Genomic DNA, 115343 nt, shown 5'->3' with positions numbered 1-115343 from the left:
AGTTCTCCCTGGTCGCGGCGCGGCGGCCGCGGCTGGAGCGCGCGGCGGCGCGCGGCGGGCGGGCCGCGGGCGCCGCCGTCGCCGGGATCGACGAGCTGTCGCTGACGCTCGCGGGCGCGCAGCTCGGCATCACGATGTGCTCGCTCGGCCTCGGCCTCGTGTCCGAGCCGGTGTTCGCGGGGGCGCTGACCCCGCTGTTCCACTCCGCCGGGCTGCCCGGCGGGGCCGCGCACGCGGTCGCGTTCGTGCTGGCCCTGGCGCTGGTGACGTTCCTGCACATGGTCGTCGGCGAGATGGCGCCGAAGTCGTGGGCGATCGCCGACCCGGAGCGCTCCGCGACCGTGCTGGCGCTGCCGTTCCGCGCGTTCGCGACCGTCTCCCGGCCGGCGCTGGCGGCCCTGAACGGCGCGACGAACCTGCTGCTGCGCGCCGTGGGCGTCCGGCCCGCCGAGTCGCGGGAGGTGGCGCGGACCCCGGAGCAGCTGCGCAGCATCGCGCAGGAGTCGCGGCGGCTCGGGCTGATCGCCGAGAACGAGCTGACGCTGCTCACCACCGCGCTGGACGCGCCGCGCGCGCCGCTGGCGGGCCTCGTCGTCCCGGTCTCCGACATCGTGTCGGTGCCGGCGACGGCGTCCCCGCAGGAGGTCGTCGACACGGCCGCGCGCACCGGCCACACCCGGCTCATGCTGCGCGGCGCGGGCCGTCCGGGCGCGGCCCGCATGGTGCACGTCCGCGACGCCTACCTGGCCCGGGCGCGGGGCAGCGCGCGGCCGGCCGGGGAACTGGCACACCCGGTCCCGGCGATGCCGGTCGGCACCCCGGTCGGCGAGGCCGTCGCGATCCTGAAGTCGCACCACAGCCACCTGGGCCTGGCCATCGCCCCGGACGGCGGCATCGCCGGCCTGGTCAGCCTGGACGACCTGCTCACCACGCTGCTGACCGTCCGCTGAACCCGAAGGGTGTCAACATCGGTTGACATGCCCGCGATGTCAACCTACATTGACGGCATGAGCGATGGAGTACAGCTCGCCCAGGAGGCGAGCAGCCGGGATCCGGCGGTGGGCCTGCGGGCCGTGCGCGCGCTGCGCGAGCTGGCCGAGCGGCTGGAGGCGCTGCAGGTCGCCAGCGCCCGCGACCAGGGCTGGTCCTGGCAGGAGATCGCGGTCTGCCTCGGCGTGAGCCGGCAGGCCGTCCACAAGAAGCACGGCGGCGGGCGCCGCATTCTCAAAAAGGAGCAGTGAGGGATGTTCGAGCGTTTCACCGAGAGCGCGCGGCGGGCGGTCACCGGCGCCCAGGCGGAGGCGCGGGAGCTGGGCGCGCCCTTCATCGGCACCGAGCACCTGCTGCTCGCCCTGCTGGCGGGCGGCGACGCCGCGGCGCGGACCCTCGCCGAGCACGGACTGAAGGCGGCCGACCTGCGCGCCCGCCTGGCCGTCATGGGCCGGACGCCGCTCGACGCCGACGCGCTGAAGAGCATCGGCATCGACCTGGACGCCGTCCGCGAGGCCACGGAGCAGAGCTTCGGCGAAGGCGCTCTGGACTTCCCCGCGTCCAAGCGCGCCGGGACGCGCGGGCACATCCCGTTCACCCCGAGGGCGAAGAAGTCACTGGAGCTCAGCCTGCGGCACGCGATCCGCCTCAAGCAGAAGCACATCGCGAGCGGGCACATCCTGCTCGGCGTGCTGCACGACAAGGAGTTCATGGCCGTACGGCTGGTGACCGCGGCCGGAGTGGACGCCGGCGAGCTGCGCGCCGGCATCGAGCGGCTGCTCACCTCCGAGGCCGCCTGATCAGCGGCCGAACTGGTCGGTGAGGACGGCGACGCAGGCGCGCCGGCGCAGCGGGTCGTGCGGGTAGCGCCGCCGGCACTCCGCGGCGATCCAGGCCGGGGACGCCGGACGCGCGGTGCGCGTCTTGTGCTTCGCGGGCGGGCGGGGGCGCGGCCTGCGCGGGACGGCCGGGCGGGGATGCGCGGGCTTCCGTGCGGAGGGCGGGCGGCGGGGCGTCCGCTGCTCCGAATGCGCGGCGGACGCCACGCCCTTCGGCTCGGGTCGTCCCGTGGACGGCGCGGGCGGCGTGGCGGACGGTGACGGCGTGGCGGCGTCCGGCGTCACGGTCCGGACGGGAGCCGTCCGCGTCGTCCCGTAGCCGATGCCGAGGACCAGACCGGCACTCAGGACGAGGGCGAGCACGGGCACGAGCGGCGACCGGAGCGCACGGCGCCGGGGCGGGCTCGGCTCGGCGCGGGTGAATCCGGCGGGCGGGAGACTTGACGAGAGACGCACACTCCGATCGTCACGCTCAGCACCCACGCGGACACGGAGAATGCCCGACCGTTGCCACCTTGATACACGGGCCGGGCCGGCACGCGGGGGTCTAGTCGGCCTGGGTGACGGTGAAGCGGCGCACGCGAAGCGACGGGTTCTTCTCCCGGACGGCCGCCACCCGCTCGGACGAGACCTCCCCGCACGCGATGCCCGGCCCCTCCCCCAGCCCCGCGATGACGACGCCCATCGGGTCGACGATGACGCTGTTGCCGGCGCCCGTCGGGGCGCACTGGTCGGCCGCGGCCACGTAGATCGTGTTCTCGATCGCGCGGGCCCGGACCAGCGTCCGCCAGTGGTCCTCCTTGAGCGGGCCCGGCACCCACTCGGCGGGCAGCGCCAGGACGTCGGCGCCGGCGTCCACGATCCGCCGCGTCACCTCGGGGAACCGGACGTCGTAGCAGGTCTGCATGCCGAACGTGACGCCGTCGGCGGTGAACGTGCCCGGCGGGCCGATCTCGCCCGCCTGGACGATGTCGGACTCCCGGTACCCGAACGCGTCGTACAGGTGGAGCTTGCGGTACTCGGCGACGATCTCCCCGGCGGGGCTCACGGCGACGAGCGTGTTGGAGATGCGGGACGTCGAGCGGAGCTCGTCCGCTGAATGGCGGTGGGCGGGGGCTGGAGGACGGGACGAGTCGGCCAGGCGCTCGTTCATCCCGGCGACGAGGTGCACGCCGTGCCGCTTCGCCAGGTCGCCGAGGCCGCCCGTGAACGGCCCGTCCAGCGGCTCGGCGGAGTCGACGAACCGGCCGTCCATCCGCGGCGCGGTGAACATGGCGAACTCGGGGAACACCACGACCCGCGCGCCGCGCGCCGCCGCCTCCGCGGCGAGCTCGCCGATCGCCGCGAGGTTCTCGTCCTTGTTGACACCGGGCGCGAACTGCGCCACCGCGACCTGCACCATCTGCGGCCTCCCCTACATCCGGTCGACGCCGGTCACCCGGATCACGGCCTCGCCCTCCTGGTCGGAGCCGGCGAGGTCGACCTCGGCGCTGATGCCCCAGTCGTGATGCCCCTCCGGGTCGTCGAACACCTGCCGGACCCGCCACAGCGCGTCCTCGGGGACCTCCTCGATCTGCAGCAGCTTCGGCCCGCGCGCGTCGGGGCCGGTGAGCAGCTCCTCGTGCTCGGCGAAGTAGCCGTCCATGGCGTCCTCCCAGGCCTCGGCGCCGAAGTCGGGGTCCAGGCCGGCCAGGTCGGCGTACCGCTCCAGCGCGGCCAGCTCCACCCGCCGGAACATCGCGTTGCGGACCAGCACCCGGAACGCGCGCGGGTTCGCGGTGACCCGGGTGACGCGCTCCTCGATCGGCTCGTCCACGTCCTCGTCGGTTGGGTTCGCGAGCTGCTCCCACTCGTCCAGCAGGCTGGAGTCGACCTGCCGGACCAGCTCGCCCAGCCACTCGATCAGGTCGATCAGGTCGTCGGTCTTGATCGACTCCGGGACGGTCTGCTGCAGCGCCTTGTACGCCCCCGACAGGTACCGCAGGACGAGGCCCTCGGTCCGCGCCAGCTCGTAGTACCCGATGTACTCGGTGAACGTCATCGCCCGCTCGTACATGTCGCGCACGATCGACTTGGGGCGCAGCGGATGGTCGCCGACCCACGGGTGCCCGGCCCGGTAGATCTCGTAGGCGGCGTCGAGCTCGTCCTCCAGCGGCTTCGGGTGGTCGACCTCCTGGAGCAGCTCCATCCGCTCCTCGTACTCGATGCCCTCGGCCTTCATCTCCTGGACGGCCTCGCCCCGCGCCTTGTTGACCTGCGCCGCGAGGATCTGCCGCGGGTCCTCCAGCGTCGCCTCGATCACCGACAGGACGTCCAGCGCGTAGGACGGCGACGCCGGGTCGAGCACCTCGAACGCCGCCAGCGCGAACGTCGACAGCGCCTGGTTGAGCGCGAAGTCCTCCTGGAGGTCGACGGTGATCCGCGCGTACCGCCCGAGGTCGTCGGGCTCCGGCAGCACCTCCACGACGCCGCCGGCGAGCAGCGACCGGTAGATGGCGATCGCCCGCGAGATGTGCCGCCGCCGCGCCGCCGGCTCCTCGTGGTTGTCGGTCAGCAGCCGCTTCATCGCCTGGAACGCGTTGCCCGGCCGGGCGATCACCGACAGCAGCATCGCGTGGCTGACCTGGAACCGGGACCGGAGCATCTCCGGCTCGGCCTCCTGCAGCTTCGCGAAGACGTCCTCGTCCCAGCCGACGAACCCCTCGGGCGGCTTCTTGCGCTGCACCTTGCGCCGCTTCTTCGGGTCGTCGCCCGCCTTGGCGAGCGCCTTCTCGTTCTCCACCACGTGCTCGGGCGCCTGCGCGACCACGAACCCGACGGTGTCGAACCCGGCCCGCCCGGCGCGCCCGGCGATCTGGTGGAACTCCCGCGCCCGCAGCCGCCGCACCCGGTGCCCGTCGTACTTGCTCAGCGCGGTGAAGACGACGGTCCGGATCGGGACGTTCACCCCGACGCCCAGGGTGTCGGTCCCGCAGATGACCTTGAGCAGCCCGGCCTGCGCGAGCCGCTCCACGAGCCGCCGGTACTTGGGCAGCATCCCCGCGTGGTGCACGCCGATGCCGTGCCGCACGAACCGGGAGAGGTTGCGGCCGAACTTCGTGGTGAAGCGGAAGTTGCCGATCAGCTCGGCGATCCGCGCCTTCTCCGCCTTCGTGCACACGTTGATGCTCATCAGCGACTGCGCCCGCTCGATCGCCGCCGCCTGCGTGAAGTGCACCAGGTAGATCGGCGCCTTCTGCTCGGCCAGCAGCTCCTCGATCGTCTCGTGCAGCGGCGTCACCCGGTAGTCGTAGATCAGCGGGACGGGCCGCTCCGCCGAGGTGACCAGGGCCGTCGGCCGCCCCGTCCGCCGGGTGAGGTCCTTCTGGAAGAACGCGACGTCCCCCAGGGTGGCCGACATCAGCAGGAACTGCGCCTGCGGCAGCTCCAGCAGCGGGATCTGCCACGCCCACCCCCGCTCGGGCTCGGCGTAGAAGTGGAACTCGTCCATGACCACGACGCCGATGTCGGCGTCGGCGCCGTCGCGCAGCGCGATGTTCGCGAGCACCTCCGCCGTGCAGCAGATGATCGGCGCGTCGGAGTTCACGCTCGCGTCGCCGGTCATCATCCCGACGTTGTCGCGCCCGAACATCTCGCACAGGTCGAAGAACTTCTCCGACACCAGCGCCTTGATCGGCGCCGTGTAGAAGCCGACCTGGTCCTTGCCGAGCGCCGCGAACAGCGCCCCCGCCGCCACCAGGCTCTTGCCCGACCCGGTCGGCGTCGAAAGGATCACATTCGCCCCGGACACGACCTCGATGAGCGCTTCCTCCTGCGCGGGATACAGCGTGATCCCGCGCCCCGACACCCACCGCTCGAACCCTTCGAACAGCGAATCGGCGTCGGCGTCGTTTCCGGAGGGAAGCTCATCGATAAGACTCACTCCTCCATCCTGCCCCTTCTCACGAGCGCCCGTGCCACCGAACCCGCGGCGGGGACGGGGCGCCCGCGGTACGGCGTCAGACCAGGGAGTGGCCGTGCCCGGCCGCGAGCGGCTTGAGGTCCGGCTCGCCGAACACCGCGCGCATGGCCGTGAACGCCGCGGCCTTCTCGTCCCCGAACCGCCGCACATGGACGGCATAGGTCTCCGCGGACACGAACGCGGGCGGATTGGTCTTGCTGTGGAACTTGTCGGCGTACATGACGAGCCGCTCCTCGCCGCTCTCGGCCACATAGTCGCCGGGAGGCACGGGCAGGCCCTGCCGCTCGATGTCGTCCCGTGTCAGCCCCATTCCGGTATGGCAGGAGCAGAAACGGCAGATCTCCTCGGGGAACCCCTCCTCGCGCAGCAACTCGTGCCCGAGCACTCCGTGCCGCACGTACTGCTGGAAATCGATTCTCCCGGTCTCGTCGTACAGCCGGTAGACGCCGATGTCGTGCAGCAGGCACCCGGCCCGCACGAGGTCCCGGTCGACGCCGGGCCCGGTGCGCTCCATGATCTGCTCGGCGATCTCGCACACGATGACGCAGTGCGTCCAGACGAGCTCGAACGCCTCCCGGCCCGGCGCGTGCTCGCGGTGCAGCGCCTGAATCTCCTCGTCCGCCGGAATCCGCATCCCGCGAGTCTATTGACCGCCCCCTGACGCGCGCGTGCCCCCGGAAGCACTCTCCCGGGGGCACGCCCGGCCCCGAGCGGGTACCGGCAGGGTGGTGAGGCTCAGGCGGTCACTTCGGTCCGGTCGGCGCCCCAGAGGGTGTGGAAGGAGCCCTCCCGGTCGACGCGGCGGTAGGTGTGCGCGCCGAAGAAGTCGCGCTGGCCCTGGGTGAGCGCGGCCGGCAGGCGGTCGGCGCGCAGCGAGTCGTAGTAGGCCAGGGCGGTGGAGAAGCCGGGCGCGGGGATGCCGAGGCGGGCGGCGGTCGCGACCACGTCGCGCCAGGCGTCCTGGGCGTCGCCGACGGCCTCGGCGAAGTGGTCGTCGGTCAGCAGGGTGGGCGTGCCCGGGTCGGCCTCGTAGGCGGCGCGGATGCGGTCCAGGAACTGGGCGCGGATGATGCAGCCGCCGCGCCAGATGGTGGCCATCGCGCCGAGGTCGATGTCCCAGCCGTACTCGGCGCTGCCCGCCTGGATCTCGTGGAAGCCCTGCGCGTAGGCGACGATCTTGGACGCGTACAGGGCCTTCTCCACGGCGTCGGCGAAACCGGAGCCGGCGGCGGCGCCGCGGGACGGGCCCGGCAGGTTCCGGGCGGCCTCGCGGAGCGCGGCGTGGCCGGAGACCGAGCGGGCGAAGACCGCCTCGGCGATGCCGCCGACGGGGACGCCCAGGTCGAGGGCGGTCTGCACGGTCCAGCGGCCGGTGCCCTTCTGCTCGGCCTGGTCGAGGATGACGTCCACGAACGGCCTGCCGGTGGACGCGTCGGTGTGCGCGAGGACCTCGGCGGTGATCTCGATGAGGTAGGACTCCAGCCGGCCGGTGTTCCAGGTGCGGAACACCTCGGCGATCTCGGCGGGCGCGAGGCCGGCGGCGTGCCGCAGCAGGTCGTAGGCCTCGGCGATCAGCTGCATGTCGGCGTACTCGATGCCGTTGTGCACCATCTTCACGAAGTGCCCGGCGCCGTCGGGGCCGACGTGGACGCAGCAGGGCGTCCCGTCCACCTTGGCGGAGATGTCCTCCAGGAGCGGGCCGAGCGCCGCGTAGGACTCGGCCGACCCGCCCGGCATGATGCTCGGGCCGTGCAGCGCGCCCTCCTCGCCGCCGGAGATGCCGGTGCCGACGAAGTGCAGGCCGCGCTCGCGGAGCGCGGCCTCCCGGCGCCGGGTGTCGGCGAAGTTGGCGTTGCCGCCGTCCACGATCATGTCGCCGGGCTCCAGCAGCGGGGCGAACTCGTCGATGACCGCGTCGGTCGGGGCGCCCGCCTTCACCATGATCACGAGGCGCCGGGGCCGCTCGAGCGATGCGACGAACTGCTCCGGTGTCTCGGCGGGCAGGAACGTCCCCTCGTCGCCGAACTCCTCCACCAGCGCCTTGGTCCGGCTGGACGTGCGGTTGTGGACGGCGACGGGATGCCCGTGCCGGGCGAGGTTGCGGGCCAGGTTCCGCCCCATCACCGCCAGCCCGGTGACACCGATTCGCGCCTTGTCCATTGGCTCACTCCTCCTCGTGTGCGACCCTGACCAAGGGGTTGTACGCGGGGCATGATCCCTTTGTTCGAGCGCCGGGGCCGGTGTGGCCGTGCTCGGCGCGGGAACGGGTCGCGCGGTAACGATCATCGACAACCTTCACTTCGATGGTGACATTCCAGGGGGTGCGGATGCTGGGACTGCCGGACGAGGCGGCGGCGTGTCTCTTCGATCTCGACGGGGTGCTGACCCGGACGGCGTCCGTCCACGCGGCGGCATGGAAGGAGATGTTCGACGGCTACCTGAGGGAACGTTCCGAGCGGACGGGCGGGACGTTCACCGAGTTCGATCCCGTCGGCGACTACGGCCGCTACGTGGACGGCAAGAAGCGCGAGGACGGGACGCGCTCGTTCCTCCACTCGCGCGGCATCACGCTGCCCGAGGGCGACCCGGACGACCCGCCGGAGGCCGAGACGGTCCGCGGCCTCGGGAACCGGAAGAACGCGCTGGTGCTGAAGCTGATCGAGGAGAAGGGCGTCGAGACGTTCGACGACTCGATCGACTACGTCCGCGCGGCGCGGAAGGCGGGGCTGAAGACGGCGGTGGTGTCGTCGAGCGCCAACACCGTCCAGGTGCTGCGCACGGTCGGCATCACCGACCTGTTCGACGCGCGCGTCGACGGCGTCGTCGCGGCCGACCGGCACCTGCCGGGCAAGCCGGCCCCGGACATGTTCCTCGCGGGCGCGCAGGAGCTGGACGTCCCGCCGGCCAAGGCGGTCGTGTTCGAGGACGCGCTCGCCGGCGTCCAGGCCGGCCGCGCCGGCGGTTTCGCCTACGTGGTGGGCGTGAACCGGGTCGGCGACGCGCACGCGAAGGCGCTCGCCGAGCACGGTGCGGACGTGGTGGTCGACGACCTGTCCGAGCTGCTGGAGGACGCGTGAAGGAGCGGGAGAGCGCCGTCGACCGGCCGGTGTTCCTGGTGGAGCCCTGGTGCGTGCGGGAGCCCGAGCTGCGACTGGACCGGCTGGCGCAGAGCGAGTCGGTGTTCGCGCTGTCCAACGGGCATCTCGGCATGCGCGCCAACCTCGACGAGGGCGAGCCGCACGGCCTGCCGGGCACGTACCTGAACTCGTTCTACGAGCAGCGTCCGCTGCCGCACGCCGAGACGGCCTACGGCTACCCCGAGTCGGGGCAGACGGTCATCAACGTCACCAACGGCAAGGTGATCCGGCTGCTGGTGGACGACGAGCCGCTCGACGTGCGCTACGGCCGCGTCCACCACCACGAGCGGGTGCTGGACATGCGGGCGGGCACGCTGACCCGGCAGGTGGAGTGGACGTCCCCCGCCGACAAGACGATCAAGGTGACGTCGGTGCGGCTGGTGTCGCTGACCCAGCGGGCGATCGCGGCGATCTGCTACGAGGTCGAGCCGGTGGGCAGCGCGGTCCGGGTGGTCGCCCAGTCCGAGCTGGTGGCCAACGAGGCACTGCCCGGCGGCGGCAAGGACCCGCGCGCGTCGGCGATCCTGGACAGCCCCCTCGTCAGCGAGGAGCACTTCGCCAACGGCACGAAGGTGCTGCTGCTGCACCGGACGCGCCGCAGCGGGCTGCGGATGGGCGCCGGCATGTCGCACGACATCGAGGGCCCCGAGTCGATGCGGGTGGAGACCGAGAGCGCCCCGGACGTGGGGCGGCTGACGGTCGCGACCCGGCTGGAGCCGGGGCAGAAGCTCCGGCTCGTCAAGTACATCGCCTACGGGTGGTCGAGCCGGCGGTCCCGGCCCGCGCTGCACGACCAGGTGGTCGGGGCGCTGGCGGGCGCGCGGCAGACCGGCTGGGACGGCCTGCTCGCCGAGCAGCGCGAGTACCTCGACGAGTTCTGGGAGGGCGCGGACGTCGAGGTCGAGGGCGACGCGGAGATCCAGCAGGCCGTCCGGTTCGGGCTGTTCCACATCCTGCAGGCGGGCGCGCGCGCGGAGCGCCGCATGATCCCCGCCAAGGGGCTGACGGGGCCCGGCTACGACGGGCACACGTTCTGGGACACCGAGACGTTCGTCCTGCCCGTGCTGACCTACACCTCCCCCGGCGCGGCCAAGGACGCGCTCGCCTGGCGGCACATGACGCTGCCGCTGGCCTGCGAGCGCGCCCGGCAGCTCGGCCTGCACGGCGCCACGTTCCCGTGGCGGACGATCCGCGGCCAGGAGTGCTCGGGCTACTGGCCCGCCGGGACCGCGGCGTTCCACATCAACGCCGACATCTCCGACGCCATCCTCCGCTACCTCGACGCGACGCAGGACGAGCAGTTCGAGCGGGAGATCGGCCTGGAGATCCTGGTGCAGACGGCGCGGCTGTGGCGGAGCCTCGGCCACCACGACGTCGGCGGCGTGTTCCGCATCGACGGCGTCACCGGCCCGGACGAGTACAGCGCGATCGTCGACAACAACGTCTACACCAACCTGATGGCGCGCCGGAACCTGCAGGAGGCCGCCGAGATGGCGATGCGCCACCCGGACATCGCCGCGCGGCTCGCGGTGAACGCCGAGGAGGCGGCGTCGTGGCGGGACGCGGCGGCGGCGATGCTGATCCCCTACGACGAGCGGCTCGGCGTGCACCCGCAGAGCGAGAGCTTCACCAACCACGCCCGCTGGGACTTCGCCGCGACCAAGCCCGACCACTACCCGCTGCTGCTGAACTTCCCCTACTTCGACCTCTACCGCAAGCAGGTCGTCAAGCAGGCCGACCTCGTCCTCGCCCTGCACCTGTGCGGGGAGGCGTTCACCGACGAGCAGAAGGAGCGCAACTTCGCCTACTACGAGGGGCTGACCGTCCGGGACTCCTCGCTGTCGGCGCAGACGCAGGCGGTCGTCGGCGCCGAGGTCGGCCAGCTCGACCTCGCGCACGACTACCTCGGCGAGACCGCGCTGATGGACCTGCACGACCTGAACCACAACACCCGCGACGGGCTGCACATCGCCTCGATGGCGGGGGCGTGGAGCGGGCTCGTCGCCGGGTTCGGCGGGATGCGGGCCTCCCGGGGCGAGCTGCGGTTCGCGCCGCGGCTGCCCGGCGGGATCAGCCGGCTGGCGTTCCGGATGCGCTACCGGGGCAGCCTGATCAAGGTCGGGGTGTCCGCGGAGGAGGCCCGCTACGAGCTGCTGGACGGCCCGGGCCTCAACCTGTGGCACCACGGCGAGAAGTTCACGCTCGGCGACGACGCGCCGGTGGAGCTGCCGATCGAGCCGATCCAGGCGCGTCCGGCGCCGACCCAGCCGCCGGGGCGCGAGCCGGCGCCGCGCCGCTTCGAGCCGCACATCCGGGGCCCGCTCCGCCGCTAGCGGCGGGTCAGTCCCCCGGGGTGCAGGGCGCCGCGCATTCCGGGGGGACGGCGGCCGCCGCCGTCGGTCCGGCGGTCCCGGCCGGTCCGGCGGGACCGCCGGACCGGCCGGCGAGCAGCCTGCGCGGCCCCGGCCCCTCGTCGCCGAGCCGGTCGTAGGGGTTGGCCAGCGCGCACCTGCTGATCGACAGGCAGCCGCAGCCGATGCAGTCGGTGAGGTCGTCGCGGAGCCTCTCCAGCTGGCGGATCCGGTCGTCGAGCTCGCCGCGCCACGTCTCCGACAGCCGCGCCCAGTCCGCGACCGTGGGGGTGCGCTCCTCGGGCAGGGTGGCGAGCGCGTCGCGGATGGCGCCGAGCGGGATCCCGACGCGCTGCGACACCTTGATGAAGGCGACCCGGCGGAGCGTGTCGCGGGTGAACCGGCGCTGGTTCCCGGCGGTCCGGCGGCTGCTGATCAGGCCCTTGGACTCGTAGAAGTGCAGCGCCGAGACGGCCACGCCGCTCCGCTCGGCGAGCTGCCCGACCGTCAGTTCGTGCACCCGGTGCTCCAGCCGCGTCATGGCCCGCATCCTACGCGACCTCAACCCCGCTTGAGGTCGGCCGCCGCCACGGACATCGCCGCCGGTCAGGGGCGGGCGGTCAGGGGCGGTGGGCGGCGCGCACTCCCTGCGGCCGCTCCACGGTCCGGCCGAGCCGGCGCAGCCGGAACGCGACGCCGAGCATCGCGGCGCCGAACATCAGCGCGAGCAGCCCGATCAGCCAGACCACCGCGATCGCCCCCGAGACCGGCCAGGCGAACAGCAGGATCCCGAAGATCAGCGAGATCGCGCCGGTCAGCACGTAGAGCCACTCGCCGCGCAGCTCGCGGTGCAGCGCGACCGCGACGACGATCTCCAGGAGACCGGTCGCGACCGCCCACGCGGCGATCAGCATCAGCAGGATGAACGCGGTGATGCCCGGCCAGGCCAGCGCGGCGACGCCGAGCGCGATCCCGGCGACCCCGGACAGCGCGAGCAGGCCGCGCGGGCCGCCGGTCGTGCCGCGGACCGCCTGCGTCACCGCGACGATCCCGTCCACGAGCGCGTACGCGCCGAACAGCAGCACCAGCGCGAAGACGGTGATGCCGGGCCACACGAGCGCGACGATGCCGAAGAGGATCGCGAACGCGCCGCGCAGGGCCAGCACCCACCAGTGCCGCGTCATCAGGTCGAGCATGCCGGGCCTCCCGGGTCGGGGACTTCCCCAAGTGATGGCCCGTTTTCCGTCCCGGCAACGCCAAGGCCGGTCGCGGACTCCGCAAAGTCCGCGGCCGGCCCCGCGCTCACGCCGTGCGCCGGTCAGCGCGCCGGGTCAGTGCTCCAGGCGGCGCACCAGGTCGTGGTACTCGTCCCACAGCGCCTTCGGCATGTGGTCGCCGAACTTCTCGAAGAACTCCGGCACGAGTGCGGCCTCCTGCTTCCACACCTCGGTGTCGACCGACAGGAGCGTCTCCAGGTCGGCGTCGTCGATGGTGAGGCCGTCGGTGTCGAGCGCCTCCTTGGTCGGCAGGTGCCCGATCGGGGACTTGGCGGCGTCGGCCTTGCCGTTGAGGCGCTCCACGATCCACTTCAGGACGCGGCTGTTCTCGCCGAAGCCGGGCCAGATGAACGCGCCGTCGGCGTTCTTGCGGAACCAGTTGACGTAGTAGATCCGCGGGAGCTTCTCGGCCTCGGTCGCCTTGCCGATGTCGAGCCAGTGGCCGAAGTAGTCGCCCATGTTGTAGCCGCAGAACGGCAGCATGGCGAACGGGTCGCGGCGCAGCTCGCCGACGGCGCCCTCGGCGGCGGCGGTCTTCTCCGACGCGATGTTCGCGCCGAGGAACACGCCCTGCTGCCAGTCGAAGGACTCGGTGACCAGCGGGACGGCGGAGGCGCGCCGGCCGCCGAACAGGATCGCCGAGATCGGGACGCCCTTCGGGTCCTCCCACTCGTCGGCGATGATCGGGCACTGCCCGGCCGGGGTGGTGAAGCGGGCGTTCGGGTGGGCGGCCGGGGTGTCGGACTCCGGCGTCCAGTCGTTGCCCTTCCAGTCGGTGAGGTGCGCGGGCGGCTCGTCGGTGAGGCCCTCCCACCACACGTCGCCGTCGTCGGTGAGCGCGACGTTGGTGAAGATGCTGTTGCCCCACAGCGTCTTCACGGCGTTGGCGTTGGTGCTCTCGCCGGTGCCGGGGGCGACGCCGAAGAAGCCGGCCTCCGGGTTGATGGCGTAGAGGCGGCCGTCGTCGCCGAACCGCATCCAGGCGATGTCGTCGCCGATCGTCTCGACCTTCCAGCCGGGGATGGTCGGCTCCAGCATCGCGAGGTTGGTCTTGCCGCACGCCGACGGGAACGCGGCGGCGACGTAGCGGGTCTCGCCCTCCGGCGGGGTGAGCTTGAGGACGAGCATGTGCTCGGCCATCCAGCCCTCGTCGCGGGCCATCGTCGAGGCGATCCGCAGCGCGTAGCACTTCTTGCCCAGCAGGGCGTTGCCGCCGTAGCCGGACCCGTACGACCAGATCTCCCGGGTCTCGGGGAAGTGGGTGATGTACTTGGTGGAGTTGCACGGCCACTTGACGTCGGCCTGGCCGGGCTCCAGCGGCGCGCCCACGGAGTGGACGGCCTTGACGAACGAGCCGCGCTCCTCGATGAGCCTCAGCGCGCCCGCGCCCATCCGCGTCATGATCTTCATCGACACCGCGACGTAGGCGGAGTCGGTGATCTCGACGCCGAGCTGGGAGATGGTGCCGCCGAGCGGGCCCATGCAGAACGGCACCACGTACATGGTGCGGCCCTTCATGCAGCCGTCGAAGAGGCCGTCGAGGGTCTCCTTCATCTCGGCGGGGGCGACCCAGTTGTTGGTGGGACCGGCGTCCTCCTCCTTCTCGGAGCAGATGAACGTGCGGTCCTCGACGCGGGCGACGTCGGTGGGGTCGGACGCGGCGTGGAAGCTGTTCGGCCGTTTGGCCGGGTCGAGCCGCGTGAGCGTGCCCTGCTCGACGAGGAGGCCGGTGAGCCGCTCCCACTCCTCGTCCGAGCCGTCGCACCACTCGACGCGGTCCGGCTTGGTCAGCTCGGCGATCCCGCGTACCCACTCAATCAGTTCGGTGTGGCCAGTTGGGGCCTGGTCGAGGCCGGGGACCTGGATGGACACGGGCTACTCCTTCAGCTGTTCGCAGGATGTTTGCATGATGAACAAGACCCGTCGTTTTTGCCATTTGGTCTGGACCAATCCCGTCAGCATTTGAGGCTTCTTGCCCGATTTGTGATTGTTCTCACGCGGTGGCGGACGTGACGCCCGCCACCCCGGCATGGTTCGGTGAGGGCACCCTCAAGCTGGATAAACGTGGGTCTCGGTGGCCTTCACGGCCGCCCAGATCGTGCTGCCCTCCGACAATTGGAGTTCCGCGACGGCGGCCGGAGTCACGTCCGCCACGGCGTCGAAAGGCGGCCCGGACAGCTGCACACGGACGCGGTCGCCCTGCCGTTCCACCGCCGCCACGCGGGCGCGCCACAGGTTGCGCGGGCTGCCGTCGGGACGCGTCCGGTACAGCGCCACCGACGATGGCGCGAAGGCAATGAACACCTCACCCTCGGGTGAGTCCACCGTGTCCAGGGTCCCGGCGCCGCCGCCGATCACCACGGTCCCGCCCTCGGCCCTGCCCCGGTACAGGTTCAGCCCGACGAGCCGCGCCACGTAGCCGGTGCGGGGGCGGCGCGCGACGTCCGCGGGCGCCCCCTCCTGGACGAGCCGCCCGCCCTCGACCACCGCGATGCGGTCGGCCAGCACCATCGCGTCCAGCGGGTCGTGGGTGACGAGCACGGCCGCGCCCGCGAACCCGGCGAGGTGGCGGCGCAGCGCGGCCCGGATCTCCAGCCGCGTGTGGGCGTCGAGGGCGGCGAGCGGCTCGTCCAGCAGGAGCAGGCCCGGATCGACGGCCAGCGCGCGGGCGAGCGCCACGCGCTGCGCCTGCCCGCCCGACAGCGCGCGGGGACGGGCCGACGCGTACGCGCCGAGCCCGACGCGCTCCAGCCACGCGGCGGCGGTGCGGCGGGCGGCGCGGCGCCCGGCGCCCCGGCAGCGCGGCCCGAACGCGACGTTGTCCAGCGCGCTGAGGTGCGGGAACAGCAGGTAGTCCTGGAAGACCATGCCGATGCGGCGGCGGTCGGGCGGCAGCGGGCGCAGGTCCTCGCCGTCCACCCGGACGTGCCCGCCCGCCATCGGGACGAGCCCGGCCAGGGCCCGCAGCGCGGTGCTCTTCCCGGCGCCGTTCGGGCCGAGCAGCGCCACGACCTCGCCCGGCGCGGCGGTCAGCGGCAGGTCGAGGTCGAACCCCGCCCGCCGCACGACGAGGCGGGCGTCCAGCCCGCCGCCCATGTCGCTCATGTGCTGTTCACCCACCGGTCGCGCAGGGCCGCCAGGACGATCACCGAGACGGCGAGCAGGACGAGGCTGAGCACGATCGCGGCCTGCGGGTCGGTCTCCAGCGCCAGGTAGACGGCGAGCGGCATCGTCTGGGTGCGGCCCGGGAAGTTGCCCGCGAAGGTGATCGTCGCGCCGAACTCGCCGAGCGCCCGCGCCCAGCACAGCACGGCGCCGGCCGCCACGCCCGGCGCGACGAGCGGCAGCGTGACCCGGCGGAAGATCGTCCAGCGGCCGGCGCCGAGGGTGGCGGCGGCCTCCTCGTAGCGCAGGTCGGCGGCGCGCAGCGCGCCCTCCACGCTGATCACCAGGAACGGCATCGCCACGAACGTCTCGGCCAGCACGACGCCGGCGGTGGTGAACGGGAGCGTGATCCCGAAGGCGGCGTCCAGCGGGCCGCCGACCAGCCCGCGGCGGCCGAGGACGAGCAGCAGCGCGACGCCGCCCACGACCGGCGGCAGCACCAGCGGCACCGTCACCAGCGCGCGGACCAGCCGGACGCCCGGGAACGGGACGCGCGCCAGCGTCCAGGCCAGCGGGACGCCGAACAGCACGCACAGGCAGGTGGCGAGGGTGGCGCTGAGCAGCGACAGGCGCAGCGCGTCCAGCACCTGCGGCTCGAGCAGCCGGGTGCCGAGCGTCGACCAGGGCGCCCGGACGAGCAGCCCGGCCAGGGGCAGCACGAGGAACCCCAGCCCGATCAGCGCGGGCAGCAGCAGGATCCACGGCGGCCGGCCCGGCACCGCGTCGGATCTCATGGCGCTTCGAAGCCCGCCCCGGTCAGCACCGCCTCGCCCTCCGGGCCGAGCACCAGGTCGATGAAGTCGTCGGCGAGGGCGGCGTTCGGGGCCTTGGCGACCCGGACGATCGGGTAGTCGTTGACGGCCTTCGCCGCCTCGGGGAACTCGATCCCCCGGACCCTCCCGTCCGCCGCCTTGACGTCGGTGCGGTAGACGAGGCCGGCGTCGGCCTCCCCGAGCCCGACCTTGGTCAGGACGGCCTTGACGTCCCTCTCCCGCGACGCGGGCTCGACGCGGACCCCGGCGGCGTCGAGCGCGGTCTTCGCGGCGGACCCGCAGGGCACCTGCACGGCGCACAGGACCACCTTCAGGCCCGGCCGGGACAGGTCCCGAAGTGCGGCCACCTTGCCGGGATCGTCCTTGGGAATGGCGATCACCAGGCGGTTCCTGGTGAACACGCGCGGCTGCCCGGCCGCGTCGCCGGCGTCGGTCACGGTCGTCATCGTGGCCGGGTTCGCGGACGCGAACACGTCCGCCGGGGCGCCCTGCGTGATCTGCTGCGCGAGCGTCGAGCTGCCGCCGAAGTTGAACCGGACCCTCACGCCGGGGTGCGCGCCCTCGAAGGTCTTCCCGAGCGCCGTGAACGCCTCGGTCAGCGACGCCGCCGCGAACACCGTCAGCGTCCCGCCGCCGCCCGTGCCGCCGCCCGCTCCGGGCGAGCCGGACGAGCCGTCCTCGACGTCGCCGCAGCCCGCCGCCACCGCGAGCAGGAGGGCCGCCGCCACCGCGGTGCGCTTGATCATGATGCTCCCGGTTCCGCGACCTCGACCACGACGTTCGTCGACTTCACGACCGCCTCGGCGACCACGCCCACCTGGAGGCCGAGGTCGTCGGCGGCCTCCCGGCTCATCAGCGACACCACCCGGAACGGGCCCGCCTGGATCTCCACCTGCGCCATCACCCCGTCCCGGACCACGTCGGTGACGATGCCCCGCAGCCGGTTGCGCGCCGAGGAGAACCGCTCGGGCTGGTCGGACGGCGCCGCCCCGCGCGCCTGGTCGCGCACGAACGCGGCGAGCTCGGCGCCCGGCACGCGCCGGTGCCCGTGCTCGTCGCGGGACGCCGGGAGCCGCCCGCCGTCCACCCAGCGGCGGACCGTGTCCGCGCTGACCCCGAGCAGCGCCGCCGCCTCACTGATCCGGAAGGTGGTCACGGGCCTCAGCCTAGCCAACCGCAGATGCGAGGGAAAGCCAGCGTCTGACCGCGAACCTGCGAGTGCTGCCCCATGCTCAAGCTTGCAGTTGCGGATCATCGCCCGATCAACGGCACCCGACGTCGGCCGCAATATCCACTTTCCATGGAAATGCTCCCTTTTTGGCCACGTGTGGGTCTTTGAACCGTGTGGATCGCCCGGCTCCGGGTAAACGGTGACTCAAACAGAATTCGGACGCCCGGTCAGGAGGAATGATCATGACTGGGACCATGCGAGCACCCCGTACCCGGGGCGTCCTCAGTGGAGTCCTGCTGATCCTGCTGGGGCTGTGGGGCGGCCTGCTGCCCTTCGCCGGCCCCTACTTCGGCTTCGGCTTCGCACCGGACGACACCTGGGTCTACACCACCGACCGGCTCGAACTGAGCATCGCGCCCGCCGCCGCGGCCGTGCTCGGCGGGCTGATCCTGCTCTTCAGCGCCAACCGCGCCTTCGCGATGTTCGGCGGCTGGCTGGCCGCCCTCGGCGGCGCCTGGTTCGCCGTCGGACCACTCCTCGCCACGCTGTGGGACGTGACCGGCATCGGCGCCCCGCTCGGCACCACCGAGGGCCAGATCCTCGCCGAGCGGCTCTCCGGGTTCACCGGGCTCGGCGTCGTGATCGTGTTCCTCGCCGCGTTCGCGCTCGGCCGCTTCGCCGTCATCGGCGCGCGGGAGCGGGCGCGGGAGCGGCCCCTGCCCGCGGGGGACCCCGCACCGGCCGGCGCCACCCAGCCGATCGTCCACGGACGCTACGCGCGGGAGAACCAGCCGGCGCCGCCGCCGCGACCCGGCGACCAGCACGTCGCGGGCGACACCCGCTACGACCGCTGACGGCCGCCCGGGCCGTCCGCCAGCGTCACTTGCGGTCGCGAGCGCGCATGTTGCGGACGGCCTTGGTGGTCTCGTAGCTGCCGCGCTCGTCGTCCGTCCGGACGTCGTCGCGGTCGGTGAACATGGCCACGAAGGCGATCAGCAGGCCCACACCGCCGATCCACGGCTCCCGCCACGCGAAGCTGAGCGCCACGCATACGGCGGCCACGGAGAGCAGTAGCAAGAGCTTCACGTCGCACCCCTCGACCCGCGCCCTGGTGCCCGGAGGGCAGACCTCCGGACGAAACCGGTGTCCGTCCCGGGATCAGCGAGTAATGGAAGACTTACTCCCGTCCCGTAGAAGGCATCCTGACACGACGCGGCCCGGTTCCGCTACTTCCTGCCCTTGCCGCGCTTCTCGCGGATCTTCATCGCGATGTCGAGCGGGGTGCCCTCGAAGCCGAACTCCTCGCGCAGCCGCCGCTCGATGAACCGCCGGTAGCCCTCCTCCAGGAATCCGGAGGTGAACAGCACGAACCGCGGCGGCCGCACGCCCGCCTGCGTCGCGAACAGGACGCGCGGCTGCTTGCCGCCCCGCACCGGGTGCGGATGGGAGTTCACCAGGTCGGCGAAGAACTGGTTCAGCTTGGACGTCGGGACGCGCGTGCCCCAGCCGTCCAGCGCGGTCTCGATGCCCGGCACCAGCTTCTCCATGTGCCGGCCGGTCTTCGCGGAGATGTTCACCCGGGGCGCCCAGCGGGCGCTGTGCAGCTGCCGGTCGATCTCGCGCTCCAGGTAGTGGCGGCGCTCCTCGTCCAGCAGGTCCCACTTGTTGTAGGCGATCACCAGGGCGCGTCCGGACTCGACCACCATCGAGATGATCCGCAGGTCCTGCTCGGCGAGCGGCTGGTCGGCGTCCACCAGCACCACCGCGACCTCGGCGCGCTCCAGCGCCGACTGGGTGCGCAGCGTCGCGTAGAAGTCGGCGCCCTGGTTCTCGCGGTGCCGCCGCCGGATCCCCGCCGTGTCGATGAACCGCCAGGTCTTGCCGCCGAGCTCGATCAGCTCGTCGACCGGGTCGCGGGTCGTGCCCGCCACCGAGTCGACGACCGCGCGCTGCTCCCCCGCCAGCTTGTTCAGCAGGCTCGACTTGCCGACGTTCGGACGGCCGAGCAGCGCCACCCGGCGCGGCCCGCCCTCCGCGCCGAACGACTCCGCCGGCGGCTCCTCCGGCAGCGCCTCCAGCACCGCGTCGAGCAGGTCGCCGCTGCCGCGCCCGTGCAGCGCGCTGACCGGGTGCGGCTCGCCGATGCCGAGCGACCACAGCAGCGCCGCGTCCGACTCGGCGCCGATGTCGTCGACCTTGTTGGCGACCAGCACCACCGGCTTGCCGGACCGGCGCAGGATCTCCACCACGGCCTCGTCCACGTCGGTGGCGCCCACGGTCGCGTCGACCACGAACATCACCACGTCCGCCAGGTCGACCGCCAGCCGGGCCTGCTCGGCGATCGCCGCGGCCAGGCCGGACGAGTCGGGCAGCCAGCCGCCGGTGTCGACGACGGTGAACCGCCGCCCGCTCCACGTCGCGTCGTAGGCGACCCGGTCGCGGGTCACGCCCGGGACGTCCTCCACGACGGCCTCGCGGCGGCCGAGGATCCGGTTGACGAGGGTGGACTTGCCGACGTTCGGCCGCCCCACCACCGCCACGACCGGCGCCGGGCCCGCCTCGTCGGCGACGTCCTCGACGGCGCCCGCCGTCTCGATCTCGTATTCGCTCACACGCTCACTCATGCTCTTTGGCGAGGCGGACGACCGCCTCGATGACCTCGGCGAGGCTCAGCTCCGTCGAGTCGATCTCGTGCGCGCCGGCCGCCTTCGTCAGCGGCGACGCCTTCCGGGTGGAGTCGAGCCGGTCCCGCCGGGCCTGCTCGGCCCGCGTGACCGTCACCGACGCGCCCGGGTCGGCGGCCAGGTCCTTCGCGCGGCGCGCGGCGCGCGCCTCCTCGCTGGCCGTCAGGTACACCTTCACGGCCGCGTCGGGGGCGACGACCGTGCCGATGTCGCGGCCCTCCACCACGATCCCGCCGGCCCCGATGATCTCCCGCTGCAGCTCGACGAGGCGGGCGCGGACCGCCGGGACGGCGCTGACCGCGCTGACCGCGTTCGTCACCGCGCGGGTGCGGATCGGGCCGGCCACGTCCGTGCCGTCCACCATGATCGCGGGCGCGTCCGGGTCGGTGCCGCAGGCGATCTCCGGGTCGAGCGCGCGGGCCGCGACGGCGGGGCCGTCCTCGACCGGGACGCCGTTCTCCAGCATCCACCACGTCATGGCGCGGTACATCGCACCGGTGTCCAGGTAGCGCAGCCCGAGCGCGCGGGCGACCCCCTTGGACGCGCTGGACTTGCCCGAACCGGAGGGTCCGTCCATGGCGATGACGAGCGACACGATCGCTCCCTCTCTTCTTCGTCGGAACGCCCGGCGGCCGCGGGCTGGCGGGCGGAGCGGGCGGCGCTCGCCGCCGCACGGGCGCGCAGATCCCCCGGACAAGCCCCGGCGACCCAGGCTACCGGTCCCCGGGACTAGCCGGGGACGGACCAGCCGCGGGCGCGCAGCTCCGCCGCCAGCCGCTCGGCGGCCTCCGGGACCACCGACAGCTCCAGCACGCCGAGCGGGCGGCCCGGCGAATGCTCGATCGTCACGTCCTCGATGTTGACCTGCGCGATCCCCGCCGCCTGGAAGATCATCGCCAGCTCGCCCGGACGGTCCGGGATGACCACCTGGACGGTCGCGTAGGCGGGCTGGTCGCCGCCGTGCTTGCCGGGGATGCGGGACCGGCCCGCGTTGCCGCGCAGCAGCAGGTCCGCGACGTGCGCGGCGGCCTCCTCGCTGCCGTCGCGCAGCAGCGACGCGGCCACCGCGAGATCGGTCGCGACCGCCTCCAGCACGTCCGCGACGGGCTGGGAGTTCGCCGACAGGATGCCGATCCACAGCCGCGGGTCGCTCGCCGCGATCCGGGTCACGTCCCGGACGCCCTGCCCGGACAGGCCGAGCGCCACGTCGTCCGCACCGGTCAGCCGGGCCGCGACGGCCGCCGACACCACGTGCGGGCCGTGCGAGACGAGCGCGACCGCCCGGTCGTGCTCGGCGGCGTCCACCTGGACCGGCATCGCCCCGCACGCCTTCGCCAGGCCGGTGACGACCTCGACGGTCTCCGGCGCCGCCTCCGGGGTCGCGCACAGCGCCCACGGGCGGCCGAGGAACAGGTCGGCGCGCGCCGCGCTCGGCCCCGACCGCTCGCTGCCCGCGAGGGGGTGCCCCGCCACGAACGTCGTCAGGTCGCAGCCCAGCTCCGCCGCCTGCGCCAGCGGCAGCGCCTTCACGCTCGCCACATCGGTGTAGGCCGCGGCGAGGCCGCGCTTCTGCGCGTCCAGCAGCGTCACCGCCACCGCGGCCGGCGGCACCGCGAGCACCGCCAGGTCGGCGGGCTCCTCGCGCGCCCCGTCCGGCAGCGCCTCCCCCGCGCCCAGCTCCACCGCCAGCGACAGCGCCGCCGCGTCCCGGTCGGTCAGCAGCACCTCGGCGCCGCGCTCGCGCATCGCCAGCGCGATCGACGTGCCGATCAGGCCCGTCCCGACCACGACGATCCGCCGCGGCGCCCTGTCGTCGTCACTCACGCCAGAAGACCTTACTGTGCAGTGCCATCGCCTCGCTCCGCTTCCCTCCGGTGCTACTGCGCCCTGCCATTGCCTCGCTCCGCTCGGGCGCTATTGCGCGATGTCCAGGCGCAGGGCCGTGGCGCCGCGCAGGTAGACATGCTGGACGGCGGAGCGGGGCCGGGCGGTCTCGATGTGCGCCATCAGCCGGATCACCCGGGGCAGCGCGCCCGGGACGCCGATCTCGGTCGCGCACAGCAGCGGCACCTCGTGGAAGCCGAGCTTGCGGGCGGCGAGCGCCGGGAACTCCGCCGTCAGGTCCGGCGTCACCGTGAAGATGACGCTGATCACGTCGTCGGTGCTCAGCTCGTTGCGGGCCATCACCTCGGAGACGAGCTCCGTCGTCGCCTCCAGGATCTGGTCCCGGTCGTCGGCGTCGATCTGCGTCGCCCCCCGGACCGCGCGTACCGCCACAGTCGTCTCCCCTCCTCGTGCCGGGCCTTCTCGCCCCGGCCGTCCCTACAGGCCGACGGCCTTGTACAGCTCGCCGACCTCGCGCACGGTCAGCGCGCGCATCCCGCCCGGCTTCAGCGACCCCAGCTTGATCGGCCCGAACTCTATGCGGGCGAGCTGCTGGACGGGGAACCCGGTCTCCTTCAGCAGCCGCCGGACGATGTGCTTGCGCCCCTCGTGCAGGGTGATCTCCACGAGGACGCGGCGTCCGACCTGGTCGAAGATACGGAACTTGTCGGCCTTGGCGGGCCCGTCGTCGAGGGTCACCCCGGCCTTCAGCCGCTTGCCGAGGTCGCGCGGGATCGGGCCGTGGATCTCCGCAAGGTAGGTCTTGTAGACCCCGTAGGACGGGTGGGTGAGGCGGTGCGACAGCTCCCCGTCGTTGGTGAGCAGGATCAGTCCCTCGGTGTCGGTGTCGAGCCGCCCGACGTGGAACAGCCGCTCGGGCACCTCCACGTAGTCGGCGAGCGACTTGCGGCCCCGCTCGTCCGACATCGTGGACACGACGCCGCGCGGCTTGTTGATCGCGTAGTAGCGCATCTCGGCGCGGGTCTCGACGCGCTTGCCGTCCACGTGGATGACGGCGGTCCGCGGGTCGACGCGCTCGCCGAACCGGAACACCTTCTTCCCGTCCACCGTGACGCGGCCCTCGCCGATCAGCTCCTCGCAGTGGCGGCGGCTGCCGATCCCGGCCTCGGCCAGCACCTTCTGCAGCCGCACGCCCTCGTTGTCGCTCACGTGTCCTCAGCTATCCACTCTGTCTTCTGGCAGGTCATCGGGGAGGTAGGGGGCGAGCTCGGGCAGCTCGTCGAGGTCGCGGAGGCCGAGGCGCTCCAGGAAGTACCCGGTGGTGCGGTACAGATGCGCCTGCGACTCCGGGTCCTGCCCGGCGTCCTCGATCAAGCCGCGCAGCGTCAGCGTCCGCATGACGCCGTCGCTGTTGACCCCGCGGATCGCCGACACGCGGGCCCGGCTCACCGGCTGCCGGTAGGCGACGACGGCGAGCGTCTCCAGCGCGGCCTGCGTCAGCCGCGCCTGCTGCCCGTCGGTGACGAACCGCTCCACCACCGGGGCGCACACGTCCCGGGTGTAGAACCGCCATCCGCCGGCGACCTCCCTGAGGTCGAACCCGCGGCCCTGCCCGGTGTATTCCGCGGCCAGCTCCCGCAGCGTCTCCTCGATCTCGCCGCGGGGGCGCTCCAGCAGCTGCGCGAGCGTCATCACGGTGACCGGCTCGTCCACGACGAGCAGGATCGCCTCGATCGAGGCGCGCGTCCCCGGGAGTTCCGGCGCGCCCGCGCCGGGTTCCTCAGTCATCGTCCTCCTCGTCCTTGTCCCCCGGCCCGCCCGTGTCGGCGGGGCCCGTGTCGGCGGGGTCGTTGTCGGCGGGGTCCTTCTTGGGGGCGCCCTCGTAGTCGTCGCCGACCTCGACGTCCCCGTCGTCGGTGCCGGTCCAGGTCACGCGCAGCTCGCCGAGGGGCTCGTCCTGCTCGAACGTGACGGCCTGCTCCCGGTACAGCTCCAGCAGCGCCAGGAAGCGCGCGACGACCTCGTAGGTGCCCTCCGCGTCGGCGGCGAGGACGCGGAAGGTCGTCCGGCGCAGCCGGCGGAGCATCGCCACGACGATCGCGGCCTGCTCCTTGACGCTGGCCTTCGGCTGGTACATGTGCTCGACCGACACCGCGGGCGGCGCCTTCGGCGCGAGGGCCTTGGCGGCGAGCCGCGCGAACTCCTCCGGGCCGAGGCCGAGCAGCACCTCCGGCAGCAGGTTCGCGAACTTCGGCTCCATCGGCACCAGCCGGGGGAACCGCCGGCTCGCGTCCGCGATCCGCCCGGCGAGGACCTGCGCGACCTCCTTGTAGGCGCGGTACTGCAGCAGCCGCGCGAACAGCAGGTCGCGGGCCTCCAGCAGCGCCAGGTCCTCCTCGTCGTCGACCTCGCCGGACGGCAGCAGCCGCGCGGCCTTCAGGTCCAGCAGGGTCGCGGCGACCAGCAGGAAGTGGCTGGCCTGGTCGAGGTCCCAGTCCCGGCCGTAGGAGCGGATGTGCGCGATGAAGTCGTCGGTGACCTTGTGCAGCGACACCTCGGTGATGTCGAGCTTGTGCTTGGAGATCAGGCCGAGCAGCAGGTCGAACGGGCCCTCGAAGTTGTCCAGGTGGACGCGGAAGCCCTGCTCCTGCTCGCCCTCCGGACCGCCGTCCCGCTCGGGCCCCGGCTCGGGCTCCGGCGACGTCTCGTCCACGTCGCTCACGGTAGCGGAGTGCTCCTCCCGCGCTGTGCTCACCGGCCCCATCGTCCCACGCCCCGGGCGTGCTTCGCGCCACCGCCGGCCACCAGCGGTGACGGCGCGTCCGGACGGGCGGGCGCTACCGCCCGGTCACCGGGCGCGCGGGAGCGCCGGGCGGCCTCAGTCGGTCTCGGCCCACCGGACGAGGACCTCCCGTGCCAGGCTCCGGTACGCGTTCGCGCCCATCGAGCTCGGGTCGAAGAACGTGATCGGCTCGCCCGCGACCGTCGCGTCCGGGAACCGGACCGTCCGGTTGATGACGGTGTGGAAGACCTTCTCGCCGAACGCCTCGACGATGCGGCCGAGGACCTCGCGGGTGTGCAGCGTCCGCGAGTCGTACATGGTGCCGAGGACGCCGTCGATGACCAGTTCCGGGTTGATCCGGCCCTGGACCTTGTCGATCGTCTCCATCAGCAGCGCGACGCCGCGCATCGCGAAGTACTCGCACTCCAGCGGGATCAGCACGCCCTCGCTGGCGGCCAGCGCGTTGACCGTGAGCAGGCCGAGCGACGGCTGGCAGTCGATGAGGATGTAGTCGTAGTGCGGGACGGCCGACTTCAGCGCGCCCTGCAGGATGTACTCGCGCCCGACCTCGTGAACGAGTTGGACCTCCGCGCCGGACAGGTCGATGTTGCTCGGCAGCAGGTCCATCCCGTCGACGCCGGTCTCGATGACGACGTCCTCCCACTCGGTGTCGTGTTCGAGCAGCAGGTTGTGGATCGTCACGTCGAGCTGGCGCGGGTCGCCCTTGCCGAGCCCGACCGACAGGGCGCCCTGCGGGTCGAAGTCGACGAGCAGCACGCGGCGGCCGTACTCGGCGAGCGCCGCGCCCAGGTTGATCGTCGTCGTGGTCTTGCCGACGCCGCCCTTCTGGTTGCAGACGGCCACGATCCGCGCGGGCCCGTGCTCGGCCAGCGGTTCCGGCTCCGGGAACACCGGAACGGGTCGCTGCGTGGGCCCGAGGGCGCGGCTCGGGTCGGTCTCTATGGTGGCGGAGGAAAGGACTCCCTCCGCACCGTTAGTGCTGGTCACCAGATCCCTCCCCGGCGGCCCGGAAATGCCATCCAGAACGGGGACTCTAGGGCCGTCCACCCCGGGCCACAAGCCGACGCGCGCCGAACGTCGCGATTTGTGCCGCGACCGGTCCGTCCCATTCGTCCCACTGTGCGCCCCTGTCCGGCCGGTCCCGCGCCGGTCAGCTCCGGGCCCGCGGATGCGAGGTCGCGTACACCTCGCGCAGCAGCTGCACGGTCACCAGGGTGTACACCTGCGTCGTCGTCACCGACGCGTGGCCGAGCAGTTCCTGCACGACGCGGACGTCGGCTCCGCCGTCCAGCAGATGGGTGGCGAACGAGTGCCGCAGCGTGTGCGGCGACACCTCCGACAGCCGCGCCCGGTCGGCGGCGGCGCGCAGCACCATCCACGCGCCCTGCCGCGACAGCCGCCCGCCGCGCGCGTTCAGGAACAGCGCCGGGCCGCCGCGGCCCGTCCCGGCCAGCTCGGGCCGGGCCCGCACCAGGTAGGCGTCCACGGCGTCGCGGGCGTAGTCGCCGATGGGCACCACCCGCGCCTTGCCGCCCTTGCCGGCGACGCGGGCGAAACCGTCGCGCAGGTCGAGGTCGTCGACGTCCAGGCCGACCGCCTCGGAGATGCGCGCCCCCGACCCGTAGAGCAGTTCGAGCAGCGCCCGGTCGCGCAGGCCGCGCGCGGTGTCGCCGGACGCGCCCGCCGCGGCGAGGAGCCGCTCCACGTCCTCCAGCGAGATCGCCTTCGGCAGCCGCCGCGGCGGCGTCGGCGGCTTGACGTCATGGGCCGGGTCGCCGGAGGCGAGGCCCTCCCGCAGCGCGAACCGGTGCAGGCCCCGCACGGCGACGAGCGCCCGCGCCGCCGAGCCCGCCGACAGCGGCGGACGGCCCTCGCCGCCCTCCCGCAGGCCCACCAGGAACGCGCGGACGTCGTCCTCGGTGATCTCGCCGATCGCCCCGCGGCCCCGCGCGTCCTGCACCTGCGCGTAGCGGCGCAGGTCGCGGCGGTAGGAGCTGAGCGTGTTGGCGGCCAGGCCCCGCTCGACGGCGAGGTGCCCCAGGTACGCCCGCACGGCGGCGTCGAGCGCGGAACCCGTGCCCGCGTCCTGGGCGGTGCTCCGGGGGGACGGGCTCGGGGACAGTGCGGCACCTCTTCCGGCCGGGGAGTGCGGGGACCCGCCCATCATGCCCCCTCCGGCCGCCGGAGGGGGACCTCATCCGGCTCAGTCCTCGGGCGCGTCGGCGGGCCGCAGCGCCGCGAAGCCGGCGTCGCGGGCCGCCCGCGCCGCGAGCACCCCCATGCACACGATCATGTTGTGCAGCTCGCCCGCCAGCACCTTGCGGACCGCCTCGTCCAGCGGCACCCACACGACCGGCATGTCGGCCTCCTCGTGGACGCGCTCGAAGTCGATCTCGTCGGCGGGCACCTCGGCGAGGTCGCGGGCCAGGAAGATCCGGACGCGCTCGTCGGCCATGCCGGGCGAGGTGAACACGTCGACCAGGGTGTCCCAGCGGCCGGCGCGGTAGCCGGCCTCCTCCAGCAGCTCCCGGGCGGCGAGCTCCCGCAGCGGCTCGCCGTCCACGTCCCGCAGCCCGGCGGGCGCCTCCCACAGCATCCGCGCCACCGCGTGCCGGTACTGGCGCAGCATCAGCACCCGGCCGCGGTCGTCGAGCGCGAGGACGCCGACGGCGCCGATGTGCTCGACCACGTCGCGGCCGACCACCTCGGTGCCGCCGCCCGCCGGCATCTCCACCCGGTCGCGCCGGACGCCGAACACCGGGCCCTTGAAGGCCGGGGACGACTCCACGACGGGCCAGCGCTCCGGCCGGTCGCGGACGTCCCCGACACCGAGGCCGGCGCTCACGCGCCCGCCCCGCGCTGCTCGGCGTAGTCCAGCGCGGCGGCGATGAGGCCGGTGAACAGCGGGTGCGGGCGGGTCGGGCGGGACCGGAACTCCGGGTGCGCCTGGGTGCCGACGAAGAACGGGTGCCGCTCGCGGGGCAGCTCCACGTACTCGACGAGCCGCCCGTCCGGGGACAGGCCGGAGAACCGCAGCCCGGCCTCCTCCAGCCGGTCGCGGTAGGCGTTGTTGACCTCGTAGCGGTGCCGGTGCCGCTCGGACACCTTCGCCTCCCCGTACAGCTCCCGCACGATGGAGCCGTCGGCGAGGTCGGCCGGGTACATGCCGAGCCGCATCGTGCCGCCCATGTCGCGCTCCCCGGCGACGACGTCGAGCTGGTCCGACATCGTCGCGACGACCGGGTGGGCGGTGCTGGCGTCGAACTCGGCGCTGCCCGCGTCGGCGAGCCCGCCGAGCGTCCGCGCCGCCTCGATGACCATGCACTGGAGGCCGAGGCAGATGCCGAGCAGCGGGACCCGGTTCTCCCGGGCGTGCCGGACGGCGCCGAGCTTGCCCTCGATGCCGCGCACCCCGAACCCGCCGGGGATCAGCACGCCGTCGACGCCGTCCAGCTCCCGCTTGGCGCCCTCGGGGGTGTCGCAGTCGTCGCTCTTCACCCAGCGGATGCGCACCTTGGCGTCGTTGCCGAACCCGCCGTGCCGCAGCGCCTCGGTCACCGACAGGTACGCGTCCGGGAGGTCGATGTACTTGCCGACCAGCGCGATCGTGACCTCGCGGGCCGGCTTGTGGACGCGCCGGAGCAGCTCGTCCCAGGCGCCCCAGTCGACGTCGCGGAACGGCAGGTCGAGCCGCCGCACGACGTACGCGTCCAGGCCCTCGGAGTGCAGCACCTTCGGGATGTCGTAGATGGACGCCGCGTCCACGGCCGACACGACGGCCTCCCGGTCCACGTCGCACATCAGGCTGATCTTGTGCTTGAGCCCGTCGGTGATCGGCCGGTCCGACCGGCACACGATCGCGTCGGGCTGGATGCCGATGGAGCGCAGCGCCGCGACCGAGTGCTGCGTCGGCTTGGTCTTCAGCTCCCCGGACGGGCCGATGTAGGGCAGCAGCGACACGTGCAGGAAGAAGCAGTTCTCGCGGCCGATCTCGTGCCGGATCTGCCGGACCGACTCCAGGAACGGCAGCGACTCGATGTCGCCGACCGTGCCGCCGACCTCGGTGATGACGATGTCGACCTCGGTGTCGTCCGCCATCCCGCGGATCCGGTCCTTGATCTCGTTGGTGATGTGCGGGATCACCTGCACGGTGTCGCCGAGGTACTCCCCGCGCCGCTCCTTGGCGATCACGTTCGAGTAGACCTGCCCGGTGGTGACGTTCGCCGACCCGTGCAGCTCGGTGTCCAGGAACCGCTCGTAGTGCCCGATGTCCAGGTCGGTCTCGGCGCCGTCGTCGGTGACGAAGACCTCGCCGTGCTGGAACGGGTTCATCGTGCCGGGGTCGACGTTGAGGTAGGGGTCGAGCTTCTGCATGGTGACCCGGAGGCCGCGCAGCGTCAGAAGCCGCCCCAGGCTGGACGCCGTCAGTCCCTTGCCGAGGCTGGAGGCGACACCGCCGGTGACGAAGAGATGCTTGGTAGGACGTGATCTACCGATGGCTGCCGATGGCAAGAAGGCGCTCCCGTGGTCGAGATGAGGCGGACGAGTCTCATCGTCCACGGGCCACCAGGATAACAACTGAATCGCCCAGGCCGGACGCGCCCCGCGACATCGCCGGCCGCCGCGGCCGCCACCGCCCTAGAGGCGGGGCGTCGCGGCGCTCGGCATGATCGTGCGGAGCTGGCGGGTGAGCTCGTCGATCAGGGAGCGGGCCTGGTCGGCGGCCTGCCGGGCGGCGTCGCGCTCCTGGGACAGCTCGGCGATCTGCGCGCGCTGCTCGGTGACCGCCTGGGCCAGCTGGTCGACCCACTGGTCGCGTTCGGCGAGCTTCTCGGCGACGGCGTCGCGCTCGGCGGCCATCTGCCGCATCCCGGTCACCGCCTTGTCGCGCTCGCGGCCGGCCTGGTCGGCGCGGCCCCGGGCGAGGGTCAGCTCGGACTCGGCGCGGGCCTGCGCCTGCACGGCCGCCTCGCGGGTCCGCTCGGCGGCCTCCCGGGCCTTGGCGCTCGCGTCGCGCTCCCGCTCGGCCTTCTTGGCGGCCTCCAGGGACTGGCTCGCCGTGTCGAGGGCCTGCTGGCGCTCGGCCTCGGCGGCGTCGGCGCGCGCGGCGGCGTCCTGGACGCGGCGCTCGGCGTCCTGCGCCCGGCGCTCGGCCTCCTGGGCGCGGCGCTCGTTCTCCTGGGCGCGGCGCTCGGCGACCTCGGCGCGGCGCCGGGACTCGTCGACCTCCTTGCCGGCGGCGACGACCGCGTGCTGCAGGTTCTGCGCCGTCATCTCGGCGTCGGTGACCTTGGCGCGCATCTGCGCCAGCTCGCCGTGCGCGGTCTCCAGCGCCCGCGACAGCTCCGCGGCCTGCTCGGCGACCCGGTCGCGCTCGGCCTCGGCGGAGCGGCGGGCGCCGGCGGCGTCCTCGACGGCGCGCAGGGCGTCGTCGCGGGCCTCGCTCATGGCGTCGCGCTGCTGGATCGCCTGGCGGACGGTGGCCTCGGCCTCGGCGACGCGGCGCTCGGCCTGCTCGACCTGGGCCTGCACCTGCTCCATCTGCGCGCGGGCCTGGTCGGCCTGGGCGCGGGCCTGGTCGGCCTGCACGCGCCCCTGCTGGGCCTGGTTCCACGCGGCGGCGGCGTCGCGCTGCGCGTTCTCCTTCTCGGTCTGGAGCGCGGCGATCTGCGTGACCGCCTCGTTCTGGACCTCCGCGGCGCGGCGCTCGGCCTCGGCGACCTGCCGCTCGGCCTCGACGGCGCGCCGGTCGGCCTGCTCGGCCTGGCCGCGGGCGCGCTGCACCTCGCCCCAGGCGGCCGCGGCGTCGCGCTGCGCCGACTCCTTCTCCTGCTGCACGGCCGCGATCTGCGCGGCCGTCTCGTTCTGGGCCTCGGTGAGGCGCCGCTCGGCCTCGACGGCGCGCCGGTCGGCCTGCTCGGCCTGGCCGCGGGCGCGCTGCACCTCGCCCCAGGCGGCGGCCGCGTCGCGCTGCGCCGACTCCTTCTCCTGCTGCACGGCGGCGACCTGCGAGGTGATCTCGCTCTGCGCCTCGTTGACCTTGCGCTCGCCGGCGGCGAGCGCGTCGCCGATGAGGTCGGCCATCTGGCGGAGCCGCTCGACGATGTCCCAGGGCTGGGCCTCGGGCTGCTCCTCGGAGGCGAGCACCAGCTCGCCGCCCCCGTGCCTGCCGTGCTGGCCGGGGCGGCCGCCCTGCGCGGGCTGGCCGGGCTGGCCCGGCTGGCCGGGCTTGGCCATCTGGATGGGCTGCTGGGCGGCCGGCAGGGCGGGCGCCTCGGGGGCGCGGCCGGGGTCGCGGCCCATGGCGGGCCAGGGCGCCGCAGCGTCGGGGACGCCGCGGTTGCCGCCCGATCCGTTCAGCTCGCTCACCGTTCTCCTCGCCTCACGGCCGGGAGCCCGGTGACCGGCATGCCGCCGCCCATCCTGCTCGCCGCTTTCCTCGGACGGCTCGTCACTTCGCTCACGTGTCTCCTCGCCCGGCGGCGCACGGCCGCGTTCGCGGGGGTCGTTGTGCACATCTCGTTCGCTCCGCACCCGGCCCTGCGGGCCCTCGCTTCGCTCACTGAAGGCACTCTAGTCCCGACCAGCGGAGCGTTTGCCCAGTTTGGGGTTTACTTTCTCGCCGCTCCTGCGGCGTTCCCGCACGCAGGGCGCCTGATGGCGGCCGCCATGGGCCGCCCGACGGTGCCGCGGGTCACATCCGGCCGGCGGTCGCCGCGGGTGGGACAATCGCGGTCCATGGAGCTTCGCACCCTGTATCCGCCGATCGAGCCGCACGACTCCGGGCTGCTCGACGTCGGCGATGGCAATCAGATCTACTGGGAGGTCTGCGGCAACCCGGCGGGCAAGCCCGCGGTCATGGTGCACGGCGGGCCGGGGGCCGGCTGCAGCCCGGCGCACCGCCGCCAGTTCGACCCCGAGGCGTACCGGATCGTCCTGTTCGACCAGCGCAACTGCGGGCGCAGCCTGCCGCACGCCAAGGACCCGGAGGTGTCGCTGGAGGCGAACACCACCTGGAACCTCGTCGCGGACATGGAGCGGCTGCGCGAGCACCTGGGCATCGAGCGCTGGCTGGTGTTCGGCGGGAGCTGGGGCAGCGCGCTGTCGCTGGCGTACGCGCAGACCCACCCGGAGCGGGTGACCGGGCTGGTGCTGCGCGGCATCTTCACGCTGCGGCCGTTCGAGCTGTACTGGTTCTACCAGGAGGGGGCGTCGCTGCTGTTCCCCGACCTGTGGGAGAAGTACGTCGAGCCGATCCCCGAGGACGAGCGGGAGGACCTCGTCTCCGCGTTCCACGAGCGGCTCAACTCCAAGGACCGGGACGTGCGGGTCGCGGCGGCGAAGGCGTGGGCGACCTGGGAGGGCTCGACGATCACGCTGCGGCCGGACCCCGAGCTGGCCGGGGGGTTCGGCGAGCCGGACTACGCGGTCGCGTTCGCCCGCATCGAGAACCACTACTTCGTCAACGAGGGCTTCTTCGAGGACGAGCAGCTGATCCGGGACGTGGACAAGATCCGCGACATCCCGGCGGTGATCGTGCAGGGCCGCTACGACGTCTGCACCCCGGCGGCGACGGCGTGGGACCTGCACCGCGCGTGGCCGGAGGCCGACTTCCATATCGTGGACGACGCGGGCCACGCGTTCAGCGAGCCGGGGATCCTGCACCACCTGATCGAGGCGACCGACCGCTTCGCCGCCGCGGAACCGGACGCGTCGTAACGCGCTAACCGGCACGGCCGCAACCCGGCTTGAGTTCGGTGCCGGCGGCGGGTCCGCCCGGCCCGCCCCGGACCGAAATTCCCATTTTTCTTACCCTCCGGCAACCGGCGCCTTACCTCGCCGTGAGTGAACCGGCCCCTTGAAGGCAAGCGAGGGCGGGCTCCCAGAACCCGCCTGAACGCCGTGTCCCCCATACGTCCCACGGCGCCCGCGCCCGGACGACCTCGCCCGATGCGACGTGACGCCCGCCGCACCGGCGGAGTTGACACCGAATCCGAGTGACTTACCTCACACAACCGATACACAGAACGCATCGCCAAGCGATGTCAAAACATTAAGGTTGCGTTCAGGAAACGTCCCGGCGCCCTCTCCGGCGCATCCCGCCGTACCTCCTGCGTATCACCGGGAAAGGCGGGAGACCACCCGCACGGGGCCGATTGAAATTGCACCGAATTCGGCAAAGCCCTTAACCCTACCCAGCCCCCCGCGCCGCTAAACATCTCGCAGATAACATCTATATGCGATCACGGGGCGAGATTCGCTAAGTTGCCTGGACATGGCAGCGCAACCCCTGGAATCACCGACCCGACGCCCCGAACCGAACGAGACGAACGCGGAAGTGCTTCTCCAGGAGCCGAGCCTCTCCGATGGCCCAGAGCTGTGGCGGCTCGCCCGGGACTCGAAGGTTCTGGACGTCAACTCGCCGTACAGCTACACGCTTTGGTGCCGCGATTTCGGGGACACTTCCGTAGTCGCGCGTGACGGGGCCGGCGCGTGCGGCTTCATCACCGGCTACGTCCGCCCGGCCCGGCCGGACACCTTCTTCGTCTGGCAGGTCGCCGTCGACCGCGCGCACCGCGGCCAGGGCCTGGCCCGGCGCATGCTCGACCGCCTCGCCGACCGGCTCGCCCCCCGCGGGCACCGGTACATGGAGGCCACGGTGACCCCGGACAACACCGCGTCCACCGCGATGTTCGCCTCGTTCGCCCGGGACCGCGGGTGCGAGCTCGCCCGCAGCCCGCTGTTCGGCGCGGAGCACTTCCCCGAGGGGGGACACGAGCCCGAGGTGCTCTTCAGGATCGGCCCGATCGCCGCCGCGAACTGACCACCGCAGTCCCTCATCCGCTCCCCCACCCCGACCTGCCTGGAGGCAGACATGGACGTTTTCGCCCGCATGGAATCGGAAGTCCGCGGCTACTGCCGAGGGTGGCCCACGGTGTTCACCACCGCGCAGGGCAGCCATATGACCGACGAGCACGGTAAAACGTATCTCGATTTCTTCGCCGGCGCCGGGACGCTCAACTACGGGCACAACAACCCGCAGCTGAAACGCCGGCTCCTGGACTATCTCGCCAGTGACGCGATCGTGCACAGCCTCGACATGTACACCGCCGCGAAACGCGACTTCCTGGAACGATTCAACGAGTACGTGCTGGAGCCGCGCGGCCTGGACTACAAGGTCCAGTTCCCCGGCCCCGCGGGCAACAACTCGGTCGAGGCGGCGCTGAAACTCGCGCGCAAGTACACCGGCCGCGAGACCGTCGTCAGCTTCACCAACGCCTTCCACGGGATGACGCTCGGCGCGCTCGCCGTCACCGGCAACTCGATGAAGCGGACCGGCGCGGGCGTCCCGCTCGGCCACGGCGTCGCGATGCCCTACGACAACTACCTCGACGGGCGCACGCCCGACTTCCTGCTGTTCGACACGATGCTGGACGACAGCGGCAGCGGCCTGGACAAGCCCGCCGCCGTCATCGTGGAGACCGTGCAGGGCGAGGGCGGCATCAACGTCGCCACCGCCGAGTGGCTGCGCGGCCTGCAGGACCTGTGCCGCCGCCACGACATCCTCCTCATCGTCGACGACGTGCAGATGGGCTGCGGCCGCACCGGCCCGTTCTTCAGCTTCGAGGAGGCCGGGATCACCCCGGACATCATCTGCCTGTCCAAGTCCCTCAGCGGCTACGGGCTGCCCTTCGCCGTCACGCTGATGAAGCGCGAGCTGGACGTGTGGGACCCGGGAGAGCACAACGGCACGTTCCGCGGCTTCAACCCCGCGTTCGTCACCGCCGTCGCCGCGCTGGAGGACTACTGGGCCGGCGACGACTTCGAGAAGCAGACGCTCGCCAAGGGCCAGCAGGTCGAGGCCGCGCTGGAGGAGATCGCGCTCGCGCACGCCGGCGCCGTCGACTCCGTCCGCGGCCGCGGCCTCGCCTGGGGCCTGGTGATGAAGGACGCCGAGCTGGCGCCCAAGGTGTGCGGCGAGGCGTTCGCCCGCGGGCTGCTGATGGAGACCTCCGGCCCCGAGGGCGAGGTCGTGAAGCTGCTGCCGCCGCTCACCACGACGGAGGCCGAGCTGAGCCGCGGCCTGGAGATCATCGCGGACTCGGTCGAGGCCGTCCGCGCGAAGGTCACGGTCTGAGCCCGGCCGACCGCACCACGCAGACCGGGCCGACCGCAGCACGGAAAGAGGAGATCAATGATCGTTCGTTCCCTTGACGAGATCGTCGGCACCGAGCGCGACGTCCAGGCGCCCACCTGGTGCAGCCGGCGGTTCGTGCTCGCCAAGGAGGGCGTCGGATTCTCGCTGCACGAGACGATCCTGTACGCGGGGACCGAGACGAAGATGTGGTACGCGAACCACATCGAGGCCGTCTACTGCATCGGCGGCGAGGGCGAGCTCACCAACGACGAGACCGGCGAGAAGCACGAGATCCGCCCCGGCGTGATGTACCTGCTCGACGGCCACGAGCACCACACCCTGCGCGCGCACACCGACGTCAGGACCGTGTGCGTCTTCAACCCCCCCTGCACCGGTCGGGAGGTCCATGACGAAAACGGTGTCTACCCGCTGCTGACTGAGGAGGACGCATGAGCATCATCGAGTCCCATCCGACGATCGACGACGCCTACCCCACCCGGAAGGCCGCCGAGGCGGCGCTGCTGTACCGGCAGGACCCGGTCGTGTACGGCGGGCCGCAGGACGGGCCGATCGACGACGCCACCCTCGACGCGTTCGAGTCCAACGGCTTCCTGACCGTCGACCAGCTGCTCGCGCCGGAGGAGGTCGAGGACTACCGCGCCGAGCTGCGCCGGCTGTCGTCCGACCCGCAGATCCTGGCCGACGAGCGCACGGTCACCGAGCGCGGCTCGGACGAGGTCCGCTCCATCTTCGAGGTCCACAAGATCAGTGAGGTCTTCGCCGCCCTCGTCCGCGACCCCCGCGTGGTCGGCCGGGCGCGGCAGATCCTCGGCTCGGACGTGTACGTGCACCAGAGCCGGGTCAACTACAAGCCGGGGTTCACCGGCAAGGACTTCTACTGGCACTCCGACTTCGAGACCTGGCACGCCGAGGACGGCATGCCGCGGATGCGCGCGGTGAGCATTTCCATAGCGCTCACCGAGAATTTCGTGCACAATGGCGGGCTAATGATTATGCCTGGCTCGCACAAGACCTTCGTGGCGTGCGTGGGTGAGACCCCGGACGACCACTACAAGGAGTCGCTGCGCGGCCAGGAGATCGGCACGCCCGACCCCAACAGCCTCTCGATCCTCGCCGACAAGCACGGGATCGAGCTGTTCACGGGTACCGCGGGCTCCGCGACCATGTTCGACTGCAACTGCATGCACGGCTCGAACGGCAACATCACCCCCTTCCCGCGCTCCAACGTGTTCATCGTGTTCAACAGCGTGGAGAACACGTGCGTCGAGCCGTTCTCGGCGCCCGCGCCCCGCCCCGCGTTCATCGGCGCACGCGATTTCACCGCCGTGGCCGGCTGACCGCGCCACAACAATTCGATAACCCCCCGATCGCTCGCCCCGCGCCCGCGGGGGCCGCGTATGGCCCCCGCGGGCGCGATGGCACACCGACAGGAGTTCGACGATGACTTCTTCGAGACGAGACTTCCTCCGCACCGCCGTGCTGCTGTCCGCCGCGGCACCCCTTGCCGCGGCGGGCTGCTCCACGACGGATCCGGAGACGGAGAAGGCGGGCGGCGGCACGCTGCAGAAGGCCAAGGACGCCGGCTCCATCACTGTGGGCTTCGCGAACGAGGCGCCCTACGGCTACACCGACAAGTCCGGGAAGCTGACCGGCGAGGCGCCGGAGCTCGCCCGCGTCATCTTCAAGAACCTCGGCATCGACGAGATCAAGGGCGTCCAGGTCGACTTCGGCGGCCTGATCGCCGGGCTCAACGCCAAGCGGTTCGACGCGATCGCCGCCGGCATGTTCATCAACCCGGAGCGGTGCGCGTCCGCGGCGTTCGCGAACCCCGAGTACGTCGCCAAGAGCGCCTTCATGGTCAAGGAGGGCAACCCGAAGGGGCTGAAGAACGAGAAGGACCCGGCGGCCAAGGGCGTCAAGGTCGGCGTCCTCACCGGCGCGGTCGAGGCCGGCTACGCCGAGAAGACCGGCGTGAAGAAGGGCGACATCAAGACGTTCGCCGACCAGGCGAGCGCCTACGAGGGCCTCAAGGCCGGCCGCGTCGACTGCATCTGGCTGACCCGCATCTCCCTGGCCGACCTGCTGTCCAAGCACAAGGGCGAGGGCTTCGAGGTGACCGACGCCTTCACCCCCGTCATCGACGGCAAGGAGCAGCTCGGCGCCGGCGCGTTCGCGTTCCGCAAGGCCGACACCGACCTCGTCGACGCCTGGAACGCCGAGCTGGCCAAGCTCAAGCAGCAGAACGGCCTGCTGCCGATCCTGCAGCCCTTCGGGTTCGCCCAGGACGACATGCCGGGCCCGGACGACACCGCCGCCAAGTTCTGCAAGGGCTGATCGCCCGTGTCCGACGTCCTCGACAGCTACCCCCAGTGGCTGGACGGCGCGTGGGTCACGGTCCGGCTCACCCTGCTCGGCGGCGCGCTGGCGCTGGTGCTCGCCCTGCTCTTCGGCATGGCGGGCACCTCGCGCCACGCGTGGGTGCGCGTGCTGAACCGGGTCTACGTGGAGTTCTTCCGCGGCAACGCCACGCTGGTGCTGCTGTTCTGGTTCTTCTACGCGCTCCCGCTGATCGGCCTGCGGTTCACCACGATGTTCGCGGCCGTGCTGGCCCTCGGCCTGAACGTCGGCGCCTACGGCGCGGAGGTGGTGCGGGGCTCGATCAACGCCGTCCCGAAGGCGCAGTACGAGGCGACGATCGCGCTGAACTTCACCCCGTTCCAGCGGATGCGGCGGGTGCTGCTGCCGCAGGCGTTCGCGCTGATGCTGCCGCCGTTCGGCAACCTGCTCATCGAGCTGATGAAGGGGACGGCGATCGTGTCCCTGGTCGGGCTCATCGACCTGACCCGCGTGTCGAAGAACATCCAGGGCAGCACCGGCGAGACCGTCGCGGCGTTCTCGATGGTGCTGGTCCTGTACTTCGTCATCGCGCAGGTGCTGCAGCTGTTCGTCCGCTACGCCGAGCGCCGCGTGGACCGCATGCTCGGCCGCCGGCTGCCCAGTGAGCCGTCCCTCGGGACGGTCGCGGCGGGCGCCCCCGGAGCGGGGGTGGCCGGCTGATGAGCTGGGACTGGCAGTACTCCGGGGACATCCTCCCCGACCTGCTGAGCGGGCTGCGCTACACGGTCACCGCGACGCTGGCCGGCTATGTGATCGCGCTCGTCCTCGGGCTGGTGTGGACGCTGCTCCGCCGCACCCCGAGCCGCGCGTTCAACCAGGCGATCCGGTGGATCACCGAGTTCATCAGGTCCACCCCGCTGATCCCGCAGCTGTACTTCGTCTTCTTCGTCCTGCCCGCCTGGGGCATCACGATCGGGTCGCTGACCGCGGGCATCATCACGCTCGGCGTGCACTACTCGACCTACACCGCCGAGGTGTACCGGGCGGGGATCGCGGACGTGCCGAAGGGGCAGTGGGAGGCGTGCACCGCGCTGAACCTGCCGAAGTCGCGGGTGTGGCTGGACGTGATCCTGCCGCAGGCGATCCGGCGCGTGATCCCGACGCTCGGCAACTACCTGATCGCGATGTTCAAGGACTCGCCGATGCTGCTGGCCATCAACGTCGCGGAACTGCTGTTCTCCGCGTACAAGGTCGGCTCGGAGAGCCTCCAGTTCCTGGAGCCGATCACGCTGGTGGGCCTGCTGTTCGTCGTCGTCAGCGTCATATCCTCGATACTCGTCCGCCGCTTGGAGGGGCGCTATGCCACCACCTGAGACACCGGAAGCCCCCAAGGACGCAGCGGCCGACACCGCGTCCGACGTCGTCCTGGAGAAGGACGCCGCCCCCGAGTCAGCGCCCGAGGGCGGGCCCGAGGGCGGGCACGCCGCGGATCTGCCGCACGGCGCCGCACCCGGGATCCGCTTCGAGAAGGTGGTCAAGCGGTTCGGCTCGAACGTCGTCCTGCGCGAGCTCGACTTCACCGTGGCGCCCGGCGAGCGGGTGACGCTCATCGGGCCGAGCGGGTCGGGCAAGACCACGATCCTGCGGCTGCTGATGACGCTGGAGACGCTGGACGAGGGCGTCATCTGGATCGGCGACGAGACCCTCTGGCACATGGAGCGGGGCGGCCGGCGCGTCCCGGCGAACCAGAAGCACCTGCACGAGATGCGCAAGCAGGTCGGCATGGTGTTCCAGCAGTTCAACCTGTTCCCCAACATGAACGTGCTGCGCAACCTGACCGAGGGGCCGGTGCGCGTGCTGGGGGTGCCGAAGGACGAGGCGGTCGAGCGCGCCCGCGGCCTGCTGGACATGGTCGGGCTCTCCGACAAGGAGAACGCGCATCCGACGCAGCTGTCCGGCGGGCAGCAGCAGCGGGTGGCGATCGCGCGGGCCCTCGCCATGCAGCCGAAGGTGCTGCTGCTGGACGAGGTCACCTCCGCCCTGGACCCCGAACTCGTCGTCGGCGTCCAGGACCTGCTGCGCGACATCGCGCGGCAGAGCGACCTCACCCTGCTGTGCGTCACCCACGAGATGAACTTCGCCAGGGACATCTCGAACCGCGTCCTGATGTTCGACCAGGGCCAGATCGTCGAGGAGGGTCCGCCGGACCGGATCTTCGGCGAGCCGTCCGAGCAGCGCACCCGGGACTTCCTGCAGGCCGTCCTGGCATCCTGAGCCCGGCGCCGTGAGCACGGTCTCGTGAACACGGTCTCGTGAACACGGTCTCGTGAACACGGTCTCGTGAGCACGGTCTCGTGAGCAGGGCGCCGTGAGCAGGGCGCCGTGAGCAGGGCGTCCCGTACCAGGGCCTCCTGGAAACCGCGGGCCATTCCCGCGCGTCGCCCGCGCCCCCGTCGCCCCGGGGGCGCGGGCGACTCACGTCTCACGGGGTGCCGGGCCAGGCGCCGGCGACGAGGGCCGCCCAGTCGGGCGCGGGGCCGCCGGCCCCGTACTGGCGGGCGATCTCGGCCGGGAAGGTGCCCATCGGGGCCTTGGCGGGATCGCGGACGATCTGGTCGACGATGATCTCGGTGAGGCCGCAGCCGGGTTCGAGGCGGGGGAACGCGGCGTGCGCGCGCTCGGCGATACCGCCGGGCAGGTCCGCCGCGCCCCGGCCGATCATGTCGGCGCTGGTCCCGGCGTGGGTGAGGGCGATCTCGGGCCGCATCCGGTCCGCGATGCCGAGGCTGGTGTGCAGGGCGATCGCCTCCCAGACGACGCGGGTCCGCTCGCCGTCCAGTCCGTTCCCGGTGAGGAACGCGGCGGCGCGGTCGGCGCCGTCCACCTCGAAGCGCCGGGGGCCGTGGTCCGCTCCGATGAGCCCTACGTCGTGCAGGACGCTCGCCAGGAACAGGACCTCGTCGTCGTAGTCGGCGCCCGCGCGGACGCCCCGCGCCTCCCCGATGGCGCGGCCGAACAGGTAGGTGCGCGCGGAGTGGTGGGCGAGCGCCGCCGGACCCGTCGAGAACACCAGGTCGTACGCCTTGCGGGTCAGATCGGTGTCGGGCAGCGAGAACTCGGCGAAATGGTCGGACACGGAGGCTCCTCGGAAGTGTCGCTCGGATCGCCACCGATCGTCCGGCACCGCCCGTCCGTCCGGACAGTGGCCGGACTGCCGATGTGCGCTACGTTCTGGCCATGCCTGGAATGTCGGCACACGACACACGGCGGTGAAGGGGGCAGCGGTGGACGGCACGGCGGTGGACGGCACGCTGGGGCGCGGGGCGGGGGTGCATGTGGTGGCGGTGCTCGCGCTGGACGGGGTCGTGCCGTTCGACCTGGCCGTTCCGGGCCAGGTGTTCGGGGTGACGTCCACGCCCGACGGCGTCCCGCTCTACGAGACGCGGGTGTGCACCCCGCCGGGCGGCGCGGAGACGTCCGCGATGCTCGGCCGGATGCGCGTGGACACCCCGTTCGGCCTGGACGCGCTGGCCGCGGCCGGCACGATCGTCGTGCCGGGGCACGAGGACGTCCGGTCCGATCCGCCCGCGGAGGTCCTGGACGCGCTGCGCGAGGCGGCGTCGCGCGGTACCCGGATCGCATCGATCTGCGTCGGGGCGTTCGTCCTCGCCACGGCCGGGCTGCTGGACGGGCGCCGGGCCACGACGCACTGGCGGTACGCGGGCGCGATGGCCCGGCGGTTCCCGGATGTCGAGGTCGATCCGTCCGTGCTCTACGTGGACGGCGGGCAGGTCCTCACCTCGGCGGGCGTGGCGGCCGGGATCGACCTGTGCCTGCACCTCGTCCGGCGCGACCACGGCTCGGCCGCGGCGGCGCGCACCGCCCGCCGGATCGTGATGCCGCCGCAGCGGGACGGCGGCCAGGCGCAGTTCATCCGGCACGAGGACCCGCCGGACGGGGACGCCGCGCTCCAGCCGACGCTGGCCTGGCTGGAGGCCAACCTGCACCGTCCGCTGACGCTGGACGACATCGCCCGGCAGGCGTCGGTGAGCGTCCGGACGCTGACCCGGCGGTTCCGCGAGCAGGCCGGGACGACGCCGCGGCAGTGGCTGGCGCGGGCCCGCGTGCACCGCGCGCAGCAGCTGCTGGAGAGCACGGACCTGCCGGTCGAGCGGGTCGCGGCCGAGGCCGGGTTCGGCTCGCCGGTGACGCTGCGCGCCCATTTCGCCCGCCGCGTCGGCGCGTCCCCGCTGGCGTACCGAAGCGCGTTCCGCGCCCGTCCCTGATCACCCCGCCCGGCCCATGACCGAACGTCGTTCTGTACGGTGGCACTTACGGACGAGGAGAGCGAGGCGATGGGCATTTCGACGGGCACTTCGACGGGCACTTCGATCGTGGGGCTCGGCATGACCGAGCTCGGCAAGGTGTACGGACGGAGCCCGCGGCGGCTCGCCGCGGACGCGGTGCGGCTCGCCGCGCGGGACGCGGGCCTCGCGCTCGCCGACGTGGACGGGCTGCTGGTCAGCCACGGGATGGGCGGCTCCCCCGGCATCGAGCTGGCCGCCGCGCTGGGGATGCGCGACCTGCGGCTGCTGTCCCAGGTCAACTCCTTCGGCGCGACCGCCGGGGCGATGGTGTCCTACGCGGCGATGGCGGTGCTCAGCGGCACCGCGACCACCGTGGCCTGCGTGTTCGCGGACGCGCCGCTCAAGCCGAAGCAGTCGGCGGGCTCGGCCTACAACCGGGACGCCCGCGAATGGTACGGGTTCGGCGGGATGACGGCCGCGCTCGGGCTGCGCAGCGTCAACTCGTTCTACGCGCTCGCCGCCCAGCGGCACATGGCCCGCTACGGGACGACCAGCGAGCAGCTCGGCGCGATCGCCGTGTCGACGCGGGAGTGGGCGTCCCGCAACCCGCTCGCCCAGATGCGCGACCCGATCACCCTGGAGGACCACCAGAACTCCCGCTGGGTGTCCGAGCCGCTGCATCTCCTGGACTGCTGCCTCGTCTCCAACGGCGCCATCGCGGTCATCGTGACCGGCGACGACCGGGCCCGTGACCTGCCCCGTCCGCCCGTCCACCTGTGGGGGTGGGGGCAGGGGCACCCCGGGCACCGCAAGGAGCGCGGCAGCGACTTCGGCCTGACGACCGGCGCCGCCTCCTCGGGCGCGACCGCGATGAAGATGGCGGGGGTCACGCCGTCCGACGTGGACGTGTGCGAGCTGTACGACTGCTACACCTACACGGTCCTGGTGTCGCTGGAGGACTACGGGTTCTGCGCCAAGGGCGAGGGCGGCGCGTTCGCCGCGTCCGGCGCGCTCGGGCCCGGCGGCTCGCTGCCGACCAACACCGGCGGCGGGCAGCTGTCGGCGTACTACATGTGGGGCATGACGCCTCTGTCGGAGGCCGTGATCCAGGCGCGCGGGGACGGCGGGGAGCGGCAGGCGCCGTCCACCGACGTGATCCTCGTCAGCGGGAACGGCGGCATCCTCGACCACCACTCCACGCTGATCGTCAGCCCGCACCGGAAGGGGGCCTAGCCGATGGAGATCGGCGTTCTGCGGCGGGACGGGCGGACCGACCCGTTCTTCGACGGCACCGCGTCCGACCGCCTGGTCGTCCGGCACTGCGCGGCGTGCGGCCTGTGGTTCGCGCCGGACGCGACCGGCTGCCCCGAATGCGGCGAGGAGGACCTCGCCTGGGCGGAGGCGAGCGGCGACGCGACCCTCGTGACCTGGACCGTCCTGCCCAAGGACCCGCCCGCCTACCTGGCGCTGGTCGAACTGGCGGAGGGCCCGTGGCTGCATGCCCGCCTGGACGGGGTGGACCGCGGCGACCTGCGCGAGGGCCTGCCCCTGCGGGTCGCGTTCGAGCATCCGGACGAGGGCGAGTCCTACATCCTGTTCCGACCCTAGACCGAATGATATTCGGTCCGTTAGCGTCGGGGGCATGAACACCGAGGTCTGCAAGCGATTCGGCATCGAGTTCCCGCTCTTCGCCTTCAGCCACTGCCGCGACGTCGTCGCCGCCGTCACCAACGCCGGCGGCTTCGGCGTCCTCGGGGCCGTCGCCTACACCCCCGACCGGCTCGAAGAGGAACTGCGCTGGATCGACGACCACGTGGGCGGCCGCCCCTACGGCGTCGACGTCCTGGTCCCCGGCAAGATCGACAAGTCGGCGGAGAGCGGCGGCGGCCTCGACGCCATGCTCGCCGCGGTCCCGGACGAGCACTGGACGTTCCTCACCGGCCTGTTCGCCAAGTACGACGTCCCGCTGCCCGACTTCGAGAAGGCCAAGCGGTCCAACGCGCGCGGCGGCACGCAGGTCACCGCGAAGGGCGCGACCGAGCTGATCGACGTGTCGCTCGCGCACCCCATCGGCCTCATCGCCAGCGCCCTCGGCACCCCTCCCCCGCTCATGGTGGAGAAGGCCCGCGCGGCCGGCGTCCCCGTCGCCGCGCTGGTCGGGACGTCCGAGCACGCCCGCCGCCAGGTGGCCGCCGGCGCCGACCTGATCATCGCGCAGGGCGGCGAGGCCGGCGGGCACACGGGCGAGATCTCCACGATGGTGCTGGTCCCCGAGGTCGTCGACACGGTCGCGCCGGTGCCCGTGCTGGCGGCGGGCGGGATCGCCACCGGACGGCAGATGGCCGCCGCGCTCGCACTCGGCGCGTCGGGCGTGTGGTGCGGCTCGGTGTGGCTCACCACGGAGGAGGCGGAGACGTCCCCGGCGGTGAAGGAGAAGATGCTCGCCGCCACGTCCCGCGACACGATCCGGTCGCGGTCGCGCACCGGCAAGCCCGCCCGGCAGCTCCGCTCCGCCTGGACCGAGGAGTGGGAGGGCCCCGCGAGCCCCGGCCCGCTCGGCATGCCGCTGCAGATGATCATCGCCGAGGGCGCGATGCGGCAGATCACCAAGGTCGCCGAGTCCGGGAACCCCGGCGCCCGCGCGCTCGCCAACTACTTCGTCGGCCAGTGCGTCGGCCTCATGAACACCGTCAAGCCCGCCCGCCAGGTCGTTTACGACATGGTGGAGGACTTCGCGAACGCCGTGGAGCGCCTCAACACCATCACGAGCGAGGACTGAGGCAGCCGGCGTCCCCCCATCGGTGCGCCGATCGCGGTGCGGAGGTCGGTGCCTCTGACTGTTCGGACGCGTCATCGCTTGAGCCACAGGACGTGGTTGAGGATTGCCGGGGGGCCGGTTCGGCTGGGCGGCGCCCGGTGATCCCATGGCCTCTTTACGGCGCGTCCGGGCCGGTGCCGGCGGTGATGCTCACGGAAGCGCGGCGATGCCCACGGCGGCGCTGGCGGCGGTGATGCGTGCGGAGCAGGCCAGCCGCCAAGCCGTGCTTGTCGTCCTCAGCACCCGGTTTACCTGTCCGGAAAATGAGTTGGGGAGACATCCGTCTCTGGTGATACTGCCTACATGGATCTGACGCAGGCCATCAGCGATTGGCAGAGCCAGGGATTCGCTGTCCTGCCCGGCTATCTTCCCGATGAGGCGCTGGGCCCGGCAGTCGCCGAACTCGAGGTGATGTTCCCTTCGGCCGAAGGATTCCACAGTGGGCGTGACCCGCGCCGGGGACGCTTCGTCGGTGACGAGTTCGCCGGAATCGACTCATTCCCCTTCGCCAGTACCAAGATCAGCCTCCTGGCCGTGCACGATCGCCTCGTCCGCTTGGCCAGGACGTTGCTGCGGAGCGACAATCTGCGCCTCTACACCGCTGAGGCATGGGCGAAGTACACCGGTGCGAACGATTATGACCAAGAACTGCACCGCGATTACCTCAACCACACCCTCGTCGTTCCCACTCACGGGATCGAGCAGCAGCAAGTCGAGATGTTCGTGTACTTGGTCGATGTCCCCGAGGAACTCGGACCGCCTCACTTGGTGCCGACCGGCCAGACCGCGAATCTTCCCGCCAAGCCCAACTGGTATCCGCGCCAGGCCGATGCGTCCGGCTCAAGCGATGCGCCAGAGGGCTTCCTGGCTTCGGCCCGCCCGGAGCTTTACGAGCGGGAGGTATCGGCCGCGGGTCCCGCCGGCACTGTGGTGGCCTTCCAACTCGGCACCTTCCATCGAGGCACCGCCCTGACCCGCTCGGACGGCGCGCGCTACACCATGCACCTCGGCTTCCGGCACGCGGAAGCCGAGTGGAGCGACCGCAAGGGCTGGGCGGACCGCAGCCACGACCCGGCCTGGTACCGCTTCGTCGAACACGCTTCTCCAGCGCAACTCGAACTGTTCGGGTTCCCGCCTCCCGGACACTCCTACTGGACACCCGCCACCCTCGACGGCGCAGCCCTCCGCTATCCGGGCCTCGACCTATCCCCCTGGCGCAGCCGCCTGGACGCAGCCGTCCGCGCCCCGTCTCGCGGAAGCCGGTAGCGGACCGGGGAGCGGAAGCGGGTAGTGGACGGCTGCGTCCAGGTTGGCGGGACAGCATTTCGTCCTTCTCGCCGGCTGAGCCCTCCACTCAACGCTTGTTGAAGTCGATGCCGGACCGAATCGCCGGTTTCTGTCTGACGCACCCCTTTGGGACGTGCACGTGACTGAGGTCCTCTTTTATCGGTTTTAGGGTTGCGCTGTAAGTGAGCGGCTGAGGTGACCTCCCGAAGGTCGGCGCGCCTGTTCCCCACGCTGCCGGTTACTGTCACTTCGGTTGCGGTAGATGGTTGAGGAGTGCTGTTAATCTGCCGGTCCGGCACGTGGTTTCGCCCCTTGCCGCGCTACGCGCGTCATGGCAGGCGAAGGCTGGCAACGAGGGGTGCGCGCGGCGTAGTTGCCGCGCCGACGCTGGACGTATAACCGCCGTGGCCGACGTACTTTATTTATGAGAAAATAAAAGGATGGAGTGATGTTGGATGTCTTGTATGTCCAACGATGGGGATGGTGAAGTGAGATAGAATTGGGGAACGGATTAAGGGCGGAGGTGACTCGGTGTCCGTGGCCGCAGAGAGCGCTGTTCCTCAGCGTGAATGGGAAGACCGGGAGTGGTTTCCTCCAGGTCCGCAACTTGCGGTCTGCCTATCCGGTGGAAAGGAGTACTTGGCGGATCTGACCGATGCCGAGCTCCTCCAGGTCGCAGCGGCCGCACGCCGCCAGACCTCCTGGGCACAGGCCCGGGAGCTGGCCGCCATCGCCGAGCTGACCGAGCGGCGCACCCGGGCCGAAGCCGACGGGAGTCCCGACTACCGGACGCTGCCCGCCCGCGAATCCGTCGCCGACGAACTCGCCGCCGCGCTCACGGTCACGGGCAACACCGCTGCCACGCTGGTCCACCTGGCCGAACGCCTCACCGGTCCGCTCTCCGAGACCGGTGCCGCCCTTGAAAGCGGGCACCTCGACTTCGCCAAGGCCCGCGTCATCAGCGACCTCACCGACCAACTGGCCGAACCGGTCGCCCGCAGGGTCGAGGCGGCGGCGCTGCCCAAGGCGCCCGCCCAGACCACGGGGCAGTTGCGTCGTGCCATCAAGCGGATACTCCAGCGGCTCGCCCCCGAGGCGATCGAGGAACGCAAGCGCGAAGCGATCCAACAGCGCCGACTGGAGATCTGGGACACCCCGTCCGGCACCACCGACCTCGGCCTGTGCGACCTGCCCACCGAGGACGCCCACGCCATCTTCAACAAGATCACCGCAGCAGCGCAGGGCATCAGGCACGAGGGCGATTCACGTCCGCTGAACATGATCCGCGCCGACCTGGCAACCCAGCTCCTGCACGGCCACCCGCTCCCCGCCTCCATCAGCAACCTCCTCACCCCATCGAGCGAAGCCACGCCCCTGACCCCGACACGGGAGCACGAACGGGCGACGGCGTGCCTGCCCCCTGACCCCTCCGGCAACACCCTCCCGGGCCAGGCGGCAGCCCCGCACCCGTCCCTCGGGCTCCCAGGGTTGGCGGACGTGCCGGAAATCCGTGTCGGCGGCCAACTGGCCGGGGCCGGGATCGACGCCGCCGTCCGCGCGGCACCCCCTCCGGGCGGTCACGCCGGCATCCCCGGCTCGAGCCCGGTGGCGTCCCGTCCAAACGGCCAAACCACCCGCGTGCTCTCAGGCCGGGTGAAGGACCGGGTTGCACGCCCACCCAACGAGCAATCGCGAACCAGCGGCTTGGAGCCGGATACCAGTCCGCACCTGCACCCTGGAATCGCCGTGGAAGCACGGCACCCGCGGCTTCTGGTCGCGCCCGAAGTTCAGGTCGCCGGGTACATGGCCGCACCCGGCACCGCCGAGGGCACCGGCAGGACGAGAATCGACGCCGACTGGGCGGCGGATCTGGTTGGACGACGGCTCGCACACCTGAGCGCGCGCACCACCACCCGAGACTTGGTCATCGCCGTGCCGCGCACCGTGCGGCGCATCCACCAGGAACTCTCCGAAGCCCGCGAGACCGCTTGCCGAGGCGGCGACGAAACTCACGGCCGCCCGGGATACCGTCCGCCCGCCGCGCTGCGCCGGGAGATCGAACACCGGCATCCCACCTGCGTGTTCCCGACCTGCAACCAACCCTCGCACCGATGCGACCTCGACCATACGGTGCCCTGGCGGCCGGGCATCACCTGCCGCTGCAACCTCGCCCCGCTCTGCAGACGCCACCACCGGCTCAAACAAAGCCCAGGCTGGACGCTCCACCAGATCTGGCCCGGCCTCCTCATCTGGACCACCCCCTCAGGCGGCTGGTACATGGTCCGCCCAGACCTGGACTAGCAACGCGCGGGCGCTGACGCGGGCGCCGACGACCCACCCCCAAGCCGCACCAGACTCCGGACGTCAGTCACCTGCACACGGGGTCTGCAGAGAATTCCATGCCCATGCTCCGCGCCAAGGCCGGAGTCCCCGCAGCCGACGTCCGCAGCAACATCGGCAGCCACCGGGCCCGGTCCACCATCGCCTCCCGGCTCAACAACGCCCATGAACCGATGCCCCTGTTCGAGTGCAGGCCTGGCTCGGACACCGCGACCTCAACTCCCCTAAGCACTAGGCCACTGTCACCCCGACTTCTCGCGGCCAAGGAGAACCTGCTGCATATGCTCGCTGCGATCCCGCTCAGCAACGACGAACGTGCCGCCGCTCCCGCCCATTGTTCGACCGCCCGACCCGTCTGCTTCGCAGAGGTGGTCAACTACGGGTGACGCGACGATCCGGCGGCCATCCTCCGAGATCGGGGAACTGGCGCAGAAACCTCTCGCACTGAACCGCGAAGTCGTCGCCTGGCTCTCGAAGCCGTGTCTGCTCGATGAATCGCCGGGGGTCGCCAACCGGTGGCTGCAACATCCGGGTCTCGTCGACGAACTCGCCACGCCCCTCAATCGCCGACTCACCATCGTCATGGCGGAAGTCGAACAACATGATCCACGTTCGTTCCTCGAACCCGGCCACATCCAACTCGAAGAAGCGAGCGCCAGCTACCCCATCCGGACTGCGGGGAATGGCCTCACCGACCATCACCGCCGCAAGTTCCGCGGCCGCCATCGGATGACCCGGCGCAACCTCAACCCCGCGCTCATATTCGCGGCTCTCGACGACCACCAGATCAGGTAGCGAATCGGTGGCCAACAGCCCCGCGACGGGGTCACGAATAGTTGCGATGAGATCCACTGACACAAGATCAGCCTAGGTCGCGGCCGTTGCCTGTTTGACAGCTCAGATCAGGGTCCACATGAAGGCCGTCTTTCCGTGTTGCGGGGCGCGGACGGTGGGTGACCTTCGGGAGTAGCGTCTGGGTTGATGTTCTGCGCGGGAGGGAGGCGCCGTGGCCGGGGACGAGGAGGGGTGGGGCGGGGAGTTGTGGGCGGCCGCCGATCTGCTCACGCCGATGGCCATTCGGGTGGCGGCGACGTTGCGGCTGGCCGATCACATCGCGGGCGGCACGCGGACGGGTGAGGCGCTCGCCGCGGCGGTGGGCGCCGAGTCCGATGCGCTGGGACGGCTGCTGGGGCATCTGGTGACCGCCCGTGTGCTGGTCTGCGAGGAAGACGGCGTCTACGGCCTGACGGATTTGGGCGAGCAGCTTCGGGACGATCATCCGGGTGGCTTGCGGGCCTGGCTTGATATCGAAGGGGCCATCGGGCACGCCGATCTGTGCTTTGTCGAACTGCTGCACACCGTTCGCACCGGGGAGCCCGCGTTTCCGCGTCGGTTCGGCCGGACGTTCTGGGACGACCTGTCGGCCGATTCGCGGCGTGCGGCGTCGTTCGACGCGTTGATGGGCGGGCGGCTCGCTGAGGAGATGCCCGCTCTGGTCGCCGCCTACCCCTGGGGTCGCCTGGGTCGCGTGGTCGACGTGGGCGGCGGCGACGGGAGCCTGCTGATCGCCATCCTCCGCGCTCATGAAGAGCTGCGGGGAACGGTGGTCGACCTTGCCGGGCCGGTCGCGCGGGCGAAGGAGGCCATCGCCGGGGCCGGGCTGGGTGGCCGGGCCGATGCCGAGGCGGGCAGCTTCTTCGATCCCCTTCCCGCCGGGGCGGGCGGGTACCTGCTCTCGGGCGTCCTCCACGACTGGGACGACGAGCACGCCGCGCGCATCCTGCAGCGGTGCGCCGAGGCGGCATCGGGGACGGGGAGAGTGCTCGTCGTGGAGAACGTCGCCAATGTCGAGGGCCGCACGCGCGACACCGAAGGCGACCTGCGCATGCTCTGCTACGTCCGCGGCCGGGAGCGCACTCTCGGTGAACTGGCCGAGCTGGCCGCGTCGGCCGGTCTGCGGGTCGGCTCGGTCGGGCCGGGCGGGCTGCACTCGATCATCGAGTTGCGCCCGGCCGGGTAGCGTCACTCTTCGCCTGAGAAGCGCTCCCACGCCGACTGGCGGGTGATTCCGAGCGCCGCGCCTATCCGGGTCCAGGTGACTCCCCGGCGGCGCAGCTCCCGCACCCACGCGCGCAGGTCGGCCTCGACCTGGTCGACGGCGGCGGCGACGCGGGGGATGTGGTCGAGCATCTGGTCGTCGTCCAGCGACTCCCAGGGCGGCAGGCGCAGCTCGGCCGGCTTGTCCTCGTACTCCTGGATGATCGCGTCGGCGAGGGACACGCACTCGTTGCAGATGTTGACCCCCGGGCCGGCGACCATCCGGTCGACCTCGGTGTGCGGCTTGCTGCAGAAGGTGCATCTGACCGTCATGGCGGCTCCTGGGTGTCAGGGTTGCCCTGACACCGTAGGCCGTCAGGGGCACCCTGACAAGCGTCCTGGTGGAGGGGCTGTGGGACGATGGCGACCGTGTCTGCGGTGCCCGAGCCCGTTGCGGCCGATGCGCCGGGAGTGATCTCTCGGCCGCTGCTCACGCAGTGGTGGCTCGACCTGGCGTTCGTCCATTGGGCCGTGGAGCCACGGCGGGTCGCGCCGCTGCTGCCGACGGGCATCGAGCCCGACACGCTGGACGGGGTGACTTATGTCGGTCTCGTCGCGTTCTGGATGGACCGGGTCGGGTGGCTCGGGCTGCCCGGCGTCCCGTACCTGGGGACGTTCCCGGAGACGAACGTGCGGCTGTACTCGGTGGACGCGCAAGGCCGGCGCGGCGTCGTGTTCCGCTCGCTGGACGCCTCCCGGCTGCTGCCCGTGGTGATCGCGCGGGCGGGGTTCAGGATGCCGTACCAGTGGTCGCGCATGTCCATCCGGGCCCGCAAGGACGTCATCACCTACACCAGCTCGCGGCGGTGGCCGGGGCCGCGCGGTGCCCATAGCCGGATCGACGTGCGGATCGGCGAGCGGGTGGAGGAACCGTCGGAGCTGGAGCACTTCCTCACCGCGCGCTGGGGCATGCACAACGAGTTCCTCGGGCGCGTGCGGTTCCTGCCGAACGTCCACCCGCGGTGGCCGCTGCACCGGGCGACGCTGCTGCGCTGCGAGCAGGACCTCGTCGCGGCGGCGGGGCTGCCGGGGCCGCTGGGCGAGCCGGTCAGCGTGCTGTACTCGCCGGGCGTTCCGGTGCGGTTCGGCCTGCCGGGCGGCTGATCACCTGCCGGGGAAGCGCATCACCGGGTTGCTGCGGCCGGCCAGGAGCAGGACGAGCACGATCCCCGCGGCGGCCCAGACCCCGAGCACGGTCAGCGGGCGAGCGAGATCGTTGCCGTCGAAGTAGACGGCGTTCCGGACGGCCTCCGTCCCGGCCCAGTTGGGCAGCCACGGGCCGACGTCCCGCCAGAAGCCCGGCAGCATCTGCACCGGCCACGGTCCCCCGGCGGACGGGTTGCCGAGCACGACGAACACCAGGATCGCCAGCGCCGTCCCGATGATGCCGAGCAGGCTCTCGGCGGCGGCCGTCGCGACCGCGACGGCGAACACGCAGAGGGCGCCCACCCCGGTGAGCAGCCAGGGATGGCCGGGCAGGTAGCCGTAGCCGGTCTCCACGATCAGCGTCCCGGCGGCGCCGATCGCCGCCGAGTAGACCGCGAAGGCCAGCAGGCGGACGACGGCGTTGCGCGGCGTCGTGGCGGCCATCCCCCGGTAGAGGCCGACGATCGCGGCGACCAGGTAGCCGCTGACGATCCACGCGATGACCAGGTAGAACGGGACGAGCCCTTCGGAGTCCCCGGGGTCGGCGGGCACCGCGTCCCGCACGGACAGCGTCTGCCCGCCCGCCGCCGCGACCTGCGCGAACGCGCCGCGGATCAGGCCGCTGGTGGCCGGGCCGAAGGCGGTCGTGACGAGCAGCCGGCCCTGCTGCGGCACGTAGGCGCCGTAGACGTCGCGGTGGCGGATCGCCCGCTGCGCGGCCTCGGCGGTCGGGTACGCGCGCGTGTCGAACCGGTCGCCCTGGCGGTCCAGCAGGGCGCCGACGCGGGCGGCGGTGCCGGGCGGGCCGACCACGGCCACCGGCAGCCGGTGCGGGTGCGGCGCGTGGAGGCCGCCCACGTAGGACGCGATGAACGCCGCGCCGAGCAGGAAGACGGCCACCATGAACAGCGCGGCGACCGGATAGGAGACACCGCGTTCGGGCTGAGGCGAGCCGCTCATTGCACCTGGCTACCCTGTCGTCACGATCCGTAACTGAGCTTGTGCGGGCAAGGCTGGGGATGATTTTATAAATGCACGTTCATTTATTCATGGAGGTGCGATGGCGGGGCGGCCGAGGGGCGTCGGCGACGCGGCGATCCTGCGGGCGGCGGTCGAGGTGATCGGACGGGTCGGCCCGGCCGGGCTCACGCTCGCCGCGGTGGCCCGCGAGGTGGGGCTGGTGCCGGGCACGCTCGTCCAGCGGTTCGGGTCCAAGCGCGGGCTGCTCGTGGCACTGGCCGCGTCCGCCGTCCAGGACGCCGGGGTGCTGCACGAGCGGGCGCGGACGGGCCGCGCGTCGGCGCTGGCGGCGCTCGACGCGTTCGCGGTCGGATCGATGTCCGAGATGTCCACGCCGGAGCGGTTCGCCAACCACCTGGCCTTCCTGTGCGTGGACCTCACCGACCCGGAGCTGCACGAGCACGCCCTGGCCGTCCACCGGACGCAGTGCCGCGTGATCGAGTTGCTGCTCGGCGATGCGGCCGCCGCCGGCGAGCTGCGCGACGGCACCGACACCCGCGCCCTGGCCCGGACGATCCGGTCCGTGGTCACGGGGACCGGCCTGAGCTGGGCCCTCGACCGCGAGGGGACGCTCCCGGACCGGCTCCGGCAGGAGATCGGCGCCGTCCTCGCACCGCACCTCCGCAAGGGCGGGGAGGAACCGTGGGGACACTGACGGGGCGGGTCGCCCTCGTCGCCGGCGGGACGCGCGGCGGCGGGCGCGGCATCGCCGTCCAGCTCGGGGCCGCCGGCGCGACCGTCTACGCGACCGGGCGCAGCAGCGCGGCGGGGCGGTCCGATCTCGACCGGCCGGAGACGATCGAGGAGACCGCCGCGCTGGTGACCGCGGCCGGCGGCACCGGCATCCCGGTGCGCGTCGACCACGGCGAACCGGACGAGGTGCGCGCACTGGCCGACCGCATCGCCGCGGAGCAGGACGGGCGCCTCGACGTGCTCGTCAACTGCGTGTGGGGCGGCGACCCGCTCACCGACTGGGAGCACCCGCTGTGGGAGCAGGACCTCGACACCGGTCTGCGGCTGCTGCGGCAGGCCGTCGAGACGCATGTGATCACCAGCCGTTTCGCGCTGCCGCTGATGGTCGCGCGCGGGCGCGGACTCGTCGTGGAGGTGACCGACGGCAACACCGCCCGGTACCGCGGCTCGTTCTTCTACGACCTGGCGAAGTCGGCGGTGATCCGGCTGGCGTTCGCGCAGGCCGCCGAACTGAGGCCGCACGGGGTCGCGGCCGTCGCCCTCACGCCCGGCTTCCTGCGGTCGGAGGCCGTCCTCGACCACTTCGGCGTCACCGAGGACACCTGGCGGGACGCCGTCGCGCAGGACCCGCACTTCGCGTACTCGGAGTCCCCCGCCTACCTCGGCCGGGCGGTCGCCGCCCTGGCCGCCGACCCGAACATCATGGACAAGTCGGGCCGGGCGCTGGCCACCGCGGGCCTCTACGAGGAGTACGGCTTCACCGACGCCGACGGCACGCAGCCGGACTTCGCCGCCCACTGGGCCGAAGCGCTGGTGGACGAGTACGGACCGCTCGGCGACCCGCTATAGCGCGCCGATGACGAGGCGGCCGTCCCGCTCGGCGACGTCCGTCCCGAAGGCGCGGCAGGCGGCGGTGAACCGCTCGGTGATCCAGGCATGGTCGGCGCCCTGCGCGCACTCCGTTCGGGCGAAACCGAGCCGGAGCGGCACCGCCTCGACGCGGGACGGCCGTCCCCGGTCCACGGTGACCAGGAACAGCAGGCCGAGGTCGTTGCGGAGCAGCGGATCGACGATGTAGTCGTCGATGAAGTCGCCCATGTCGAACATGACCGGCAGGGCCACGCCGTGGAACACGTGCGCCGAGCTGCCCGCGACCAGCGACGCGCCCGCGTCCACGAGGCTCCGGGCCGCCCGGCGGACGTAGGGCAGCGGCTCCGAGGTCATGTTCGGGCCCCAGTGCGGCATGACGATCACGGCGCCGACGGCGTCCCGCAGCTCGCGGATCCGCCGCGCCAGGTCGTCTGGGACGCCCTGCCGCAGGTCGGCGAGGGCGACACCGGGGCGGCCGGGTCCTGCGGCGAAGTCGGCCGGGTGGTCGGTGACGCCCACCACCGCGAGCCGCGTCCCCCGCGCCTCCAGCACGGCGGGCGCCCGTGCCGCCGCGAGATCCTCCCCGGCGCCTACCGTGCGGATTCCCGCCCGTCCGAGGACGCCGACCGTGTCCGCCAGCGCGTCGGTGCCGTAGTCGAGCGCATGGTTGTTGGCGAGCGTCACGCAGTCGACGCCCAGCTCGGCGAGGGCGTCGACCGCGGCCGGCGGCGCCCGGAAATGGAAGGGCTTGCCCGGGGCCTCCCAGGGCCGTCCGCGGTCGGAGACGCAGCACTCCAGGTTCAGCAGCGCCAGGTCCGCCTCCGCGAACGCGTCGCGCACGCCGCCGGAGAACAGGCCGTACGGCCCGGACTCGGCGATCCGCATGCCCACGCCGCGCCCGAGCATGGTGTCCCCGGCGAGCGCCACCGTGATGGCCATCGGGTCCCCCCTCGACGGGACGTCCCCTCCAGCCTACGAAGCGCGCGTGAACCGGCTCACCCGCTAGGACAGCGGGCGGCCCGGGCCCTTCTCGATCTGCTCGATGAACAGCCGCGCGAGGGCGTGCTGGCCGGCGACCGTCGGGTGGTAGCTGCGCGGCTCGGCCTCCAGCGCCGGCAGTTTCACGGCGAGGCCGTTCATGTAGGCGTCGGCGCTGCCCACCTCGTGGCCGGCGAACGCGCTGTAGGCGTCGACGAACTCGACGCTGCCGTGGGCGCGCGTCGCGGCCTTCCGCGCGTCGGCCTCCGCGACGGACTGGCGGATCAGCTGCCCCAGGTCGTAGGCGCGGGCGTTCAGCCAGCGCTGGTCCGACACCGTGATGTTGTCGCCGTCGACGCCGCTGACCTCGGAGAACGCCTTCGGGTAGCCCATCACGATCACCCGCGCGTACGGTGCTCTGGCGGTGATCTCCGCGAGCAGGGCCGGCAGGTCCTGCCGCAGCTCGGACATCTTCCCGGCGATCTCCCGGCCCTGCTCCGTGCAGCCCTTGCCCCACGGCAGCTTGACGACGCACCCCGCGAGGACCTTGGAGAACCCGACGTCGTTGCCGCCGATGCTGATCGTGACCAGGCTCGTGTCGCGGCCGATGCGGCCGATCTGCGGGGGCTCGCCGCCCCGCCCGTCCAGGACGTCGTCGGTCGTGGCGCCGGAGCAGGCCCAGAACGCGGTGCCCTTGGTGAACCGGAAGGCCCGCGCGACCTCGTGGTAGTACGCCTTGGACGTCCGGTGGCAGCGGTCGAGCGGGTTGTGGTCGGCGGGGGTCGCCTCCGCGCCGACGCCCGCCGAGTAGGAGTCGCCCAGCGCGACGTAGGAGCCCCGGGTGGCCGCTTCGAGCGGCGTCGGCGCCCTCGTCGCGGCGACCGGATCGGCGCGCTTCTGCGGGACGGGCGCACGGCATCCGCTGCCGAAGACCTCGCAGCGCGCCGCCGGCAGCGCCACCACCGGGACGACGGCCAGCGCCAGCAGCACCACCAGGAGGACGATCGCGGCCCTCCGCTCGCCGAGGCGGCCCCGCACCCATGCGACCGGGCTGATCATCGTCCTCCTTCGCGTCCATGGGCCAGACGTCCGCGGGCCGTCCCCGGTTCCCGCCTTTACATTGTAGATCACCATTGGGAACGCGCGAGGGAAGCGCCGCGTCCAAGTCATCAACGATAAGTCAGCGGGAGGCACGCATGCTCGCGGCACTGACCGGCCTCGGCCTCTCCGCCGCGGCCGGCCTCAACGCCTACATCCCGATGCTGGTCGTCGGGCTGATCGCCCGGTACGGCGACCTGGTGCGGCTGCCCGCCGAGTTCGGCTGGCTCGCCGACGGGCGCGTGCTGGCCGGGCTGGGCGTCCTGCTCGCGGCGGAGATCGTCCTCGACAAGGTGCCGGTCGTCGACAGCGTCAACGACGCCGTGCAGACGTTCGTCCGCCCGGCCGCCGGAGGCGCCGTGTTCGCGGCCACCGACGCCGCCGGGAGGCTCGACTCGTCCGCCTTCATGCAGGAGCACCCGTGGATCGGCTGGGGCCTCGGCATCGCCGTGGCGCTGATCGTCCACGCGGCGAAGGCGTCGGTGCGCCCGGTCGCGAACGCGGGGACGATGGGCGCCGGGGCGCCCGTGCTCAGCACGGCCGAGGACACCGCCGCGCTGGTGATGAGCGTGCTGGCGATCATCGCGCCGGTCATCGGGCTCATCGTGGTCCTGGCGGTCGGGTACGCGGGCTTCCGCCTGCTGCGGCGCCGTCGGCGGCGCCGCGCCGCTAGGCGGTCGGCGTCCGGGCGATCGGCGCCCACATGACGACGCGCGGCCCGAGGGCGTGCAGCCCGGCCTCGATCTCGGCGGCCCAGGAGGACCGGATGCCCGGCCCCCACCGCTCCTCGGGCAGTTCCGCGAACCCATGGCGGGCGTACCAGGGGCCGTTCCACGGGACGTCCCGGAAGGTGAGGAGGCTGACGCCGGGCGAGCCGGCCGCCGCGGCACGCGCCATGACCTCCGCCAGCAGCCGGGCGCCGATGCCCCGCCCGGTCAGGTCGCCGCGCACCGAGATCTGCTCCAGGTGCGCGGCCTCGTCGACCTCCTCGACCGCCGCGAACCCGACCGGCGGGTCGCCGGCCACCACGATCTCGGCGGGCTTGCCGATCAGCTGCTCGATCACCGTCGGGCCGGGCGGGAACACGATCCCGATCCCGGCGAACATCGGGTCGCCCGAGTTCTCGATGTCGGCCAGCCCCGGCAGGTCCTCGGGCCGCGCCGGCCGAACCTCGTACTCCATCCCGCGATCGTAGGCCGCGCCCCCGCGCGGCGGCCTCCGATTTACCGCCCGGCCGGGCCGGGCAGTTCCGCGGCGTTCCAGAAGTCGGCGTACCGGCCGCCGCGGCGCAGCAGTTCGGCGTGGCCGCCCTCCTCCACGATCCGGCCGCCGTCGAGGAAGGCGATGCGGTCGGCGCGCCGGACGGTCCGCAGCCGGTGCGCCGCCATCACCACCGTCCGGCCCGCCATCAGGCGCTCGATGCCCTCGTGGACGGCCGCCTCGTTCACCGGGTCCAGCGCGGAGGTCACCTCGTCCAGCAGCACGACGGGCGCGTCCTTCAGCAGCGCCCGCGCGATCGACACGCGCTGGCGCTCGCCGCCCGACAGCAGCGCGCCGCCTTCGCCGACGCCGGTCGCCCACCCCTCGGGCAGCCGCTCGACCACCTCGTCCAGCCGCGCCGCGGCCGCCGCCGCCCGCACGTCGGCGCCGCTCGCGCCGGGACGGCCGAGGCGCACGTTCTCCTCGATCGTGCCGTCGAAGAGGTAGACGTCCTGGAAGACCACGGCGATCTGCTCCATCAGCACCCCGGTGCTGATCTCGCGCACGTCCGCGCCGCCCATGCGCACCGCGCCGGCGTCCACGTCGTAGAAGCGCGCGAGGAGCTGGAGCAGCGTGCTCTTGCCCGCGCCGGACGGCCCCACGACGGCGAGCCGCCGCCCCTCCGGCACGGTCAGCGACAGATCGCGGAGCACCGTGCGGCCGCTGTGCCGGAAGGTGACGGCGTCGAACTCCAGGTCATGGCGGACGGGCCGCACCGGATCGCGGGGTTCGGGCAGGGGCTCGGTGCTCAGGATCGCGTCGAGCCGCACCAGCTCGGCCCGCGCGGCGCGCAGCCGCCCGCCGGCCTCCGACAGCGACAGCAGCGGGTCGGCGCAGCGGACGGCGAGCACCAGCAGCGCCAGGACCTCCGCCGCGCCGGCGCGCCCGCCGAGCGCCAGGTAGGCGCCCAGGACCAGCATCCCGGTGAAGACCGCCTGGACGGCGAGGCCGAGGCCCAGCGTTCCGGGCAGCGCCGCCGGCACCGAGCGGCGGGACGCGCGCCGCAGCCCGTCCAGCGAGTCGTCGAGCAGCCGGAAGCGCTCCGCGGTCCGGCCGCCGGCCCGCAGCACCGGCTGGGCCTGGAGGTACTCGATGACGCGCCCGGTCGCCTCGTGGCCGCGGGCGCGGTGCTCCTCGTCGGCGGCGGCCATGGAGCGTCCCGTCCAGACCTGGACCACCGCCACGACGGGCACGGCGGCGAGCGCGGCCAGCCCCATCCGCCAGTCGAACGCGAGCATGACGCCGACGATCGTCAGCGGGGTCGCGCAGGCGGAGACGAACGGGGCCAGCATGTGCGCGATCACGCTCATCGCCTGCAGGACGCCGCGGCCGGCCAGGACCGACACCTCGCCGACGCGGCCGCCGCCGTACCAGCCGAGGGGCAGCCGCGCCAGGTGGTCGCCGAGCCGGTGGTACATGCCGTGCAGCAGCCGCGTCGCCGCCAGGAAACCGGACAGGTCGGCGGCGAAGCGCAGCACCGCGTACGCGGCGACCGCGGCGCCGAAGGCGATCAGCCACGGCCACGCATCGCCCGGTGTGCTGCCGAACAGCTCCCGCAGCACGGGGACGAGCAGCGCGTAGGACAGCCCCTCGGCGACGGCCGTCACCGTCATCAGGGCCACGGTGCGGCGCACGGGCGGCGCGTAGTCGCGTCCGAGGACGCGCAGCAGCATGCGGATCATCTCGGCTCGGCTCCTTGCAGTCCGGCGTCGCGGCCTTCGGTCCCGTCGGCCGCCGCCGATCGGTGGGTGCGCCAGAGCGCGGCGAACCGGCCGTCGCGCGCCAGCAGTTCGGCGGGCGTGCCGCGCTCGGCGATCGAGCCGCCGTCCAGCACGACGACGGTGTCGGCGTCGGCGATCGTCTCCAGTCGGTGGGCGATGACCAGGACCGTCCGGTCGCCCTTCGGCGCCGCCAGGGCCCGGCGCACCGCCCGTTCGGTCTGCGGGTCGGCGAACGCGGTCGCCTCGTCCAGGACCAGGACGGGCGCGTCGGCGAGCAGCGCGCGGGCGAGCGAGATCCGCTGCGCCTCGCCGCCCGACAGCCGGGCCTCGTCGCCGAGCACGGTGTCGTATCCGCGCGGCAGCTCCAGGATGCGGTCGTGGACGTTCGCCGCCCGCGCGGCGCCGACGACGTCGTCCAGGTCGGCGTCCGGCACCGACAGCGCGATGTTCTCGGCGACCGACGCCCGCAGCAGCCGGACGTCCTGGAAGACGAACGAGACCCTGCGGTAGAGCTCCCGGCTCCCGATCTCGCGCAGGTCGACGCCGCCCAGCACGACCCGGCCGCGGGTGGGGTCGAAGAACCGCGGCAGCAACCGGACGAGCGTGGACTTCCCGCTCCCCGACGGCCCGACGACCGCCGTGAACGTCCCCGGTTCGAGGACGAGGTCGATCCCGCGCAGCACCTCGCGGCGGGCGTCGTAGCCGAACCGGACGCCGCGCAGCTCCACCCGGTGCCCGCGCGGCGCGACCGGATGCGCGGGCTCCGGCAGCGGCTCCTCGGCGAGCACGTCCCGGATCCGGCCGACCGCGCGGCGGGCGGCCCGCATGTCGTCGAAGCCGTGCCCGAGGGCCTCCACCGGGGCGGTCAGCCCCAGCCCGAGCAGCAGGAACGGCAGCAGGTCGGCCGCGGGCATGCCGCCGGTGATCAGCACGGTGCCGCCGATCAGCACGGCGAGCAGCACGAACGGCGGCGACAGCACCACCTGCATGCCGGCGGCGACACCCGCGAGGCCGCGCACCATCCGGTAGAAGGAGCCGACGAAGCCGTCCACGGCGGCGGTGAACCGGCGGTGGGCGCGCTCACCGCCGCCGAACGCCTTCACCACCGAGATGCCCTGCACGAACTCGACGACGGAGTTGGAGATCCGCTCCATGTCCGCGTCGAACGCCTTCTGCTCGCGCAGCCGGGCCGGGGTCATCATCAGCGGGACGAGCGCCACCGCCAGCGCCACCGGGACCAGCGTGATCAGCGTCAGCCGCCAGTCGACGGTGACCAGGTAGCCCAGCGACACGAGCGGCACCACGAACGCGGAGACCATCTCGCCCGGCGTGTGGGCGATGAACGGGTGCACGGCGCTCACGTCGTCCCCGACGACCTTGGCGAGTTCGCCCGTCCGGCGCCGGGAGAACCAGCCGATCGGGACGAGCCCCAGGTGCGCGGCCAGGCGGCGGCGCAACGACAGCTGCACCCGGCCGTCGAGCAGGTGCCCGATCCCGGACGACGCGGACGTGCACAGCAGCCGGACGGCCAGGCCGGCCGCGCCGGCGGCCACGGTGAGCCAGACGCGGTCGTGGTCGATCGGGCCGGGCGACAGCAGCGCCCGCCCGAGCTCGACGACGGCGATGAGCGGCGCGAGGCCCGCGACCGCGCCGATCACCTGGAAGACCACGACGGCGGCGAAGCTCCGCGCGAAGGGGCGCAGCAGCCCCGGCACGGTGCCGGTCACCGCCCCGCCGCCCGCTTCTCCAGCCGGCTGCCGCGCGGCAGGGTGACCGCCATGATGGTGCTGGGGACGTCCAGCTCGATGCGGTGCCAGCGCCCGCGCGGGACGACGGCGGCGGTCCCGGCCGTCAGCCTGATCTCCTCCTCCGGCCGTTCCGGCCGCTCCGGGCGGAGGTAGAGGCGGATCTTGCCGATCAGGCAGGACACGACCTCCTCGGCCTCGGGATGGACCTCCCAGTGGTCGGCATGGACGTCCGCGCCCGTCTTGGCATGGAGGGCCGTCAACCGCCAGCCGTCCTCGTCCTGGACTCCCGCTCCGGTGCGGATGGTGCCGCCCTGCCTGAGGTGGAGGGCGGACCCGAAGAGGTCGATCGGGGTGACGGTCATGCCGGACGTCCTTCCTGCGGTGCGGGCGGGGCCGTCCGGGGCAGGACGGTGAGGGCGATGAGGACGGCGGCGGCCAGCAGGACGGCGCCGAGGGCCAGCCCGAGCGCGTACCCGTCGTTGAGGGTCGCGGGCGTGACGGTGGGACCGGTGCGGTCCTGGGCGGCGGTGCCGAGGGCCGCCAGCCCGAGCGACGCGCCGATCTGGCGGGAGCTGTTGAGCAGCCCGGAGGCGACACCGGTCTCGCCGGGCGCGACACCGGCGGTGGCGGCGGCGACGAGCGGCCCGAGGCAGAGCCCGAAGCCGACGCTGCCGACGATCGAGGGCCCGAGGACGTCGGTGGCGTAGGCGCCGTCCGCGCTGATCAGCCCGAACCAGGCGAAACCGGCCCCGGTCAGCGCCGCGCCCAGGGCCAGCAGCGTCCGGGGAGCGAGCCGGTAGCCGAGTCTGACGGCGAGCACGGAGCCGACGATCACCCCGAGGGCGAACGGCAGGAACATGACCCCGGTCAGCGCCGCGCCGTGGCCGAGCACCCGCTGCAGGTAGAGCGAGATGAAGTAGAAGGACGAGGCCAGGGCGGCGCCGACCAGCAGGTTGTAGGCGTTGGCGCCGGCCACCGAGCGGTTGCCGAACAGGCCGAGCCGCACCAGCGGATCACGGGACGTCCCCCGCTCGACGAGGACGAACGCGACCAGCAGCGCCGCGGCGACCGCCAGGACCGTCACGGTGACGGGCGACGTCCACGAGTACCGGTCGGTGCGGACGACCCCGAACACCAGCAGGGTCAGCCCGCCCGTGCCGAGGACGGCGCCGAGCACGTCCGGGCGCCCGCCGGGCGCGGGGGCGGGCGCGGCGGCGACGCCCCGCCAGGCCATGGCCAGCGCGGCGGCGGCCATCGGCACGTTCACGAACATCACCCAGCGCCAGCTCGCGTACTCGGTGAGCACACCGCCGATGAGGACGCCGAGGGCGGCGCCGGCGGCGTTCGTCGCGCTCCAGATCCCGAAGGCCCGGACGCGGGCCCGGCCCCCGGGGAACGCCTCGGTCAGCAGCGCCAGTGCGGCCGGGGCCAGCGCGGCGGCGCCGACGCCCTGCGCGGCGCGGGCGGCGACCAGGTGGCCGGGCTCCTGCGCGAACCCCCCGGCGAGGGACGCGATGCCGAACAGGCCGAGCCCGAGCAGCAGGACGCGCTTGCGCCCGTACCGGTCGGCGGCCTTCCCGCCGAGCAGGAGCAGCCCGCCGAAGGTGAGCGCGTAGGCGTGGATCACCCAGGTCACGCCCACCGCGCCGAAGCCGAGGCCGGCGCCGATCTGCGGGAGCCCGACGTTCACGACCGACAGGTCCAGCGACACCATGAACTGCACGACGGCCACCGCGGCGAGGACGAGCCCCGGCCGGGCGTCCGGCACGGCGGCCGGCGCCCTGCCCGCCGGTTTCCCGCCCGCCGGTTTCCCGCCCGCCGGCTCCCTTTCCCTGACCGTCATCGCGGCCCCCCGAGGGCCGCGTGACGGAATCCGTCGTTGTCTCGGAACGTGTGCATGCCGGACATGGTGGACTTCGCGCCGGTCGCCGGTCGTCCTGCGAGGGAAGACACCTCCGGGCGGCACCGGGGAAGCAGCATCCGCCCGTGTACTTCCCCGGGAGTAGTGGTCATGTGCGACGTTCGGCGGAGGCACCCGGCCCGGAGAACGCCATAATCTACGCAGATGAGCTTCATCGGCAGGTGGCGGCCGCTCGCCCTGGACGCGCTGCGCGCCGTCGTGGTGGCCGTCCTGCCCGCGGTCTTCGTCATCGCCGCTCCGGGCGCGGGCGCCGCGGACGTCGCGCTCGTCCTCACCGGCTGCCTCGCCCTCACCCTCCGGGAGCGGGCGCCGCTGGTGACGCTGCTCGTCAGCACGGCCTGCATGCTCGCGGTGGTGGTGCACGTCCAGCCGGGCCCCTCGGCCGTCTTCCCCGTCCTGGTCGCGGTGTTCCTGGCGGTCCAGGCCGGGCACCGGGCCGCCCCGGCACTGGCGGCCGCCGCCTTCCTCGGCGCCGACCTGGCGGTGAACCTGCCCGGTTCCGGCGGCGCCCTGGAGGACCTGGAGAACACCTCGCTGCTGCTCGGCTGGTTCGTGGCCGCGTTCGGGGCGGCGGCGGTGGCCCGAGCCCGGCAGGCGTACCTGGAGGAGGCCGAGCGGCGCGCCGCCGAGGCCGAGCGCACCCGCGAGGAGGCGGCGCTGCGCCGCGCGGGCGAGGAGCGGCTGCGCATCGCGCGCGAGCTGCACGACTCGCTCACCCACAGCATCTCGATCATCAAGGTGCAGGCCGGGGTGGCCGTCCACGTGGCGCGCCGGCGCGGCGAGGAGGTGCCGCCCGCGCTGCTGGCCGTCCAGGAGGCGAGCGGCGACGCCATGCGCGAGCTGCGCGCCACGCTGGAGGTGCTGCGCGCCCCCGGCGGCGCCGCCGGCGGAGCGGACGGGGCCAGCGGCCTCGACCGCCTCGACGACCTGGTCGAACGGGCCCGCTCGACCGGGCTGCCCGCCACGGTGACGATCTCCGGTGCCCGCCGGGACCTGCCCGCCGAGGTCGACCGGGCCGCGTACCGGATCGTCCAGGAGGCCCTCACCAACGTCTCCCGGCACGCCGGCGGGGCGGCCGCCGAGGTGCGCATCGACTACACCGGCGACGGGCTGGTCGTGCGGGTCGACGACGACGGCAAGGCCGACCCGGACGCGCCGCCCGTCCCCGGCACGGGCCTGCTCGGCATGCGCGAGCGCGTCGCGGCGCTCGGCGGCCGGCTGCGCGCCGAGCCCCGCCCCGGGGGCGGCTTCAGCGTGTGCGCCGAGCTGCCGCTCGGAGGAGCGGCGTGATCCGCGTGCTGCTGGTGGACGACCAGGCGCTCATCCGCGGCGGCTTCCGCGCCCTGCTGGAGATCGAGGACGACTTCGAGGTGGTCGCCGAGGCCGCGGACGGCGAGCAGGGCGTCGCGCTCGCCGTCGAGCACCGGCCCGACGTCGCCCTCATCGACATCCAGATGCCGGTGATGGACGGCATCGAGGCGACCCGGCTGATCGCCGCCGACGAGCGGCTGCGCGGCGTCCACGTCGTGATCCTCACCAACTACGGCCTCGACGAGTACGTCTTCAACGCGCTGCGCGCCGGCGCCTGCGGCTTCATGGTCAAGGACACCGAGCCCGCCGACCTGCTGCAGGGCGTCCGGGTCGCCGCCCGCGGCGACGCCCTGCTGTCCCCCGCGATCACCCGCCGGCTGATCGGCGAGTACGTCGCCCGCCGCCCCGACCCCGCGCCCGGCGCGCTCGACGTCCTGACCAACCGCGAACGCGAGGTCACCGCGCTGGTCGCCCGCGGCCTGTCCAACGACGAGATCGCCGCCCACATGGTGATCAGCCCGACCACCGCCAAGACGCACGTCAGCAGGTCGATGACCAAGCTCGGCGCCAGGGACCGCGCCCAACTCGTCGTCTACGCCTACGAGTCGGGCCTGGTCACCCCCCGCCGCACCTGAACCCACGCCAGGCCCTCAGGCATCCGGTCGCCGGGTCGTATCGGCCATGCCCGCCGCGCTGCCGGCACCGCTCACCCCGTACCGGCGAGAACATCGCGGGCCTTGGCGCGGAACTCCGTGACCCGCGCGTACAGCCGGCGTTCGCGCTCGCGGGCGGCCGCCTCGTCCGCGGTCTTCCGGCCGGTCTCGGCCGCGTGGGCGTCCCGCACCATCCGCCGCATGACCTCGGAGAGGGCTTCGGACGCGTGCTGGACGCGTTCGGCCGCCTCGACCATGGACGGCGGCCCCTCGATGATGACGATCTCCATGGAGCGGTGCACCTCGCGGGCCAGATCGACGAACCGGCGCACCTTCTCGTCCACGCCGGCGAGGTCGGGGGCGTCCGCGCGCAGCGCCTCCAGGACGGCGTCCATGGCGATGTCGCGCTCGTGGAGGGCGCCGAGGTAGGCGGTGTAGGCGTCGCGGCGATGCTGCCGGCGCCACTGCGCGAACTGCGTCCTGGCCTGGGCCCTGCCGTTGACGACGGCCGCGCCGAGCGTGGTGAGGATCCGAGTGCGGCGCCGAGGAGGGCGGCGATTCCTGCGTCCATCGGGACAGTGTGCCTGCGGAAATTGGGATGCGGGCGGGGCGGGGGCGGCGGGATGCTCGGGTATGGGCTGGACGATTACCGATGATCTTGAAGACTTCCTCGCGCGGGCCGGCGGGTTCCTGCGGGAGGACCCCATCGCGAACACCGTGCCGCTGACCTTGGCCGAGTCCATGCGCACCCAGGGATCAGACCTCTACGGGACCGCGCGGTTCGGGTGGTGGACGTCCGGCGGGGACGTCGAGGGCGCGTTCCTGTGGACGGGGACGCACCCGCCGCTGCTGTGCGCGATGCCGGAGCGGGCGGCGGGCGACCTCGCGGACGTGCTGGCCGGACGGGACGCGGTGGTCGCGGCCGTCAACGGGACGCCGGAGACCGCCGGGGCCTTCGCGGAGGCGTGGACGCGCGGCACCGGGGCGCCGAGCCGGGTCCGGCTGCGGCAGCGGCTCCACCGGCTGGCGCGGCTCGAACCGCCCGACCCCGCACCGGACGGCGCCGCGCGCGTCGCCGGGGACGCCGACCTGGACCTCGTCCTGGAATGGTCCGTGCAGTTCCACCGGGACGCGGGCGGGCCCAGCAGACCGAACCCGGCGGTCACCCGCGGCAGGCTCGCGCAGGGCGGCATCACCCTGTGGGAGGCCGACGGGAGGCCGGTGGCGATGGCGGGCCAGACGCAGGCCGTCGCGGGCGTGGCGAGGGTCGCGCCCGTCTACACGCCCGCGGAGCACCGCCGCCGGGGGTACGGCGCCGCCGTCACCGCCGCCGCGACCACGGGGGCCCTCGGCGCGGGCGCCGACGAGGTCGTGCTGTTCACCGACCTCGCCAACCCGACGAGCAACGGCGTCTACCGCCGCATCGGCTACCGCCCCGTCCAGGACCGCGTCATCCTCGCCTTCGGCTGAGCGCTCCCCCGCGTGACGCCGGCGCACCCGCCCGCACGGCGCGGAGGCCGGGGCGGGCGCCCGCCTCCTGCGCGGGGCGGGGTCGGCTACTTGACGCCGGCCTCCTTCATGTCGCGGAGTTCGCGCTTGAGCTCCTTGATCTCGTCGCGGAGGCGGGCGGCGAGCTCGAACTGCAGGTCGGTCGCGGCCTGGTGCATCTGGTCGGTCATCTGCTCGATCAGCGCCTCCAGCTCCTCGCGGGGGCGCTCGCCGACCAGGTCGGCGGCGTGCCGGCCGACCTCCTTCGTGCGGGACGCGAGGCCGGGGACGGGGGCCTTGCCGCGGGACTGCTGGCGGCCGGCGCCGCCGATCAGGGTCTCGGTGTCGGCGTCCTCGCGGGCGAGGGAGTCGAGGATGTCGGCGATGCGCTTGCGGAGCGCCGTCGGCTCGATGCCGTGCTCGGTGTTGTAGGCCTGCTGCTTGGCGCGGCGCCGGTTGGTCTCGTCGATCGCGCGCTCCATCGACGGGGTGACCGTGTCGGCGTACATGTGGACCTGGCCGGACACGTTGCGGGCCGCGCGGCCGATCGTCTGGATGAGGGAGGTCTCCGAGCGCAGGAAGCCCTCCTTGTCGGCGTCCAGGATCGCGACCAGCGACACCTCGGGCAGGTCGAGGCCCTCGCGGAGCAGGTTGATGCCGACCAGGACGTCGAACTCGCCGGCGCGCAGCTCGCGCAGCAGCTCGATGCGGCGCAGCGTGTCGACCTCGCTGTGCAGGTAGCGGACCTGGATGCCGAGTTCGAGGAGGTAGTCGGTGAGGTCCTCGGCCATCTTCTTGGTGAGGGTGGTGACGAGGACGCGCTCGTCCCGCTCGGTGCGCTCGCGGATCTCGTGGATGAGGTCGTCGATCTGGCCCTTGGTGGGCTTCACGACGATCTCGGGGTCGATGAGGCCGGTCGGGCGGATGACCTGCTCGACGACGTCGCCCTTGACCCGGTTCATCTCGTAGCTGCCGGGCGTCGCCGACAGGTAGACGGTCTGGCCGATGCGGTCGAGGAACTCTTCCCACTTCAGCGGCCGGTTGTCCATCGCGGACGGCAGCCGGAACCCGTGCTCGACCAGCATCCGCTTGCGGGACGCGTCGCCCTCGTACATGGCGCCGATCTGCGGGACGGTCTGGTGCGACTCGTCGATGACGAGGAGGAAGTCCTCCGGGAAGTAGTCGAGGAGGGTGTTGGGCGCGGTGCCGGGGCCGCGGCCGTCGATGTGGCGGGAGTAGTTCTCGATGCCGGAGCAGGTGCCGACCTGCCGCATCATCTCGATGTCGTAGGCGGTGCGCATGCGCAGCCGCTGCGCCTCCAGCATCTTGCCCTGCCGCTCCATCACGGCGAGGGTCTCCTCCAGCTCGGCCTCGATGTCGCGGATGGCCCGCTCCATGCGCTCGGGGCCGGCGACGTAGTGCGAGGCGGGGAAGACGTACAGCTCGTCGTCCTCGGTGATCAGCTCGCCGGTGAGCGGGTGCAGGGTGGCGAGCTTCTCGATCTCGTCGCCGAACATCTCGATGCGGACGGCGAGCTCCTCGTACTGCGGGATGATCTCGATGGTGTCGCCGCGGACGCGGAACGTGCCGCGGGTGAACGCGAGGTCGTTGCGGGTGTACTGCATGCCGACGAGCTGGCGGAGCAGGTCGTCGCGCTCGACCTCCTGGCCGACGTGCAGCCGGACCATCCGGTCGACGTACTCCTGCGGGGTGCCGAGGCCGTAGATGCAGGACACCGACGCGACGACGACGGTGTCGCGGCGGGTGAGCAGCGAGTTGGTCGCCGAGTGCCGCAGCCGGTCGACCTCGTCGTTGATCGAGGAGTCCTTCTCGATGTAGGTGTCGGTCTGCGGGATGTACGCCTCGGGCTGGTAGTAGTCGTAGTACGACACGAAGTACTCGACGGCGTTGTGCGGCATCATCTCGCGCAGCTCGTTGGCGAACTGCGCGGCGAGCGTCTTGTTCGGCTGCATGACCAGCACCGGCCGCTGCAGCTTCTCCACCAGCCACGCGATCGTGGCGGTCTTGCCGGTGCCGGTGGCGCCGAGCAGCACCGCGTCCCGGTCGCCGCCCTGGACTCGGGCGGTCAGCTCGGCGATGGCCTGCGGCTGGTCGCCGGACGGCGTCATCTCGGTGACGACCTCGAACGGCGCTACGCGGCGCCGCAGGTCGGTGACTGGGCGCATCGGCTCTCCCCTGCTCCGGCGTACTCCCTGCTTCCCTGCAACTGTATTCAGGGGGTGCGACATTCCACGGCCGCGCCGGTCAGGACGCGGGCAGCGGCAGCCGGGCCCGGACGGCGTAGCCGCCCTCGCAGGGCCCCGCCTCGAAGCTGCCGCCGAGGGCCTGCACGCGCTCGCGCAGCCCCACCAGGCCGTTCCCGCCGCTCGGCAGCCGGTGCTCGGGCCGGGCGGTCGGCGGGTCGTTGACGATCTCCACCTCGATCGCCTCGGGAAGCAGGCCGAGGGCGACGCGGGTGTCGGCGGCCCCCGCGTGCTTGTGGACGTTGGTGAGGGCCTCCTGGACGAGGCGGTAGACCGTCCGGCCCACGGCGTAGGGCATGGGGATCTCCGCGCCGCGCACCGACAGGTCGACGCGGAGGCCGGCGGCGCCGGACTGGCCGACCAGCTCCCGGACGTGGGCGAGCGTCACCGCCTCCTGGGGCAGGGCCTGCTCGCCCTGGCGCAGCACCCCGATGACGTGCCGCAGCTCCTCCAGCGCCTGCCGCCCCATGTCGCCGATCACCGTGGCGGTCTCGGCGGCGCGGACGGGATCGCGGCTGGCGATCGCCTTGAGGGCGCCCGCGTGGACGACCATCACGCTGATCCGGTTGGCGACCACGTCGTGCATCTCCCGCGCGATACGGGTGCGTTCCTCGCCCCGCGCGCGCTCTGCGAGGAGGTGCTGTTCGCGTTCGAGGCGCGCCGCGCGCTCCTGGAGCGATGCGAGGAGCTGCTTGCGCGCCCCCATGTAGAGGCCGAGCAGCACGGGGACGGCGATGAACGCGATGCCGAAGACGGCCTGCGCGGCGAAGTTCTCGGTCGCGGCCGTCGGGGACGGGAACACCAGCCCCGCGATGTAGGTGGTGACGGCGATCGTCAGCACCGTCCGGCGGGACGCGGTGTACGCGGCGAGCGAGTAGAGGATCACGAGCGCGGCGAACACGCCCGCGCCGGTGACCGTCCCGAACACGAGCGAGAACACGGCCAGGCCGACGGGGTGGACGCGCCGCACGACCAGCGTCAGGCCGAGGACGACGCTGCACGCCGACACGACGGACGGCGGCAGCCAGAACCGCTGGTCGGCGAACCACAGGAACACCGAGTCGCCGGCGGCCAGGGACACGGCGAGGAAGACGTCGAGCGCGCGTGAGCGGCGGGTCGGCCATGCCCTCGCCAACGCGCCCGCCCACCGGCCCCGCACGTGCATGCGAAAAGCCTATAGCGGGCGAAGCGGCGCCCGGTCGCGCACGTCCACGAACCCCTTACCTGCGGGACTTTTCCGCAGTCCAGGCCCTGTGGTTACGATGACGGCGCCGACCATGCCGTTCGCGGGACCGCTCCCGTACGTCCCGTGAACGTCTCCGGCACCGCCGAGGACGCCGACCAAGGACGGGGTGCCAGCCGATCATGACCCGCTTCACCAACTGGCTCGGGCAGAACGCCGACGCCGTGATCGCGCTGGTCCTGGCGGTGGTCGTCGCGGTGCTGGGGCTCGGGGTGAACCTGCCGAACGAGAGCGAGATCACCAACAGCGGGATCCTCGCCGTGATCGGCCTGCTGGCGACGGCGGTGCTGCGGGACCGGGGGCGGCGCATCCCGGTCGAGGCGGAGGTCCGCGACACGCTGCGGTCGTCGTCGGGTACGCTCGGCGAGCTGAGCGCCAGGCTGACGCACATCGAGGCGTTCGAGGACGTCCTGTCCGACACCAAGCGGGCGCTGGACGAGACCACGGTCGTCCGCGTGATCAGCGGCGCGCAGGTCGCGCACGTCCTGGAGGAGGCGCGCCGCGACACCGACCGGTGGTTCTTCAAGGGCGGGACGGGCACCTACATCCGCGCGCGGACGCTGCCCGAGTGCGTGGCGGCGGCGCGCAGGGAGCGGCGCACGCTGCTGTTCCGGCTGGAGATCCTCGACCCCACCAACGTGGAGGTGTGCGAGGCGTACGCGCGCCATCGCCGCTCGGTGTCGGACGGCCCGGACGCGACGGGCGAGCCGTGGACGCTGGAGCGCACCCGCAAGGAGGCGTACGCGACGATCCTCGCGGCATGCTGGCACAAGCAGCGGTTCGCGATGCTCGACATCGACATCGGCCTGGCGCGGACCATGACGACGCTCCGCTACGACCTCGCCGCGTCCCGGCTGGTCGTGACGCGCGACGACCCGCGCGGCGAGGCGCTGGTCGTCGACAGCACGAAGTTCTACTACAGCTGGGTGAGCGCGGAGCTGCAGACCAGCCTGGACCAGGCGCGCCGGGTCCCGGTGGAGCAGGCGAGGCTGGCCCCGCTGGACGAGGAGCCGACGGTCGAGGAGGTCCGCAAGCTCTTCGAGGTGATCGGCATCGACCTCGCGTCCGGCTACACCGACCGGGACGTCATCGAGATCATCCGCAAGGCGCTGCGAGCGAAGGACCCCTACGAGTGAGGTACGAGGAGATCCGCGAGGTGATCCGCGCCGGGACGGCGGCGCGGACGCTGCCGGCCTGGGCGGGGCGCGTGCTCGACGAGGTCCTGGAGGGCCTCGCGGACGGCGCGCCGCCCGTCCCGGCGGTGCGCCATCCGCTGGGGTTCCTGTGCCTGCCGGTGGAGCGCAGCGGCGATCTCGGCGTGTGCCTGCACATCTGGACGCCGGAGGTGCGTCCGGCCTCGTCCACCACGTCGCCGGTGCACTGCCACAGCTGGGAGCTGCTGAGCTTCGTCCTGTACGGGACGGTGCGGAACGTCCGGATGGACGTGGAGGAGGCCCGGGGCAGGGCGCCGCAGCAGATCTTCGAGGTCGTCAGCCACGGCGACGTGGACGAGCTCAGGGCGACCGGTCGCGCCGTCCACTGCTCCCCGGGCCGCTCCACCGCGCACCGGACGGGCGAGTCGTACACCCTGCCCGCGGGCGTGTTCCACAGCACCCTCATCGAGGACGGCCAGGACGCGGCCACGGTGGCGCTGGGCCGCCAGACGCCGGGCGGCGGCGACCTGTCCCTCGGCCCCCTCGACACGCCCTCGCACCGCATGCACCGCACTCGTTCCGATCAAGCCGGCACCGAGCGCGCTCTGCGGCGCTCCGCGCGCAAGATCGCCGCCGCCCACTGCTCGGCGCGCCGGTAGGCCGCCGCCGGACCCCGACTGGAGAGGCCCGATGAGACCCACCACCCCGTCAGCGGCCCTTCCGGTCGATCTCTCCGAGGCCCGCGGCGTGGCGGTGGACGCCGCCGAGGCCGCGGGCGCCCTGCTCAGCGCCGGTGCGGCCGGCCCGCTGGACGTCCGGCAGAAGGGCACGGGCGGGGACGTCGTGACGGCGCTGGACACGGCCGCCGAGGAGCTGATCCTCGGGCGGCTGCGGGCCGCGTACCCCGCGCACCGCATCATCGCGGAGGAGTCCGGTGTCCTGGAGGGGGCGCCGGGCGAGGAGATGGTGTGGCTGGTCGACCCGCTCGACGGAACCAACAACGTGGCGATCGGCATGGCGGTGTACGCGGTGGGCCTGGCGCTGTGCGCGGGCGCCGAGCCGGTCCTGGGCGTCGTCCACGACCCGGTGTCCGGGCGGACGTGGTCGGCGATTCGCGGCAAGGGGACGCTGGGGCCGGACGGGGCGCTCGTGACGCTGCCCGAACGCCCGCGGCCCGGGCGGGAGGACAACCCCGTCCTGGCGTGGACGCAGGGCCATCAGGTCGAGTCGGACGATCTGGTGGCGTTCGCCCTGCGCACGGCCTTGGAGAAGCGGTGCGCGCGCATCCTCCAGCTCTGGGCGCCGCTGGTCGCCTGGACGATGCTCGCGCGCGGCGACATCGACGGCATCGTCGGCTACCTGCCCGAGATCGTGGATCTGCCCGCCGGGGCGCTGCTGGCCGCCGAGGCGGGCGCCGAGTTCCGCCGCCTGGACGGCGGCCCGTACGAGCTGGGCATCGACCGCCCGCCGTCCGAGCTGGGCTTCGTGGCCGCGCGCCCCGACCTCCTGGACCGCCTCCTGGAGACCACGACGGCGATCGCCATGCCCGGCGGCGGCTTCCGCGCCGCGTTCTAGCGCGCTCAGCGGGTCAGCAGCAGCGCTCCGACGGAGGCCGCGCAGCCCGCGACGGCCAGGACGGTCCCGGTGAGGACGAACGTGCGCATCGGCACGCGCACGTCCCACCGCCGGCACCACTCGAACCACAGCAGCGTGGCGAGCGACCCCCACGGGGTGATGACGGGGCCCACGTTCGTCCCGATGAGCAGGGAGAGGAGCTGGTCCCTGTTCGACGCCGGCACGGCCGACTCCCCCGCCACGTACGCGGGGAGGTTGTTGAGGACGTTCGACAGCCCGGCGCCGGAGAACGCCGCCCGGAAGGCCCCCGCGGCATCGCCGTCGTGGCCGACGAAGGCCCGCATCGCGTCGTCCAGCCCGAACCGCTCGAGCGTGGGGACGACCAGGAACAGCCCGGTCACGAACACCAGGAGCTGCCACGGGACGAGCCCGGGGCGCAGCGCCGACCGGTCGCGCACGGCGAACGCGGCGACGGCCACGGCGGCGGCGGCGGTCGCGGCGATGCCGAGCTGGATCCCGGTGTGGACCCCGGCGAGGATCGCGCCGATGAACAGCAGGCAGGCGGCCGCGGTGGCGGAGAACAGCACGCGGTCGCGGACGGGCGCGGGGGCGGGCGGGTCGTAGGAGTCCTCGCCGCGCATGCGCCGGCGCCAGTAGAACGCCCACAGCAGCGCCATGGTCACGGCCAGGACGGCCAGTTGCGGCGCCCACATGCGGGCCGCGAACGCGCGGGTCTCCAGGGCCACCCGGTCGGCGGCGAGCAGGTTCGTCAGGTTGGACACCGGCAGCAGCACGCTCGCGGTGTTGGCGAGCCACACCGTCGTCATGGCGAGCGGCAGGGTAGCGATCCGCGCGCGCGCCGCCAGCGCCAGCATGACGGGGGTCAGCAGTACGGCGGTCGTGTCCAGGTTGAGGAAGATCGTGGTGGCCGACGCGAACGCGACGCACAGCAGGAACAGGGCGGCGTAGTTCCCCCGCCCCGCCCGCGCCATCCGCTGCGCGATCGCGTCGAAGACCCCGGCCTCCTTGGTCAGCTCCGCCAGGACGATCACGCTGAACAGGAACAGCAGCAGCGGCGCGATGCGTCCGATACTGGCCCGCGCCGTGCCGGCGGGCAGCAGCCCGGTGGCGACGAACAGGAGCCCCGCGGCGAGGACCCCGATGCGGATCCAGTCCAGAACGCCCAGCGAGCCGGCGGCGCGGCGCAGCGTCTGTATCGGGGGCGGCACGGCCGCCATGATCCCATAACGGGCCCGGACGCCACGATCCGATCACGGCCCGGCACGCTGGATTCCGGGCCGCGCCGCGCGATACTGGCGGCATGACTCCCCCCGGCGGCCACCCACGGCAGGAGCGCCCGACCGACTTCTTCATCAGCTACTCCCCCGCGGACGAGCGGTGGGCGTCCTGGATCGCCTGGCAGCTGGAGGCCGCCGGGCACCGGACGATGATGCAGGCATGGGACTTCGTCCCGGGGACCAACTTCATCGACTTCATGGACCGGGGCCTGTCGGAGGCCAAGGCCGTCGTGGCGGTGCTGTCGCGCAACTACCTGCGCTCCCGGTACGGGCGCCTGGAGTGGATGGCGGCGCTGCGGGCCGACCCCGACGACCCGGCCCGCAAGCTCGTCACGGTCCGCATCGAGGACTGCCCGATCGACGGGCTGCTGTCCACGATCACGTACGTGGACCTCGTCGGCGTCGACGACCCCGACGACGCGCGCGGGCTGCTGATGCGGCGGATCCAGGAGGCCCTCGCCGGGCACGCACGCCCCCCCAACGGCCCCGGTTTCCCCGGCGGCGCGTCCACGCCGCCGAGCGGCGGCGGCGTGCTGCCCGGCCGCCTGGAGGAGCCCGGCGGGCCGCAGGAGCCGGTCGGGGACCGCCCCGCGCGGCGCGCGCCCGTGGCGGCGCCGGCGTTCCCCGCGGCGGGCGCCGGGCCGCAGGCCCGCGAGCGGGTCGGCGTCCTGCACGTCTCGGGGCCCCGGTTCGGCCGGACGCTCGCCGAGCCCGGCGAGCCGACGACGGCGGCCGAGCTGCAGGACCGCATCTGGAGCGATGTCACCCGCCTCGCCGACTCCGGCGTGCCGCGCCCCGACCTGCTCGTCGTCACCGGCAACCTCACCCACTCGGGCAGCCGCCGGGAGTTCGCGGAGGCGCTGTCGTTCCTCACGAGCCTGCGCGCCCTGCTCGGCCTGGAGGCGCAGCGCGTCGTGGTCGTGCCGGGCACCCACGACGTCACCCGCGCCGCCTGCCAGGCCTACTTCTCCAGCTGCGAGGCCGACGACATCGAGCCGCAGCCGCCGTACTGGCCGAAATGGCGGCACTACGCGGGCCTGTTCAAGGAGTTCTACCAGGGCATCGACGCGCTGATCTTCGACAGCGCGCAGCCGTGGACGCTGTTCCCCGTCCCGGACCTGCGGGTCGTGGTCGCCGGCCTCAACTCGACGCTGCCGCAGACCCACCGCGAGGAGGACCGGTACGGGCGGGTCGGCCGGGCGCAGGCCGCCTGGTTCAACGAGCGGCTCCGCCACTTCGAGGACGAGGGCTGGCTCCGGCTGGCCGCCGTGGAGCACACGCCCATCGCCGGCGAGCCGGGCGCCCTGCGCGACCCCGAGACGGTGGAGATGCTGCTCGGCGGCCACGTCAACCTGTTCTTCCAGGGCACCGAGTCGGAGTTCGGCGCCGTCCCGCTGCTCGGCGGCCGCGGCGTCCCGTCCGTCCCCGCCCTCGGCCCCGGCCGCCACCAGACCGTCGTCGTCGACCGCGACGGCCTGGAGCGCTGGATCCCCGAGGACGCCGACCGGCGCGGCCCCGAACGCCTCAACAGGTCCTGGTCGGGCGTCGGCGGAACGTTCCCGCCGCCGCGCGCGCAGACCCCGCCCGCGCCGCCCGCCCCCGAGCTGGGCCCGGCCGCGAACGGCGCCGCCGACCCCCTGCCCGACGCCACCGAGCGGCTGCTGGACCGGCTGACGGAGGCGTGCGAGACGCGGTTCGAGCGGGCGACCATCCGGCGGGTCGTCCCGCCCGCGCGCGAGGAGGGCCGCTCGGACCCGCCGCACCTGCTGCTGACCCACATGGAGGACGGGTTCGTCCGCCAGTACCGCATCGGCGCCCACGTCGGTCCGGTGACGGAGGCGGACGTGGACGCGTTCGTCCGGCACGTGCACGCCGACGGCACCGACCACGGGTCCGAGCTGGTGTACGTGGGGCCGGCGCCCGCCCGGTCGCTGCGCGAGGACGCGCTGCGGCGCGGCATCCGGCTGCGCAGCATCACCGAGTTCCAGGGGCTGCTCGACCTGTCGGAGTACGTGACGGCGCAGACGCGGCGGCTGTCGGGCGACGGGCTGTACCCGCCGTCCCTGTACGTCCCGCAGCGGTTCCGGGAACTGGACCGCCTCCAGACGCCCGACGAGGGGGCGCGCCTGGCCGGCGACGTCCGCGACGACGTCGTCGGCGAGATGCTGCGGCTGCTGTCCGCCGACCACGGGCGGTTCCTGCTGCTGCTCGGCGACTTCGGGCGCGGCAAGACGTTCGCGCTGCGCGAGCTGGCCCGCCGCATCCCCGAGGAGCTGCCGCACGTCGTCCCGATCCTCATCGAGCTGCGGGCGCTCGACAAGGCGCACTCGGTGGACGGCCTGGTCGCCGCGCACCTCGCCAACCACGGCGAGGAGCTGATCGACCTCAAGGCGTTCCACTACATGCTCCGGCAGGGGCGCATCGTGCTGCTGTTCGACGGGTTCGACGAGCTCGTCACCCGGATGACCTACGACCAGGCCGCCGACCACCTCGACACGCTGCTGCAGGCGGCCCGCGACCACGCCAAGATCGTCGTGGCGAGCCGCACGCAGCACTTCAAGTCGCAGGCGCAGGTGCTGACCGCCCTCGGCGAGAAGGTCGGGGTGCTGCCGCACCGGCGCGTCCTCGGCCTGGAGGAGTTCGCGCCGCCGCAGGTCCGCTCCTACCTGGTGAACCGGTACGGGGACGAGGCCGCGGCCGACGCGCGGCTGAGCCTGCTCGCCGGCATCGAGGAGCTCCTCGCCCTGACGCCCAACCCGCGGATGCTGTCGTTCATCGCCGACCTGCCCGAGGAGCGGCTGCGCGCCGTCGCGCAGGCCCGCCGCGCCGTCTCCCCCGCCGACCTGTACCACGAGATCCTGTCGTCGTGGCTGGCCTACGAGGCCGACCGGGTCGGCGGCTCCGGCGGCCCGTCCGGGCTGAAGGCCGAGGACATGTGGCAGGCGGTCGGCACGCTCGCGCTGCGGCTGTGGGAGGGCAACGAGCAGTTCCTCAGCCTCGCCGAGCTGGCCGACGTCGCCGACACCCTCACCGGCCTCGCCGGCGGCCGGATGTCCCCGCACCAGGTGACGCACGCCGTCGGCGCCGGCAGCCTGCTCGTCCGCACCGACGACGGCCTGTTCGGGTTCATCCACACCTCGGTGATGGAGTGGCTCGTCGCGCGGCACATCGCCGACGAGTTCGGCGCGGGCGCGGTCCCCGCCGCGCTCGGCCGCCGCGCGCTGACCCAGCTCGCCGTCGACTTCCTGTGCGACCTCGCCGACACCCGCGCCTGCCAGGACTGGGCGGCCGGCGTCCTCGCCGACCCCGGCGCCGGCGACCTCGCCCGCGCCAACGCGATCCGCATCACGACCCGGCTGCGCACCCCGGCCCGCACCGACCTGCGCGGCGCGCGCCTGCAGGGCGAGGACCTCTCCTACCGCGACCTGCAGGAGGTCGACCTCACCGGCGCCGACCTCACCGACGCGCAGCTCGTCGGCGCGAACCTGTCCCGGGCCGTCCTGCGGGACGCCTCGCTCGCCGGCGCCCGGCTGGACGAGGCGCGCCTCACCGGGGCCGACCTGCGCGGCGCCGACCTGTCCCGGGCCCGCCTCGCCCGCGCCGACCTGCGGGACGCCGCCGTCGCCGGCAGCCGCTGGACGCGCGCGGCCCTCGTCGACGCGACGCTCCCCGAGCGGATCGCCGCCGCGCCCGAGCTCCGCGAGGCCGCGATCGCGCCCGGCCGCCCCATCGACATCCAGATCGCGCCGCCCGCGGTCGGCGTCCCCTACGGGTTCCACTTCGCGACCAGCCGCCTCCCGCAGCCGCTCGCCTACAGCCCCGGCGGGTCCGTGGTCGCCGTGGGCAGCGAGGACGGCGGCGTCCTCGTGTGCGACGCCGTCACGGGCACCCCCCTGCGCACGCTCCAGGGCCACACCGACCGCGCCTACGCGGTCGCGTTCGACGCGGCGGGCGACCTCCTGGCGAGCGGTTCGGCGGACGGCACCGTCCGGATCTGGGACCTCGCCACGGGACGCCCGGCGCACACCCTCACCGTCCACCCCGAGGGCGTGTGGCCGGTCGTCATGGGCGGCCGCGCCGCCTCGGGCGCCGGCCTGCTCGCGGCGGGCGCCGCCGACGGGACGATCCGCGTCTGGGACACCGCCTCCGGCGCCCTCCTGCACGAGCTGTCCGGGCACACCGCGCCCGTCTACACCGCCGTGTTCGACCCCGCCGGCTCCCTCATGGTCACCGGCGACGCGGGCGGCACCCTGCGCGTCTGGGACCTCGCCACGGGCGCCCTCCGGCGCGAGCTGACCGGCCACCGGGGCGCGGTGTACCGGGCCGTGTTCCACCCCGGCGGCTCCCTCCTCGCCGCCGGGGACGAGGCCGGCGTCGTCCGGCTCTGGGACATCCGCACCGGCGAGATCGGCCAGGAGCTCCTCGGCCACACCGGGCGTGTCTACGCCATCGCCTTCCACCCGGACGGGAACCTCCTCGTCACCGGCGACACCGACGGGTCGGTCCGGATCTGGGCGGACGGACGGCAGCGCAGCGTCCTGTCCGGCCACGAGGGCGGCATCTACCAGGCGGCGTTCAGCCCGGACGGCGGCCGCCTCGCCACCGCCGACAGCGCCGGATCCGTCCGGCTGTGGGACCCCGCGACCGGGCGGCAGCGCCTCGAACTCGCCGGGCACCGCGGCGCCGTGTGGCCGTTCGCGTTCCGGCCCGACGGCGCCCAGCTCGCCACCAGCAGCAACGACGGCACCGCCCGGCTGTGGGACGCCGAGACCGGGCGGTGCCGCGCGGTGCTGCGCGGCCACGGCCGCCGCGTCACCGGCGTCGTGTTCAGCCCGGACGGCGGCATGCTCGCCTCCAGCGGCAACGACGGCCTCGTCCGGCTCTGGGACCCGCGCACCGGCCGCCGGATCCGCGAGCTGCACGGCGTCGCCGACAACCTCACCTCCGCCGCGTTCAACACCCGGCACTCCCAGCTCGCGACCGCCACCAACGACGGCGGCGTCCACCTGTGGCAGGCCGGGACGGGCACCTTCGAACGCGAGCTGAACGTCGAGACCGACCACGTGTGGGCGCAGGCGTTCGCGCCCGCCGGCGACGTCCTCGCCACCGCCAACGACGACGACACCGTCCGCCTCTGGTACTGGACGACCGGCCGCGAGACCGCCACCCTCGCCGACCACCGGGGCCGCGTCCGCTCCATCGACTTCCAGCCGGGCGGCGCGCTCCTCGCCACCGGCTGCGACGACGGCGCCGTCCGCCTCTGGAACCCCCGCACCGGCGACCTCGCCGCCGTCCTGGAGGGCCACACGGACCGGGTCTACCAGGTGGTGTTCTCGCCGTCCGGGGAGACCCTCGCCAGCGCGAGCAACGACGGCACCGTCCGCCTGTGGGACCCGTCCACGGGCGAGACGCTCCACACCCTCACCGCGCACACCGGCCGCCTATGGACGACCGCGTTCCACCCGTCCAGGGCGATGCTCGCCAGCGCGGGCGACGACATGGTGGTGCGGCTCTGGAACCCGTCCAACGGGCGGCTCCTGCACACCCTGCCCGGCCACACCCGCCGCATCTGGTCGGCGGCGTTCAGCCCGGACGGCTCGCTGCTCGCCACCGCAGGCGACGACGGCGCGATCATCCTCTGGGACGTCGCCGACCGCGACGCCCCCGCCCGCCGCACCACCCTCCTCGGCCTGGCGGAGGGCTGGGCCGCCCTGGCCCCGGACGGCCGCTACAAGTGGGAGGGCAACGCCACCGCCGAGTTCTGGTACGCGATCGGCATGTGCCGCTTCGAACCCGGCGAACTCGACGCCTACCTCCCGGAGGTCCACCGCCTCCCCCTCGACACCCCGTTCTAGAACGGCGGCTCTAAGACGCGGCGCGCCGGATGAGGGCGTCCCAGAGGGCGTCCACCTGGGCTCTCAGGTCGTCGAGGGTGCCGGAGTTGTCGATGACGCGGGTGGCGACGGCGCGGCGGTCGGCGCGGGACGCCTGGTTGGCCATGCGGGCGCGGGCGTCCTCCTCGGTCATGCCGCGGCGGGACGTCAGGCGGTCGAGCTGGGTCTCCTCGGGGGCGTCCACCACGACGACCTCGTCGTACATGGACGCCAGCCCGTTCTCCGCCAGCAGCGGGACGTCGTAGACGACGACGGCGCCGGCGGGGGCCGCGTCCATCAACTCCTGCATGCGCTCCCCCACCAGCGGGTGGACGATCGCGTTGAGGGCGGCGAGGCGCTCGGGATCGGCGAACACGATCTTGCCGACCTTCTCGCGGTCCAGGGCACCGGACGGCAGCAGGACCTCCTCGCCGAACTCCGCCACGACGGCCGCGAGGCCCGGGGTGCCCGGCTCCACGACCTCCCGGGCGATCTTGTCGGCGTCGATGACCACCGCGCCGCGCTCGTCCAGCCGCGCGGACACCTCGCTCTTGCCCGACCCGATTCCGCCGGTGAGTCCCACTTTCAGCACGGACTCACCCTAATGGCCGGGCCGTTCCGGCGGGGACGGGGCCCAGGCCCGCCGCGAGCGGGTCAGCTCGTCCCGGCGGGCACGAGGGGCTTGCGCATGTGGACGAGCGTGAGGTGCGCGGCGACGCGCTCGCGGTGCGTCTCGGCGTAGCCGAGGCGGCGGTACAGGCGCAGGTTCGCCTCGCTGAGGTGACCGGTGAACAGCACGCACGCGTCGACCCGCCCGGCGACCTCGGCCTCCAGTTCGGCGAGCAGCCGCCGGCCGATGCCGCGTCCCTGCAGGTCGGGGACGACGACGAGCCGCCCCACCAGGCACGTGCGGTCGCTGAACTGGGCGCGGACCGCGCCGACGAGGCGGCCGCCCAGCACCGCCTTCAGCACCACCGCGTCGGTCTCCAGCACCTTGCGGAGCTGCTCGGCCGACTCGACCAGCGGCGGGAGGAACGGGTCGCCGTACAGCTGCGCCTCCGCGACGTAGGCGGCGCGCTGGACGGTCAGCAGCTCCCCGGCGTCCCCGGGGCCCGCCCGCTCGATCACGACCGGCTCGCTCATGGGGTCGACCCTAGCGGGGCGGGCGCGCCGGGTCCGCTCACCGGCCGACCCGGACGGTCACCGCGACCGGATAGTGGTCGGAGGCGCCGGACCTCGGCACCTCGTAGTCGGTGACGAGGACGCCGTCCGACCCGAAGATCCAGTCGTGCGTGGCCCCGTCCGGCCGGGTCGGGTACGGCTCGCCGCCGAGGGCGGCGCTGCGCAGGTCGGTGCCGTCGGTCATCGCGGCCAGCTCCGGGCTGCCCGCGTCGGTCTGGAAGTCGCCGCCGATCAGCGTGCGGGGCGCGCCGCCCCAGGCCCGCAGCAGCGCCGCGATCTCCCGGGCCCGCTCGGCGGCCTGGTCGTCGCCGCCCTCCAGGTGCGTCGACCACACGTCCATCGTCGTCTTCCCGACCGCGAGCCGCGCCCACACGTACCCGCGGATCTGCGACCAGTCGCTGCGCGGCATCCGGCCCGTCCCGGAGCTGCGCACCGGCAGCGACGTCAGGATCGCGTTGCCGAACTGGCCGTCGGCGGCCGGGCCCCAGATCAGCTTCATGCCGAGCCGCCGCGACAGCCACACCCCGACGTCGGTGGTCCCGGACATCAGCGACCCGCGGCCGGCCTCCTGCAGCAGGACGACCTGGGCGCGCTGCCCCTCGATGACGCGGGCGATCCCCTCCGGGTCGAGCCGCCCGGACTGGTTGACGCCGTCGTGGATGTTGTAGCTGAGCACCCGCACCTGGTTCGGCGCGGCGGCGGGCTGCGCCTCGCCGTCCGGCGCCGCGACGGTGAACACCAGCGTCCCGGCGAGCAGCACGAGGGCGGCGGCGCCGGCGGTGAGCGCGCGCAGCGGGGCGCGGGCGGGCAGCGGGCCGCCGCGCGCCGCCGCGAACGCGGCGAGCGCGCCGAGCAGGATCCCGGCGAGGCCGGGCAGCACGTTGTTCGGCACCGGCAGCGGCGACACCGCGCTGACCTGGTACGGGATCAGGATCGCGGCGATCAGCAGGCCGCCGAGCGCGGCGCCGGCGTCGATCCGCCAGACCGGCCCGCCGGTCCCGGCGCGGCGCAGCGGCGCGCGGACCGCCACGGCCAGCAGCCACGCCGCCACGACCTGCCCGACGATCACGATGGGGACGACCTCGATGCCGGAGACCGCGTACGTCCCGGCGACGGCGCCCGCGCCGACCCCGAGGACGGTCCCGCCGAGGACGCACACGCCGCCCGGCACCGCCCGCACGGCGAGGCCGGAGGCGAGGAACGCCAGCGCGAACCCCTGCCCGATGACGATGGTGACGTGCGCGGCGGTGAGCGACTGCCAGCCGGACGACGCCACGAACGCGGGGCTGGCGAGGACGAGGACCTGCAGCGCCAGGAACGGCCCGAGCGCGGCGGCGCCGAGCGCGTCCCGCCACGACACCCCGGGCGGGGCGATGGGCCCGGACGCCAGCTCGCGGTACAGGGCGGCGGCGCCGACGCCGACGAACGCCAGGCACGCCAGCCACGGGCCGATGCCGTCCCGCCAGACGGGGTCCCAGGTGGCGAAGCACATCCGCACGGCGCCGTCGATCGACAGGCCCGCGACCGCGGCGGTCGCGAAGCCGACCCCGGACAGGCCGCGGGCGCCCTCGTACAGCGCCGCGAGCGCGATCATGCCGATCGCGGTGCCGGCGAAGGCCAGCCAGGTGCGCGGGTCGATCGCCTGCGCGAGCAGCCGGACGGCGAACAGCCCGCCGACGCCGGCGAGCAGCAGCCCGCGCGGCCCGGCGGCGCGGCGGATCAGCGGGGCGAGGAACCCGGCGAGGTAGATGGCCGCGACGCCGGCCGCGGCGACCGGCAGGCCGGCCTCGTCGGCGAAGTGGTCGAGCTGCGGCAGCGAGAACCGCAGGGTCTGCGCGAGCACCGCGACCGTGACCGCGATCAGCGCGAGCCGGGCGGGGCCCTGCGGGACGATCGAGGGGCCGGTCGCGGCGGGGCCGCCGGTCCTGGTGCCGACGTCGGTGCCGGCGTCTGTGCTGGCCAATTGAACGAGTGCTCCCGGGGACGAGCGGACCTTCGGGGGTGCGTGCGGCGGCGCGGGACGCCGCCCTCCTCCGCCATGGTGGCGCAACCGAAGCACGGCCGGAGGCCGATCTTGAAGATCGTTCTCCGGCCGTGTTCGTGTTGTTCATCACCACCGGCCGGCCTGGCGGGCCGCCGGAGGAGGGGTGCGGCTACTGGCCGCCGGAGAGCTTCTCCCGCAGCGCGGCGAGCGCCTCGTCGGTGGCGAGGGCGCCACCGCCGGACTCGCTCTCGCCGCCGCCCGAGTAGGAGGTCTCGCCGCCGCCGCCCGCGGGCGTCGTGTCGGCCTCCGCCTCGGCCTTGCGGGCCTCCTCGATCTGCTTGCGGTGGGCGTCGAAGCGGGCGCGGGCCTCGGCGTACTGCCGCTCCCAGGTCTCGCGCTGCTCGTCGAAGCCCTCCAGCCACTCGCCGGTCTCGGCGTCGAAGCCCTCGGGGTACTTGTAGTTGCCCTGCTCGTCGTACTCGGCCGGCATGCCGTACAGGGTCGGGTCGAAGTCCTCTTCGTCGATCCCGGCGGCGCCCTCGTTGGCCTGCTTCAGCGAGAGGCTGATGCGGCGCCGGTCGAGGTCGATGTCGATGATCTTCACGAAGATCTCGTCGCCGACCTGGACGACCTGCTCGGGGATCTCCACGTGGCGCTCGGCCAGCTCGGAGATGTGCACCAGGCCCTCGATGCCCTCCTCGACCCGGACGAACGCGCCGAACGGCACCAGCTTGGTGACGCGGCCCGGCACGACCTGGCCGATCTGGTGGGTGCGGGCGAACTGCTGCCACGGGTCTTCCTGGGTCGCCTTGAGCGACAGGGAGACGCGCTCGCGCTCCATGTCGACGTCCAGGACCTCGACCGTGACCTCCTGGCCGACCTCGACGACCTCGGAGGGGTGGTCGATGTGCTTCCAGGACAGCTCGGAGACGTGCACCAGGCCGTCGACGCCGCCGAGGTCGACGAACGCGCCGAAGTTGACGATCGAGGAGACGACGCCCTTGCGGACCTGGCCCTTCTGCAGGGTGTTGAGGAAGGTCTGGCGGACCTCGCTCTGCGTCTGCTCCAGCCAGGCGCGGCGGGACAGGACCACGTTGTTGCGGTTCTTGTCCAGCTCGATGATCTTGGCCTCGAGCTCGCGGCCGACGTAGGGCTGCAGGTCGCGGACGCGGCGCATCTCGACCAGCGACGCGGGCAGGAAGCCGCGCAGCCCGATGTCGAGGATGAGGCCGCCCTTGACGACCTCGATGACGGTGCCGGTGACGATGCCGTCCTCGTCCTTGATCTTCTCGATCGTGCCCCAGGCGCGCTCGTACTGGGCGCGCTTCTTGGACAGGATCAGGCGGCCTTCCTTGTCCTCCTTCTGGAGGACGAGGGCCTCGACGTGGTCTCCGACGGTGACGACCTCGTTGGGGTCGACGTCGTGCTTGATGGAGAGCTCGCGCGAGGGGATGACGCCCTCGGTCTTGTAGCCGATGTCGAGGAGGACCTCGTCACGATCGACCTTGACGACAGTGCCTTCGACAATGTCGCCGTCGTTGAAGTACTTGATGGTCTCATCGATCGCCGCGAGGAAGGCTTCCTGCGACCCGATGTCGTTGACCGCTACCTGCGGGGTGGTCGAGGTGGCCTCGGTGCTGCTCGTCATGTGTCGGCTGGCTCCGGTACGGACATGGAAGTCGTATGGGTTGTGCGCGGAGGGCCGTTATCCGCCCTGCCGAAGACCGGAATCGGACGCGGGCACCGCGTCAGTGAACCGAACCGTTGTCGCCGACCTGACCGAGCGCGAGCCTGCTCCGTCCGAAGCGCGCGCAGGCCCACAGCGCAGCGATCAGGATATGGGACCAATCTCGCGTGGTCAATCCGCGCGGGGCGGGGATGATCAGTACGTCCGCGCACGGGCCCGGTACTCCTTGGCGATCCGGTCCTCGGCCGCCTTCGGAAACGTCACGGTGTTCGGGTCCCCGTCAGATGTGTACCGCTCATCGGGGTTCTTGTCCAGGTACTCCAGCCACGCCGTCGAGCAGTACTTCTTGCAGTCGTTCTCCTTGATCTTTCCCTCGGAGCGGATCCGGTCGATCTTCCACCGGTCGAAGTCGGCGTCGAACGGCGACATCGCGGGCCGCCAGCCGGCGAGGAACATGCCCTGGAAGGAGTACCTGCCGCCGTCCTTCTCGGCCCACGCCTCCTTCTTCGGGACGGACCCGAACGGGTAGGCGAACGTGGTGGTGTGCGTCCCGGTCAGCTTGACGATCTCGTCCTCCATGCCGCCGATCTCCTTGCGCACCCCCTTCTCGGACAGGCCGGACAAGCTCGGGTGCGTCACCGTGTGGTTGCCGAGCTCGAACCCGTGCTGCTGCAGCCACTTGAGCCCGGCGGCGGCCTGCACCTCGTCCATCCCGAAGAGGTCCTTGTTCAGGTAGAACGTCGCCACCGGGCGGAACCCGGGGTTCTCCCGCGCGACCTGCTCGATGACCGCGACCGCCGTGTCGGGCTTCGGGTTGCCCTGGGCGTCCAGCCCGAAGTGCCCCGGCGTGCTGTCGTCGAAGGTCAGCACGACCGGGTGCCTGCCCGCCGGGACGTTGAACCGCCCGCCGACGAACTCGGCCGCCGTGATCGGGTAGTAGCCGTCCTTCGCGAGCCCGGTCAGCTCGTCGTACAGCTCCTTGGTCGACCGGTCCAGCGACAGCTCCGGCTTCTTCAGGATGCGGTGGTACATCAGCACCGGCACCTGGCCCAGCTCGTTCGCCTTGACCGCCGCGGCCCCGGGCGCCGCCGCCTGGATCGGCGCGGTCGCCGACGCCGACGGCGACCCGGACGGCCCGGCCGTCCCCGACCCCGCCGGGGCGGGCGCCCCGCCCGCCTTCGCGGCCCGCGCCGTGGGCGCCGCGCTCGACGCCGCCCCGGCCTGCTCGGCCGCCTTCCCCTCGTCCCGCGCCCGCCGCTCCGCGGGCAGGACCAGCCCGAGGACAACGGCGCAGACGATCACAACCCCAGCGATCTTGTGAAGGAGAGGCACGATACCCCCGCCGGTAGACCCGAACAGGACCAGGGGGACAGCGTACGACCCCCCGGACATCTAGGACACCTACCGCCTACCCACAAGATCCCCACGCACCACACCCACCCCGCCCCCGAACCGCCAAAATGTGCATTGCCGTTCTTATGACATTCCGCACCCCTCGCCCCGGCCGGCCCTCCGCACGTGCGCACCTGACGCCGGCCGGCCCGATAATGGCGCCGTGAGCAAGGGACGTCTGCGCGTGGTGCTGGCCGAGGACTCCGTCGTTCTCCGCGACGGCATGGTCGAGCTGCTCGGCGCGCGCGAGTGCGAGGTGGTCGCCACCGCCGGGACGGCGCCCGAACTGCTCGCCGCGGTGGCCGGGCACCGGCCGGACGTGGCGGTGGTCGACATCCGGATGCCGCCCACGCGGACGGACGAGGGCATCCGCGCCGCCGTGGAGATCCGCGCGAGGACGCCCGAAGTCGGCATCCTGGTCTTCTCCCAGCACGTCGAGACCACCTGGGCGTCCCGGCTGCTGGCGGACGGCGCGGCGGGCATCGGCTACCTGCTGAAGGAACGCGTCGCCCGCACGTCCGAGTTCGTGGACGCGCTGCACCGGGTCGCCGGCGGGGGCACGGCGCTCGACCCGGAGATCGTCACCCGGCTGATGCGCGGTGGGCGGCGCGGCCGCGTGGACACCCTGACGCCCCGCGAGCGCGAGGTGCTGGAGCTGATGGCCCAGGGGCACTCCAACCGCTCCATCGCCGCGCTGCTGGTGGTGTCGGAGCGGGCGGTGGAGAAGCACGTCGCCGCCGTCTTCACCAAGTTCGGCCTCCAGCCGACGGGCACCGACAACCGCAGGGTCAAGGCCGTCCTCGCCTACCTGGCGGAGAACGGGAGCCGACCGGCCGTCACAGGCGCGCCGGAAGCTCGGCCGTGACGACGGTCGGCCCGCCGGGCGGGCTGTCGATCCGCAGAGCGCCGTCCACCGCCGCCAGCCGTTCGGCGAGGCCCGTCAGCCCGGTTCCGGCGCCGAGCGCCGCTCCGCCGCGGCCGTCGTCGCGCACGGACAGGCGGACTCGGCCGCCGGCCGCGCTCGCCTCGAGTTCGGCCGAGGACGCGCCGCTGTGCTTGGCGACGTTGGTGAGCAGCTCGGCGGCGCAGAAGTAGAGGGCCCGTTCGACCACGTGATCGGGTCGTTCCGGCAGGTCCAGGCGGAGGGCGACCGGCACCGGCGAGGTGGCGGTGAGTCCCGGCAGCGCCTCGCCGAGGCCGCCGTCCAGCGCCACCGGGTGGATGCCGCGGGTGAGCCGCCGCAGCTCGGCGACCGTGTCGTCGGTCTGGCCGCGGGCCCGTTCCACGAGGGTGCGCAGCCGTGCGAGGTCCGGGCCGGCGGCGGGGGCGAGCGCGTCCTCGGCCAGTGAGAGGGTGATGGCCAGGGCGACCAGCCGGGCCTGGGTTCCGTCGTGCAGGTCGCGCTCCAGGCGGCGGAGCTCGTCGTCGTTCTGCGCGAGCAGGGTGGCGCGGGCGGTCTCCAGCTCCCGGACGCGCCGCTGGGCCCGGGCCGGGCCGAGCAGCAGCCGGGCGAGCCGCCGGTTCGCTCCGCTCAGCACCCGGACCGCGCCGGGCACCGCGGACAGGACCACCAGCCCCAGCGGCACGGACGCGGCGTCCAGCCAGGTGGCGGGCCGCGGGCCCGGTTCGAGCAGCCGCCCCCAGAGCGGGAAGCCGATCAGCCAGCCGCAGCCGAGGGGGACCGCCACCGCGGCGGCGAACCCGAGCACGCCGAGCGGCAGCCGCAGCACCAGGTAGAGCAGCGACCGCCAGGCGATCGGGTCGGTCAGCAGGGCACGGCCCTGGGCGACCGCGCCGGCCGGGCGGGGCGACCCGGCCGGCGCCTCGACGTGCTCGCCGAGCAACCGGCCGACCAGCCGCCGGTGCAGGGCGCCGAGACCGCGCGCGCCCAGCAGCCCGGCGGCCGCGAACGGCAGGCCGAACACCGTGAGCGAGAGCAGCGTCCCCGCGTAGAGGACGGCGAGTGCGTAGACCCCGCCGAGCAGGGCGAGCGGCAGCCCGGCGACGGCGAAGGCCCATTCGCCGCCCCGGACCGACAGGTACCGCCGCCGCTCAGCCACGGTCAGTCACGGCCGCCTCCGACCAGCTCGGCCGCCGGCCCGCGCACCGCCCGCAGGCCCGTGCCCAGGATGCCGGGGACGGTCAGCGCCGCCGCGCCCGCGGCGATCCACCAGCCGGCCACCGGGAGGGACGGCATCGGCGACCCGCTCACCGCCGTGCTGAACGCCGCCGACGCGGCGCCCGCGACCGCCGCACCGAGCAGGACGCCCACCGCCGTGGTCAGCGCCGCCTCCGCGGTCAGCATGCGCATGAGCTGCGGCCGGGTCGCGCCCACGAGCCGCAGCAGCGCGAACTCGCGGCGCCGTTCGGCGGTCACGGCGACCAGGGTGTTGACGGTGGAGACGGCGGCGAAGCAGACGAGCAGCGCCAGCTCGGCCTGGCGCAGCCAGACGTCCGTGGCCGAGGTGACACTGGAGGCAGCCGTCCCCGCGGCGTCCTCGGCGGTACTCGTCATGACCAGCATGGTGCCCGACAGGCCCGCGAGCAGCGCGACCGGCACCACGGCGGACGACAGCCGCCGCGCGTACCCGCGCAGGTTGGCGTCGGCGAGCCAGCCCGCTCCGGGTGCCAGCACCCGTACCGGTGCGGCCAGCGCCCCCGCCAGGACGCGCGCGGCGAGCGGCCCCGCCAGGGCGACCGCGACCAGCAGCACCAGCGAGCCGAGCAGCGCCGCCTGTCCCGCCTTGTCCACCTGCTCCGCCGGACGCGTCGCGGCCAGCCGCAGCAGCAGGCCGCCGCCCGCCAGCACGCCGATCGCGGCGAGCAGGCGCGGCGCGCCCGTCCGCCCCTGCTCGGTCGAACTCGCCGTGAGGGCGGCCGCGGGCGGGATCCGGGAGATCCGCCGCGCCGCGACGGTCGAGGCGGCCAGCGCGACGGCCAGTGCGGCGCCCACGGCGACGGCCGACACCACCAGCAGCGGAATCGGCGCCCCCGGCACCCGCACCCCCGGCGCCGCCATCCCGCGCCGCTGCAGCTCGGCGAGCAGTCCCCGAGCCGCCGCGGCGCCGGCGGCCCAGCCCGGCCCGGCCACCAGCAGCGTGGTCATGACGACCTGGACACGGACCAGGCGCCGCGTCTGGCGGGGTGTCGCCGCGATCGTGCGCAGCAGGGCCAGTTCCCGGTGCTGCCGGCGAAGTGTGAACCCCAGCGCGTTGACCACGACGAAGAACGCGACGAGCACGGCGATCTCACCGAAGGCGCCGGCGACCACCATCAGGCCGGGCCCGGCGGCCGCCTCCCGCACCGCCGCCGGAGCAGTGACGTCGGCGGCGAACAGCAGGCCGAACAGGGTCAGGGTGGCGATGGCGAGGAAGAGGGCGACCGCCGGCCCGGCGAAGGCGGCCGGACGGCGGCGCATCTGCCCGAGTGCGAGCAGGATCACCGCCCTGCTCCGCCCAGCCGGCTCAGGCGTTCGCCGACCTGGGCGGCGGTGGGCCGGACGAGCTCGTCCACCACCAGGCCGTCGGCGAGCAGCAGCACCCGGTCCGCGTACCCGGCGGCCACCGGGTCGTGGGTCACCATCACGCAGGTCCCGCCGTCCTCGTCCACGCCGGCGCGCAGCAGGGCGAGGATCTCGTGGCCGGTGGACCGGTCGAGGGCGCCGGTCGGCTCGTCGGCGAACAGCAGCGGAGGACGGGAGACCAGTGCCCGCGCGATCGCCACCCGCTGCTGCTGCCCGCCGGACAGCTGTCCGGGCCGGCGCCGCTCGCGCCCGTTCAGTCCCACCCGGGCGAGCGCGGCGAGCACCCGGCCCCGGTCGGGCCGCTCGCCGGCCAGCCGGCCGGGAAGCTCGACGTTCTGCGCGACCGTCATCGCGGGCATCAGGTTGAACGCCTGGAACACGAACCCGACCCGGCTGCGCCGCAGTACCGCCAGCCGCCGCTCGGGCAGCCGCGACACCTCGGTGCCGCCCCACCAGACGGAGCCCCGAGTGGGCCGGTCCATCCCCGCCAGGCAGTGCAGCAGGGTGGTCTTGCCGGAGCCCGACGGCCCCATCACCGCCGTGAACGTCCCGGGCGCGAAGGTCGCCGACACCCCGCGCAACGCCCGCACGGCGGCCCCGCCGCGTCCGTACTCACGGTGCAGACCGTCCGCCCGCGCGGTCATTCTCGTCCCGATGTCCGCCGTTGTCTCAGCCATGCCCTCATCGTCGGCGGACGGCGCCCGGCGATCGATCGTGCCCGCACCCGAACAGCACGTTCGGAAAACCGAACCCCGGCCACCGGCAGCCGCCCGAGCACCCGCCGGGGGCGCTCACGCAGACGCATCATCGGCACACCACCACGGCGACATCAGCCGCCCGAGCACCACGCGCGGCCTGGGCCCGGAGCAGGGGACCTCAAGGATCGCGGCCAAGGGGCGCGCCGACACCGGCCGCCGCCGCAACCACGCAGCGACCTCAATCGTCGCGATCGCGACCGAAGGCAGGTTCGAGCGAAGCGAGAACCTGATCGCGCAGCGAGCCGCTAGGCGAGTCGGATGCGATGCAGCGATCGCACCGTGTTTTTCGACGATGGAGGGCCGCCAAGGCCCGAAGGAGGAGAAAAATACAATTAATGCGCCGCGTCCTGCCAGGTTCGGCCGGTGCCCATGGAGACGCTCAGGGGGGCGCGGAGTTCGTAGGCGCCGGCCATCTCGGTGCTGACGAGGGTCTTCAGCGTGTCGAGTTCTCCGGGGGCCACTTCGAAGACGAGTTCGTCGTGGACCTGGAGGAGCATCCGGGACGTGAGGCCGGCGGCGCGCAGGGCGCGGTCGACGTTCAGGCTGGCGACCTTGATGATGTCGGCGGCCGAGCCCTGGATGGGGGCGTTGAGGGCCATCCGCTCGGCCATCTCGCGGCGCTGGCGGTTGTCGGAGTTGAGGTCGGGCAGGTAGCGGCGGCGGCCGAGGATGGTCTGGGTGTAGCCGTCCTGGCGGGCCTTGGCGACGATGTCGCGCAGGTAGTCGCGGACGCCGCCGAACTGCTCGAAGTACTCCTCCATGAGGCCGCGCGCCTCGTCCGGGGAGATCCGCAGCTGCTGGGAGAGGCCGTAGGCGGACAGGCCGTAGGCGAGGCCGTAGTTCATGGCCTTGATGCGGGCGCGGAGCTCGGAGTCGATCTGCTCGGGCGGCAGCCCGAAGACGCGGGACGCGGTGATGGTGTGGAAGTCGGCGCCGGAGCCGAACGCCTCCAGGAGCGCCTCGTCCTCGGAGAGGTGCGCCATGATGCGCAGCTCGATCTGCGAGTAGTCGGCGGTGAGCAGGGACTCGTAGGGCTCGCCGACGACGAACGCCTCGCGGATCTGGCGGCCCTCGGCGGTGCGGATCGGGATGTTCTGCAGGTTCGGGTCGGTGGAGGAGAGCCGTCCGGTCGCGGCGATCATCTGGTTGAACGTGGTGTGGATGCGGCCGGCGTCGTCGAGCATCGGGATGAGCGAGTCGACGATGCTCTTGAGCTTGGCGACCTCGCGCCAGCGGAGGATGTGCTCCAGGACGGGGTGGCCGTCCTTCTCCAGGAGGGTCGTGAGGGCCTCGGAGTCGGTGGTGTAGCCGGTCTTGGTGCGCTTGGTCTTGGGCAGGTTCAGCTCGTCGAACAGCACCTGCTGGACCTGCTTGGGCGACCCCAGGTTGAACTCGCGGCCGACGGCGTTGTGGGCCTGCTGCTCCTGCTCCTTGACCTGGCCGCCGAGGGACGCCGACAGGTGCGCCAGGTGGTCGGCGTCGACGGCGATGCCCGCGCGCTCCATCTCGGCCAGGACGCCGACGAGCGGCAGTTCCACTTCGTGCAGCAGGCGGGTGGCGCCGCGCTTCTCGAGGTCCTGGTCGAGGATGTCGGCCAGTTCGGTGACGGCGCGCGCGCGGACGGCGAGGACCTCGGCGGCCTCCTCCTCGCCGGAGCCGTCCAGGGTGAGCTGGCCCGAGTCCTCGGTCTCGCTGCGCAGCTCGCGGTGCAGGTAGCGCAGGACGAGGTCGGCGAGGTCGAACGTCCGCTGCCCGGGGAGCGCGAGGTACGCGGCGAGCGCGGTGTCGCTGGTGACGCCCTCCAGCCGCATGCCGCGCGCGGCGAGCGCCAGCATCGGGCCCTTGGCCTCGTGGATCGCCTTGGGGCGCGCCGGGTCGGCGAAGTAGGCGGCGAGGGCGCGCTCGTCGTCCTCGATCAGCTCGGCCGGGTCGAGGTGGACGGCCGGGCCCTTCTTGGACGCGAGGGCCAGCGCGGTGATCTCGCCGGTGCCGCGCCCCCACGTGCCGGTGACGGCGATGCCGAGCCGGTCGGCGGCGTTGGCCTCCAGCCAGGCGCCGAGCGCGCCGGGCTCCAGGGTGTCGAGGTCGACCTCGAAGCCCTCGTCGGCCTCCGGCTCGGCGGCCGACAGCGACGCGTAGAGCCGTTCGCGCAGGACGCGGAACTGCAGCGAGTCGAACAGGGTGTGGATCTCGTCGCGGTCCCACTGGCCCATCGACAGCTGCGGCGGGGTCAGCTCCAGGCCGACCTCGGTGTCGAGCTTGTTCAGCTGCTGGTTGCGCAGCACTCCGGCGAGGTGCTCGCGCAGGTTGTCGCCGGCCTTGCCCTTGATCTCGTCGACGCGGGCGACGAGGGTGTCGAGGTCGCCGTACTTGGTGAGCCACTTCGCGGCGGTCTTCGGGCCGACGCCGGGCACGCCGGGCAGGTTGTCGCTGCTCTCCCCGACCAGCGCGGCCAGTTCCCGGTAGCGCTCGGGCGGGACGCCGTACTTGGCCTCGACGGCGGCCGGGTCCATCCGGGCGAGCTCGGACACGCCGCGCACCGGGTACAGGACGGTGACGTGCTCGTTGACGAGCTGGAACGCGTCCCGGTCGCCGGTGACGATCAGCGTGTCCAGCCCGGACTCGGCGGCCTGGACCGACAGCGTGGCGATGATGTCGTCGGCCTCGAACCCCGCGACCGACATCCGCGGGATGCGCAGGGCGTCCAGCACCTCGAAGATCAGGCTGACCTGGCTGCGGAACTCGTCGGGGGTCTTCTGCCGCCCCGCCTTGTACTCCACGTACTGCTCGTGCCGGAACGTCGGCTCCGACCGGTCGAACGCCACCGCGATGTGGGACGGCTGCTCGTCGCGCAGCACGTTGATGAGCATCGAGGTGAAGCCGTACACGGCGTTGGTCGGCTGCCCGTCGGTGGTGGAGAAGTTCTCCACGGGCAGCGCGAAGAACGCCCGGTAGGCCAGGGAGTGCCCGTCGAGCAGGAGGAGCCGGTCACGCTTGTCAGGGGTCGCTGGTGTCGTCGCCACACGAGGACTCTAGTCTGCGCGTACGACAGTTGTGTGGAGGCGTAAGTGACTGACACCAGCGGGATGTCCCCGCAGGAAGTGGCCGCGAAGCTGGGCGCGGGCGAGGATTTCGACGGGCAGGGCGACCTGGCCAAGGCCATGGGCGTCGAGTACCTGGAGGTGTCGGCCGAGCGGGTCGTGGGCCGCATGCCGGTGAAGGGCAACACCCAGCCGTACGGGCTCCTGCACGGCGGCGCCTCCTGCGTCCTCGCCGAGACCCTCGGCTCCGCCGGGTCGGCGATGCACGCCGGTCCGGGCCGGATCGCCGTCGGCATCGAGATCAACGCCACCCACCACCGGTCCGCGACCGAGGGGTACGTGACGGGCGTGGCGACGCGCGCGCACGGCGGGCGCACCCTCGCCACCTACGACATCGTCATCACCGACGACCGGGACCGGCGGGTCTGCACCGCCAGGCTCACCTGCATGCTGCGGGACGCCCCCTCCGGAGGCTGACACGAAGGCCGACACGGAGGCCGACACGGCGCCCGCCGTTCCGCGGAACGGTCCCGCGCGATCCGCGCTTTCTTTGCGATGCGCGGCCCGGGGTCTGTAGCGTGGATCGGAACGGCCCGGGATCACCGAGTAGACAACGTACGCGCCCGGGGAAGGTTCGTACGGCCCCAAAGGTGATCCCGGGTCAACGCATGTCCGGGCGCCTCCCCGCTCCAGGGCCGACACCGGTGTAGGTGTGTCACCGGTTGCGGTTGGGTTGCGAAAGGGGATCGCCGGTTCATCCCGTCCCCGATCGGCCGTACGTTCCGGATCATGCGCCACCGTGACACGCGCACCCGTCCGCCCGCCCTCGCCTGCGTTCTCGCCTCCGTCCTCGCCGTGGCCGCGGCCCTGCTGATCGCGGGCTGCTCCGGCTCCGGCTCCGACGCGGCCGCCACCTACAAGATCCCCGCCGAGAAGGCCCGCGACGGCGAGTCCGTCCTGCGGGGCAGGACCGGGCAGAGCGCCGACATGCGCTTCACCGTCCTCGGCCTCAGCGACGCCATGACGGACGTCATGGGCACCCACGCCGCGATGGACGCCAAGGGCGCCTTCACCCGCGTCCGCGTCCTGGCGGTCAACACCGGCCGCGACATCCAGGTCTTCGACACCTGGAAGCAGCGCCTCGTCACCACCGACGGGCGCGCCTACTCCCCCGACGTCAACGCCACCATGATCAAACGGCAGCCGGAGCGGATCTCCGTCGGAGCGTCCATGCGCGTCGAGTTCGACCTGTGGTTCGACATCCCGCGCGGCGCGAAGACGAAGGCGGTCCGGCTCATCGGCTCCCCGCCGGTCGGCTCGGTCAGCGACCCGGCGCCCGCCGAGATCGCGCTCCGCTGACCCCTCGGCCGGCCCCTCGCGTCCGGGCCCGGACACGGAAGCGCCCGCCGGGCCGGACGAACCGGACCCGGCAGGCGCTCCACCGCGAGACGAATGCCGCTACTTGCCTTCCCCCGCGCCGTCCGCCGGCTCGGCGGACTCCGCCGCTTCCGCGGACTCGGCGGACTCGGCCTTCTCGGCGGCGGCCGCCTCGGCCGCGGCCTCGGCCAGCTCGCCGCCCAGGTAGGCCGCGCGGACCTGCGGGTCGTCGAGGAGCTCCGCCGCCGGCGCCGACTTCACGACGCGGCCCGTCTCCAGGACGTACGCGCGGTGCGCGATCTGCAGGGCCTGCTGGGCGTTCTGCTCCACCAGCAGCACCGTCGTGCCGCGCCGGTTGATCTCCTCGATGATCGAGAAGATCTGCTGCACCAGCATCGGCGCGAGCCCCATGGACGGCTCGTCCAGCAGCAGCACCTTCGGCTTGGCCATCAGCGCCCGCCCGATGGCGAGCATCTGCTGCTCGCCGCCGGACATCGTGCCGCCCGCCTGCGACTTGCGCTCGGCGAGCCGCGGGAACAGCTCGTAGGCCTCCGCCAGCTCCTTCGAGACGTCGTCGCTGCGGGAGTAGGCGCCCATGAGGAGGTTGTCCTCGACGGTCATGCCGGGGAAGATGCCGCGCCCCTCGGGCGCCTGCCCGATCCCGGCGGTCACCCGCTTGTGGCCGGGCATCTTGCTGATGTCCGCGCCGTCGAAGCGGATCGCGCCGGACGTCAGGTTCCGCAGGCCCGAGATCGTCTTCAGGGTCGTCGTCTTCCCGGCGCCGTTCGCGCCGATCAGCGTGACGATCTCGCCCTGGTCGACGGACACCGAGATGCCCTTGAGCGCCGCGATCTTTCCGTAGTGGACGTGAATGTCGTCGATCTCAAGAAGCATCGGCCGGAGCCCCCAGATACGCCTCGATCACCCGCGGGTCGTTCTGCACCTCGGCCGGCAGGCCGTCGGCGATCTTCTGCCCGAAGTCGAGCACCGCGACCCGGTCGCTGATCCCCATCACCAGGCTCATGTCGTGCTCGATGAGCAGGACCGTCACCCCGGTGTCGCGGATCCTGCGGATCAGGTCCTGCAGCGCGACCTTCTCCGCCGGGTTCATGCCCGCCGCCGGCTCGTCCAGCAGCAGCAGCTTCGGCTTGGTGGCCAGCGCGCGGGCGATCTCCAGGCGCCGCTGGTCGCCGTACGGCAGGTTCTTCGCGGCCTCCTCGGCCCGGTGCGAGATCCCCACCAGCTCCAGCAGCTCGTGCGCGAGCTCCCGCCCCTGCCGCTCCTCGCGGTGGAACCAGGGCAGCCCCAGCGCGGCGCCGGCCAGGCCCGTCCGGTGGTGCGCGTCCGCGCCCACCAGGACGTTCTCCAGCGCGGTCATGTTGTGGAACAGCCGCACGTTCTGGAACGTCCGGGCGACGCCCAGCTTCGTGACCACGTAGCGCTTCTTGCCGTCGATGCGCTTGCCGTCGAACACGACCGACCCCTCTGACGGCCGGTAGACGCCGGTGGTCACGTTGAACACCGTCGTCTTGCCGGCGCCGTTCGGGCCGATCAGCGCGAAGATCTCACCCTCGCGGATGGTGATCTGCACCTTGTTGAGCGCCACGACGCCGCCGAACCGCATGACGACGTCCCGCAGCTCCAGGACCGGCCTGCGCTCGTCCGTCCCGCTCACTTGCCCACCTCCGCGGCCTCGGACTGTCCCGGCCCGGCGACCTCGGCGCCCATCGCGCCCATGCCGCCGCCGCCCTCCTCCAGCTCGGCCTTGCGCCGCCGCGAGGGCCACAGCCCCTCCGGGCGGAAGATCATCATCAGCACGAGCGCGCCGCCGAAGATCAGCATGCGGTACTCGTCCAGGAAGCGGAACCGCTCGGGCAGCCACGCCACCACGAACGCGCCGAGGATCGCGCCCGGGATGTTGCCCGAGCCGCCCAGCACGACCGCCGCCAGGATCAGCGCCGACACGATGAACTCGAAGTTCGCGGGCAGGATCGACGTCTGCTTCGCGGCGAACACCACGCCGCCGCTGCCGCCGATCGCCGCGCCGATCGCGAACGCCGCCAGCTTGAACTTGAACGTCGGGACGCCCATCAGCTCGGCCGCGTCCTCGTCCTCGCGGATCGACGCCCAGGCCCGGCCGACGCGCGAGGCGTCCAGCCGCCGGACGAAGATGATCGCGACGATGATGAACAGGAGCAGCAGGTAGTAGTACGGCCGCGTGTCCAGCAGCCCGTACTTCAGCGGCTGCACGCCGAAGATCTCGAACTCCGAGAGCGTCGGCGGGTGCGGGATGCCCTGCACGCCGCGCGGGCCGTTGACGAACGAGCTGTTGTTCGCCGTCCGCTTGACGATCTCACCGAAGCCGAGCGTCACGATCGCCAGGTAGTCGCCGCGCAGCCGCAGCGTCGGCGCACCGAGGATCACGCCCGCCAGCGCGGAGAACAGGATCGCGAGGACGAGCGTCTCCCAGAAGCTCCAGTGGTACCGCACCGCGAAGATCGCGATGGTGTAGCCGCCGACCGCGTAGAACGCCACGTAGCCGAGGTCCAGGAGGCCCGCCATGCCGACGACCACGTTGAGGCCGAGGGCCAGCAGCACGTAGATGGCGATCTGGTCGCTGAGCATCGAGGGCCAGCTGGCGCCGCTCGGCGCCATGAAGCTGCCGATCGCCTCGCTCGGCAGGAAGACCGCGCCGATGATGAGCAGGATGTACACGGCCCAGCGCTGCCAGCCGGGGGCGCCCGCCCACCAGTCGCGCAGGGGGTCGAGGGACAGGCCGGAACCGCGCCGGCCCGATGTGCCGTTGGTCTTCTTCGTAAGGTTCATGCGCGCGCCTGCTGGAGGGACTCACCGAGGATGCCGGTGGGACGGAACATCAGGACCAGGATCAGCACGGTGAACGCGACCACGTCCCGCCACTGCGAGCCGAACAGGCTGGAACCGTACATCTCCAGCAGCCCGAGCACGAAGCCGCCGGCCAGGGCGCCGCGGATGTTGCCGATCCCGCCGAGGACCGCCGCCGTGAACGCCTTGATGCCGAGCAGGAAGCCGACGAAGTAGTTCGTCTGCTCGAAGCGCAGGAAGTACAGCGCCGCGGCGACGCCCGCCATGACGCCGCCGACCACGAACGTCACCGACACCACGCGGTCGATGTTCACGCCCATCAGGACGGCCGTCTCCGGGTCCTGCGCGGTCGAGCGGATGCCGCGGCCGAGCTTCGTCCGGTTCACGAACTGGTCGAGCGCGACCATCATCAGCACCGCGCCGACGAAGATGATCAGCTTGTCGTTGCTGATCTGGATCGGCCCGAAGTCCACCACGTTCGTCAGCTGCTTGAAGTGCTCGTCGACCGGGAGCCGGCCGCCCTCCTCGGAGGTCCCGAACACCCGGTGCACGACCACCGTCGCGAACAGCTGCTGGATGAAGATCGATGCCCCGATGGCCGAGATCAGCGCGGCGAGTCTGGACGCCCCCCGTTTGCGGAGCGGCCGGTACGCCGTCACCTCCAGCAGCATGGCGCTGCCGGCGGTGACCGCGCCGGCCACCACCGCGGTGAGCGCCACCACCCCCACCAGGGCGATGCCGCCCACGGTGCCGACGCCCAGCGAACGCACCGTCCACAGGGCCGCGAAGGTACCGACCATGAAGATGTCGGCATGCGCGAAGTTGATCAGCCTCAGCACGCCGTAGACCATCGTGTACCCGAGCGCCAGCAGCGCGTAGATCGCGCCGAGCGCCAGGCCGTCGATGGTCGACGGCCAGAATTGATTGATGAAGTCGTCGAGCACCTTTGGGTCGCCTTAGATCGAAGAAGGAGCGGGAGCGCTGTAGCGCTCCCGCTCCCGCGCCATCAGGGGGTCTCGTCAGGGGCGCTGGTAGCGCCTAGGAGACCTTCGCTTCGCTGGCCTTGCCGAGCAGGGGCAGCTTGTCGCCCTCCACCTCGTAGACGTAGATGTCCAGGGTGGCGAGCTCGCCGTTCTCGGCGAACTTGATCTGCTTGCCGACGCCCGGGACGTCGATGGACTTGAGGTAGTCGTTGATCTCCTCGGGCTTGGTCTTGCCGGCCTTCACGGCGTCCACGAACGCGGTCGCCGCGTCGTAGCCCTCCGTCGAGTAGATCGCGACCTCGGAGCCGAACTTCGCCTTGTAGTCGTCGGCGAACGTCTTGGCCTTCGGGTTGGTCTTACCGGTCGGGTCGATGAGGCAGCCGCAGCTGACCAGCGTGCCCTGGGCGTTCTTCTGGCCGGTGCCCTCGATGAGGCCGGTGGCGAGCGAGCCGTCGCCCGACATCATCTTGCCCTGGTAGCCGCCCTCGCGCAGCTGCTTGAACAGCCGGCCGGCGACCGCGTAGTACCCGCCGAAGTACACGAAGTCCGGCTTGAACTCGTTGATCTTGTTGACGGTCGAGGAGTAGTCGGTGCCCTTGTCGTCGACCGCGTCGCTCTGCGTCTGGGCGCCCTTGGCCTTCACGGCCTTCTCGATGGCGTCCGCGAGGCCCTTGCCGTAGTCCTGGTTGTCGGAGACCAGGAAGACCTTCTTGGCGCCGGAGTTCATCACGAACTCGGCGACGCCGGCGCTCTGCGCCGCGTCGTCGGCCACCACGCGGTGCCAGAACTTCCAGCCCTTCTCGGCCAGCGTGATGTTCGTCGCCGACGGCGAGACGCTCGGGATCTTGGCCTCTTCCAGGATCGGGCCGACGCTCTGCGACTCACCCGAGAAGGCCGGGCCGATCAGGCCGGCGATCTTGTCGTTCTTGACCGCGCCCAGCGCCAGCGAGGTCGCCTGCTCCGGCTTGCCCTGGCTGTCGTAGGTCTTGAAGTTGATCTTGACCTTGGGGTTCGTGGCGTTGTACTGCTCGATCGCCAGCTGCGCGCCCTGCTTGGGCGGGATCACCAGGCCCGAGTTCTCACCGGTCAGGTCGCCCATGAACCCGATCGTGACCGAGTTGCCGTCACTGCCGGACTCGTTATCGTCGCCACCACACGCCACGGCGCTGAGCGCGAGCGCCGCGCTCACCGCCACCGCGCCGGTGATCCTCATCATGTTGCGCCGCAAGGTGCCCAACCTTTCCATCCGGATCCGGGAGGGGATCGGGTACGAGAACATGCCCCGACACCACCCTCGGCGAGGGAAATCGGTCAGTCGGGGACCAGCTATGTCGTACACCGTCGACCCACCCCAGAACAGGACCCCCGGATCGAAGGGTTACTCGTTCGTTACGCCGCTGTATCCATTCGACACCCGCACTTGCCAGGGACGATTACCGTGAGTGACGATCAAGGGGCAGTCCACGGCCCCTGGTTGGACCTTGACAGCGCGCCGCCCGGGCACCCCCGGGGCGTCAGCCCGCGGCGGGCTGGCCGCTCCCGCCGGACGCGCCCGCGACGACCGCCTCGGCGACGGCCCGCATCGTGAGCCGGCGGTCCATCGAGGTCTTCTGGATCCAGCGGAACGCCTCCGGCTCGGACCAGCCGTGCGCCTGCTGGAGCAGCCCCTTCGCGCGGTCGACCACCTTGCGGGTCTCCAGCCGCTCCTGCAGGCCCGCGACCTCCGCCTCCAGCGCCCGCAGCTCGGTGTACCGGCTCACCGCCATCTCGATCGCGGGGGCGAGGTCGGTCTTGGTGAACGGCTTGACGAGGTAGGCCATCGCCCCCGCCTCCGTGGCCCGCTGGACGAGCTCGCGCTGGGAGAACGCGGTGAGGATCACCACCGGCGCGATCCGCTCCGCGGAGATCCGCTCGGCCGCGGAGATCCCGTCCAGCACGGGCATCTTCACGTCCAGGATCACGAGGTCGGGCTTCAGCTCGCCGGCCAGCCGCACGGCGGTCTCCCCGTCCCCGGCCTCCCCGACGACCTCGTAGCCGTCCTCCTGAAGCATCTCCTTCAGGTCCAGCCGGATCAGGGCCTCATCTTCCGCGATCACCACTCGCCGCGTGCTCTCCACGCGCACGAGCCTACCGAAACCCGCTACCCTGGTCCCCACGAGGGCACCCCACCGTCCCCCGGTCTCGCATCACACGCAACAATGTCCAGATTATTCTGACAAATGCCCCGATAGCCCAATAGGCAGAGGCAATGTGCTCAAACCACATCAAGTGTGGGTTCGAATCCCACTCGGGGCACTTCTTCTAAATCCAGCACGCGAGGCCGCGTCGCCGCGCAGGCGGACCCGCCTCGTCCGGCTGGACGGCCGGGCGTCCAGGTCGGCGATGTGTGCCGTCGTACGGGTATTTCGCTTTACGCGATTCGCGATTGAGAACTGACCAGAGGCGCGACCCCCGCGCCAGGCCGTTGATGCCGTGCTCACGCTGCTCAACGCCGTCCACGATGGTCAGCCGGCGGATTCCCACTCCCGCCTCTACGACTCATTCTCAGTGACGGCCGTATCACCCGCGTAGGCGACCGACAAAGGAATAGGCGCCATTCCAAGCGTCCATGCCGGTGCCCGGCCGGTTTCATCGAGCGGTGCGCGGCCGCGATCGGTGCCGTCCGACAGGAGAACGGCGGCCCGGGGCGGGTCGGTGTTCGGAGCGACGTGGAAATGAGATCGGGTGGTGATGCGTGCCCGGTGGGCAAGGTTGCGCGCGGAGCACGGACGCCCGGGTGGGGCCGGGCACCGCGCGGGGTGCGTGTCGCGCGGTGCCCGGCGGGGTGGGTGGTCTCAGTGGTGGACGGCGATCGCGTCGCCGATGCTGTGGACGCGCAGGGCGTTGGTGGAGCCGGGGGTGCCGGGCGGCGAGCCGGCGACGACGACGACCTTGTCGCCCTTCTGGACCCGGCCCAGTTCGAGGAGGGCCTGCTCGACCTGGCCGAACATGGCGTCGGTGTGGTCGACCTGCGGGACGATGAACGTCTCGACGCCCCAGACGTGCGCGAGGCGGCCGCGGACGGCGGGGACGCTGGTGAAGGCCAGCAGCGGGATCGGCGAGCGGTAGCGGGAGAGGCGGCGGGCGGTCTCGCCGGACATCGTGAAGGCGGCGAGGGCCTCGGCGCCGACGATGGCGCCGACCTCGGCGGCGGCGCGGGCGATGGCGCCGCCGACGGTCTCGGGCATGCGCTCCAGCGTGTGGGTGGCGTGCAGGGCGGCCTGCTCGGCGGTCTGCACGATGCGGCTCATCGTGAGCACGGACTCGATCGGGTACTGGCCGACGCTCGTCTCGCCGGAGAGCATCACGGCGTCGGCGCCCTCGAAGACGGCGTTGGCGACGTCGGAGGTCTCGGCGCGGGTGGGGCGAGGCGCGGAGATCATGGACTCGAGCATCTGGGTGGCGACGATGACCGGGCGGGCCTTCTCGCGGCACAGCTCGATGGCGCGCTTCTGGACGATCGGCACCTGCTCCAGCGGGAGCTCGACGCCGAGGTCGCCGCGGGCGACCATGATGCCGTCGAAGGCGGCGACGATCTCGGGCAGGCGCTCGACGGCCTGCGGCTTCTCGATCTTGCCGATGAGGGGGACGCGGACGCCCTCCTCCTCCATGATCTGGTAGCAGATGTCGGCGTCGGCGGGAGTCCGGACGAAGGACAGGGCGACGAGGTCGACGCCGAGGCGCAGGGCCCAGCGCAGGTCGGTCTCGTCCTTCTCGGTGAGGGCGGGGACGCTGACGGGGACGCCCGGCAGGTTCAGGCCCTTGTTGTCGGAGATCATGCCGCCGACGGTGACGGTCGTCCGGACGCGCGTGCCGTCGACGTCGACGACCTTGAGCGCGACGCGGCCGTCGTCGATCAGGACGGTGTCGCCGGGGCTGACGTCGCCCGGCAGGCCCTGGTAGGTGGTGGACACCTCGCGGCGGGTGCCGGGGACGTCGTCGGTGGTGATGGTGAACTCGTCGCCGAGCGTGAGGCGTACGGGCCCGTCGGGGAAGCGCCCGATGCGGATCTTGGGGCCCTGCAGGTCCGCGAGGATGCCGACGCCGCGCCCGGTGGCGTCGGCGGCCGCCCGGATCCGGTGGTAGACCTCCTCGTGGACGGCGTGCTCGCCGTGGCTCATGTTGAGGCGGGCGACGTCGATGCCGGCTTCGACGAGGGCGTTGATCTGCTCGGTGCTGGAGCAGGCGGGACCGATGGTGCTGACAATCTTCGCTCGACGGGTCACGTGCACAACCGTACTTAGTTACTGGTCGGTACGGATATTCGCGCAGGATATGGTCGCCCGCGGTTCACCGATTGGTCTAGGTCAGAGGTCTAGACCACATGTGGCCCCGGTCAGCGCTTGAACGCCTCGACGGCGGCCTGGCAGAACGCCTTGAGGTCGTCCGGCTTGCGGCTGCTGACGAGGACGTTGGGGCCGTCCTCGCAGATCTGGACCTCCTCGTCCACCCACGTGGCGCCCGCGTTGCGCAGGTCGGTCCTGAGGCTGGGCCAGGACGTCATCGTCCGCCCCCGGACGACGTCCGCCTCCACGAGCGTCCACGGGCCGTGGCAGATGACGGCGACGGGCTTGCCCGCGTCGAAGAACGACTTCGCGAACGCGACCGCGGCCGGGTCGGTGCGCAGGAAGTCGGGGTTGGCGACGCCGCCCGGCAGGACGAGCCCGTCGAACTCGGTGTGGTCGGACACGTTCACGGTGGTGTCGATCGGAAACGTGTCGCCCTTGTCCAGGTGGTCGAACGCCTGGAGCCGGCCCGACTGGGTGGAGACGAGCCGCGGGTTCCCGCCGGCCTGCTCGACGGCCGTCCAGGGTTCGGTGAGCTCGACCTGCTCGGTGCCCTCCGGGGCGCACAGGAAGGCGATGCTCGTGCCCTGAAGATCGTTCGACATGGTTTCTCCCGATTTGCTCGCTTTCTCTGGGCCCCTGCCCGGAAGGGCCGGTGGTATGCAGGAGGTATGAGTCACACCGTCCTCCAGCCCCCGCCTACGGCCGACCAGGGGACGAGCCCCGCTCGGCGCCTTTATGGCGAGTACCCGGCGCCGGGGCTGGCGTGCGCGTGGACGGCGGAGCTGCCGCGCGGCGCCGGGCCGTTCGTCCAGCGCGTGGTGCCGGACGCCTGCGTGGACCTGATCTGGTCGGACGCCGGGATCCTCGTGGCGGGGCCGGACACCGGGCCGATCCCCGCGACGATGCGGCCGGGCGAGGCGGTGGTGGCGGTGCGGTTCCGGCCGGGGACGGCGCCGCCGGTGCTGGGCGTCCCGGCGGACGCGGTCCGGGACGGGCGCGTCCCCCTGCGGGACCTGTGGGGCGCGGACGCCGACCGGCTGGCCGAGGCCGTGGCGGGCGCCGCCGACCGGCGCGCGGCGCTGGTCGCGGCGGTGCGGGAGCGGATGGGCCCGCCGGATCCGCTGGTCCCGGCCGTGGTCGCGGGGGTGGCCCGCGGCTCGGTGCGGGACGTGGCGGACGGGCTCGGCATCGGCGAGCGCCAGTTGCGGCGCCGGTCGCTGGCGGCGTTCGGGTACGGGCCGAAGACGCTGCAGCGGGTGCTGCGGTTCCAGCGGGCGCTGCGCCTCGTGCGGGCGGGCGAGACGCGGGCCGCGGCGGCGTACGCGGCGGGCTACGCCGACCAGGCCCATTTCGCGAACGAGGTGCGGGACCTGGCGGGCGAGCCCGTCGGGAACCTGCTGTGAGTCAGGGCTTCAGCCGGCCGTAGGCGCGGAGCGTCAGCAGGCGTTCGACGGTGGTGAAGCCGCGCCATTCGGGCCGGGTGACGGGCGTCCAGCTGGGGAAGCCGATGTCCCAGCCGCCGTCGTCGCCCTGCGCTTCGATGAGGGCGTCGAGTCCCGCCTCGACGGCGTCGCCGGTGAACAGGCGGCGGCCGAATCCGTCCGGGCCGGGCGCGAAGTCGAGGACGTCGTGGTGGTCGCTGTGCGCGGCGGACGCGAGGGCGTCCCGGACGCGGGTGAAGGCGGCCTCGGCCCGGTCGCGGTCGGGGACGTGGTCGAGGAACGTCAGGACGGCGAGGACGTCGTAAGGCCCGGGTTCGGCGCCCGGGTCGTCCAGCCGGCGCCAGCAGAAGTCGGTGGCGGGCCCGAGCCAGGGATGGCGCGACCCGGCCCGGTGCAGCATGCCGGCGAGGGTGGCGGTGGGGTTGATGCTCGCGGGCGGGTCGTCGGGCGTCTGCCACCAGGGGCCGTGCGGGGTGTCGCGGACGCTCGGCAGCACGAACGGCACTCCCCCGCCGTCCCGCGTGATGGACCCCAGGTAGTCGCCGACCCGCCCGACGGCCGGATCGCCGTCCGCCCCGGCCTCGTGCAGGATCTGGAGGGCGTGCTGGGCGGGGACGGGTTGGCTGCCCTCCCCGCGCAGGTCCGGTTCGAGGGCGTGGCCGTAGCCGCCGTCGGGGTTGGCGTAGGCGCTCAGCGCGGCGAGGACGGGCGCGGCGGGGCCGCCGCGGAAGTGCAGCGCGAACCGGTGCCGGTCGATGAGGCGGGCGTTGTGCAGCATGAACTGCTCGGCACGGGCGAGGCCGGTGGCGTTCAGGACGTTCATGGAGTCCACGGTAGGGCGGCCGCTTCCGGCCGGTCTTGCAGGAAACGGACGTCCGGCCGGCGGCGGGACGCGGGGTGGGCCCGGCCACCCCAGCGGTGGGTGGCCGGGCCCCTGATGTCCCGCGTGCGGGGTGTGCGGGAGCGCGCGGCCCACCGCCGCCCTACCGGGACGGTGCCGTCCGGGCGCGGCGCGTGAACCCTGGCGGGACCGTAGCCGACCTGCTCCAAGACCACAAGGGCCCCCGGAGCGGGACCCGTCGCCCCGGTCACGGCCGTTCCCTCCGGCCCCTCGGGTGTGGTCTGCTGTGCGTCATGAGTGATCCGCTTGACGAACGTGACATGGCCGGGGAGCCGCTCGCGGTGGTGGCGCGGGAGGCGGGGCCGTATCTGGAGAGCCTGCGGGACCGGCTCGTCCACGACGGGACGCAGGACGCGCTCCTGGACGAGCTCGACGGCCCGCTGCCCGCCGCGGGGGACGGCGCGGTGGCCGCGGTCGAGCGGCTGGTCCGGATCGGGACGCGGGCGGCGACGCACTCGTCCGGCCCGCGGTTCTTCCACTACGTGGTGGGCGGGTCGACCCCGGCGGCGATGGCGGGCGACTGGACGGCGTCGCTGCTCGACCAGGCGGCCGGGCTGTGGCCGACGTCGCCGTTCGCGGCGCGCGCGGAGACGGCCGTGCTGCGCTGGCTGAAGGAGCTGTTCGGGCTGCCGGCGTCGTTCGGGGGCGTGCTGACCCCGAGCGCGACGCTCGCGCACGTGGCCGGCCTGGCCTGCGCGCGCTACTGGTGGGCGGACAGGCACGGCGTCGACGTGACCTCGCGCGGGCTGGCGGGCCTGCCGGTCATGCCGGTGTTCAGCAGCGGGCTGGTGCACGTCAGCACCCGCAAGGCGCTGCAGATCCTCGGCTGCGGCCGGGACACGCTGCGCACGTTCGCCCGCGACGACGCCGGCCGCGTCGACCTCGGCGCGATGGACGCGGCGCTGGCGCGCACCGGCGGCCGGGCCGTGGTCGTGGCGAACCTCGGCGAGGTCAACACCGGCGACTCCGACCCGGTCGACGACCTCGCCGACCTGGCCGAGCGGCACGGCGCGTGGCTCCACGTGGACGGCGCGTTCGGCATGTTCGCCGCGCTCAGCCCCCGGACCGCGCACCTCGCGCGCGGGGTGGAGCGGGCCGACTCGGTGACGGCGGACGGGCACAAGTGGCTGAACGTCCCGTACGAGAGCGGGTTCTCGTTCGTCCGGGACCGCGACTGGCTGAGCCGCGCGTTCGGTGCGTGGGGCGCCGCGTACCTGCCGGACGCCGACGACGAGCGGATCAACTACAACATGCTGGGCCCGGAGTCGTCCCGGCGGGCGCGGGCGCTGCCGATCTGGGCGACGCTGCGCGCCTACGGCCGCGACGGCTACCGCGAGATGGTGGAGCGCCACCTCGACGTGGCCGCCCACCTGGGGGACCTCGTCGAGGCGGCGCCCGACCTGGAACTGCTCGCCCCCGTCCAGCTGTGCATCGCGTGCTTCCGCTACCGCCCCGAAGGCGTCCCCGAGGACCGCTTGAACGACCTCAACGCGCGCCTGGGCGAGGCGCTCCTCGCGGACGGCCGCGTCTACGCGGGCACGAGCACCTACCGCGGCATGACGGTGTTCCGCCCGGCCCCCCTCAACTGGCGCACGACGAAGGCCGACGTAGAACACCTGGTCGACGTCCTCCGCCAACTCGGCGCCGCTCTGAAGGACTGACCGCGGCGCTCAGGTCGCGCAGTCGTTCCAGGGGGCGGTGTCGTCGAGTTCGTCGAAGGGCTGGGTGAGGCTGTACCAGCAGCCGGAGTCGTCGCGGAAGACGGCCTCGATGCCGTAGGGGCGGCGCTCCGGCTTCTGGACGAACTCGACCCCGGCGGCCGACAGCCGCGCGTACTCGGCCTCGCAGTCGTCGGTGTTGAAGGCGCCGGCGCCGAGGACGCCCTTGGCGATGAGCGCCTTCATGTGCGCGGCGGAGTCGGGGTCCATGGTGGGCGGGCCGGGCACCATGAGCGCGAGGCTGAGGTCGGGCTGGTCCTTGGCGCCGACGGTGATCCAGCGCATGCCGCCCTCGCCGAGCGTCATGTCGTCGCGGACCTCCAGGCCGAGCTTCTCGGTGAAGAACGCCTTGGCCGAGTCCTGGTCGAGGACCCAGACGGTGGCGAGCCCCAGTTTGGTGATCATGCCGTGTCTCCTTCGTGAGCGGCGGTGACGCGTCCACGCTAGGGGGCGGCGGTCCGGGCGGCCTTCTCGAAAGTTGCTCAGTCGCCGGGAGGGGCGTCCTTGCGGAAGCCGCCCGCCCAGAGCAGCACGAAGCACCCGGGGATCGAGGACGCGCCGGGGTTGCGGGCCCGCCGCCGGAACTCGGTCGGCGTCATCCCCGTCAGCTGCTTGAAGCGGGTGCAGAAGGTGCCGAGGCTCGTGAAGCCGACCAGCATGCAGATCTCGGTGACGGTCAGGTTCGCGGTGCGCAGCAGGTCCTGGGCGCGCTCGACGCGGCGGCGGGCCAGGTAGGCGCCGGGCGTCTCCCCGTACACCTCGTGGAACAGCCGGACGAAGTGGTAGCGCGAGTACCCGGCGCGGGCGGCGACGGCGGCCACGTCGAGCGGCTCGGCCCATTCGCGGTCCATGGCGTCCCGCGCGACCCGCAGCCGCCGCAGCACGCCCGTGTCCGGCGCGGACGCCGTGCTCTCCATGCCTTCGATGCTCGCACACGGCACGGACGGAAGGGCCCCGGAGGAGTGCTCTCCCCCAGGGCCTCCGCCGTGCCGTGATCAGGCGATCGGGCTCAGGCGATCGGGCGCGCCGTGGGCGGGATCGGGTAGGGCAGGTCGGTCCGGCCGGTGAGGTAGGCGTCGACGCCGCGGGCGGCGGCGCGTCCCTCGGCGATCGCCCAGACGATCAGGGACTGGCCGCGGCCCATGTCGCCGGCGACGAACACGCCGTCCACGGACGTCGCGTAGTCGCCGTCGCGGGCCACGTTGCCGCGCTGGTCGAGGTCCACGCCGAGCTGCTCCAGCAGGCCCTCGCGCTGCGGGCCGAGGAAGCCCATCGCGAGGGTGACCAGCTCGGCGGGGATCTCCCGCTCGGTGCCCTCGATCGGCGCGAACCGGGTCTCCGGGCCGCCGACCTCCACCAGCCTCAGCGCCCGGACGTTGCCGTCCGCGTCGCCGGCGAACTCGGTGGTGGACACCGCGTAGACCCGGTCGCCGCCCTGCTCGGCGAGCTCCTCGTGGGCGCTCTCCATCTTGAACAGCATCGGGTACGTCGGCCACGGCTGGGCGTCCGGGCGGGACTCCGGCGGCCGCGGCATGATCTCCAGCTGGGTGACGGACGCGGCGCCCTGCCGGATCGCGGTGCCGACGCAGTCGGCGCCGGTGTCGCCGCCGCCGATGACGACGACGTGCTTGCCCTTCGCCGAGATGGGCGACTCGTCGTAGTCGCCCTCCTGCACCTTGTTGGACGGCGGCAGGTACTCCATCGCCTGGTGGACGCCCGTGAGCTCCCGGCCGGGGACCGGCAGGTCGCGCCAGGCGGTGGCGCCGCCCGCGAGGACGACCGCGTCGTAGCGGTCGCGCAGCTCGTCGGCGGTGATGTCGACGCCGATGTTCACCGAGGTCTTGAAGGCGGTGCCCTCGGCGCGCATCTGGGCGAGGCGCCGGTCGAGGTGCCGCTTCTCCATCTTGAACTCGGGGATGCCGTAGCGCAGCAGGCCGCCGACGCGGTCGGCGCGCTCGTACACCGTGACGTCGTGCCCGGCGCGGGTGAGCTGCTGCGCGGCGGCGAGGCCCGCGGGCCCCGAGCCGACGACCGCGACCGTCCTGCCGGTCTTCACGGCGGGCGGCTGCGGGCGCACCCAGCCCTCCGCGAACGCCCGGTCGATGATCTCGACCTCGACCCGCTTGATCGTCACCGGCTCCTGGTTGATGCCGAGGACGCAGGCGCTCTCGCACGGCGCCGGGCACAGCCTCCCGGTGAACTCCGGGAAGTTGTTGGTGGCATGCAGCCGCTCGACGGCCTCGTGCCAGTCCTTGCGGTAGACGAGGTCGTTCCACTCGGGGATGAGGTTGCCGAGCGGGCAGCCCTGGTGGCAGAACGGGATGCCGCAGTCCATGCAGCGGCTCGCCTGCTTCTCCAGGCGGTCGTTGCCGAAGTCCTCGTAGACCTCGGACCAGCTCCGGATCCGCACGTCGACCGGGCGGCGCTTCGGGAGCTCCCGCCGGACGGTCAGAAATCCCTTCGGGTCAGCCATTCGGGAAGTCCCCCTCTCTCAGCTCTGCGCGGCGGCCATGACGGCCTCGTCGACGTCGCGCCCCTCGGCCTCGGCCCTGGCCATGGCGTCCAGGACGCGGCGGTAGTCACGCGGCATGATCTTGGTGAAGCGGGTCGCGGCGGCGTCCCAGTCGTCCAGCAGCCGCCGGGCGACCCGCGAGCCGGTCTCGGCCAGGTGCCGCTCGACCAGCCCCCGGACGAACCCGGCGTCGCCGGGGTCGAGCGGTTCCAGGTCGACCATCTCGCCGTTGACCCGCTCGGGCACGAGGTCCAGGACGTAGGCGATGCCGCCGGACATGCCAGCCGCGAGGTTGCGCCCGGTCCGGCCGAGGATGACGGCGCGGCCGCCGGTCATGTACTCGCAGGCGTGGTCGCCGACGCCCTCGACGACGGCGGTCGCGCCGGAGTTGCGGACGCAGAACCGCTCCCCGACGACCCCGCGCGCGAACAGCTCGCCGGACGTGGCGCCGTACAGGATGACGTTGCCGCCGATGATCTGCTCCTCGGCCGCGAACCCGGCGTCCGCCGGCGGCCGCAGCGTGAGGCGCCCGCCGGACAGGCCCTTGCCGACGTAGTCGTTGGCGTCGCCGACGAGCCGGAGCGTGATGCCGCGCGGCACGAACGCGCCGAACGAGTTGCCCGCCGACCCGGTGAAGGTGACGTCGATGGTGCCGTCGGGCAGGCCGGCGCCGCCGTGCCGCTTCGTCAGCTCGTGGCCGAGCATGGTGCCGACCGTCCGGTTGACGTTGCGGATCGGCAGCTCCAGCTTCACCGCGTCGCCGAACGCGAGCGCGCCCTCGGCGAGCTGGATCAGCGTGTTGTCCAGGGCCTTCTCCAGCCCGTGGTCCTGCTCGGCGGTGCGCCGCAGCGACGCGCCGCCCGCCACCTCGGGGGCGTGCAGGATCGGGGTCAGGTCCAGGCCGGACGCCTTCCAGTGGTCGACGGCCTCGCGCATGTCGATCATGTCGACGTGCCCGATCGCCTCGTCCAGCGACCGGAACCCGAGGGCCGCCAGGTACTCGCGGACCTCCTCGGCGATGAACTCGAAGAAGTTCACCACGAACTCGGGCTTGCCAGAGAACCGCTGCCGCAGCACCGGGTTCTGGGTGGCGACGCCGACCGGGCAGGTGTCCAGGTGGCAGACCCGCATCATGATGCAGCCCGACACCACCAGCGGCGCGGTCGCGAAGCCGTACTCCTCGGCGCCGAGGAGCGCGGCGATGACGACGTCGCGGCCGGTCTTCATCTGCCCGTCGGTCTGCACGACGATGCGGTCGCGCAGCCCGTTCAGCAGCAGCGTCTGCTGCGTCTCGGCGAGGCCCAGCTCCCACGGCGCGCCGGCGTGCTTCAGCGACGTCAGCGGGGACGCGCCGGTGCCCCCGTCGTGCCCGGAGATCAGCACGACGTCCGCGTGCGCCTTGGAGACGCCCGCCGCGACCGTGCCGACCCCGACCTCGGCGACGAGCTTGACGTGCACGCGCGCCGCCGGGTTGGCGTTCTTCAGGTCGTGGATGAGCTGCGCCAGGTCCTCGATCGAGTAGATGTCGTGGTGCGGCGGCGGCGAGATGAGGCCGACGCCGGGCGTGGAGTGCCGGGTCTTGGCGATCCACGGGTACACCTTGTGGCCGGGCAGCTGGCCGCCCTCGCCGGGCTTGGCGCCCTGCGCCATCTTGATCTGGATGTCGTCGGCGTTGGTGAGGTACTCCGAGGTGACGCCGAACCGGCCGGACGCGACCTGCTTGATGGCGCTGCGCCGCAGGTCGCCGTTCTCGTCCGGGGTGAAGCGGGACGGGTCCTCGCCGCCCTCGCCGGTGTTGGACTTGCCGCCGAGGCGGTTCATCGCGATCGCGAGGGTCTCGTGCGCCTCCGCGGAGATGGAGCCGTACGACATCGCGCCGGTGGAGAACCGCTTGACGATCTCCGATACCGGTTCGACCTCCTCGATCGGCACCGGCTCCCGCTCGCCCTCCCTGAGCTTGAACAGCCCGCGCAGGGTCATCAGCCTCTCGGCCTGCGAGTCGACCGCGGAGGTGTACTCCTTGAAGATCTCGTAGCGGCGGGTGCGGGTGGCGTGCTGGAGCTTGAACACCGTGTCCGGGTTGAACAGGTGCGGCTCGCCCTCGCGGCGCCACTGGTACTCGCCGCCGACCTCCAGGGTGCGGTGCGCGAGGTCGTTGCCGCCCGGCGGGTAGGCGCGGGCGTGCCGCTGCGCGACCTCGCGGGCCAGCACGTCGAAGCCGACGCCGCCGAGCCGGGACGTGGTGCCGGTGAAGCAGCGGGACACGACGTCCGCGCCGAGGCCGATCGCCTCGAAGATCTGCGCGCCGGTGTAGGACGCGACCGTGGACACGCCCATCTTCGACATGACCTTCAGGACGCCCTTGCCGTACGCCTTCACCAGGTTCCGGACGGCCTCCCCCGGGGTCAGGCCCTCGATGACGCCGCCGCGGACGAGGTCCTCGACGGTCTCGATCGCCAGGTAGGGGTTGATCGCGGACGCGCCGTACCCGATGAGCAGGGCCATGTGGTGGCACTCGCGCGCCTCGCCCGTCTCGATCACCAGGCCCACCCGCGTCCGGGTCTTCTCCCGGATCAGGTGGTGGTGGACGGACCCGGTGAGCAGCAGCGACGGGATCGCGGCGCGGGCCGAGTCGGCGCCCCGGTCGGACAGGACGATGATGCGGGCGCCGGCGGAGATGGCCCGGCTCACCTCGGAGTTGATCTCCTCCAGGCGGGTCTCCAGGGCCTCTCCCCCGCCCGACACCTCGTACAGGCCCTGGACGACGTAGGCCTGCAGGTGCGGCAGCGACCCCTCGTCGTCGATGTGGATGATCTTCGACAGCTCGTCGTTGTCCAGGATCGGGGTGGGCAGCACGAGCCGGCGGCACGAGTCCGGGCCGGGTTCGAGGAGGTTGCCCTCCGGGCCGAGCGTGGACTGCAGCGAGGTGACGAGCTCCTCGCGGATCGCGTCCAGCGGCGGGTTCGTGACCTGCGCGAACAGCTGCTTGAAGTAGTCGAACAGCAGCCGCGGGCGCTCCGAGAGCACCGCGATCGGGGTGTCGGTGCCCATCGACCCGATCGGCTCGGCGCCGTTCTTCGCCATCGGCGTCAGGATGATCCGCTGCTCTTCGAGCGTGTAGCCGAACGTCTGCTGCCGCTTGACCAGCGTCTCGTGGGTCGGGATCTCCCGCTCGCGCCGCGGCAGCTCCTCGAACCGGACGAGGCCCTGGTGCAGCCACTCGGCATAGGGGTGCTCGGCGGCCAGCTCGGCCTTGACCTCGTCGTCCTCGACGATCCGCCCGGCGGCGGTGTCCACGAGGAAGATCTTGCCGGGCTGCAGCCGGCCCTTCCGGACGACCTCGGCGTCCGGGATGTCCAGCACGCCGGCCTCGCTGGCCAGCACGACCAGGCCGTCGCCGGTCACCCAGTACCGGCCGGGGCGCAGCCCGTTGCGGTCCAGGACGGCGCCGACGACGGTGCCGTCGGTGAAGCTGACGCTGGCCGGGCCGTCCCATGCCTCCATCAGGGTGGAGTGGAACTCGTAGAACGCGCGGCGGTCGGCGTCCATCTCGGCGTGGTTCTCCCACGCCTCCGGGATCATCATCAGCACCGCGTGCGGCAGCGACCGGCCGCCGAGGTGCAGCAGCTCCAGGCACTCGTCGAACGAGGCGGTGTCGGACGCCTCGATGTCGATCACCGGGTAGATCCGGGACAGCTCGCCCGGGATCAGGTCGGACTTCAGCAGCGCCTCGCGGGCCCGCATCCAGTTCCGGTTGCCCTTCACCGTGTTGATCTCGCCGTTGTGGGCGATGAACCGGTACGGGTGGGCCAGCTCCCAGGCGGGGAACGTGTTGGTCGAGAACCGCGAGTGCACCAGGGCGATCGCGCTGGTGAAGCGGCGGTCCGACAGGTCGGGGAAGAACGGCTCCAGCTGCGGGGTCGTCAGCATCCCCTTGTACACGATCGTCCGGCTGGACAGGCTCGGGAAGTAGACCCGGACGTCCTGCTCGGCGCGCTCGCGCATGCAGAACACGGCGCGGTCCAGTTCCAGGCCGGTCTTGCCGGCGTGCGGGCCCCCGGCGGCCGGGGTGAGGAACAGCTGCGCGAAGTGCGGCATGACGCGGCGCGCGGCCGGGCCGGTGAAGCGGGGGTCGTGCGGCAACTCCCGCCAGCCGAGGACCGTCAGGCCCTCCTCGACGCAGAGCGTCTCGACGTGGGCGACGGCGGCGGCGCGCTCGTCGCCGTCCGCCGGCAGGAACGCGATGCCGGCCGCGTAGGCGCCGGCATCGGGGAGCGGGAAGCCGCAGACCTCGCGGAAGAACGCGTCCGGGATCTGGACGAGGATGCCGACGCCGTCGCCGTCGTCCGGCTCCGCGCCCACCGCGCCGCGGTGGTCGAGGTTCTTCAGCACGGTCAGGGCGTTCTCGACGATGTCGTGGCTCTTGCGGCCGTGCATGTCGGCGACCATGCCGACACCGCAGGCGTCGTGCTCGTTGGCCGGATCGTACAGCCCCTGCGAATCAGGGCGGCCCTGTACGCGGGCAGCAGGTGTGAAGGCAGCCGAGGCCATCAACCCTCCCGTCGTCGTCTCGTGTCACTGCTTCGGTGTCAGTGCAGTCGTGGGACGACGTTGGCCCTGCTGCGGTGAGATGACATTACATCACTGTCGGGAACATGCCCGACTGCACCGGATCGCGAAACTTCTCGGATGCGATCCGCCGTGCGTCATCTCGAAGTGGTTTAGACCAAGGGTAAGGGGCCGCTTGAACCGGGCCTTGCACCGGCCCTGGTGAGCATCATCACCGAGACGCGATGTTTACGGTGATCCGCCGGGATCTACCGGGAATTTCCCTAATCGGACGCCGGAGCGGACGCGCGGGCGGCGCGGCCCAGCACCGCCGGCGACTTGCCGCCCTCGATCAGCAGCGACAGCAGCGTCTCGTCGGTCGCGTCGCCCTTGCCGTCCAGCCGCGCGGCCCACGACACGACGGCGAAATGGCCCATGGCGAGGCCGCGCGCCATGCCGAACCCGCGGCCGAAGTCGTCCAGCGGCGCCGGCGCCGGCAGCGGCAGGACGAAGCCCGCGCCGATCGTCTCCTCCAGCCTCGCGACGAACCGCTCCGCGTCCGCCGAGGAGTTCAGGTTGAACACGGCGACGGCCAGCCCGTACCCGTTCTTCGTGTCCGAGTAGATGCCCCGCGCCGCCTGCGTGCAGCCGCCCCGGCCGAGTTCGGCGCCGACGCTCCCGCCCCAGACGGCGGCGGCGCAGTCGGCGTCGAGCCGCTTGCCGCGCAGCTTGACCTTCGCCTCGCCGCCCGGGACCGACAGCGTCGCCGCCTCCGCCGGGAACGCCTCCTCGGCCGTCAGCGGCTCCGGGTCGGCGCGGCGGGCGGTGATGCCGCCGTACGCCGAGGCCGACGGGGAACTGGAGTACGAGGTCGGCGAGGGACCGTTCCCGGCCGGCGTTCCGATCCTGGTGCCGGCCGCCTGCCCCGAGCCGCCGCCGCCCCCGCCGCGGAACACGACCACGGCGCCGAGCCCGAGCAGCACGACCAACCCCAGGACGGCCGCCGCGCCGAAGTACAGCTTCGGCCCGAGCGCGCCGGCCTCGGACGCCTTCCGCCCCTGACCCGGCGGGCCCGGCTTCTTCGGGGCGCCGGGCTTCTTCGCCTTGCCCGGCCTCGCCGCCTTGCCCGGCCTCGCCGCCTTGCCCGGCCTCGCCGGCTTTCCGGGCTTCTTCGGCTTCTTCGGCTTCTTGCCGCGCGGGCCGGGAGGCGGGGCACCGTCGTACGCGTCCTCGTACGGGGCGTCCTCGTACTGGGCGTACTGCGCCTCGCCGTAAGGGCTCTCACCGTAGGGCGCCTCGCCGTAGGGCGCCTCGCCGTAGGGCGCCTCGCCGTAGGGGGCCTCGCCGTAGGGGGCCTCCTCGTACGGCGGGGCGGGCGGCGGCGAGGCCGGGCGCGCCCTGCGGGGCGCGGGGCGGCGGGGCGGCGGGCCGCGGCGCGGGGCGCCCGCGCGGGCGCGCGCCGTGCGGC

Annotated in this window: 101 protein-coding genes and 1 tRNA gene (1 of these 102 running past the window's edge); 39 read left to right on the top strand and 63 right to left on the bottom strand. The window is 72.9% G+C overall.

Annotated elements, in window-relative coordinates; genetic code table 11:
- The 3 genes in view from ABFX46_RS35350 to ABFX46_RS35340 are tightly spaced (at most 57 nt apart) and all read left to right on the top strand, a layout consistent with a single transcriptional unit that may run on beyond the window.
- A protein-coding gene (locus ABFX46_RS35350) for a hemolysin family protein (RefSeq protein WP_346048306.1) crosses the window boundary here: on the top strand, positions 1-950 show its 3' portion. Its footprint begins 70 nt before the window's first position; 950 of the gene's 1020 nt are visible here — the last part of the coding sequence; its start codon lies off the left edge, out of view; its stop codon occupies positions 948-950.
- A 57-nt stretch (positions 951-1007) separates the two neighbouring features.
- Positions 1008-1241, top strand: coding sequence for a helix-turn-helix domain-containing protein (locus tag ABFX46_RS35345; RefSeq protein ID WP_346048304.1), 234 nt, complete (start codon positions 1008-1010; stop codon positions 1239-1241).
- A gap of 3 nt (positions 1242-1244) precedes the next feature.
- Positions 1245-1790 (top strand): Clp protease N-terminal domain-containing protein, encoded by a 546-nt coding sequence (locus ABFX46_RS35340; protein WP_346048303.1) that lies wholly within the window; start codon positions 1245-1247, stop codon positions 1788-1790.
- Here the strand turns inward: ABFX46_RS35340 and ABFX46_RS35335 are convergent, their stop codons facing one another.
- The 5 genes from ABFX46_RS35335 to gndA all read right to left on the bottom strand — a co-directional run bounded on the left by ABFX46_RS35335 (position 1791) and on the right by gndA (position 7950).
- Positions 1791-2285, bottom strand: coding sequence for a hypothetical protein (locus ABFX46_RS35335; protein ID WP_346048302.1), 495 nt, complete (start codon positions 2283-2285; stop codon positions 1791-1793).
- Between the two features lie 91 nt (positions 2286-2376).
- On the bottom strand, positions 2377-3231 hold the full coding sequence (locus tag ABFX46_RS35330) for a carbon-nitrogen hydrolase family protein (RefSeq protein WP_346048301.1): 855 nt from the start codon (positions 3229-3231) through the stop codon (positions 2377-2379).
- Between the two features lie 12 nt (positions 3232-3243).
- A complete protein-coding gene (locus ABFX46_RS35325; protein ID WP_346048300.1) occupies positions 3244-5751 on the bottom strand; it encodes a DEAD/DEAH box helicase in 2508 nt (835 codons plus the stop codon).
- A 76-nt stretch (positions 5752-5827) separates the two neighbouring features.
- Complete coding sequence (locus tag ABFX46_RS35320; protein WP_346048299.1) at positions 5828-6424, bottom strand: HD domain-containing protein; 597 nt, start codon at positions 6422-6424, stop codon at positions 5828-5830.
- 101 nt (positions 6425-6525) lie between these two features.
- Positions 6526-7950 (bottom strand): NADP-dependent phosphogluconate dehydrogenase, encoded by a 1425-nt coding sequence (gene gndA, locus ABFX46_RS35315; RefSeq protein WP_346048298.1) that lies wholly within the window; start codon positions 7948-7950, stop codon positions 6526-6528.
- A 143-nt stretch (positions 7951-8093) separates the two neighbouring features.
- Here gndA and ABFX46_RS35310 point away from each other — a divergent pair, with 143 nt between their 5' ends.
- Positions 8094-8867, top strand: coding sequence for an HAD family hydrolase (locus ABFX46_RS35310; protein WP_346048297.1), 774 nt, complete (start codon positions 8094-8096; stop codon positions 8865-8867).
- Positions 8864-11260, top strand: a complete 2397-nt coding sequence (locus tag ABFX46_RS35305; protein ID WP_346048296.1) for a glycoside hydrolase family 65 protein — start codon at positions 8864-8866, stop codon at positions 11258-11260. The genes ABFX46_RS35310 and ABFX46_RS35305 overlap by 4 nt, the downstream gene beginning before the upstream one ends.
- A 7-nt stretch (positions 11261-11267) precedes the next feature.
- On the opposite strand, the gene soxR is transcribed toward ABFX46_RS35305, so the two are convergent.
- The 7 genes from soxR to ABFX46_RS35270 form a co-directional block, all read right to left on the bottom strand.
- Positions 11268-11819: a redox-sensitive transcriptional activator SoxR gene (gene soxR, locus ABFX46_RS35300; RefSeq protein ID WP_428831342.1), complete on the bottom strand. Its 552-nt coding sequence runs from the start codon at positions 11817-11819 to the stop codon at positions 11268-11270.
- A gap of 79 nt (positions 11820-11898) precedes the next feature.
- Positions 11899-12474 (bottom strand): HdeD family acid-resistance protein, encoded by a 576-nt coding sequence (locus ABFX46_RS35295; protein ID WP_346048294.1) that lies wholly within the window; start codon positions 12472-12474, stop codon positions 11899-11901.
- Between the two features lie 135 nt (positions 12475-12609).
- Positions 12610-14427 carry a phosphoenolpyruvate carboxykinase (GTP) gene (locus ABFX46_RS35290; RefSeq protein ID WP_346048293.1) on the bottom strand — a complete coding sequence of 606 codons (1818 nt, stop codon included), beginning with the start codon at positions 14425-14427 and terminating at the stop codon, positions 12610-12612.
- A 177-nt stretch (positions 14428-14604) separates the two neighbouring features.
- On the bottom strand, positions 14605-15660 hold the full coding sequence (locus tag ABFX46_RS35285) for an ABC transporter ATP-binding protein (RefSeq protein ID WP_346048292.1): 1056 nt from the start codon (positions 15658-15660) through the stop codon (positions 14605-14607).
- Entirely contained in the window at positions 15657-16454 is a 798-nt protein-coding gene (locus tag ABFX46_RS35280; protein WP_346048291.1) for an ABC transporter permease, read from the bottom strand. Before ABFX46_RS35280 ends, ABFX46_RS35285 begins: the two co-directional genes overlap by 4 nt.
- Positions 16451-17239: a molybdate ABC transporter substrate-binding protein gene (modA, locus tag ABFX46_RS35275; RefSeq protein ID WP_346048290.1), complete on the bottom strand. Its 789-nt coding sequence runs from the start codon at positions 17237-17239 to the stop codon at positions 16451-16453. The genes ABFX46_RS35280 and modA overlap by 4 nt, the downstream gene beginning before the upstream one ends.
- Positions 17236-17649 carry a TOBE domain-containing protein gene (locus ABFX46_RS35270; protein ID WP_131939488.1) on the bottom strand — a complete coding sequence of 138 codons (414 nt, stop codon included), beginning with the start codon at positions 17647-17649 and terminating at the stop codon, positions 17236-17238. Before ABFX46_RS35270 ends, modA begins: the two co-directional genes overlap by 4 nt.
- 257 nt (positions 17650-17906) lie before the next feature.
- Between ABFX46_RS35270 and ABFX46_RS35265 the strand changes: the two genes are divergently transcribed.
- Positions 17907-18518, top strand: coding sequence for a hypothetical protein (locus ABFX46_RS35265; RefSeq protein ID WP_346048289.1), 612 nt, complete (start codon positions 17907-17909; stop codon positions 18516-18518).
- A 25-nt stretch (positions 18519-18543) separates the two neighbouring features.
- On the opposite strand, the gene ABFX46_RS35260 is transcribed toward ABFX46_RS35265, so the two are convergent.
- The 13 genes from ABFX46_RS35260 to ABFX46_RS35200 all read right to left on the bottom strand — a co-directional run bounded on the left by ABFX46_RS35260 (position 18544) and on the right by ABFX46_RS35200 (position 31365).
- Positions 18544-18750 (bottom strand): hypothetical protein, encoded by a 207-nt coding sequence (locus ABFX46_RS35260; protein WP_346048288.1) that lies wholly within the window; start codon positions 18748-18750, stop codon positions 18544-18546.
- Positions 18751-18890: 140 nt separating this feature from the next.
- Positions 18891-20288, bottom strand: coding sequence for a ribosome biogenesis GTPase Der (gene der, locus ABFX46_RS35255; protein WP_346048287.1), 1398 nt, complete (start codon positions 20286-20288; stop codon positions 18891-18893).
- A complete protein-coding gene (cmk, locus tag ABFX46_RS35250; RefSeq protein ID WP_346048286.1) occupies positions 20281-20943 on the bottom strand; it encodes a (d)CMP kinase in 663 nt (220 codons plus the stop codon). Before cmk ends, der begins: the two co-directional genes overlap by 8 nt.
- Before the next feature lie 134 nt (positions 20944-21077).
- Positions 21078-22172, bottom strand: a complete 1095-nt coding sequence (locus tag ABFX46_RS35245) for a prephenate dehydrogenase (protein ID WP_346048285.1) — start codon at positions 22170-22172, stop codon at positions 21078-21080.
- Positions 22173-22262: 90 nt separating this feature from the next.
- Positions 22263-22625, bottom strand: coding sequence for a chorismate mutase (aroH, locus tag ABFX46_RS35240; RefSeq protein ID WP_346048284.1), 363 nt, complete (start codon positions 22623-22625; stop codon positions 22263-22265).
- A 45-nt stretch (positions 22626-22670) separates the two neighbouring features.
- Positions 22671-23402: a pseudouridine synthase gene (locus tag ABFX46_RS35235; RefSeq protein ID WP_346048283.1), complete on the bottom strand. Its 732-nt coding sequence runs from the start codon at positions 23400-23402 to the stop codon at positions 22671-22673.
- 6 nt (positions 23403-23408) lie between these two features.
- The gene (gene scpB / locus ABFX46_RS35230; RefSeq protein ID WP_346048282.1) at positions 23409-23981 is read right to left on the bottom strand and encodes an SMC-Scp complex subunit ScpB; all 573 of its coding nucleotides are present in this window, start codon (positions 23979-23981) and stop codon (positions 23409-23411) included.
- Complete coding sequence (locus ABFX46_RS35225; RefSeq protein WP_346048317.1) at positions 23974-24819, bottom strand: segregation and condensation protein A; 846 nt, start codon at positions 24817-24819, stop codon at positions 23974-23976. Before ABFX46_RS35225 ends, scpB begins: the two co-directional genes overlap by 8 nt.
- A gap of 252 nt (positions 24820-25071) precedes the next feature.
- A complete protein-coding gene (locus ABFX46_RS35220) occupies positions 25072-25938 on the bottom strand; it encodes a ParA family protein (protein ID WP_243714470.1) in 867 nt (288 codons plus the stop codon).
- A 208-nt stretch (positions 25939-26146) separates the two neighbouring features.
- Entirely contained in the window at positions 26147-27163 is a 1017-nt protein-coding gene (gene xerD, locus ABFX46_RS35215; RefSeq protein WP_346048281.1) for a site-specific tyrosine recombinase XerD, read from the bottom strand.
- A gap of 36 nt (positions 27164-27199) precedes the next feature.
- The gene (locus ABFX46_RS35210; RefSeq protein WP_346048280.1) at positions 27200-27841 is read right to left on the bottom strand and encodes an NUDIX domain-containing protein; all 642 of its coding nucleotides are present in this window, start codon (positions 27839-27841) and stop codon (positions 27200-27202) included.
- The gene (pyrG, locus tag ABFX46_RS35205) at positions 27838-29508 is read right to left on the bottom strand and encodes a CTP synthase (protein WP_203596926.1); all 1671 of its coding nucleotides are present in this window, start codon (positions 29506-29508) and stop codon (positions 27838-27840) included. The genes ABFX46_RS35210 and pyrG overlap by 4 nt, the downstream gene beginning before the upstream one ends.
- Positions 29509-29634: 126 nt before the next feature.
- The gene (locus ABFX46_RS35200) at positions 29635-31365 is read right to left on the bottom strand and encodes a coiled-coil domain-containing protein (protein WP_346048279.1); all 1731 of its coding nucleotides are present in this window, start codon (positions 31363-31365) and stop codon (positions 29635-29637) included.
- 369 nt (positions 31366-31734) lie between these two features.
- Between ABFX46_RS35200 and pip the strand changes: the two genes are divergently transcribed.
- The 9 genes from pip to ehuA all read left to right on the top strand — a co-directional run bounded on the left by pip (position 31735) and on the right by ehuA (position 39766).
- The gene (pip, locus tag ABFX46_RS35195) at positions 31735-32715 is read left to right on the top strand and encodes a prolyl aminopeptidase (RefSeq protein WP_346048278.1); all 981 of its coding nucleotides are present in this window, start codon (positions 31735-31737) and stop codon (positions 32713-32715) included.
- Positions 32716-33271: 556 nt separating this feature from the next.
- Positions 33272-33820 carry a diaminobutyrate acetyltransferase gene (ectA, locus tag ABFX46_RS35190; protein ID WP_346048277.1) on the top strand — a complete coding sequence of 183 codons (549 nt, stop codon included), beginning with the start codon at positions 33272-33274 and terminating at the stop codon, positions 33818-33820.
- Positions 33821-33871: 51 nt separating this feature from the next.
- Positions 33872-35134 carry a diaminobutyrate--2-oxoglutarate transaminase gene (gene ectB, locus ABFX46_RS35185; RefSeq protein ID WP_346048276.1) on the top strand — a complete coding sequence of 421 codons (1263 nt, stop codon included), beginning with the start codon at positions 33872-33874 and terminating at the stop codon, positions 35132-35134.
- A gap of 57 nt (positions 35135-35191) precedes the next feature.
- The gene (locus ABFX46_RS35180; RefSeq protein ID WP_346048275.1) at positions 35192-35587 is read left to right on the top strand and encodes an ectoine synthase; all 396 of its coding nucleotides are present in this window, start codon (positions 35192-35194) and stop codon (positions 35585-35587) included.
- A complete protein-coding gene (gene thpD / locus ABFX46_RS35175; protein ID WP_346048274.1) occupies positions 35584-36492 on the top strand; it encodes an ectoine hydroxylase in 909 nt (302 codons plus the stop codon). Before ABFX46_RS35180 ends, thpD begins: the two co-directional genes overlap by 4 nt.
- 103 nt (positions 36493-36595) lie before the next feature.
- Positions 36596-37489, top strand: a complete 894-nt coding sequence (gene ehuB / locus ABFX46_RS35170; RefSeq protein ID WP_346048273.1) for an ectoine/hydroxyectoine ABC transporter substrate-binding protein EhuB — start codon at positions 36596-36598, stop codon at positions 37487-37489.
- A gap of 6 nt (positions 37490-37495) precedes the next feature.
- The gene (gene ehuC, locus ABFX46_RS35165) at positions 37496-38212 is read left to right on the top strand and encodes an ectoine/hydroxyectoine ABC transporter permease subunit EhuC (protein ID WP_346048272.1); all 717 of its coding nucleotides are present in this window, start codon (positions 37496-37498) and stop codon (positions 38210-38212) included.
- The gene (ehuD, locus tag ABFX46_RS35160) at positions 38212-38865 is read left to right on the top strand and encodes an ectoine/hydroxyectoine ABC transporter permease subunit EhuD (protein WP_346048270.1); all 654 of its coding nucleotides are present in this window, start codon (positions 38212-38214) and stop codon (positions 38863-38865) included. Before ehuC ends, ehuD begins: the two co-directional genes overlap by 1 nt.
- 52 nt (positions 38866-38917) lie before the next feature.
- Positions 38918-39766 carry an ectoine/hydroxyectoine ABC transporter ATP-binding protein EhuA gene (ehuA, locus tag ABFX46_RS35155; RefSeq protein WP_428831347.1) on the top strand — a complete coding sequence of 283 codons (849 nt, stop codon included), beginning with the start codon at positions 38918-38920 and terminating at the stop codon, positions 39764-39766.
- Positions 39767-39974: 208 nt separating this feature from the next.
- Here ehuA and ABFX46_RS35150 read toward each other — a convergent pair whose 3' ends face one another.
- On the bottom strand, positions 39975-40628 hold the full coding sequence (locus tag ABFX46_RS35150) for an HD domain-containing protein (protein ID WP_346048268.1): 654 nt from the start codon (positions 40626-40628) through the stop codon (positions 39975-39977).
- A gap of 193 nt (positions 40629-40821) precedes the next feature.
- On the opposite strand from ABFX46_RS35150, the gene ABFX46_RS35145 reads away from it, so the two are divergent.
- From ABFX46_RS35145 to ABFX46_RS35120, 6 genes are all read left to right on the top strand, one after another.
- Positions 40822-41778 carry a GlxA family transcriptional regulator gene (locus ABFX46_RS35145; protein WP_428831346.1) on the top strand — a complete coding sequence of 319 codons (957 nt, stop codon included), beginning with the start codon at positions 40822-40824 and terminating at the stop codon, positions 41776-41778.
- Positions 41779-41847: 69 nt separating this feature from the next.
- Positions 41848-43032 carry a thiolase family protein gene (locus ABFX46_RS35140; protein ID WP_346048266.1) on the top strand — a complete coding sequence of 395 codons (1185 nt, stop codon included), beginning with the start codon at positions 41848-41850 and terminating at the stop codon, positions 43030-43032.
- A 3-nt stretch (positions 43033-43035) separates the two neighbouring features.
- A complete protein-coding gene (locus tag ABFX46_RS35135) occupies positions 43036-43407 on the top strand; it encodes a Zn-ribbon domain-containing OB-fold protein (protein WP_346048265.1) in 372 nt (123 codons plus the stop codon).
- Between the two features lie 34 nt (positions 43408-43441).
- Positions 43442-44578, top strand: a complete 1137-nt coding sequence (locus tag ABFX46_RS35130; RefSeq protein ID WP_346048264.1) for an NAD(P)H-dependent flavin oxidoreductase — start codon at positions 43442-43444, stop codon at positions 44576-44578.
- Positions 44579-44920: 342 nt separating this feature from the next.
- A complete protein-coding gene (locus ABFX46_RS35125) occupies positions 44921-45883 on the top strand; it encodes a phytanoyl-CoA dioxygenase family protein (RefSeq protein WP_346048263.1) in 963 nt (320 codons plus the stop codon).
- Between the two features lie 660 nt (positions 45884-46543).
- The gene (locus ABFX46_RS35120) at positions 46544-48205 is read left to right on the top strand and encodes an HNH endonuclease signature motif containing protein (protein ID WP_346048262.1); all 1662 of its coding nucleotides are present in this window, start codon (positions 46544-46546) and stop codon (positions 48203-48205) included.
- A 411-nt stretch (positions 48206-48616) separates the two neighbouring features.
- On the opposite strand, the gene ABFX46_RS35115 is transcribed toward ABFX46_RS35120, so the two are convergent.
- On the bottom strand, positions 48617-49096 hold the full coding sequence (locus ABFX46_RS35115) for a hypothetical protein (RefSeq protein WP_346048261.1): 480 nt from the start codon (positions 49094-49096) through the stop codon (positions 48617-48619).
- A 154-nt stretch (positions 49097-49250) separates the two neighbouring features.
- On the opposite strand from ABFX46_RS35115, the gene ABFX46_RS35110 reads away from it, so the two are divergent.
- Positions 49251-50264, top strand: a complete 1014-nt coding sequence (locus ABFX46_RS35110) for a methyltransferase (RefSeq protein WP_346048260.1) — start codon at positions 49251-49253, stop codon at positions 50262-50264.
- 2 nt (positions 50265-50266) lie between these two features.
- Here ABFX46_RS35110 and ABFX46_RS35105 read toward each other — a convergent pair whose 3' ends face one another.
- Positions 50267-50614 carry a ClpX C4-type zinc finger protein gene (locus ABFX46_RS35105; protein ID WP_346048259.1) on the bottom strand — a complete coding sequence of 116 codons (348 nt, stop codon included), beginning with the start codon at positions 50612-50614 and terminating at the stop codon, positions 50267-50269.
- A gap of 105 nt (positions 50615-50719) precedes the next feature.
- Here ABFX46_RS35105 and ABFX46_RS35100 point away from each other — a divergent pair, with 105 nt between their 5' ends.
- Positions 50720-51445 (top strand): YqjF family protein, encoded by a 726-nt coding sequence (locus ABFX46_RS35100; RefSeq protein ID WP_346048257.1) that lies wholly within the window; start codon positions 50720-50722, stop codon positions 51443-51445.
- On the opposite strand, the gene ABFX46_RS35095 is transcribed toward ABFX46_RS35100, so the two are convergent.
- Positions 51446-52447, bottom strand: a complete 1002-nt coding sequence (locus ABFX46_RS35095; protein WP_346048256.1) for a hypothetical protein — start codon at positions 52445-52447, stop codon at positions 51446-51448.
- A gap of 100 nt (positions 52448-52547) precedes the next feature.
- Between ABFX46_RS35095 and ABFX46_RS35090 the strand changes: the two genes are divergently transcribed.
- Together ABFX46_RS35090 and ABFX46_RS35085 are read left to right on the top strand one after the other, a co-directional pair.
- Positions 52548-53162: a TetR/AcrR family transcriptional regulator gene (locus tag ABFX46_RS35090; protein WP_346048255.1), complete on the top strand. Its 615-nt coding sequence runs from the start codon at positions 52548-52550 to the stop codon at positions 53160-53162.
- Positions 53150-54049, top strand: coding sequence for an SDR family oxidoreductase (locus ABFX46_RS35085; protein ID WP_346048253.1), 900 nt, complete (start codon positions 53150-53152; stop codon positions 54047-54049). The genes ABFX46_RS35090 and ABFX46_RS35085 overlap by 13 nt, the downstream gene beginning before the upstream one ends.
- Here the strand turns inward: ABFX46_RS35085 and ABFX46_RS35080 are convergent.
- Entirely contained in the window at positions 54044-55009 is a 966-nt protein-coding gene (locus ABFX46_RS35080; protein WP_346048252.1) for a CapA family protein, read from the bottom strand. The genes ABFX46_RS35085 and ABFX46_RS35080 overlap by 6 nt on opposite strands.
- Before the next feature lie 63 nt (positions 55010-55072).
- Positions 55073-56107, bottom strand: a complete 1035-nt coding sequence (locus ABFX46_RS35075) for an SGNH/GDSL hydrolase family protein (protein WP_346048251.1) — start codon at positions 56105-56107, stop codon at positions 55073-55075.
- A gap of 137 nt (positions 56108-56244) precedes the next feature.
- Between ABFX46_RS35075 and ABFX46_RS35070 the strand changes: the two genes are divergently transcribed.
- Positions 56245-56853 (top strand): DUF4126 domain-containing protein, encoded by a 609-nt coding sequence (locus ABFX46_RS35070; RefSeq protein ID WP_346048250.1) that lies wholly within the window; start codon positions 56245-56247, stop codon positions 56851-56853.
- On the opposite strand, the gene ABFX46_RS35065 is transcribed toward ABFX46_RS35070, so the two are convergent.
- From ABFX46_RS35065 to ABFX46_RS35045, 5 genes are read right to left on the bottom strand one after another with little or no spacing between them, the layout of a single operon-like run.
- A complete protein-coding gene (locus tag ABFX46_RS35065) occupies positions 56816-57328 on the bottom strand; it encodes a GNAT family N-acetyltransferase (RefSeq protein WP_346048249.1) in 513 nt (170 codons plus the stop codon). The genes ABFX46_RS35070 and ABFX46_RS35065 overlap by 38 nt on opposite strands.
- A gap of 41 nt (positions 57329-57369) precedes the next feature.
- Complete coding sequence (locus tag ABFX46_RS35060) at positions 57370-59088, bottom strand: ABC transporter ATP-binding protein (protein ID WP_346048247.1); 1719 nt, start codon at positions 59086-59088, stop codon at positions 57370-57372.
- Positions 59085-60854: an ABC transporter ATP-binding protein gene (locus tag ABFX46_RS35055; RefSeq protein ID WP_346048246.1), complete on the bottom strand. Its 1770-nt coding sequence runs from the start codon at positions 60852-60854 to the stop codon at positions 59085-59087. The genes ABFX46_RS35060 and ABFX46_RS35055 overlap by 4 nt, the downstream gene beginning before the upstream one ends.
- Positions 60851-61237, bottom strand: coding sequence for a cupin (locus ABFX46_RS35050; RefSeq protein ID WP_346048245.1), 387 nt, complete (start codon positions 61235-61237; stop codon positions 60851-60853). The genes ABFX46_RS35055 and ABFX46_RS35050 overlap by 4 nt, the downstream gene beginning before the upstream one ends.
- Positions 61234-62718 (bottom strand): MFS transporter, encoded by a 1485-nt coding sequence (locus ABFX46_RS35045; protein ID WP_346048244.1) that lies wholly within the window; start codon positions 62716-62718, stop codon positions 61234-61236. The genes ABFX46_RS35050 and ABFX46_RS35045 overlap by 4 nt, the downstream gene beginning before the upstream one ends.
- A gap of 222 nt (positions 62719-62940) precedes the next feature.
- On the opposite strand from ABFX46_RS35045, the gene ABFX46_RS35040 reads away from it, so the two are divergent.
- Both ABFX46_RS35040 and ABFX46_RS35035 read left to right on the top strand, forming a co-directional pair.
- Positions 62941-64086: a sensor histidine kinase gene (locus ABFX46_RS35040; RefSeq protein ID WP_346048243.1), complete on the top strand. Its 1146-nt coding sequence runs from the start codon at positions 62941-62943 to the stop codon at positions 64084-64086.
- Positions 64083-64742 (top strand): response regulator, encoded by a 660-nt coding sequence (locus tag ABFX46_RS35035; protein WP_346048242.1) that lies wholly within the window; start codon positions 64083-64085, stop codon positions 64740-64742. The genes ABFX46_RS35040 and ABFX46_RS35035 overlap by 4 nt, the downstream gene beginning before the upstream one ends.
- A 71-nt stretch (positions 64743-64813) precedes the next feature.
- Here the strand turns inward: ABFX46_RS35035 and ABFX46_RS35030 are convergent, their stop codons facing one another.
- Positions 64814-65155 (bottom strand): hypothetical protein, encoded by a 342-nt coding sequence (locus ABFX46_RS35030; protein ID WP_346048241.1) that lies wholly within the window; start codon positions 65153-65155, stop codon positions 64814-64816.
- A gap of 238 nt (positions 65156-65393) precedes the next feature.
- Here ABFX46_RS35030 and ABFX46_RS35025 point away from each other — a divergent pair, with 238 nt between their 5' ends.
- Positions 65394-66230: a GNAT family N-acetyltransferase gene (locus tag ABFX46_RS35025; RefSeq protein ID WP_346048240.1), complete on the top strand. Its 837-nt coding sequence runs from the start codon at positions 65394-65396 to the stop codon at positions 66228-66230.
- An 86-nt stretch (positions 66231-66316) separates the two neighbouring features.
- On the opposite strand, the gene uvrB is transcribed toward ABFX46_RS35025, so the two are convergent.
- Together uvrB and ABFX46_RS35015 are read right to left on the bottom strand one after the other, a co-directional pair.
- Positions 66317-68434, bottom strand: coding sequence for an excinuclease ABC subunit UvrB (gene uvrB, locus ABFX46_RS35020; RefSeq protein ID WP_346048239.1), 2118 nt, complete (start codon positions 68432-68434; stop codon positions 66317-66319).
- A gap of 79 nt (positions 68435-68513) precedes the next feature.
- Positions 68514-69677, bottom strand: coding sequence for a sensor histidine kinase (locus ABFX46_RS35015; RefSeq protein ID WP_346048238.1), 1164 nt, complete (start codon positions 69675-69677; stop codon positions 68514-68516).
- Positions 69678-69877: 200 nt separating this feature from the next.
- On the opposite strand from ABFX46_RS35015, the gene ABFX46_RS35010 reads away from it, so the two are divergent.
- Genes ABFX46_RS35010 through ABFX46_RS35000 form a run of 3 tightly spaced genes read left to right on the top strand, consistent with a single transcriptional unit; the run spans position 69878 to position 72484 of the window.
- Complete coding sequence (locus ABFX46_RS35010; protein ID WP_346048237.1) at positions 69878-70891, top strand: hypothetical protein; 1014 nt, start codon at positions 69878-69880, stop codon at positions 70889-70891.
- Complete coding sequence (locus ABFX46_RS35005; protein WP_346048236.1) at positions 70888-71568, top strand: hypothetical protein; 681 nt, start codon at positions 70888-70890, stop codon at positions 71566-71568. Before ABFX46_RS35010 ends, ABFX46_RS35005 begins: the two co-directional genes overlap by 4 nt.
- 31 nt (positions 71569-71599) lie before the next feature.
- Positions 71600-72484, top strand: a complete 885-nt coding sequence (locus ABFX46_RS35000; protein WP_346048235.1) for an inositol monophosphatase family protein — start codon at positions 71600-71602, stop codon at positions 72482-72484.
- Positions 72485-72489: 5 nt separating this feature from the next.
- Here ABFX46_RS35000 and ABFX46_RS34995 read toward each other — a convergent pair whose 3' ends face one another.
- On the bottom strand, positions 72490-73713 hold the full coding sequence (locus ABFX46_RS34995; RefSeq protein WP_428831341.1) for an ArsB/NhaD family transporter: 1224 nt from the start codon (positions 73711-73713) through the stop codon (positions 72490-72492).
- 92 nt (positions 73714-73805) lie between these two features.
- Here ABFX46_RS34995 and ABFX46_RS34990 point away from each other — a divergent pair, with 92 nt between their 5' ends.
- The gene (locus ABFX46_RS34990) at positions 73806-79637 is read left to right on the top strand and encodes a WD40 domain-containing protein (RefSeq protein WP_346048233.1); all 5832 of its coding nucleotides are present in this window, start codon (positions 73806-73808) and stop codon (positions 79635-79637) included.
- Positions 79638-79647: 10 nt separating this feature from the next.
- Here the strand turns inward: ABFX46_RS34990 and coaE are convergent, their stop codons facing one another.
- The 5 genes from coaE to ABFX46_RS34965 form a co-directional block, all read right to left on the bottom strand.
- Entirely contained in the window at positions 79648-80247 is a 600-nt protein-coding gene (coaE, locus tag ABFX46_RS34985; RefSeq protein WP_346048232.1) for a dephospho-CoA kinase, read from the bottom strand.
- Between the two features lie 62 nt (positions 80248-80309).
- Entirely contained in the window at positions 80310-80798 is a 489-nt protein-coding gene (locus ABFX46_RS34980) for a GNAT family N-acetyltransferase (protein ID WP_346048231.1), read from the bottom strand.
- 37 nt (positions 80799-80835) lie between these two features.
- Positions 80836-82800 (bottom strand): endonuclease/exonuclease/phosphatase family protein, encoded by a 1965-nt coding sequence (locus tag ABFX46_RS34975; protein ID WP_346048230.1) that lies wholly within the window; start codon positions 82798-82800, stop codon positions 80836-80838.
- A 190-nt stretch (positions 82801-82990) separates the two neighbouring features.
- Positions 82991-84469, bottom strand: a complete 1479-nt coding sequence (gene rpsA / locus ABFX46_RS34970; protein WP_346048229.1) for a 30S ribosomal protein S1 — start codon at positions 84467-84469, stop codon at positions 82991-82993.
- A 234-nt stretch (positions 84470-84703) separates the two neighbouring features.
- Positions 84704-85840 (bottom strand): polysaccharide deacetylase family protein, encoded by a 1137-nt coding sequence (locus tag ABFX46_RS34965; protein ID WP_346048228.1) that lies wholly within the window; start codon positions 85838-85840, stop codon positions 84704-84706.
- 223 nt (positions 85841-86063) lie between these two features.
- Here ABFX46_RS34965 and ABFX46_RS34960 point away from each other — a divergent pair, with 223 nt between their 5' ends.
- Positions 86064-86765 (top strand): response regulator transcription factor, encoded by a 702-nt coding sequence (locus tag ABFX46_RS34960; RefSeq protein WP_428831340.1) that lies wholly within the window; start codon positions 86064-86066, stop codon positions 86763-86765.
- On the opposite strand, the gene ABFX46_RS34955 is transcribed toward ABFX46_RS34960, so the two are convergent.
- The 4 genes from ABFX46_RS34955 to polA all read right to left on the bottom strand — a co-directional run bounded on the left by ABFX46_RS34955 (position 86737) and on the right by polA (position 93204).
- Positions 86737-87960 carry a sensor histidine kinase gene (locus ABFX46_RS34955; protein ID WP_346048227.1) on the bottom strand — a complete coding sequence of 408 codons (1224 nt, stop codon included), beginning with the start codon at positions 87958-87960 and terminating at the stop codon, positions 86737-86739. The genes ABFX46_RS34960 and ABFX46_RS34955 overlap by 29 nt on opposite strands.
- Before the next feature lie 2 nt (positions 87961-87962).
- Complete coding sequence (locus ABFX46_RS34950) at positions 87963-89342, bottom strand: FtsX-like permease family protein (protein ID WP_346048226.1); 1380 nt, start codon at positions 89340-89342, stop codon at positions 87963-87965.
- Positions 89339-90100, bottom strand: a complete 762-nt coding sequence (locus ABFX46_RS34945) for an ABC transporter ATP-binding protein (protein WP_346048224.1) — start codon at positions 90098-90100, stop codon at positions 89339-89341. Before ABFX46_RS34945 ends, ABFX46_RS34950 begins: the two co-directional genes overlap by 4 nt.
- Before the next feature lie 413 nt (positions 90101-90513).
- Entirely contained in the window at positions 90514-93204 is a 2691-nt protein-coding gene (gene polA / locus ABFX46_RS34940) for a DNA polymerase I (RefSeq protein WP_346048223.1), read from the bottom strand.
- Between the two features lie 63 nt (positions 93205-93267).
- On the opposite strand from polA, the gene ABFX46_RS34935 reads away from it, so the two are divergent.
- Complete coding sequence (locus ABFX46_RS34935) at positions 93268-93699, top strand: PaaI family thioesterase (protein WP_428831345.1); 432 nt, start codon at positions 93268-93270, stop codon at positions 93697-93699.
- 312 nt (positions 93700-94011) lie between these two features.
- A complete protein-coding gene (locus tag ABFX46_RS34930) occupies positions 94012-94581 on the top strand; it encodes a DUF4352 domain-containing protein (RefSeq protein ID WP_346048222.1) in 570 nt (189 codons plus the stop codon).
- Between the two features lie 99 nt (positions 94582-94680).
- Here the strand turns inward: ABFX46_RS34930 and ABFX46_RS34925 are convergent, their stop codons facing one another.
- The 6 genes from ABFX46_RS34925 to ABFX46_RS34900 all read right to left on the bottom strand — a co-directional run bounded on the left by ABFX46_RS34925 (position 94681) and on the right by ABFX46_RS34900 (position 100549).
- Positions 94681-95493: an ABC transporter ATP-binding protein gene (locus tag ABFX46_RS34925; protein WP_346048221.1), complete on the bottom strand. Its 813-nt coding sequence runs from the start codon at positions 95491-95493 to the stop codon at positions 94681-94683.
- Positions 95483-96223 carry an ABC transporter ATP-binding protein gene (locus tag ABFX46_RS34920; protein WP_346048314.1) on the bottom strand — a complete coding sequence of 247 codons (741 nt, stop codon included), beginning with the start codon at positions 96221-96223 and terminating at the stop codon, positions 95483-95485. The genes ABFX46_RS34925 and ABFX46_RS34920 overlap by 11 nt, the downstream gene beginning before the upstream one ends.
- A 47-nt stretch (positions 96224-96270) precedes the next feature.
- On the bottom strand, positions 96271-97425 hold the full coding sequence (locus tag ABFX46_RS34915; RefSeq protein WP_346048220.1) for a branched-chain amino acid ABC transporter permease: 1155 nt from the start codon (positions 97423-97425) through the stop codon (positions 96271-96273).
- A complete protein-coding gene (locus ABFX46_RS34910; protein WP_346048218.1) occupies positions 97422-98387 on the bottom strand; it encodes a branched-chain amino acid ABC transporter permease in 966 nt (321 codons plus the stop codon). Before ABFX46_RS34910 ends, ABFX46_RS34915 begins: the two co-directional genes overlap by 4 nt.
- Before the next feature lie 94 nt (positions 98388-98481).
- Positions 98482-99642 (bottom strand): branched-chain amino acid ABC transporter substrate-binding protein, encoded by a 1161-nt coding sequence (locus ABFX46_RS34905; RefSeq protein ID WP_346048217.1) that lies wholly within the window; start codon positions 99640-99642, stop codon positions 98482-98484.
- Between the two features lie 298 nt (positions 99643-99940).
- Positions 99941-100549, bottom strand: coding sequence for an ANTAR domain-containing response regulator (locus ABFX46_RS34900; RefSeq protein WP_346048215.1), 609 nt, complete (start codon positions 100547-100549; stop codon positions 99941-99943).
- Positions 100550-100647: 98 nt separating this feature from the next.
- Between ABFX46_RS34900 and ABFX46_RS34895 the strand changes: the two genes are divergently transcribed.
- Positions 100648-100721, top strand: a tRNA-Leu gene (locus ABFX46_RS34895).
- A gap of 539 nt (positions 100722-101260) precedes the next feature.
- On the opposite strand, the gene pyk is transcribed toward ABFX46_RS34895, so the two are convergent.
- Positions 101261-102691 carry a pyruvate kinase gene (gene pyk, locus ABFX46_RS34890; protein WP_346048214.1) on the bottom strand — a complete coding sequence of 477 codons (1431 nt, stop codon included), beginning with the start codon at positions 102689-102691 and terminating at the stop codon, positions 101261-101263.
- A gap of 110 nt (positions 102692-102801) precedes the next feature.
- On the bottom strand, positions 102802-103356 hold the full coding sequence (locus ABFX46_RS34885) for a type 1 glutamine amidotransferase domain-containing protein (RefSeq protein WP_346048212.1): 555 nt from the start codon (positions 103354-103356) through the stop codon (positions 102802-102804).
- Between the two features lie 66 nt (positions 103357-103422).
- Here ABFX46_RS34885 and ABFX46_RS34880 point away from each other — a divergent pair, with 66 nt between their 5' ends.
- Positions 103423-104157: a DUF6597 domain-containing transcriptional factor gene (locus tag ABFX46_RS34880; RefSeq protein WP_346048211.1), complete on the top strand. Its 735-nt coding sequence runs from the start codon at positions 103423-103425 to the stop codon at positions 104155-104157.
- Between the two features lies 1 nt (position 104158).
- Here ABFX46_RS34880 and ABFX46_RS34875 read toward each other — a convergent pair whose 3' ends face one another.
- Positions 104159-105019, bottom strand: a complete 861-nt coding sequence (locus ABFX46_RS34875) for a hypothetical protein (protein ID WP_346048210.1) — start codon at positions 105017-105019, stop codon at positions 104159-104161.
- Positions 105020-105330: 311 nt separating this feature from the next.
- Here ABFX46_RS34875 and ABFX46_RS34870 point away from each other — a divergent pair, with 311 nt between their 5' ends.
- Positions 105331-106758: a pyridoxal phosphate-dependent decarboxylase family protein gene (locus tag ABFX46_RS34870; RefSeq protein WP_346048209.1), complete on the top strand. Its 1428-nt coding sequence runs from the start codon at positions 105331-105333 to the stop codon at positions 106756-106758.
- Positions 106759-106767: 9 nt separating this feature from the next.
- Here ABFX46_RS34870 and ABFX46_RS34865 read toward each other — a convergent pair whose 3' ends face one another.
- The 5 genes from ABFX46_RS34865 to ABFX46_RS34845 all read right to left on the bottom strand — a co-directional run.
- On the bottom strand, positions 106768-107220 hold the full coding sequence (locus tag ABFX46_RS34865; RefSeq protein WP_346048208.1) for a VOC family protein: 453 nt from the start codon (positions 107218-107220) through the stop codon (positions 106768-106770).
- 77 nt (positions 107221-107297) lie between these two features.
- Positions 107298-107732, bottom strand: coding sequence for a helix-turn-helix transcriptional regulator (locus ABFX46_RS34860; RefSeq protein WP_346048207.1), 435 nt, complete (start codon positions 107730-107732; stop codon positions 107298-107300).
- A 92-nt stretch (positions 107733-107824) separates the two neighbouring features.
- Positions 107825-109288, bottom strand: coding sequence for a glutamate synthase subunit beta (locus ABFX46_RS34855; protein WP_346048206.1), 1464 nt, complete (start codon positions 109286-109288; stop codon positions 107825-107827).
- Positions 109289-109306: 18 nt separating this feature from the next.
- On the bottom strand, positions 109307-113878 hold the full coding sequence (gene gltB / locus ABFX46_RS34850; RefSeq protein ID WP_346048204.1) for a glutamate synthase large subunit: 4572 nt from the start codon (positions 113876-113878) through the stop codon (positions 109307-109309).
- A 281-nt stretch (positions 113879-114159) separates the two neighbouring features.
- The coding region (locus ABFX46_RS34845) for a hypothetical protein (protein WP_346048203.1) at positions 114160-115343 on the bottom strand (1184 nt) is incomplete at its 5' end.

This window comes from Actinomadura chokoriensis (assembly GCF_039529475.1).
Taxonomy (GTDB): domain Bacteria; phylum Actinomycetota; class Actinomycetes; order Streptosporangiales; family Streptosporangiaceae; genus Spirillospora; species Spirillospora bangladeshensis.
This window is presented reverse-complemented; position numbering and strand designations above follow the sequence as displayed.

What these genes read in the sequence shown, in the direction of transcription:
- ehuB (WP_346048273.1), top strand. Translation starts at nt 36,596, where the DNA reads ATGACTTCTTCGAGACGAGACTTCCTCCGCACCGCCGTGCTGCTGTCC.
- ABFX46_RS35095 (WP_346048256.1), bottom strand. Translation starts at nt 52,447, where the DNA reads ATGAGCGGCTCGCCTCAGCCCGAACGCGGTGTCTCCTATCCGGTCGCC.
- ABFX46_RS35050 (WP_346048245.1), bottom strand. Translation starts at nt 61,237, where the DNA reads ATGACCGTCACCCCGATCGACCTCTTCGGGTCCGCCCTCCACCTCAGG.
- ABFX46_RS34930 (WP_346048222.1), top strand. Translation starts at nt 94,012, where the DNA reads ATGCGCCACCGTGACACGCGCACCCGTCCGCCCGCCCTCGCCTGCGTT.
- ABFX46_RS35265 (WP_346048289.1), top strand. Translation starts at nt 17,907, where the DNA reads ATGACTGGGACCATGCGAGCACCCCGTACCCGGGGCGTCCTCAGTGGA.
- ABFX46_RS35320 (WP_346048299.1), bottom strand. Translation starts at nt 6,424, where the DNA reads ATGCGGATTCCGGCGGACGAGGAGATTCAGGCGCTGCACCGCGAGCAC.
- ABFX46_RS34915 (WP_346048220.1), bottom strand. Translation starts at nt 97,425, where the DNA reads ATGAACCTTACGAAGAAGACCAACGGCACATCGGGCCGGCGCGGTTCC.
- ABFX46_RS35285 (WP_346048292.1), bottom strand. Translation starts at nt 15,660, where the DNA reads ATGAGCGACATGGGCGGCGGGCTGGACGCCCGCCTCGTCGTGCGGCGG.
- ABFX46_RS35010 (WP_346048237.1), top strand. Translation starts at nt 69,878, where the DNA reads ATGACCCGCTTCACCAACTGGCTCGGGCAGAACGCCGACGCCGTGATC.
- ABFX46_RS34880 (WP_346048211.1), top strand. Translation starts at nt 103,423, where the DNA reads ATGAGTCACACCGTCCTCCAGCCCCCGCCTACGGCCGACCAGGGGACG.
- ABFX46_RS34855 (WP_346048206.1), bottom strand. Translation starts at nt 109,288, where the DNA reads ATGGCTGACCCGAAGGGATTTCTGACCGTCCGGCGGGAGCTCCCGAAG.
- ABFX46_RS35000 (WP_346048235.1), top strand. Translation starts at nt 71,600, where the DNA reads ATGAGACCCACCACCCCGTCAGCGGCCCTTCCGGTCGATCTCTCCGAG.
- xerD (WP_346048281.1), bottom strand. Translation starts at nt 27,163, where the DNA reads ATGATGGGCGGGTCCCCGCACTCCCCGGCCGGAAGAGGTGCCGCACTG.
- ABFX46_RS35060 (WP_346048247.1), bottom strand. Translation starts at nt 59,088, where the DNA reads ATGATCCGCATGCTGCTGCGCGTCCTCGGACGCGACTACGCGCCGCCC.
- ABFX46_RS35105 (WP_346048259.1), bottom strand. Translation starts at nt 50,614, where the DNA reads ATGACGGTCAGATGCACCTTCTGCAGCAAGCCGCACACCGAGGTCGAC.
- ABFX46_RS35075 (WP_346048251.1), bottom strand. Translation starts at nt 56,107, where the DNA reads ATGATCAGCCCGGTCGCATGGGTGCGGGGCCGCCTCGGCGAGCGGAGG.
- ABFX46_RS34920 (WP_346048314.1), bottom strand. Translation starts at nt 96,223, where the DNA reads ATGCGGTTCGGCGGCGTCGTGGCGCTCAACAAGGTGCAGATCACCATC.
- ABFX46_RS34860 (WP_346048207.1), bottom strand. Translation starts at nt 107,732, where the DNA reads ATGGAGAGCACGGCGTCCGCGCCGGACACGGGCGTGCTGCGGCGGCTG.
- ABFX46_RS35345 (WP_346048304.1), top strand. Translation starts at nt 1,008, where the DNA reads ATGAGCGATGGAGTACAGCTCGCCCAGGAGGCGAGCAGCCGGGATCCG.
- ABFX46_RS35130 (WP_346048264.1), top strand. Translation starts at nt 43,442, where the DNA reads ATGAACACCGAGGTCTGCAAGCGATTCGGCATCGAGTTCCCGCTCTTC.
- ABFX46_RS34870 (WP_346048209.1), top strand. Translation starts at nt 105,331, where the DNA reads ATGAGTGATCCGCTTGACGAACGTGACATGGCCGGGGAGCCGCTCGCG.
- ABFX46_RS35280 (WP_346048291.1), bottom strand. Translation starts at nt 16,454, where the DNA reads ATGAGATCCGACGCGGTGCCGGGCCGGCCGCCGTGGATCCTGCTGCTG.
- pip (WP_346048278.1), top strand. Translation starts at nt 31,735, where the DNA reads ATGGAGCTTCGCACCCTGTATCCGCCGATCGAGCCGCACGACTCCGGG.
- ABFX46_RS35070 (WP_346048250.1), top strand. Translation starts at nt 56,245, where the DNA reads ATGCTCGCGGCACTGACCGGCCTCGGCCTCTCCGCCGCGGCCGGCCTC.
- rpsA (WP_346048229.1), bottom strand. Translation starts at nt 84,469, where the DNA reads ATGACGAGCAGCACCGAGGCCACCTCGACCACCCCGCAGGTAGCGGTC.
- ABFX46_RS34990 (WP_346048233.1), top strand. Translation starts at nt 73,806, where the DNA reads ATGACTCCCCCCGGCGGCCACCCACGGCAGGAGCGCCCGACCGACTTC.
- ABFX46_RS35045 (WP_346048244.1), bottom strand. Translation starts at nt 62,718, where the DNA reads ATGACGGTCAGGGAAAGGGAGCCGGCGGGCGGGAAACCGGCGGGCGGG.
- uvrB (WP_346048239.1), bottom strand. Translation starts at nt 68,434, where the DNA reads ATGCGCCCAGTCACCGACCTGCGGCGCCGCGTAGCGCCGTTCGAGGTC.
- ABFX46_RS35330 (WP_346048301.1), bottom strand. Translation starts at nt 3,231, where the DNA reads ATGGTGCAGGTCGCGGTGGCGCAGTTCGCGCCCGGTGTCAACAAGGAC.
- soxR (WP_428831342.1), bottom strand. Translation starts at nt 11,819, where the DNA reads ATGACGCGGCTGGAGCACCGGGTGCACGAACTGACGGTCGGGCAGCTC.
- scpB (WP_346048282.1), bottom strand. Translation starts at nt 23,981, where the DNA reads ATGACTGAGGAACCCGGCGCGGGCGCGCCGGAACTCCCGGGGACGCGC.
- modA (WP_346048290.1), bottom strand. Translation starts at nt 17,239, where the DNA reads ATGATCAAGCGCACCGCGGTGGCGGCGGCCCTCCTGCTCGCGGTGGCG.
- thpD (WP_346048274.1), top strand. Translation starts at nt 35,584, where the DNA reads ATGAGCATCATCGAGTCCCATCCGACGATCGACGACGCCTACCCCACC.
- ABFX46_RS34935 (WP_428831345.1), top strand. Translation starts at nt 93,268, where the DNA reads ATGTCCCCGCAGGAAGTGGCCGCGAAGCTGGGCGCGGGCGAGGATTTC.
- ABFX46_RS34905 (WP_346048217.1), bottom strand. Translation starts at nt 99,642, where the DNA reads ATGATGAGGATCACCGGCGCGGTGGCGGTGAGCGCGGCGCTCGCGCTC.
- ABFX46_RS35065 (WP_346048249.1), bottom strand. Translation starts at nt 57,328, where the DNA reads ATGGAGTACGAGGTTCGGCCGGCGCGGCCCGAGGACCTGCCGGGGCTG.
- ABFX46_RS34885 (WP_346048212.1), bottom strand. Translation starts at nt 103,356, where the DNA reads ATGTCGAACGATCTTCAGGGCACGAGCATCGCCTTCCTGTGCGCCCCG.
- ABFX46_RS35090 (WP_346048255.1), top strand. Translation starts at nt 52,548, where the DNA reads ATGGCGGGGCGGCCGAGGGGCGTCGGCGACGCGGCGATCCTGCGGGCG.
- der (WP_346048287.1), bottom strand. Translation starts at nt 20,288, where the DNA reads ATGAGTGAGCGTGTGAGCGAATACGAGATCGAGACGGCGGGCGCCGTC.
- ectA (WP_346048277.1), top strand. Translation starts at nt 33,272, where the DNA reads ATGGCAGCGCAACCCCTGGAATCACCGACCCGACGCCCCGAACCGAAC.
- ABFX46_RS34980 (WP_346048231.1), bottom strand. Translation starts at nt 80,798, where the DNA reads ATGAGCGAGCCGGTCGTGATCGAGCGGGCGGGCCCCGGGGACGCCGGG.
- ABFX46_RS34865 (WP_346048208.1), bottom strand. Translation starts at nt 107,220, where the DNA reads ATGATCACCAAACTGGGGCTCGCCACCGTCTGGGTCCTCGACCAGGAC.
- ABFX46_RS35030 (WP_346048241.1), bottom strand. Translation starts at nt 65,155, where the DNA reads ATGGACGCCGTCCTGGAGGCGCTGCGCGCGGACGCCCCCGACCTCGCC.
- gltB (WP_346048204.1), bottom strand. Translation starts at nt 113,878, where the DNA reads ATGGCCTCGGCTGCCTTCACACCTGCTGCCCGCGTACAGGGCCGCCCT.
- ABFX46_RS35140 (WP_346048266.1), top strand. Translation starts at nt 41,848, where the DNA reads ATGGGCATTTCGACGGGCACTTCGACGGGCACTTCGATCGTGGGGCTC.
- ectB (WP_346048276.1), top strand. Translation starts at nt 33,872, where the DNA reads ATGGACGTTTTCGCCCGCATGGAATCGGAAGTCCGCGGCTACTGCCGA.
- ehuD (WP_346048270.1), top strand. Translation starts at nt 38,212, where the DNA reads ATGAGCTGGGACTGGCAGTACTCCGGGGACATCCTCCCCGACCTGCTG.
- ABFX46_RS34875 (WP_346048210.1), bottom strand. Translation starts at nt 105,019, where the DNA reads ATGAACGTCCTGAACGCCACCGGCCTCGCCCGTGCCGAGCAGTTCATG.
- ABFX46_RS35080 (WP_346048252.1), bottom strand. Translation starts at nt 55,009, where the DNA reads ATGGCCATCACGGTGGCGCTCGCCGGGGACACCATGCTCGGGCGCGGC.
- ABFX46_RS35295 (WP_346048294.1), bottom strand. Translation starts at nt 12,474, where the DNA reads ATGCTCGACCTGATGACGCGGCACTGGTGGGTGCTGGCCCTGCGCGGC.
- gndA (WP_346048298.1), bottom strand. Translation starts at nt 7,950, where the DNA reads ATGGACAAGGCGCGAATCGGTGTCACCGGGCTGGCGGTGATGGGGCGG.
- ABFX46_RS35015 (WP_346048238.1), bottom strand. Translation starts at nt 69,677, where the DNA reads ATGCACGTGCGGGGCCGGTGGGCGGGCGCGTTGGCGAGGGCATGGCCG.
- ABFX46_RS34945 (WP_346048224.1), bottom strand. Translation starts at nt 90,100, where the DNA reads ATGGCTGAGACAACGGCGGACATCGGGACGAGAATGACCGCGCGGGCG.
- ABFX46_RS35180 (WP_346048275.1), top strand. Translation starts at nt 35,192, where the DNA reads ATGATCGTTCGTTCCCTTGACGAGATCGTCGGCACCGAGCGCGACGTC.
- ABFX46_RS35040 (WP_346048243.1), top strand. Translation starts at nt 62,941, where the DNA reads ATGAGCTTCATCGGCAGGTGGCGGCCGCTCGCCCTGGACGCGCTGCGC.
- ABFX46_RS35135 (WP_346048265.1), top strand. Translation starts at nt 43,036, where the DNA reads ATGGAGATCGGCGTTCTGCGGCGGGACGGGCGGACCGACCCGTTCTTC.
- ABFX46_RS34925 (WP_346048221.1), bottom strand. Translation starts at nt 95,493, where the DNA reads ATGCTTCTTGAGATCGACGACATTCACGTCCACTACGGAAAGATCGCG.
- ABFX46_RS35340 (WP_346048303.1), top strand. Translation starts at nt 1,245, where the DNA reads ATGTTCGAGCGTTTCACCGAGAGCGCGCGGCGGGCGGTCACCGGCGCC.
- ABFX46_RS35310 (WP_346048297.1), top strand. Translation starts at nt 8,094, where the DNA reads ATGGTGACATTCCAGGGGGTGCGGATGCTGGGACTGCCGGACGAGGCG.
- ABFX46_RS35025 (WP_346048240.1), top strand. Translation starts at nt 65,394, where the DNA reads ATGGGCTGGACGATTACCGATGATCTTGAAGACTTCCTCGCGCGGGCC.
- ABFX46_RS35125 (WP_346048263.1), top strand. Translation starts at nt 44,921, where the DNA reads ATGGATCTGACGCAGGCCATCAGCGATTGGCAGAGCCAGGGATTCGCT.